Origin of the sequence: Isoptericola cucumis, from assembly GCF_014635665.1 — a bacterium.
Lineage (GTDB): Bacteria > Actinomycetota > Actinomycetes > Actinomycetales > Cellulomonadaceae > Isoptericola > Isoptericola cucumis.
Map to the genome: position 1 here is coordinate 55983 of NZ_BMDG01000002.1, position 110875 is coordinate 166857.

Consider the following 110875-nt stretch of genomic DNA (forward strand, 5'->3'; position numbering starts at 1 on the left):
AAGGAAGCGCTCGAGGCGTTCACGGCCGCGAGCGACCACGACGACGTGCGCGCCGACCTCGCGCGCCGCGCCGCGCAGTAGCCGGGACGCGGCAGGGAAGGAGGGGCATGACCCACGACGACGCACCGGTGCTGACGGTCTCGCAGGCCGCCCAGCTCGCGGGCATGCACCCTCAGACCCTGCGCCAGTACGACCGGCTCGGGCTGGTCACGCCCCGGCGGACCGTCGGGCGCGGGCGTCGGTACTCGCGGCGCGACGTCGCCCGGCTGCTCGAGGTGCAGCGGCTCGCCCAGGGCGAGGGCATCAACCTCGCCGGCATCAAGCGGATCCTCGACCTCGAGCAGCACGTCACGACGCTGGAGCACCGGCTCGCGGAGCTCATTGCCGTCCTCACCGAGCGTGAGCAGGCGGACGAGCGCGTCTTCGCCGCCGCCACCACGGGTGACGTGGTGGCCGTCCCGCGCGGGCGCCGGGTGCGCCGCACGGAGGTGCTGGTCGACGTCGAGAGGCAGCACTCCAGCGGCGCGCTCGTGCTGTGGCGCCCGTCGCCCCGCCGCGACTGACGTATTTCCGCAACGTCATTCTTCCCGATATCGCGCACTATTCGGTAAGGCTTGCCTGAGCGAATTCGATGTCGATCTCGGTGCGCATTCCCTAGGCATGTCGCGGTGCGAGGAATACTCTCGAGAAGGAGCGCCGACGGGGGCGCCCGACGAGGGGAGAGCGCGATGAGCACCCTGATGGAGATGCCCGAGGTCGCCGAGTGCTCGGTCGACGGCTGCGGCTACAACCACGACCACGGCTGCCACGCCGGCGCCGTCACGATCGCGGGGCACACGGGCGACGCGGCGTGCGCCACGTTCATCCCGCTCAGCGCCAAGGGCGGCCTGGAGAAGGTCGTCGCGCACGTCGGCGCCTGCCAGCGCGGCGAGTGCGTCCACAACGAGCACCTCGAGTGCGCGGCCGCCGCCATCCGCGTCGGGCCCGGCCCCGACGACGCGGGCCACGCCGACTGCCTCACCTTCGCCCCTCGCTGAGCCTCGCCCGCGCTGAGCCTCCGCAGATCCGCAGGGCTCGACCGCCGGACGTCAGCGTGCGAGGTTGCGCAGCAGCTCCGCCGCCGCCGCATGGGTGGCGGGCAGGCGCTCGACCCACACCCGGGTCGGGCGCCGCAGCGTGTCCCCGAGCCCGAGCACCTCGGCGTTGCGCTCCACGACCCGCCGCGTGGCGAGCGCGACGTCCGCCGTCGTCTCCCGGCGCTCGCTCAGCACGGCGAAGACGCCGTCCGACAGCGCCGCCATCGGGTGCCCCTCGCCGAACACGTGCTCCAGCGCCTGCCCGACCGCGGCGGAACGCCCCGCCCGCTGCCAGGGGTCGAGGCCGTCGACCGCGACGTCGACCACCAGGAGGCAGTGCGTGCCGGCCACGTCGTCCTGCCGCGTCAGGGCCGTGCCGTAGGTCTCGCGCAGCCGCTCGGTCAGGTACTCGCCCGTCGGCAGCCCCGTGCCCGGGTCACGGACCCCGGCGAGCACCATCGTGCGCTCCCGCCCGTGCACCCAGCCGACGGCTCCGGCGCGCAGCGCCTTGAGGTCGGACTCGAGCCCCGCCACCCGGAAGGCGCAGGCGAGGTCGTCGAGCGTCTCCTCGAGGCCGATGCCCGCCGAGCCGCGGGCCATGCCGAGGCGGCCCGCCGCCGCCGTGGGGGAGCGTTCGTCCTCGATGGCCTCGGCCAGGGCGTCGATCGCCGGGTGGTACCAGTCGCCCGGCCGCAGCCATACCTCGGCCAGGCTGGTGGCGCGCCACCGGGCACGGACGTTGGTCGCGTGCTCCGACGCGTGGTCGCTCGGCGTCGGGCTCATACCGGTGAGAGCCTCATGGGGGCCCATCATGACGCAGAACCCGCAGCATTTCTCGGGTGAGATCTGAGGATCGTCCGATTGGCGGCGGGATCCTAGGGGATTCCCGCAGGAATTCACCCCCACGACACCCCGGTGTGCCAGTACAGTATCGACGTCTGCGCGTCTCGCCACGCCGCAGGTGGTGAAGGCAGGAGTGGTGGACGTGACGGACGTCTATGCACGACCGGGGGACTCGGCCCGCAGCGACGCGGAGCTGATCCTCGAGGTGCGAGGTGGCGACCTCGACGCCTACGGCGCGCTGTTCGAGCGCCACGCCGCTGCCGCGCGCTCCGTCGCCCGCCAGTACGCCCGCTCGGCCGCCGACGCCGACGACCTCGTGTCCGAGGCCTTCCACCGCGTGCTCGACGTCCTGCAGCACGGCGGCGGGCCCGACGCGACCTTCCGCGCCTACCTGCTCACCGTGGTCCGCCGCCTCGCTGCCGACCTCGCGAAGGGCCTGCAGCGCACCCGCCCCACCGACGACGAGCACACGCTGGACTCGGGCCTCGACTCCGTGGCCTCCACCGAGCTGCCCGCCCTGGCGAGCTTCGAGCGGTCGGTGGTGCGCCAGGCGTACGAGGCGCTGCCCGAGCGCTGGCAGGCCGTGCTCTGGTATACGGAGGTCGAGGGCCGCGCGCCGGCGGAGGTCGCGCCGATCCTCGGTCTCACGCCGAACGGCGTCTCCGCGCTGGCCTACCGCGCCCGCGAGGGCCTGCGGGTCGGCTACCTGCAGGAGCACCTGACCTCCGCCCCGTCCGAGGGCTGCCGCGCCGTGAACCCGATGCTCGGCAGCTACGTGCGGGGCGGCCTCGCGCGGCGCGAGGTCGCGAAGGTCGACGCGCACGTCGCCGACTGCCCGGAGTGCCGCGCCCTCGTGCTGGAGCTGTCGGACGTCGCCCACGGCATGCGCGCCGTGGTGGCGCCGCTGATCGTGGGCATGGCCGGGATGGCCGTCGTCGGTGCCCTGCCGATCGGTGGCGCCCTGGTCGGCGGGCTGACATGGGCGGGCGTGACGGCCGTGGGGACCGGGGCCGCGGGCGCGGGCGTCGTCGCCGGGACGAGCGGGAGCGTCGCGGGAGCCGGGGTCGGCGCCGGTACGGCCGGGGCCGTCAGCACCGGCGTCGTGACCGGCGGGTTCGCCGGGACCAGCACCCTCGGCACCGGCGTGATCGGCGCCGGCGGCACGGGCGTCGCCGCCACGGGCGGCGCGGCCGCCGGTGGGACCGCCGCTGCGTCGGGTGCCGGCGTGGCGGCCGCCGCCGGCGCCACCGTGGCCTCCGCGGGATCGGCCGCCGCCGGGACGGCGGGTGCGGCCGTCGCGGTGACCACCGGTGCGGCCGCCATGGGCGGGGCGACCGTGGCCGCGACGGCGGGCGCCATCGCCGTCGCGACGGTCGGCGTCGTCACCGTCCTCACCGCGATGAACCCGCCCGAGAGCACGCCGACGGCCTCCGAGCCGACGGTCGTGTCCGTGCCGGGCGCGCCGTGGCAGGTGCCGTGGGAGGACGCCGACGGCGACCCACGCCCCGCCGACGAGCCCGCGGACGACGACCCGGCCGTCCTGCCGACGTCGCCCGCGAACCTGGGTGGCGGCACGCTGTTCGCCGCGCTCGCCGACCCGGCCGTGCTCGACGTCTCCGCGGCGTCGACGGACGCCCTCCAGCCGCGCACCACGCAGCCGGTGGCGTTCACCGTGACCAACACCGGCGGCTCGGACGCCGACGGTGCCTACATCGAGGTGGCGCTGCCCGAGGGCCTGGACCTGGTGCGCCCGCCGTCCCCGGCCGGTGCCGCGGCGCCCACGGAACCGCTCGGCGCCGGTGACCTCGCCTGCACGCCCACCGACGACACCCAGCGCGTCGTCCGGTGCGAGCTCGGCTCGGTGCCGCCGGGCGAGTCGCGTACCCGGACGGTGCCCGTGCTGGCCCGCTCGGGCGGGAGCTACGCCGTCGCCGCCCACGTCTGGGCCGACGACCTCGCCCGGCAGTCCGTCGCACTGCCGCCCACGACCGTCCTCCCCTACGGCGCCGAGCTCACCGCGCAGGCCGGCCAGGTCCTCAGCGTGGCCAACCCCGGCGAGGCCTGGGTGCCGGTCACCGTCCAGAACACCGGCGACCTGCCCGCGGGCCCCGGCTGGTCCGCCCTCGTGACCGTCCCGGCGGGCCTGCACCCGGTCGGTGCCGACGGCGAGCTGGGCTGCTCGCCCGCACAGGACGGTGCCTGGTCGTGCGCGCCCGGCGCCGGTGCCGCGCCCCTCGGGGCGGGCGAGGCCCGGACCGCGCGGATCCAGGTCGTGGCGGACGGCGCGTCGCCCGCCGGCGCCGCGGACGTCGCCGTGCAGCCGGCCCTGCCGGGCTCGACCCATGTGGTCGCCGGCAGCGCCCGGCTCGACGTCGCCGAACCCTGGGCGGGCGCCACGACCGGCGGGCAGGGCGTCCAGGCCTGGTGCGTCGCCCGCGGCGGCGTCGCCGAGGCGCGGTCCGTCGTCGGCGCCACGTACGTCAACCGGACGGCGCAGACGGTCAGACTCCGTCTCGATGCCGCCGGCGACAGCCGGGCCGCCGACCAGGTGCTGGCCCCCGGCGCGTCGGCGACGGTCCGCGTGCCCGACGGGATGCGCGTCCCGGCCGGGACGGCGACCTGGACCCTGAGCACGACCGTCGCCGGCCAGGAGTACCGCACCACCGTGCACGCCGGTTCGCACGGCCGGGCCGAGTGCTACGACCCGCGCTGGGACGTCACCGCCAGGGCCGAGACGGTCAACGAGGGCGGCACGCTCGCGGTCCGCACGACGGTCACCAACGACACCGCCGAGCCGATGCAGGTGGGCGCCGCCGTCGCCGGCCGGTCGGCCGACGCGGTCCGCCTGGGGGCCGGCGAGACCACGACCCTCACCGTCCCGACCGGCGCCCGCACGCTCGACCCCGGCCAGGTGGAGCTGCGGCTCTACCGCTGGGTCGCCGACGCGGACGGCGACGCCCCCGAGCACGGCGTCGTGCCGACGAACGCACCGAAGGCGTCCTACGCCGGCGCCACCCTCGCACCCGCCACGGCGGGCGCCGCGACGCTCGCCGGGTCGTGCACCCCCGCGGACGGCTCGTCCTGGCACACCGTGTCCGTGCCGGTGGACAACACCGCCTCGACGCTGCCGGTCCGGTTCGCGACGGCGGTGCGGGGCTCCGAGTCCGCCGTCCGGGTGGACGGCGGGCGGACGGGCGTCCTCGAGCTGTCGGTCCCGTGGGGCACCCGGTCGCTGACCGTCTCCGCCGACGGCCGTGAGCTCGGCTCCGTCGACGTCCCCGCGTTCGCCGGCTGCGTCACCCCGTCCTGGCCGGCCGGGTCGGTCGACGTGGACGTGGCCACCCGGTGCGTGGACGACCGCGCCCAGGTGGTCGTGACGCTGCGCAACCGCGGCACGACGGACTACCGGGCGAACCTGGCCCGCGACGGCGCCGGGTCCGCCGCCCTCCCGGCGGGCGGCGAGGCGGTGCTCCACCAGCAGGTCGGCGGGCTCGAGGCCCCGGCGGGCAGCGTGACCCTGCAGTTCGGCCGGGAGTTCGAGGGGCAGCGGCACGTGGCCGAGCGGGAGCTCGCACACGCCGCCGTGTCGTGCAGGGTCGTGGCCCCGCAGGCCCGGCTCGACCTCGGTGACGTCCAGGTCTCCGAGCGCTGGTGGCGGACGACGTCCACCCGGTCGGCGGCCGTCGTCCTCGACAACAGCGGCTCGAGCGTCCCCGTGGAGTTCACGGTGTCGGGCACCGGCGGCGACCGGACGACGACCGTGGACGCGCGCTCGACCCAGCGCCTCGACGTCGGCACCGTCGTCGGCCGCCGGGGCGCGTCGTACGACGTGAGCGCGGGCGGGTGGTCCACGACCCTGGCGGTGGAGCCGTTCACGGGCGCCGCCGCCGGCTGGTGCGCCCCGCGCGCCCGCTGGGGGCAGGACTACGCCGTCGGCGACGTCGCGTCACGCCGCGGCACGAACTACCGGTACGTCGGCTGGGAGCCGCGGGGCGAGGCCGCGCAGGGCGACGCGCCCGGCCGCTCGGGGCAGGGCAAGGGGCATGGCAAGGGTCAGGGCAAGGGGCAGGGCGACGCCAACGGGCACGACGGTGCGCGGGGGCAGGCCCGCGGGCACGACGGCCGCGGGCCGTGGGTCGCCCTCGGGCGCTGCGAGTACCGCTGACCGCGGCGGGCGCCGCCGACGGCGGGACCGGTCAGACGACGCCGTACAGGCGGTCGCCCGCGTCGCCCAGGCCGGGGACGATGTACTTGTTCTCGTCGAGCCGCTCGTCGACGGCGGCCACCACCAGCTGGACGTCGACGCGGTCGCCGAGCGCCTCCTGCACGACCTCGAGCCCCTCGGGGGCGGCCAGCAGGCACACCGCGGTGACGTCGCGGGCCCCGCGCTCGAGCACGTAGTCGATCGCCGCGACGAGCGTGGCGCCGGTGGCGAGCATCGGGTCGAGGAGGAAGACCTGGCGGTCGGACAGGTCGTCCGGCAGCCGGTTCGCGTACGTGATCGCCTCGTACGTCGTCTCGTCGCGCTGCAGGCCGAGGAAGCCGACCTCCGCCGTCGGCAGCAGCCGTGTCATGCCCTCGAGCATGCCGAGGCCGGCGCGCAGGATCGGGATGACGATGGGGCTCGGGTCGGAGAGGTTCACGCCCGTGGTCGTCGTGACCGGGGTGCGGATCTCCTTGGGCACGGTGCGCACGTGCCGCGTCGCCTCGTAGGCCAGGAGGGTGACGAGCTCGTCGACCAGCTGACGGAACGTCGCCGACGGGGTGGACTCGTCACGCAGGACGGTGAGCTTGTGGGCCACCAGGGGGTGGTCGGCGACGTGCAGGTGCATGCCCCCACGCTACCGGGAGTTGTCAGAGTCAGGACCGTCTATACGCTGTCGTGAGTCTGACAAGTCGGGAGGGGACGTGGGCGACGACGGCGGCCGTACGGCGGCGCAGGGCCTCGCCCTGCCGTGGGCCGACGGCGCGTTCCCGCCGGCGACGGTGAGCGGGCGGCGCGCGGCGTGGGAGGCGCTCATGGGCCTGGCCCTGCACGAGGCGTCGCACGCCCTGGCCAGCGACGACGTCCCCGTGGGGGCGCTGGTCGTCGACGCCGACGGGCGGCTCGTGGGACTGGGCCGCAACCGGCGGGAGGAGACGGGCGACCCGACGGCGCACGCCGAGGTGCTGGCGCTGCGGCAGGCGGCGGCGACGCGCGGCGAGTGGCGGCTGACCGGCTGCACCCTGGTCGTCACGCTCGAGCCGTGCGTGATGTGCGCCGGCGCGCTGCTCTCCGCGCGGGTGCGTCGCCTCGTCCTCGGCGCCTGGGACCCCAAGGCGGGCGCGACCGGGTCGGTCTGGGACCTCGTGCGCGACCAGCGGGCGAACCACGCCGTCGAGGTGGTCGGCGGGGTGCGCGAGGACGAGTGCGGCGCGATCCTGCGAGACTTCTTCGACACGCGGCGCTGAGCACCGGCCGCCGCCGGTCGCGACCTCGCTCCCGACCGCTCTCGACGACGAGTCCGCACGACGACGGAGGTCTGCCCCGCATGGACGACACGGCACGCACGGCTCCGACCGCCCCACCGGCCACCGGGCAGGGCCGGGCGCCGACGCTCGACGACTACGCCCGCCACAGCGCCTACTCCGACCCGGGCGGCCACGCGGCGCTGCTCGCCGCCGTCGACCCTGTCCCGGCCGCCATCGGTACGGCGGCGTGCACCGCCGTCGTGCACTACCGGGCGGGCCGACCGGTCCTCACCGACGAGCAGGGCGCCGACATCGACCGGCGCTGGCTCGCGTCGGTGCTCGACGCCGCGACCGACCGCTGCCCCGGCCCGCTCGACGCGGCCCGCGACCAGGCGCAGCAGGTGGCGGGCTGCTGCCGTGACCACACGCTGCTGTCGGTGGGCGTGCTGCGCGAGCACGGGATCCCGGCGCGCTCGCGGATCGGGTTCGCGGGCTACTTCGAACCGCCGTTCTTCCACGACCACGTGGTGGTGGAGCACTGGCAGGCCGCCGACCCCGCCGACCCCGCAAGCCCCGACCCGGACACCGGTGCCGCCGGGGGCCGGTGGGTGCGCTGGGACCCGGAGCTCACCGCCGACGGCCGGTGGGACTTCGACGTGCACGACATGCCGACCGGGCCGGCGTCGCCGTTCCCGACGGCGGCCGAGGTGTGGCGGGCGATCCGCGCGGGCGAGGTGGACCCGGCGTCGTACGGCGTCGACCCCGGGTTGCCGCACCTGGGCGGCAAGGACTTCGTGCGGGGGTACGTGCTGCTCGAGCTCGCGCACCGGATGCGCGACGAGGTGCTGCTGTGGGACGTCTGGGGTGCGGCGCCCGACCTCCCCGGGATCGCCGGGCTGATGGGCCAGTCGCCGCCCGGGACGGTGCCGCTCGTGCGTCTCGAGCCCGAGACCTGGGACGCGCTGACCGACGCCCTCGCCACGCTGCTGGTGGCGGCCGACGCCGGGGACGCCGCCGCCGAGGAGGCGCTCGCGGCCCGGTACACGGCCGGGCTGGGCCCGCGCGGGCGCGTCGTCACGGCCTCGCCGTCCGGGCGGCTCGGGATCACGGACCTGGCGGCCCGCACGACGCGGTGGCGGGGCACGGGCGCGACCGACTGATCGGGACCGTCAGCTCGCCGGGTTCGGGCGCGACGGGTCCCGGGCGGCCCGCACCGAGGCGACGTCGTCGACCACCACCACGATGTGACGCACGCTCGTGATGAGCGACCCGTAGACGGGCCACCGGTCGCCGGGCAGCTGGTCACGGTTCTCCCAGGTGCGCTCGGCCAGCCGGTCGAGCCGTTCCAGGACGGGTGCGACCTCCGCGTCGGGGTCCGCGACCAGCCGTCCGGTCTCGCGCACCGTCGCGGACCACTCCTCGCGGAACCGGTCGTCCCACGTGCCGTCGGAGGTCGACTCGCGCAGCGTGCGTGCCAGATGCCGCAGGTGGGAGACGCCCTCGGCTACACGGCCCAGGATCTCGTCGTACCCGGCCTCGCGCCCCGGCTCCAGGTGCTGGTCGCGCCAGGCCCGAGGGCGCCGGGACGACCGTGCGGCCCGTCTCGGGTTCATCCGGGCGCTCTCCTGGGCGAACCGCACGGACTGCCATGCGGAGTCGAGCTCGTGGTCGATCGCGACGGTCTCGGCGACCCAGGCGTCGGCGCGGTCGGTGTCCCAGCCGCTCGCCAGCTCGTCGCCGATCGCGGCGAGCATCCCGCCCATGCGGCGGTTGATGCTGTCCACGTACCGTGCCGCCTGCCGGTCCCGCAGCGGGGGCAGGACCAGCAGGTTCGCCACGACGCCGATCGCCACGCCCAGCCCGACCTCCACGAGACGGTCGACCAGCAGCGGAGCCTGCGACCCGAACCCGCTGCCCAGGATGAAGACGGCCGTCGTGGCGACGGCGACGCCCTCGTCCCGCATCCATGCCAGGCGTGACACGACGAGTCCGACGAGGACGGCGAGGGCGAACGTCCACAGGCTGACGCCGAGGTACGTGCCCACCAGGAAGGACAGGGCGACACCGACGCCGGTCGCCACCGTGGTCTGCACGCCGCGGGCCAGCGACCGGTAGACGGTGGCGTGCACGGTCAGCAGCGCCGTCCACGGCGCGAGGAACGGCAGCTGTGAGTCCAGGACGGTCACCGACAGCCACCACGCGGCAGTCGTGGCGCCGACGCACTTGAGGATCTGGATGCCGTCGGTCAGGACCTCGGGCGAGACGTGCGCCGCGGCACGGCCTCTCATCGGTCTGCCGCCCCGGTCGCAGGCCGCGGACTCGTCGCTCGTCCGGGTGTGTGACGCATGAGGTCACGGTAAGGGCAGCGCCGCGTGGCTACCGGGTGGCTACCGGGTGGCCACGGGTGGGCTACAGCGGCGCGACGCGGACGCCGAACACCTCCCGCAGCGCGCGGCGGGCGGCGTGCCAGCCGCCCATGCCGTGCACGCCGGGCCCGGGCGGCGTCGACGCCGAGCACAGGTAGACGCCGCCCGCGCCCACGCGGTACGGGTCCGCCCGCAGGGTGGGGCGTGCGACCAGCTGCCACATCGTCGCCGCGCCGGCGGCGATGTCCCCGCCGACGTAGTTCGCGTTGTGCTGCTCCATGGCGTCGCCCGGCACGCAGCGCGAGGCGACGACGACGTCGCGGAACCCCGGCGCGTACCGCTCGATCTGGGCCGTCACGGTCTCGGTGACGTCGAGGTCGGAGCCCGCGGGCACGTGGGTGTACGTCCACAGGGGGCGCCGCTCGCCCCGCGGCGTGGCCGCCCGCCGGGTGTCGTCCACGACGGTCGGGTCGCTGACCAGGCACACCGGCCGCTCGGCGTGCCGCCCGGAGCCGACCGCCGCCTCCGCCGCCGCCATCTGCTCGCGGGTGCCGCCGACGTGGACGGTGCCCGCCCGGCCGACCAGCGGCTCCGCCCACGGCACCGGCCCGGACAGCACGTAGTCGACCTTCGCGGCGGCGTCGCCGTGGCGGAACCGGGACAGCGCGCCCCGCAGCCCGGGGGCCACGGCGTCCCCGAGCACCGCCAGCAGCGTGCGCGGGGTCGTGTCGAACAGGACGGCGCGCGCGGCCGGGAGGTCGGCGCGCGTCCGGACGGGGTGCCGCGTCACGACCGTGCCGCCGTGGGCCTCCAGGTCGGCCCGCAGCGCCGCGACGATCGCGCCGGACCCGCCGCGCGGGACCGGCCACCCGCCGTCGAACGGGTGGTGCGCGGCGGGGGAGGCGTGCGCGAGCGCGCCCAGCAGCAGCGAGGTCCCGGCACCGGCCAGCGAGGGCAGGGTCGTGATCGTGTGTGCCGCGACGCCCGTCAGCAGCGCGGGGGCGGCGTCGCCGACGAACCGGGCGCCCCAGGCGCGCGTGCCCTGCTCGAGCAGGCCGAGCCCGAACCGCAGCGCGGCGGTCGTGCCGCGGACCGGCCGCCGCCCGTCGAGCACGCCGGGCGGCACCGAACGGCGGTCGCTCAGGCCCACGGCGACCACGGCCTCCCACTCCTGGGCGAGCGGCCCGAGCAGCGTCCGCCACGCCGTCGCGTCGGGCCCCAGGCCGTCGGCCGTGCGGTCGAGGTCGCGCCACGCGACGGCCGCGCGGCCGCCGGGCAGCGGCTGCGCGTACGACACGTCGGGGGTGCGCAGCTCGACGCCGTGCGCGGGCAGGTCGAACGCGCGGAAGAACGGCGACGCCCACGCCATCGGGTGCACCGCGGAGCACACGTCGTGCACGACGCCGGCGGGCAGGCCCGCGAGCAGGTCGCCGTCGTCGCCCGGGGCGAGGGTGCGGCAGCCGCCGCCCACCGTGGCCTCGGCCTCGAGGACCGTCACCGACAGACCCGCCCGCGCGAGCGTGACGGCGGCCGCGAGCCCGTTGGGCCCGGATCCCACGACGACGGCGTCCAGCACGCTGTGCTCCCCTCGGTCCCTGCTCTCCCTGCGATTCAACCATCGCACCGGACGCCCGACGGAGTGGGGTGATCCCTACCCTGACCTCGTGGGCAGCCGGCCTGCCGTGCCGGGGCACCGCGTCCTAGGGTCGTGGTCGTGACCAGAACCGCAACCGCCTCGGGCGCCGTGCCGGGCGCCGTACCGAGCGCCGGGCCGAGCATCGAGGCCCGCACCGCCCCCGCGCTGCTCGTGCCGGGCGCGTTCCGCCGTGCGCCCGTCTCGGCGCCGACCTTCCGGGCGCTCGCCCAGCTCGCCGTCGGCAGCTGGTGGTTGCTCCTCGCCGGGACCGCCCTGTGGGTGTCGGTCCTGGTGTCCGTGCTGCTGGTGCCCGTCCTCGGGATCGGGATCCCCGTGCTGGCGTTCTGGCTGGTCGTGGCCCGGTGGTTCGCGTCGGCGGAGCGCGGCCGGATCGCCGTGCAGACCGACGTCGTCGTCCCGGCCCCGGCGCCGCCCGCCGCGGGCCCGGGCTCGTGGCGCCGCCCGTGGCCCGCGCTGGTCGCGCCCCTGCGCGACTCGCGGGCCTGGTCGGCCGTCGGCTACGCCTTCCTCGGCCCTCTCCTCGCGACGTTCGGGCTGCTGCTGGCGGCGACCCTCGCCGCCGGCGCGGTCGCCGTCGTCGTCCTCGCGGCGACGGGAGAGGCCGGGCAGCGGCTGGCCGTCGACGTGCCGTGGCCCCTGGCCCTGGTCGCCGCGCTCGTGCTCGCCGTCGTGCTGCTCTGGACGGCGGCCGTCCTCGCGCAGTACGCCTCCCTGCTCACGATCCGGCTGGCGGCCGCGCTGCTCGGGCCGTCGGCGTCCGAGGCCGCCCAGGCCCGCGCCGTCGCGGCCGAGGAGGAGGCGCGCACCGCCGAGCAGGCGGCGCACGCGGCGCGGGAGCGCGCCGTCGTCCTCACCGAGACCCGCTCGCAGGCGGTCGCGGCCGCCGACGCCGAGCGCCGCCGCATCGAGCGCGACCTGCACGACGGCGCCCAGCAGCGCCTCGTCGCGCTGGGGGTCGAGCTCGGCGTCGCACGGCGCGGCGCCGACCGCGACCCGGCCGTCGCCACCGCCGCGCTGGAGCACGCGCACGGCGAGGTCAAGGAGACGCTGGCCGAGCTGCGGGACCTGGTGCGCGGCATCCACCCCGCCGTGCTGTCCGACCGCGGGCTCGACGCCGCGCTCTCGGCGCTCGCCGCCCGCAGCCCCGTCCCGGTGCGGGTCGAGGCGGAGGACCTCACGGCCGCCGACCCCGCCGCCCAGGCCGCCGCCTACTTCGTCGTCGCCGAGGCCCTGACCAACGTGGCCAAGCACGCGGAGGCGACGTCGGTCGACGTGCGCGCGCAGGTCGTGGGCAGCACGCCCGACGGCGACGGCGACGCCGACGCCCCCGCCCGCCTGCGCGTCGTCGTCGAGGACGACGGCCGCGGCGGCGCCGAGCCGGCGCCCGGCAGCGGCCTCGCCGGCCTGCGCGGCCGGGTCGCCGCGCTCGACGGCGTCTTCGAGCTCACCAGCCCGCCCGGCGCGGGCACCCGACTCACCGTGGAGGTGCCGTGCGCATCGTGATCGCGGAGGACTCCGTCCTCCTCCTGGACGGACTCGTGCGGCTGCTGACGGCGGAGGGCCACGCGGTGACGGGGTACCGCACCGCCGACGAGCTGGTCGCGGCGCTGTCGCGGCCGGGCGTCACGATGCCCGACCTGCTCGTCACCGACGTCCGCATGCCGCCGTCGCACACCGACGAGGGCCTGCGCGCGGCGCTGCACCTGCGCAGCCTGCACCCCGAGCTGCCGGTCCTCGTGCTCTCCCAGTACGTGGAGCAGCGGTACGCGTCCGAGCTGCTCGCGCGCGGCGCCCGCGGCCTCGGGTACGTGCTCAAGGACCGGATCGCCGACGTCGACACGTTCCTCGACGCCGTCGACCGCGTGGCGCGGGGCGAGACCGTCATCGACTCCGAGGTGGTCACGCAGGTCATCGCCCGCAGCCGCCGCACCGACCTCGACGACCTGACCCGGCGCGAGCGCGAGGTGCTCGCGCTCATGGCCGAGGGGCGCTCGAACACCGCGATCGCGGACCGCCTCGTCGTGGGGATGGCCGCCGTCGAGAAGCACGTCACGAACATCCTCACCAAGCTCGGGCTGCCGCCCGACGCCGACGCCAACCGCCGTGTGCTCGCGGTGCTGCGCTGGCTCGACGAGAACGGAGCACGACCATGACCACCACCCAGCCCACCTTCCAGCCGGCGAGCCCGGCGCCCGCCCCGCGGCGCAGCGCGACCGGCCGGGTGCTGCTCGTGCTCGGTGTCGTGCTCGGGATCGCGACGGTCCTGTGGGTCGCGCTGTTCCTCGTCGACCTCGCGCTGTCGCGCGCGACGACGACGCACGAGTCGTACGCGGCCGCCGGGACGGTGGAGCTGGTCGCCGACGACGACGTGACCGTGCAGGTCGCCGAGGGCGGGGTCGAGGTCGACCGGATCGCGCACAGCGGCCTGACCGGCCCGACGTACCGCGCGGACGAGTCCGCCGACCGGCTCGTCGTGACCCACGAGTGCACCTCCTGGCTGTGGTTCGCCTCCCGCTGCGGCGGCGAGCTCGACGTGACGGTGCCGGCCGACACCGAGCTGGTGGTCCGCTCGTCCAACGGCGACGTGCTGGCCAGCGGCGTCGCGGGGGACGTCGAGCTGGAGTCGTCCAACGGCGACGTCGAGGCCGCCTCGCTCGGCGGCCGGCTGGACGTGTACAGCAGCAACGGGGACGTCGTCGTGCGCGAGGCCGCCGGTGACGTCGACGCGCGCTCGTCCAACGGGGACGTCGAGGTGTCCGACGTGGGCGGGACGCTCGACGCCGAGACGAGCAACGGGCGCGTCGACGTCGACGGGGTGACCGGTGCGGCGGTGGCGGTCTCCAGCAGCGGCGACGTCGTCGTCGAGGGCGTCGGGGGCGACGTGCGCGCCGAGTCGAGCAACGGCGAGGTCACCGTGACCGGCGACGGGGAGCCGGTGAACCTCGTGATGGACACGTCGAACGGGAGCCAGACCGTCGAGGGACCCACCGACCCGGCCTCGAGCCGGACCGTCGAGATCCGGTCGTCGAACGGCGACGTCTCCTACCTGGTGCCGTGACGGCCGCGGCCCGGGCGACGACCGCCCGGGCCGCGGCGCTCAGCGCCCGATCGTGATGGCGCGGCCGACGTCGGGGCCGGGCGCGGTGCGCACGGCCTCGACCCGCGCGGCGACGTCCGGCGGGAACGGCGCCGCGCGCCCGCCCGCCACGTGCAGCCCCAGCACCTCCTCGGTCGCCCGCAGGCGACCGCCCGACCACAGCTCGTGCCACAGGTGCAGCAGCTTGCCGGTGGCGCCGACGACGCTCGAGCGGACCTCCAGCTCGGCGCCCGCGGACACCTCGTCGAGGTACCGCACGTGCGCCTCGACCGTGTACAGCGAGGCGTCGTGGGCCTCCCGGTACTCCGGGCCGAGCCCGACGTGGTCCATCACCGCGTCCGTCGCGTGCCCGAGCACGAGCACGTAGTAGGCCTCGCTGAGGTGGCCGTTGTAGTCGATCCACTCGTCGCGGACCGGCTCGCGCCAGGGCGGCAGCACGCCGCTCACGCGCGCCCCGTGGCGCGCAGCAGGGCGACGACCTGGCGGTCGCGCTCGGCGACGAGGTCGTCGACGGTGCGGCCGTCCGCCTCGTCCTCGCAGCCGTGCACGACGGCGTCCCGCAGCCCGGGGGTGAGCTCGGGTGCGTCGAGCCGCGTCCACGGCGAGAGCAGCGACGGGCCGAAGTGGTCGAGCATGTGCGCCATGCCGCCCTGGCCGCCGGCCAGGTGGAACGTGAGCATGGGGCCCTGGAACGGCCACCGCAGGCCCGGCCCGTCGGTGATGGACCGGTCGATCTGCTCCACGGTCGCCTCGCCGGCGTCGACCATGTGCAGCGCCTCGCGCCACAGGGCCTCCTGCAGGCGGTTGGCGATGAAGCCCGGGACCTCGCGGTCCATGGTGATGACCGACTTCCCGGCGGCGCGCAGGAAGTCCGAGGCCCAGGTCACGGCGTCGTCGTCGGTCCGCTCGCCGCCCACGACCTCGACCAGCGGGACGAGGTACGGCGGGTTGAACGGGTGCCCGACGACGGTGCGGCCGGGGACGGCGCAGTCGGTCTGCATGTCGGTCATCGGGTAGCCCGACGTGGAGGAGGAGATCACCACGTGGTCGGCGGTGGCGGCGTCGATGTCGGCGAGCAGCCTCCGCTTGAGCTCGAGGTCCTCCGGCGCGCTCTCCTGCACGAAGTCGGTGCCCTCGACGGCCTCGGCCAGCGTGGCGCAGACGGTGAGGTTCGCCCGGTCGGCGCCGTCCGCGAGGCCGAGCTCGGTGAGCGCGGGCCAGGCCGCGTCCACCAGGTGGCGCAGCCGGGTCCCGAAGTCGGGGGCGGGGTCCCAGGCGCGCACCCGGTACCCGCGGGCGAGGAAGTAGGCCGCCCAGCCGCCGCCGATGACGCCGGCGCCGACGCAGGTGACCGTGCGGACCTCGTCCGGGGCGGTGCGGACGGGTGCGGTGCGGGCGGTCATCGGGCGCCCTCCAGCTGCAGGATCTCGCGGGCGTCGTTCGCGGTGGCCACCTGCGCGCCCATCGACTCGATGATGGTCCGGGCCCGGGTGACGAGCTGCGCGTTGGTGGCCTTGACGCCCTTGCTCAGGTACAGGTTGTCCTCGAGGCCGACGCGCACGTGGCCGCCCAGCAGCACCGACTGCGCCACCCATGGCAGCTGCATGCGGCCGAGCGCGAACGACGACCACACCGCGCCGTCGGGGAGCTGGTCGACCAGCGTCGCCAGCAGCCGCGGGTCGGCGGGCATGCCGTAGGGGACGTCCATGCACAGCTGGAACATCGTGGGGGAGTCGATCAGGCCCTCCGCGACGAGCTTCTTGGCGAAGACGAGCTGGCCGGTGTCGAAGATCTCCATCTCGACGCGGGTGCCGAGCTCCTGGATGCGGCGGGCGCCGTCGCGCAGGATGTCCGGGGTGCTGACGTAGACCAGGCTGCCCTCGCCGAAGTTGAGGCTGCCGCAGTCCAGGGTGCAGATGTCCGGCTTCACGGTGCCGACGTGCTTGAGCCGCTCCACGCCGTTCACCAGGTCCGTCTCCGGCAGGATGGTGGTCGGCTCCTTCGGGTCGAGGTAGAGGTCCCCGCCCATGCCGGCCGTGGTGTTGACGACCACGTCGACGTCGCTGGCGCGGATCAGCTCGACCGCCTCGCGGTACAGCTCCGTCTCGCGCGACGGCGCCCCGGTCTGCGGGTCGCGCACGTGGACGTGCACGATGGCGGCGCCCGCGCGGGCGGCGTCGATGCCCGCCTGGGCGATCTGCTCCGGGGTGACGGGCACGTGCTCCGAGCGGCCGACGGTGTCGCCGGCGCCGGTGAGCGCGCAGGTGATGATGACGTTGCGGTTCATGGTGTCCTCTCGGGGGTCTTCGAGGTCGGTCGAGCGGTCGGGCGGGCCGTCGGTCGAGGGCGCGGGTCAGGCGCGGGTGCGTGCCACCGCGTCGGCGATCGCCTGCAGGCCCAGGTAGCTGAGGTCGCGGTAGTGGCGGTCCTCCCACGCGTCGGCGTACGGCCACAGGGAGGTCTTGACCACGACGACGCCACGGTCGCGGTCGACGAGGGTGAACTGGCCGTGGCTGCCGTCGGCGACGAGCACCCGGCCCTCGCGGTCCAGCGGCCACCAGTGCCAGGAGTACCCGGCGTGGGTGGTGTAGGCGCTGGGCAGCCGGCCGGGGGCGAGGAACGGGTACGGCGGGACGCCGTCGCCGGCGACCCACCCGGCCGACAGCAGCCGGTCCCCGTCCGGGGTGCCGCCCACCCGGCCGTCCAGCGCGAGCAGGCCCACCCGGGCCCAGTCGCGCGCGGTGGCGGCGACGCCGCCACCGGCCATCGCGACGCCGTCGCCGTCCACGCCCACGACGGCCTCGTCGGCGCAGCCGAGGTCGGCCCAGAGCCGGCCCACGGCGTCGGCGAACGGCACGCCGGTGGCCCGCTCGCGCACCCAGTCGAGCACCTGGGAGTCGGCCGTGCAGTACTCCCACTGGGTGCCCGGCCGGTGCTTCGAGCGCGTCTGCGCGAGCTGCGATCGCGTGCTGCCGCCGGTGCGGAACGCGCCCACCAGCCGGGCGGCGGGGCCGGCGGGGTCGCGGTGGTCCTCGGTCCAGTCGAGCCCGGTCGTCATGGTGATGACGTCGGTGACGGTGCAGGCGTCGTAGCCGGAGCCGGCCAGCTCGGGCACGTGGTCGGTGACGCGGTCGGCCAGGGTCAGGTCGCCCTCGGTGACGGCGCGCCCGACCAGCGTCGCGAGCAGGGACTTCGTCATCGAGGCACCGAGGAACTTCGTCCGCGGGCCGAGCCCGTCGGCGTACCACTCGTGCACGACCTCGCCGCGGTCCAGCACGAGCAGGCTGGTGGCGTAGGTCTCCGCCCGCCAGCGGTCGAGGTCGGCGAGGTGCCCGGCGCCGGCGACCTCGACGTCCAGGTCCCGGGGCGCCTCGGGGAGGCGCGTGGGCCGGGGCGCGGCGACGCGCACGTGCGGCAGGGCCGGGGAGCCGCCGGCGGGCAGGTGCGGGTCGACGAACCGCAGCGCCGCGACGGACCGCTCGGCGGGCGGCGCGGCCTCGGGGCTCTGCGGGCTCTCGGGGGTGACGGTGCTCTCGGTGCTCACGGCGTCCTCTCAGTCGATGCGCGGGGTGTGGGCCAGCAGCGTCCGCGTGTACTCCTGCTGCGGATGCTCCATCACCTCCACGACCGGCCCCGACTCCACGAGCCGGCCGGCCGAGAGGATGTCGACCCGGGTGGCGATGGACCGCACGAGCGCCAGGTTGTGCGTCACGAAGAGCATCGCGATGCCCCGCTGGGTGCGCAGGTGATCCAGCAGCTCGACGATCGAGCCCTGCACGGACACGTCGAGCGCCGAGGTGATCTCGTCGCAGACGAGGACGTCGGGCTGGGCGGCCAGCGCCCGGGCGATCGCGACGCGCTGCCGCTCGCCGCCGGAGAGCCGGTCGGTGCGCAGGTCGAGCACGGCGGGGCCGAGCGCGACCGCGTCGAGCAGGTCGACCACCCGGTCGGTGGCCTGGCTGCCGCGGGCGAGGCCGAAGAGCTCCATCGGTCGGCGCACCAGCTGGCCCACCGTCTGGCGGGGGTTCAGCGACAGGTACGGGTTCTGGAAGATGTACTGGATGCGGCGGCGGTCGTCGCCGGTGCGGCGCCGGCTGGAGCGCGCCAGCTCGTGGTCCTCGAACCGGATCCGCCCTGTCCACTGCCGGTGCAGGCCGCCGACGGCGCGCGAGATGGTGGTCTTGCCGCTGCCGGACTCGCCGACGAGCGCCACGCACTCGCCCCGGGCGAGGTCGAACGAGACGTCGTGCACCACCTGGGTGCGGCCGTAGGAGACGTTCAGCCCCTCGACCGCGAGGACGACGTCGCGCTCCACCGACGGCGGGGCGTCGGGCACGCGGCCGAGGTCGATGTCCCACGGCCCGAGCTCGTCGGTGCGCAGGCACCGGGCCCAGTGGTCGGTGTCGAGCTCGACGGGCACCGGCTCCGTGGTGGCGCAGGCGTCGGTGGCGAAGACGCACCGGTCGTGGAACCGGCAGCCCGACGGCCGGTTGCCCGGCTGCGGGGTCCGGCCGGGGATGCCGGCGAGCGCGCGGGCCTGGCTGACGTGCGGGATCGCGTCCAGCAGCGCGCGCGTGTACGGGTGGGTCGGGGCGGAGAAGACCTGCTCGCGGCGGCCCAGCTCGACGATCCGCCCGGCGTACACGACGGCCACCCGGTCGGCGACCGTGCCGATGACGGCGAGGTCGTGCGTGACGTACAGGGCGGCGACACCGTGCGCCTCGCAGAGCCGGTCCATGGTCTCGAGCACGAGGGTCTGCGTGGTGACGTCGAGGCCGGTGGTCGGCTCGTCCAGCACGAGCACCTTCGGGCGGGGCAGGAACGCCATCGCCAGGGCCACGCGCTGCACCTGCCCGCCGGAGAGCTGGTGCGGGTAGCGGTCGAGGAACGCGTCGTCGTCGGGCAGCCCCACCTCGGCCAGCCCGGCCCGCGCCCGCTCGAGGCGCCCGGCGGGCGTGTCGATGCCGCGCAGCTCGAGGAGCTCGACGATCTGCCGCCCGATGCGGATGCTCGGGTTGAGCGCGGACGCCGGGTCCTGCGGCATGTACGCGACGTGCTCGCCGCGCAGCAGCCGGACGTCGTCGTCGGACAGGCCGAGCACCTCGTGGCCGTCGACGACGACCTCGCCGGCGTCGATCACGGCGCCGGCGCGGGCGTGCCCGAGCAGGGCGGTGCCGATCGTCGTCTTGCCGGAGCCGGACTCGCCGACCAGGCCGACGACCTCGCCGGGGCGCAGGGTGAGGTCGATCCCGTCGACGACGTCCACGTCGCCGGCGGCGAGCGCGACCCGCAGGCCGCGCACGGTGCAGACGGCGTCCGGCGCCTCGGTGGTCGCGGCGGCACGCGCGGTGGTGGCGGTCATCGGTCGCCTCCCTTCGAGGTGAGCTGGGCGATGCCGTCGGCGGCGAGGTTCGTGCCGACCGCGAAGATGCCGATCATGAGCACCGGCGCCAGCACGCCCCAGGGCTGGACCAGCAGCGCCAGCCGGTTCTCGTTGATCATCTGGCCCCAGTCGGCCGCGCCCGGGTCGGTGGAGAAGCCGAGGAACGCGATGCCGGCGACCATGCCGATGGAGTACGTGAGCCGCAGCCCGGCCTCGGCCAGGAGCGGTCCGCTCATGTTGGGCAGGACCTCGCGGACCACGATCCGCAGGCGGGACTCGCCGAGCGCCTCGGCGGAGGTCACGAAGTCGCGCCGGGTGAGGCCGAGGGCCACGCCGCGCGAGACCCGGGCGACGCGGGGCGCGTGCGAGATCCCGACGAGGACGACGATCAGCCACATGGTGGGCTCGGCCACGGTGGACAGCACCAGCAGGGTGAGCAGGATCTGCGGGAACGCGAGGACGGCGTCGTTGAGGCGCATGACGACCTCGTCGAACCAGCCGCCCACGTACGCGGCCAGGATGCCGACCAGCACGCCGAGCACCAGGCCCACGACGGTGGACAGGAGGGCGACGACGAGGACGGACAGGCCGCCGTGGAGCACCCGCGAGAGCACGTCCTGCCCCAGGTAGTCGGTGCCCAGCACGCCGGCGGTGCTGTACGGGTCGCCGGTGATCTCGTGCTCGCCGTGCGGCGCGAGCCACGGTCCGACCACGGCGACGAGCACGACGAACGCGGTGATGGCGAGGCCGACGACCAGGCGCGGCTGCCACGACCGGCGGCGGGACGCCGTGGAGGAGCCACCGGCGGGGGCGCCGTCGGCGGCGGGGGCGAGGGCGGTGCGGGCGGTCCCCGACGTGGCGGGGGCGGTGGCACGGGCAGTCATGAGCTGATCGCCGTCCTCTCTCGGGGCGTGCACAGGATGGACAGCACGTCGGCGACGAGGTTCACCACGACGTACACGGCGGCGACGATCATCGCGAGCGTCTGGACCATGGGGATGTCGCTGTTGCGGACGCTGTCGACGAGGCTCGCGCCGATCCCCGGGTACGAGAAGAGGTACTCGACGAGCACGATGCCGCTGGCCAGCCAGGCGAGCTGGAGGCCGATCACCTGGATGGCGGGCACGACGGCGTTGCGCAGCGCGTGCCGGCGCAGGACCACGCGCTCGGGCACGCCCTTGAGCCGCGCGAGCTCGACGTAGTCGCTGTCGAGGACGTCGAGCAGCGTCGAGCGCATGATGCGGATGACGTACGGGGCGACGACCAGCACCAGGGTCACGACGGGCAGGATCATCGACGCGGGCTGGGTCCACGGGCCCTCGCCCCCGGCGCTGATCGTGACGGCCGGGAGGGCGTGGAAGACCACGGTGGAGAAGAGCGCCACGAGCACGATGCCGACGACGAACTCCGGCAGGCCGGCGAGCGTCAGCACGACGAGCTGGATGCCGTGGTCGAGCCGGCGCCCGCGGTGCCGCGCGCTGAGGAGCGCGACGGCGAACGAGACCGGGATGATGACGACGGCGGCGATCAGCACCAGGACGCCGCTGTTGACGACGCGGTCGCCGATGAGCTCGCCCACGGGGAGCCCGTTCGCGACGGACGTGCCGAGGTCGCCGCGCAGCAGGCCGCCGAACCAGTGCCAGTATCGGTCCCACAGCGACTCGTCGAGGTGCAGCTGCTGGCGGATCTGCTCCGCGCGCCCGAGGTTGGTGGCGGCCTCCTTGCCGAGGATCGCCTTGACCGGGTCGCCCAGGGCGGCCGTGGCCAGGAAGACCAGCACGGACACGAGCCACAGGGTGAGCGCGGCGAGCCCCACCCGCCGGGCGGCCCAGAGGGTCCACGCGGTCGCGGGCGAGCGGCGGGCGCTGCTGGACCCGGAGGTCGTGGTGGCCGGCGGCCCGGCGGGCGGCCCTGCCGCGGGGGCGGGGTCGTGCGTGCGGACGGTGGTCATGTCAGGCCCCCTCGACGAACGACACGCGGTGGAACTTGTAGCCCCCGCTGGGCAGGTACCGGTCGGGCTCGAAGCCCTGGACGAGGTTCGAGTACCCGTCCACCTGCTTCTTGAAGCCCCAGACGATGAGGCCGCCGCGCTCGTGCTCGATCTCCTGGCAGCGGTGCAGGAGCTCGCCGCGCCGGGTCTCGTCGACCGTCCGCGTCGCCTGCGCGAACAGCTCCTGGAACTCGGCGTCGTCGAAGTGGGTCTCGTTGTACGGCGAGCTCGGCAGCGCGCACGACGCGACCTGCGGCACGTAGTTGCGGGTCACCCAGAAGTCCTGGGCGAAGGGCCACTGGAGGTACTGCTCGCCGTAGAAGGTGTTGGGGTCCGCCTTGTTCAGGCGCACGTCGATGCCGGCCTTGCGCGCCTGGTCGACGAAGAGGTTCGCGGCCTCCACGCCGCCGGCGCCGACGGCGCTGGAGGTGACGAGCTCGACCTGGAGGTCCTCGTGCCCGGCCTGCTTGAGCAGCGAGCGGACCTTGTCGAGGTCCTGCTCGCGCTGCGGCAGGTCGTCGGCGTAGGCAGGGTCGAAGGGGGCGTACAGGTCGTTGCCGACGAACCCGTACCCGCCCAGCGCCTGGTCGATCATCTGCTGGCGGTCCACGACGAGGCGCATGGCCTCGCGCACCCGGACGTCGGAGAAGGGCTCGGTGTCGACGCGCATGGTGAAGGGCATCCAGGCGCCGGTGTCGGAGACGAGGGCGGACGAGCCCTGTTCGGCGACGGCGCCCGTGAGGTAGGAGGGCAGGTTGTCGATGCTCTGCACCTGCCCGGCCAGGAGGGCGTTGACCTTGGCGGCGTCGTCGGCGAAGTCGTAGATGACGAGCTCGTCGACCCAGGCCGCCTCGCCCCAGTAGTCGTCGTGCCGGCGGAAGCGGCTGAGCTGGCCGGGGGTGAAGGTGTCCGCCCGGAAGGCGCCGGTGCCGACCGGGTTCGCGGGGTCGAAGTCGGTGGGGACGATCCCGGCCGTGTACTCCGCGATCAGCTGGTCGAACACGGAGTAGGGCTGCTTGAGCGCGAACCGCACGGTGTGCTTGTCGAGCGCGCGGGAGTTCTTGATGTCCAGGACCTCGGTCAGGGGTCCGGCGGCGCCCGTCTCGGGGTCGGTGATGCGGGACATGGTAAAGAGCACGTCCTCGGCGGTCATCGTCTTGCCGTGGTGGAAGGCGACGTCGCGGCGCAGCTCGACGGTCCAGGAGGTGGCGTCGCGGTTCGGCGTCACCGCCGTCGCGAGCGCGGGGGCGAGCTGGTAGGCGGAGTCCCAGAACAGCAGCGGCTCGTACAGGTTGTTGACCCGCGCGATGTCGGGGTTGGTGACCGGGAAGTGCGGGTCGAGGGAGTCCTTGAGGCCGCCGCCGGTGGCGCCGTGGCTGAGGGTGCCGCCGCGCCGTCGTGGCGCTGCCGGATCGGGTGGCGGGGGGACGGTGCCGCACCCCGCGAGGGCGGTCGTGCCGACCGCTCCGGCCGCTGCGATCGCCGCCAGTCGGAGCACGTCCCGCCGCGAGATCCCGCGGCCACCTGGACCGAGTCCGTTGTAGATTGTTCTCTCCTTGTTCGCATGACGAGCACCCTGTTGAACGATGCGAACATAGGGGCCGAGGTAGGTGACGTCAAACCGGCCTGGCAAGCCGGGCAAGGGATCGCAAAGGACGGAGTCGGAGATGGACGACGGGGTTCCCGAGGAGGTCGAGGTCGACGCCGGGCGGCGCAGCGGCCGGGTGCAGTCGGTCGACCGGGCCGTCGCCCTGCTGCGCGCCGTCGCCCGGTCGAGCAGCCCCGGGGACGCCACCGTGGCCGCGCTCGCCGTCCGGTGCGGGCTCAACCGCGCCACCGCGTGGCGGATCCTCACGACCCTCGAGGCCGAGAGCATGGTGGCGTGCGACCGCCGCACCGGCCAGTGGCAGATCGGCGTCGGCCTGGTCGAGCTCGCCGGGACGACCGGGGTCGACAGCCTGGTCCGCTCCGCCCAGCCGGTGCTGGAGCGCGTCAGCCTGCAGACGGGCGAGACCGCCGCGCTCGCCGTCTTCCGGGGTGACCGGCTGACCTACGTCGACGAGGTGGCGCCGACGTCCGTCGTGGCCGCGTCGTGGAAGGGCCGCACCGTGCCGGTGCACGCGACGTCGACCGGCAAGGTGCTGCTCGCGTTCCTGCCCGTGGAGTCGGCCCGCCGCCTGCTCGGGGCGCGGCTCAAGCGCTACACCGCCACCACCGTCACCGACCGGCACGCGCTGGACGCCGAGCTCGACGAGACCCGGCGCCGCGGCTACGGCGTCTGCCGGGGCGAGTACGAGCCGTCCGCGTACGGGGTGTCGGCGCCGGTGCTCGACTCGCACGGCCACCCGCTCGCCGTGGTGAGCGTCTGGGGGCCGGGCAGCCGGCTCACGGAGGAACGGTTCGAGGCGCTGGGCGAGGTCGTGCGCGACGCGGCCGACACCATCGCGCGGCCGAGCCCGCGGCGCTGAGCGGGCTGGCCCGCGGCCTCACGGGCTGGCCCGCGGCCTCAGAGGCGGTCGGCGAGGGCGACGAGCGTCTCGGTGACGCCGTCGTCGACCTTGAGGGTCGCGAGCGGGTCGCCGCGCGTCTCGCCCCGGTTGACGACGACGACCGGCTTGCCCGCCTTGGCCGCGTGCCGCACGAACCGCAGGCCGCTCATCACCGTCAGCGACGTGCCCGCGACCAGCAGCGCGTCGGCGTCGTCCACCAGCGCGTACGCGCGCTCGACCCGCTCGCGGGGCACGTTCTCGCCGAAGTAGACGATCTCCGGCTTGAGCACCCCGCCGCAGAACTCGCACGCCGCGGGCACGAAGTGGCTCGTCTGCTCGATGACGGCGTCCGCGTCCGGCGCGGTCTCGATGTCCGCCACCGTGGCGCCGTCCGCCAGCACCGACTCGATGAAGCCCGGGTTGAGCGCGTCGAGCCGGTCCGCCAGGTGCGCCCGGCTGATCACCCGCGAGCACTGCAGGCAGATCACCCGGTCGTAGCGGCCGTGCAGGTCGATGACGTGCCGCGACCCCGCGTCCTCGTGCAGCAGGTCGACGTTCTGGGTGATGACGCCGCGCACGACCCCGCGGTCCTCCAGCGCCGCCAGCGCGCGGTGCCCGGCGTTCGGCTCCGTGCGGCGCACCACCTGCCAGCCCACGTGGTTGCGGGCCCAGTAGTGCCGGCGGAACGCCTCGTCGGCGACGAACTGCTGGTACGTCATCGGCGCGCGCTTCGGGGAGTCCGGGCTGCGGTAGTCCGGGATGCCCGAGTCGGTCGACACGCCCGCGCCGGTCAGCGCCGTCATCGTGCGGCCGGCGAGCACGCGCACGGCGTCGTCGACGGTGCCGTGGTGCACCACCGCGTCCGGCGGCAGCTCCCACCGCCGGTCCTGGTACGTCGGGGCGAGCGGCCGGGGCACGGGTTGCACGCCTTCGAGCCTACGTCGCGTCCCTCGACGGGGCGGCCTCGCGTCAGCGCACCCGGTCGAGCTGCAGGTGGTCGAGGTTCCAGTTCTGGAACGCGTCGTCGGGCAGGCTCACGCGCACGGTGTGCCGGCCCTGCGTGAGGTGCTGCACGACGCCGCTGGCCTGCACCTCCTGCTTGTCGTGGCTCGTGGTGCTGAGCACGTCGACGCGCTCGCTCTCCGGGCCGCCGTCGAACGACACGGTGTAGACGCCGGCGGGTGTGTACGGGGAGGAGACCCGCGCGGACAGCTCGTAGCGTCCCGTGCGGGGGACGTCGACCTCGTACGTCAGCCACTCGCCGCCGCGCAGCCACGAGACGCGCACGTTGCCGTCGGCGTCGGAGATGTCGACGTCCTCGCCCGGCCGCATGTCGAGGTTGCCGCGGTTGCCGGCGTCGACGTCGTGGTAGGCGACGCCGGCGCCGCCGGGCGCGAAGTCCTCCGCCTGCACGCGCACGCTGCCGCGCGGGACCGCGTCGCCCTCGCCGGTGCGGAGCCAGCGCTCGATGGCCTCCACGTCGTCGGTCTGGACCATCGACGCGCGGAAGGTCGTGACGAGGCGCTCCCAGCCGCGGCTCGGGTCGACCAGCGACGCCTCGTCGGTCAGGTGGTCGGCGAGGCCGTCCCACATGGAGTTGGCCCACACCCGCGCCTCGCCGGCCATGCGCTCGAGGAACGGCGCCCGCGCGACCGCGTCCTGCTCGGTGCCGAACACGACCTCGTAGCCCACGGGCTGGTCGTCGCCGAACTCGTCGAACGAGGCGAGGTTGTCGTCGCTGATCATGTGCAGGTAGAGCGCGTCCGGGTGCGACTCGCGGAAGGCCTGCACCTCGTCGACCGGCGCGTCGGACTTGAACAGGCCGTTGCGCACCGTGCCCGTGTCGACCAGGACGTCCCAGATCTCCTCGCGCGCCGGCCAGCCCTTGTCGAGGTTGACGAGCCCGCGGTCGGCGACGAGCTCCATCGCCTCCGCCAGGGTCGGGACGCGCTCGTCGGTGAGGGCGGTCTGCGCGCCACCGAGGTGCTCCTTGAGCCGCAGCTCCTTGATCTCGGCCAGCGTGAAGGACGACACCTCGCCGGTGCCGTCCGTCGTGCGGTCCACCGTCGTGTCGTGCATGAGGACGGGGACGCCGTCCGCGGTCAGGCGCACGTCGAGCTCGACGATCTCCGCACCGTCGTCGAACGCGGCCTCGATGGCGGGCAGCGAGTTCTCGGGCGCCACGCGCCACTGGCCGCGGTGCGCGGCCGTGAGGATCTTCGCGTTCTTGCCGTGGTCCAGCAGGTCGCGGTACGCGCGCTCGGCGTCCGTGCGCCCGCCCTGGCCGTTGCCGCCGAACGCGAGGGTGGATGGTGCCTTGTCGGTGGTTGGGGCGGCCTCGGCGCCGCCGGTCGAGGTCGCGGCCGTCGTGCCGCCGACCGCCGCCGCTGCGGTGAGCGTGACGGCGAGAGCGGACGTGACCGTGCGGCGGAGTCGTGTGGAAGCCATGCCTCGGACGCTAGAGGCCGCAGGATGATCGGCAACCGCACCCGCGCGACCAGCAGGTGAAGACTGGCCGAACAGGTCGGACGCCGCTCGTCCGCCGGCCGGGACCGGCGGCGCGTCGGCACGTCAGGCCACGATTTCGGGTCTGCCGCTCCATTGGGTATCCTCGGACGGCCGGTTCTTCCGGCGGAGGTAGCGTGTCCGAGCGGCCTAAGGAGCACGCCTCGAAAGCGTGTGTGGGTGAAAGTCCACCGTGGGTTCAAATCCCACCGCTACCGCCAGGTCGACAGACCAGCACGAAGGCCCCGCACCAGCAGGTGCGGGGCCTTCGTCGTCGCGGCAGGCGCCCTGAGCAGTCGGGTCCAGGTGACTCCACCGCCTGCGCGGCTCACACGGCGCGGACGGCCCGCCGATAGATCTCCGGCAGTGCGATGGCGTCGAGCTCGTCGAGCGGCGTCCACCGGAGCGCCTGGTGCTCCTCCGAGACCGTGACGGCGAGGTCACCGTCAGACGCGCACTCGTAGGCCACGATCAGCACCGTCCGGCCGGGCACGACCTCGAACGTGTCGGCGAGGAGCAGCCGCCCGGCGCGGACGTGGAGCGCGGTCTCCTCGGCGAGCTCGCGGACGACGGTCTCGCGCGGACGCTCGCCGTCCTCCAGCTGACCGCCGGGGAGCTCCCACTCACCGCGGTCGTTGAGGCACAGCAGGACGGCGCCTCGCACGATCAGCACGCCTTTGACCGACACGACCCATCGCATACCGTCACCGTAGGCGCGGCCATCGGGGCGCGGACACAGAAAGCAGGAGACGGCGACACATGAGCTCGCGACACGTGACGGGCCCCCACGACGACCAGGGCCCGGGCCTGCTGCAGGGAGCGGCCGTGGTCGGCGTCGCGCTCATCCAGGCTGGACTCGTCGGGCTGGTCGTCAGCACGTGGTGGCGGCACGCCGGCAACATCATCCAGGCTCCCGAGATCGGCTCGGCGCTGTGGCACGTCCTCACCGCGGTGCTGTTCGTCTGGGTGCTCGTCGCCGAGATCCGCGGCCTGGTGCGGGGGAGGAAGACGCCGCTGCTGGTGGTCTCCCTGGCGACCGGCGCGATGGTCGTCGTCGTCCTGCTCGAAGCCCTCGGGCCCCGTTAGCGTCCGTCAGCCGACGACGTCGATCCGGGCGAACGGGTTCTTCGCGCACCCGATGCTCGGGTCGATGTCACAGACGGTCTTGGCGCCCTCGAGGCGCAGGGATATCTCCGCCTTGTCCACAGGGAAGTCGTCGGGGACTCGGAAGGTCCCCTCGGCGTCGCCGTCGCTGCTCGGGTCCAGGACGCCGAGATCCGCCGAGAGATATCCCTCGTCGGGATCGTCGGCGGGCGTCTCCGATCGGATCCGGACCTGGTAGCGAGCCTGGGCGGGCAAACGCGTCTCGCAGTCGACGCCGTCGTGGTTGCCCACGGTCTCGACGTGCACCTCGCCGCCGGGCGAGACGCGTTGCGGCGTCACGACCGGGTCTTTGGGCGTGCAGTACGCCGTCGGCGCGACGGCGTCGACCAGGGCGCAGGCCGAGGTCGCCAGCAGTGCGAGTGCCACGGAGGCCCCGACCGTCCAGCGAGCCGTGCGGCGCCCGGGCGGGCCAGGAGACGTCTGCGTCGGCACGGGACCAACCTAGCCAGCCCGCGCGCACACCACGACAGGACCGCGACGGTCACCGATCGAGGTCGTAGACCACGTGCACGGCGTCCGATGACGGCGTGACGCTCCGCTGGACCAGCGCATGCCGTCGTGCGCCGGTGAACAGCGGGGTGCCGGACGCGAGGACGACCGGGGAGATGTGCAGCCGCAGCTCGTCCAGCAGCCCGGCGTCCAGTGCGGACCCGACGGTGGCGCCGCCGCCCATGAGGACGACGTCCCGGTCGGCGCCGGCGCTCTGGGCGGCGGCACGGGCCGCGGTCGTCGCCTGGGCCACGGCGTCGCGCAGGCCCGTGGTGACGAACGTCCAGAACGGCAGCCGGGTGGTGGTGGGCGGGTCGCTCGTGACGACGAAGAACGCCGGCGTGGCCGCCTCGCTCCCGCCGTAGCCGAGCTCGTCGGTCCAGCCGTGCGGGCCGTCGACGATGTCGAACAGCCCCCGGCCGAGGACGACCGCGCCGGTGGCGGCGGTCGCCGAGCGCAGCAGCGCCCGGTCGACGGGGTCGTCGCTGAACACCCACGTGTGCAGCGCCTCCCCGCCGTCGCCCAGGCCGTTGTCGAGGCCCGGGTCGGGCCCGGTGACGAACCCGTCCAAGGAGATCGAGATCTCGCCCACGGTTCTGGTCATGCGGGATAGACGGCCGTGACGGCGACGAATCATCGCGGTCTCTGCGCGCCAGCGCGCCGGGACGCGGTCTCCGCTCAGGTCTCGGCGAGCAGGCGGGCGATGCGCGCGTGCGTCATGAAGCTCTGGTTCATCCGCGAGTACGCGTGGAAGTTCAGGATCACGTGGGCCCGCTGGCGCGGGTAGAAGAACATGTGCGTGGCGAAGTGCCCCAGACCTCCGACGGGCTCGGGGAGCCCGCGCAGGAACGGCGGGGTGAACTCGCCGAACCGCACGGTCACCATGCCCGCGCCGTAGTGGATGCCGCGGCGCCGACGGTGCCGGGGCGTCGTCATCCACGCCAGCGTCTCGGGGGAGACGAGCCGCCCGTCGTGCAGCGCGCGTTGGAAGCTCACCAGGTCCGCGGGCGGCGCGACGATGCCGCCGCCGGCCCAGTCGAGGCTGATGCTGAGCGCGCGGCTGAGCTCGTGCCTGCCGAGCCAGAACGGCGCGACGTCGAGGCCGGCGAGGTCGGCGGGGGTGCGGGCGTCGCTGTACGGGGTGGAGCTGCGCCCCATCCCGGCCGGCTCGAAGACCCGCTCGCGCAGCTGGGCGTTGAACGTCTCTCCGGTGGCCTCCTCGACGATGCGGCCCATCAGCACGAACACGGTGTCGCTGTAGCGGAACGTCTCGCCCGGGCGCCCGACGGGCGGCAGGTGGTGCGTCTCCGCGAGCAGGGCGGCGGGCGACCAGTAGCGGTCGGGCAGGGCTGCGACGGACCGGGTGGAGACGGCCGTCCGCGTGCCCCGGGGAGGTTCGAAGAAGTCGGGCAGGCCGCTGGTGTGCGTGAGCAGGTGCTCGACGGTGACGTCCGCGGCGACGTCGACACCGGGCGCGGCGGGCAGACCGTCGAGGTCGGACGCCGGCAGCAGCTTGCCCACCGGGCTATCGAAGCCGAGGCGGCCCTGCTCGACCAGCTGCGCCACCACCGTCGCCGTCATCACCTTGCCGACGCTGGCCGTGTGGAACGGCTGCGAGCCGCCGGTCTCGAGCTCCAGCCCGGGCGCGACGACGAGCACCTGGGGCGGTGGCATCACCGAGCGCCGGCGTCCCTTGCGCTCCAGCGACGCCCGCAGCCGGTCGACCTCGTCCTGCCGTGCCATGACGTCTCCCTCGTCGGCGCGATAACTCTCATAGACATGTCTACTAGATAGGTCTCTGAGGGTCAACGGTCTAGGGTCGCCCCATGGCGCACGTGATCCTCGGTCTGCTCCTGCTCCGGCCGCAGAGCCTCTACGACCTCGTGAAGAGCTTTGAGGCCGGCGTCTCGCTCTTCTACAGCGCCAGCTCCGGCAGCATCCGCCGCGCGCTGGAGTCGCTGCTGACCCGCGGCCTCATCGAGGTGGCCGAGGTCGCCCCGGACGCGCGCGGCCGCAAGACGTACCGGGTGACCGACGCGGGCGCTGCCGAGTTCCGGGCCTGGATGACCGGCCCGATGACGGGGCCCGACGCCGAGGCGGCCGCCCTGCCCCGGCTCTTCTTCCTCGGCCTGCTGGAGCCCGACGAGCGCGGCGACGTCCTGTCGCGCATCACGGCGCGGGTCGAGAAGGACCTCGCGCGGCTCGAGGCCGTGCGCGAGCAGCTCGACGGCCAGGAGATCCCCGAGGAGTTCGGCGACATCTACCCGTTCCAGCGCGCGACGCTGGACTACGGGCTCGCCTCCGCCCGCTTCGCGCGCGAGTGGTTCCAGCGGTTCGCGGCGGACCACCCGGGGCGAGCCGCGGGCTGACGAACGGTCGCGCACCGGGGCGCTCGGCGCTAAAGTCGTCCCGCCGGTCGAGCCAAGGCTGGTCCGCTTTCAGCCGTGTCGGAGGCGACCGTGCTCGCAGATACCACCGCGACCCAGGAGCCCTCGGGGTTCCGGTCTCCCCACCTGGTCGGCCGATTCCGCGTCGAGCCGTCGACCGGCCGTTGGGCCTGGTCGGACGAGATCTACCACCTGCACGGGTTCGAACCGCACGAGGTCGTGCCCACCACGGACCTCGTGCTCGCGCACACCCACCCGGACGACCGCGAGGGGTTCCGGGACCTGCTCGGCTCGGCGAGCCGCAGCGGCGCCGCCTTCTCGAGCGTGCACCGGGTCGTGACCGCCAAGCGCCGTGAGCTCACGGTCACCGTCGTCGGGTGCGCGCGCCCTGCGGCCGCCGCGGCGCGGTCCACGGAGATGACGGGCTACTTCGTCGACCTCACCACCGCGGTCGCCGAGCGCGCACGGGAGCGCGCCATGGCGGACATCCGCGCCGCCGCGGCGAGCCGAGGGGCGATCGAGCAGGCCAAGGGCGTGATCGCCGTCCTGTTCGACGTCGAGGCGGACCATGCGTTCGAGATGATGCGCAAGGCGTCGAACGACCACAACGTGCCGGTACGGGAGCTGGCGCAGCAGGTGGTCGACGTCGTGCACCGTCGGGAGATCGACCGCCGGGCCGCCATCGACCTGCTGCTCGGCGTCGGGCGCCCCTCCGGGCGCTAGGAGTCCTCGGTCCGGGTCTCCAGCGCGTCGGCGTCGTCGGTGAACGTCAGGCGTCGTGACACCACCGCGTCGGCGACGTCCTGCAGGGTCACGCCCTCGGAGAAGGCGTGCGCCCGCAGCACGACGAGCGCGTCGGGCGGCGGGATGCGCAGGAGCGCGGCGACCATGCCCATCGCCTGCTGGACGCGGGCACGCGACGCGCCCCCGAGCTGGTCGGCGTCCGCGAGCACGGCCGTGCCCACCGCGTCCGCGAGGAACTGCGCGTCCTCCAGGCCTCGGGCGAGGTGCTCGGCGGTCACGTACAGCCCCAGCACGCCGACGGCCTGACCCGCGACGCGCACGGGCACGGCATACCACCAGGCGGGCCCGCCCACGGTGCCGGCCAGGTGGGAGAACACGGGGAACTCGTCGTCGGCGACCGGGGCGTCGCGCAGCGGGGCGACGACGATCCGGTCGTCCAGGAGCGCCTGCCTCCCGGGTCCTTCGCCGAGCACCTCCTGGAGGCTCTCGATCTCGGCGACCGTCCGGTCGGAGGTCGTGACGGTCAGTTGCTCGCCCGGCCCGGCCGAGAGCGTCAGCGTGCCGCCCTGCGCGCCGAGGACCGTCACGCACGCCCGGCACATGCGTGCCGCCACCGACAGGTCGGCGTCGACGGTCGACAGCGTCCGCGCGAACAGGCCCAGCAGCTCGGAGGTGTTCACAGCTCGCTCCGTCCTGTCGCTGTCCGTCAATGTTCCCACCGATCGCCGGCCCACGCGTCGTCGCGAGGAGCGGCCTGACGCGTCAGCGGTCGGTGCCGCCGACCGCGTCCCCTTCACCGCCGATGACGAGCGACCGCAGGATGCTCTCCGCGACCGCCCGCTCGGCGAGGCCCCGCTGCCCGGCCGCCGACCGCAGCAGGCGCCGCGCCTCCTCCTCGGTGCAGTCGTCGGAGACCATGATCACGCCCACCGCCTGCTCGACCGCCGCCTCGTCCGACATCGTGCGGTAGAAGCCGGCGACGGCGTCGCCCAGGTCCGCGAACTGCAGCTGCAGGCGCACCGCGTCGGCCGCGAGCCGGGCCGAGGCGGACGCGGCGTCGGCGAGCCCGGCGGGCCACTCGCCGTCGTCGACCGAGTACACGTTGATGGCGACCCGGACGCCGGGCCCGACCGCGGCCGGCACCGCCAGCGCCTTGGCGAAGCCCTCGCGCGCGGCCGCGGTGGACCACGCCTCCCACGCGGGCGGCGCCGTCGGGACCGACGTCGAGAGGACGACGTCGTCGCGCATCGCGTCGATGCACGGCCCCGTGTCCGCCCTGGCCTCGGCCTGGTCGCACCGTCCCGCCCCGGGTGTGCTGCTCCCTGCGCGGAGCGAGACCCCGTGCTCGCGGAGGGTGATGCTCGCCTCGACGCGGTGGCCGAGGACGAGCGCCGCGCGCTGCGCGTACTCCTCGAGGTATCGCAAGAGGGCCATGGGAGGCACCGTACGCCCGGGGGCGGCAGCCGCCATCTCGTCGTCGCGGGCGGGCGTCGCTCCGGTCACGACGTGACGCCCTCACGGCGTGCCGCACGGTGGCGGCCGAGCTCGGCCAGGCGCCAGACGGCGCCGGCGAGCAGCACCACGAGCCCGGCGTTGCGCAGGGCCTCGACGACGACCATCCACGCCTCGCCGTCCAGGAACGGCCCGTACGCGACGGGGTACACCAGATAGGTCGCGAACGCGACGGCCAGCACGCCCACGGCGGGCGGCGCCCAGATCCGCCTCGTGCCGGGAGCGGAGAGCGCGAGCGCCGCGGCGAGCGGCGGGCCGACCCAGGCGACGAACTGCGGCGACCCGACCTTGTTGAACACGATGAGCGCCAGCAGGAGCGCGGCCGCGCCGAGGAGCAGCACCTCGCCGCCGTGGCCGGGGCGTCGTCGTGCCGCCCACCACACGAGGGCCGCGAGGGCCAGGGTCGCCAGGGGCAGCACCCAGTCGAGCACCCCGGCCAGCCGTTGCGCGGCGGCCCCCGGCACCTCGTAGGTGAAGATCTCCTCGTTGTACTCGAAGCGCACGCCCGGGTCCCACAGCCGCGCGACGCTGAACCACGTGGCCGCGACCGACTCGGCCTGCAGCGTGCGGGCGTCCTGCTGGCCGAACACGCTGAGCGCGCGCGTGCCTGCGCCGCCCGCCACGGCCAGCCCGACGACGACCACGCTGACCGCCGCGCCGGGCACGACGACGTGCCGCCACAGGTCGGCGCCCCGCCGCCGGGTGGCGGCGAGCGCGACGACCACCGCGCCGGGCGCGATCTTGATCCAGGCGCCGGCGGTCGCGACGGCCGCCGCCAGGGCCGGTCGTCGTCCCGCGAGCACGAGCGCGACCAGGATCAGCGGCGCGATGACGCCGTCGAGCCGGCCGAGGAAGATCGGGCCGAGGGCCAGGAGGAACGCCAGCCACCACCACGCGCCCAGCACCCCGCGGGGCGTGGCGCGCACCAGCACGACGACCGCGACGGCGTCGAGCAGCACGACCATCGCCGTCCACGCGATCTCGTAGCCGAGCAGGCCGGAGGTGAACAGCGCCGGGAGCGTGACGGGCACGAGCGCGCCCGCCGGGTAGACCCAGTCGAAGTCCAGCACCGGCCACTCGCCGGTGGCGAGGCCCGTGCGCGCCCACCACTCGTACAGCGTGACGTCGCCGTAGATCGTGTTCGCCCAGCCGATCGCGTCGCTCACCAGCCAGGCGTGCACCACGACGAACCCGAGCGCGAGCAGCCAGCGCGACCGGAGGACGGCGGGGCCGCTCCGGCGTCGGCGTGCGGGAGCGGGCGCGGCTGAGGGCACGCCGCCATCGTGTCAGACCGCCGCCGCGCGCCGGGGCGAGCGCGGCGCCCGCGGACGGAGATGCGAGATACGGGCGTCACCGTCTAGGGTTTCGGATACCCGAAACCTCCCGTGGTGATGGCGCCACGGCCGACCCGCAGGAGCATGCATGCCCCGACCCGGTCCCGTCCCGGCGACCTCCGTGTCCGGCCCGCCCCCGGGGGGGCCGCCGCGAGGCGGTGGAGAGCGCGGCCGCGGCCACGGGGTGCGCACCGCGCGGTTGGTGACCCTCCTCGGCCCGGCGTTCGTCGCCGCGATCGCGTACGTGGACCCGGGCAACGTCGCCGCGAACCTCACGGCCGGCGCCCGGTTCGGCTACCTCCTGGTGTGGGTGCTCGTCGCGGCGAACGCGATGGCGGTGCTCGTGCAGTACCTGTCGGCGAAGCTCGGCGTCGTCACGGGCCGGTCGCTGCCCGAGGTGCTCGCCGACCGGATGTCGCGGCGCGGGCGCGTCGCCTACTGGGTGCAGGCGGAGGTCGTGGCGATGGCGACCGACCTCGCCGAGGTGATCGGCGGTGCCATCGCGCTGCACCTGCTGTTCGGGGTGCCCCTGGTGCTGGGTGGCGTCATCACGGGGGTCGTCTCGATGCTCGTGCTGACCGTGCAGCAGCGGCGCGGCCAGCGCGTCTTCGAGTCGGTCGTGACGTCGATGCTCGTCGTGCTCACGATCGGGTTCTGCGCCGGCCTGTTCTTCGCGCCGCCGGACCCGGGGGCGGTGCTGCAGGGCCTGGTGCCGCGGCTCGACGGGCCGGAGTCCGTGCTCCTGGCGGCGTCGATGCTGGGTGCCACCGTCATGCCGCACGCGATCTACCTGCACTCCTCGCTCGCGCGCGACCGGGTGCGGCACGACGCGCGGGTCCGGGAGGCCCGCCGGCTCGCCCGCGGGGACGTCGCGGCCGCCGGCGAGCCGCAGGTCACCACCATCCGTCGCCTGCTCACGGCCACGCGGTGGGACGTCGTGGCGGCGCTCGTCGTCGCGGGCGGGGTCAACATCGCGATGCTGCTGCTCGCGGCCGCGAACCTGCCCGGCCGCACGGGCACGGACTCGATCGAGGGCGCGCACGCCGCGATCGCCGAGTCGCTCGGGCCCGTGGTCGCGGTGCTCTTCGGGGTCGGGCTGCTGGCCTCCGGGCTCGCGTCGACGTCGGTCGGCGCGTACGCCGGGGCCGAGATCATGGCGGGGCTGCTGCGCGTGCGCGTCTCGCTGCTGACCCGGCGCCTGGTCACCCTCGTCCCCGCGATCGTCCTGCTCGCCACGGGGATCTCGCCGACCTGGATGCTCGTCATCAGCCAGGTGGTGCTGAGCTTCGGCATCCCGTTCGCGATGATCCCCCTGGTCCGCGTCACCCGGGACGCCCGGCTGCTCGGGGAGCACCGCAACGCGCTGGGCACGCAGGTGGCCGCGTGGGTCGTGGCGGGCGTGATCGTCGCGCTCAACGTCGCGCTGCTCTGGCTGACGTTCACCGCCTGAGCGCGAGGTGCTTCACCGCCGGCCCGCGACGGCGGCCTCCAGGCGGTCGACGAACGTGGCCTGGGCGCGGACGACGGCGCGGCGTGCGTCGTCGGGCGTGAACCAGGCGACGCGGTCGATCTCGGGGATCTCGAGACGCCGTCCCGAGCGTGGTGGCCACTCGATCTCGACGGTGTTGCTCCGGGCCTGGTCGAGGTCCGGGCCCGGGGGCGGCCACTCGCGCGCCCAGGCGAGGACGCGCTTGCCGGACCGCTGGCGCACCTCTCCGAGGTCGACGTCGGGGGTCGACGCCGGCGGTAGCGGCAGGCCGAGCTCCTCGGCGGCCTCGCGCAGCGCCGCGGCGTGGGGCTCCTCGTCCGGGTCGAGCTCGCCCTTGAGGACCGACCATGCCCCCTCGTCCTTGCGTGCCCAGAACGGGCCGCCCATGTGCCCGAGCAGGACCTCGATCTCGCTCCCCGGCGCCGTCCGGTAGAGCAGCAGCCCCGCGCTCGTCGTCGCCATCGCCCCAGTCTCACGCGCACCGCCGCGTGCCGCCCCGTGAGGGCGGCGTCGGACGGGCCGACAGAGTGAGACGGAGTATCGCTTGACTTGAGACGCGGTCGCGGTCCACGATGGAGGGAGACCGGCGTCGTCATTCCACCAGCCTTGTGGCGGCGCCGGTCGTTCTCCTTCTCCACCGGGCCCGCTCGGACCCCCGCGCAGAGAGGTCGTCGATGACCCGCAACGCCCCCGTCATGCCCGGCGTGACCGCCCCCGACTACGACGTCTCGCAGCCGCTCGACCTCGACTACGTCGGCGCGTTCGCCGACATCGGCACCGAGGCCCGTGCGCACCAGCTCGCCGTGCGCGAGTTCGTCCAGGACGAGGTCCTGCCCGTCATCGACGGCTACTGGGAGCGCGCCGAGGTGCCGTTCGACCTCGTCAAGAAGCTCGCCGAGCGCGACTTCCTGCGCGACGGCGTCGACGTGCCCGGCCGCCCGCGCGTGAGCTTCATGGCCGAGGGCCTGGCCAGCATGGAGATGTCGCGCGGCGACGGCTCGGTCGCGACGATCTGCGGTGTCCAGGGCGGGCTCGCGCTGCGCTCCATCGTCATGCACGGCTCGCCCGAGCAGGTCGAGAAGTACGCCGAGCCCATGGCCCGCGGGGAGATCCTCGGCGCGTTCGCGCTCACCGAGCCCACCCACGGCTCGGACTCCGTCTCGCTCGAGACGACCGCCCGCAAGGAGACCCGCGACGGCGTCGAGGGCTACGCCATCAGCGGCGAGAAGAAGTGGATCGGCTTCGGCTCCTGCGGCGACATCACCGTCGTCTGGGCCCGCCTGGTCGGCGACGACGGCGACAACCAGGTGCACGGCTTCATCGTGCCGCAGGACGCGCCGGGCTACACCGCCACGACCATCGAGGGCAAGGTGTCGCTGCGTGCCATCTGGCAGGCGCACATCCTGTTCGACGACGTCTTCGTCCCGGCCGACGCGGCGCTGCCGAAGGCGACGTCCTTCAAGGCGACGGCCGCCGTGCTGTTCGCGACCCGACTCGCCGTCGCCTGGTCGGCGGTCGGGCACGCGATCGCCTGCTACGAGGCGGCGGCCGCGTACTCGACGCAGCGCATCCAGTTCGGCCGGCCGCTGGCGAAGAATCAGATGGTCCAGGAGCGGCTCACCCGCATGCTGTCGCTGGTCACCCAGATGCAGCTGCTGGTCGCGCAGATCACGCGCCTGGCCGACGCCGGCACGCTCACGGGCGAGCAGGCGTCGCTGGCGAAGTACACGACCACGCGGCAGGCCCGTGAGGTCGCGTCGATCGCCCGCGACATGCTCGGCGGCAACGGCATCCTGCTCGGCAACCGCGTGGCGCGGCACTTCGCGGACCTCGAGGCGCTGCACACCTACGAGGGCACCGAGTCCATGCAGGCGCTCATCGTGGGCCGCGACATCACCGGCGTCTCCGCGTTCGCCTGAGACGCAGCGCAGGGTGGGGGCCGAGGGACGAGGCACGCGCCCGGAGCGGAGTCGTGGGTGAACGCGGCAGAGAGTGCAGTGTTCGCCTGAGGCCCGTCGCCGCCCTGATGGGGAAGGATGGGCGGCATGTCGCGACACCAGCGTCTCAATGACATCCTCGGGCTCGTCGCCGAGCGGGGGCGGCTCGGCGTCGAGGAGGCCGCGGAGTGCCTCGGCGTCTCGGTGGCCACGGTGCGCCGGGACTTCGACCACCTCGCGCAGCAGCAGCTGCTCACCCGCACCCACGGTGGAGTGGTGTCGGGGGCGGCGTCGCTCGACCTGCCGCTGAGCTACAAGATCGCGCGGAACGCCGACGCCAAGCGCCGGATCGCGGCGGCGGCCGCCGCGATGGTGCCGATCGGCAGCACCGTCGCGCTGAACGGCGGGACGACCACCCACGAGGTCGCGCGCGCGATCGCCAGCCGGCCGGACCTCGCGTCGGGCGACGGCGGCCCGAGCGTCACGGTCGTCACCAACGCGCTGAACATCGCCACCGAGCTCGCGGTGCGCCCCCAGGTGAAGATCCTCGTCGTGGGGGGCGTCGCGCGGCCGCAGTCGTACGAGCTGATCGGCCCGCTCACGGCGCCCGCCCTGGAGCAGGTGTGGGTGGACATCGCGTTCCTCGGCGTGGACGCCGTGGACCCGCGGCGCGGGGCGATGGCGCACCACGAGGGCGAGGCCGCCGTGAACCGGGAGCTCGCGAGCCGGGCGGAGCGGGTCGTGGTCGTGGCCGACGCGTCGAAGCTGGGGGCCGCGGCGTTCGCGCTCATCTGCGACTCGGCGCAGCTCGACGTGCTGCTCACCGACACGGACCCCGGCCCCGACGTGCGCGCGGCGTTCCGCGAGCACGGGGTGGAGGTCGTCGTCGCCGGCACGGCCGCGCCCTGACGGGTCAGGTCGTGAGGGACGCCCTCGCCGCCGCCTCGGCCTGCTCACGCCGGTGGATGCGCCACCAGACGAAGAAGCCGACCAGCGTGAAGGCGCCGTAGAACACGTACATCGACGCGGTGGCCCAGTAGCCGGCGGAGAGCAGGAGCGGCACGCCGACGACGTCGACGGCGACCCACACCAGCCAGAACTCGACCCAGCCCTTGGCCATGCCGTAGGTGGCGATCAGGGAGCCCATGAAGATCCACGCGTCGGCCCACACGGGCTCGTAGGAGCCGAGGGCCCGGAAGAGGGGCGTCAGCAGCAGGGTGCCGCCCACCAGCGCGACGACGATCCCGACGCGCTGCGGGCCCGACGCCCAGCGCGGGTGCACGGCGGCGCCGCCCTCCGCGGGGATCTTGCCGTCGGCGCGGACCTCGAGGTCGGCGCGCTGCGTCCGGCGCCACTGCACCCAGCCGTAGATGCTCACGGCGAGGAACATCACCTGCCGCCCGGCCTGGCCGAGCATGTCGGCGCGGCTGGTGTCCCCGAACCACGACCCCATGAACACGGTGAAGAGCACCAGGTTGCCGACGATGCCCACCGGCCAGGCCCACACCTTGCGGCTCATGCCGCCCAGCGCGGACGCCAGGCCGAACAGGTTGCCGATGATCTCGCGCCAGAGCAGCTGCTGGTCGCCGATGGTCAGCGTGGCGTCGAACAGGGCGCGGATGGCGTCCATCGGATCCTCTCCCGGTCAGCCGTGCGGGCGCCGGGGGGACGGACGGCGGCCGCCGGCCCTCGGGGGCGCGACGACACGACGACCGGGCGGCGCCCACCCGTCACCGGGCGTGCGCCGCACGTGCTGCCTCCCATCCGGACTTTCACCGTCGGCCCTGGATTTCCACCAGGTCAACCGTGCCCTCCGCGAATAGCGGGGTCACGGGTCGCGGGCTGTCACCGCCGGTTCGGAATTGCACCGACCCCGGAGCACGTACGTGCGTGTCTCACCGCCGGAGGTTCCCGGCGGCGTCCTGCACAACGCAGGATGCCACAGGTGCATTCCCGCGACGTGCGGTCGCCTCAGGCGAGGGCGTCGCGGACGGCCCGCGCGACCGCGTCGGGCCCGGCGCCGGGCTCGAGCACCGTCACGATGACGCGGCGCCCGTCCGAGCCCGACGTGCGGGTCCGGACGGCCGGGGCCTCGTCGGCGGGTGCGTCGGCCGCTCCGCGCGCGGGCTCGGCGGGCTCGACGGCCGGGGCGGTGTCCGGGGCGTCGTCGTCCGACCGGGGGAGCGGGTGGACCGCCGCCCGGCGCAGGTCGAGGAACGCCTCCTCGAGCTCGGGCCGCAGGTCGAGGTGGGGGTTGCGCAGCCACCGGCGCAGGATCGCGTTGTGGACCGCGACGACGGACGCGGCGAACGCGATCGACATCGTCGTCATGGAGCGGTCCGGGGGCAGCGTGTCGCGCAGGTAGGCGGTGAAGGCGCGCTCGTAACGGTGCGTCGTGACGAGCTCGCGGTCGCGCAGCGCCGGCACCTGCTGCAGCAGCGTGTGCCGGGCGATCGACGTCTCCCGCTGGCCCACGTGGTGGTCGAAGACGAGCCGCGCCGCCCGGCACACCTCGAGGTACGGGTCGGTCGCGGGGTCCCAGGCGCGCTCGGGCGCGCGGCCGTTCTCCTCGCTGGCCCGGGCCTCGGGCCGGGTGGCGGCGAGCATGACGACCACCTCCTCCAGCAGGAGCTCGTGGTCGGCGAAGATCACGTCCTCCTTGGAGCGGAAGCGGCGGAAGAACGTGGCACGACTGACCTGCGCGGCGTCGGCGATCTCCTCGACGGTGGTCTGCTCGTATCCCTGGCGCGAGAACAGGTCGATGGCTGCGTCGACGGCCTGGGCGTGGGTGTGCGTCCGGACGGCGGTCATGGGCAGGAGGCTACTCCGCACCGCGGCCGTTCCCCGTACCCGTCCGGTGGCGGTCGGTGTCGCGGTCAGGTCGTCAGCCGGTAGAACCGGAAGAACGAGAAGTCGTCGATCGGCAGCACCTCGACCCCGGAGTAGCCCGCCTCGCGGGCGTACCGGCGCAGCGTCGCGGGGCGCAGCACGGTGCCCGTGCCGACCGACGGGGTGCTCGACAGCCCGTCCGGCAGGCAGACGAACAGGCTGTACCCGTACATGAGGCGGTCGACGTCGTCGGCGGGCGCCCGCAGCTCGTCGGCCACGGCCTCGTCCATCACGACGACGACGCCGTCGGGCCGCACCGCGCGCCGCACGGCGTCGAGCACGGGCACGGGCTGGGGCATGTCGTGGACGCACTCGAACGCGAAGGCGGCGTCGAACGGGGCCGCGTCGCCGGGCCCCTCGCCGAGGCCGGCCGCCAGCGCCGCGGCGTCGGCCAGGTGGAACGTCACCCGGTCGGCGAGCCCTGCACGCGCGGCCGCCTCGCGGGCGGCCGCGACGGACGGCGCGTCGACGTCGACGCCGTGCAGCCGCGCCGCCGGGTAGGCGCGCGCCAGCGCGAGCGTCGACCACCCGAAGCCGCAGCCGACGTCGACGACCCGGGCGCCGGGCCGGGCCAGCACGTCGTGCACGGCCGGCACCCCGGCGAGCGCCGGGGCGAGGCGCAGGTCGAACCACGGCCGGTTGGCGCCGGCCTGGGCCTGGCGGGCGTCGTCGCCGAGCTGCTCCCACGACACCCCGCCGCCGGCGCGGTACGCCGCGAGCAGGTGGGGCAGCTGGGGGCCGATCGCCGCGAGGAACCGTGCGAGCGGGGCCGTGTACGCGAGGGACGAGGCGTCGGTGAGGACCTCGGCCTGCGCCGGCGGGAGCGCGTACGCGCGGGCGCGGCCGGCCGCCGGCGGGTCGTCCGGCGGTCCCAGCACGGCGCCGTCGTCGGCGACGACGAGGATCCCGGACGCGGCCTGCTGCTCGAGCCACTCGCGGGCGTACCGCTCGACGGTGCCCGTCGTCGCGGCGAGCGCGCCGGACGTGAGCGGGCCGGAGTCGACGAGCGCCCGGTACCACCCGAGCCGGTCCCCGAGGTGCACCGCGAGCAGGTCGATCGCGCCGAGGGTGGCGGCCAGGAGCCGCTCCGCGAACTCGTCCACGCTCGGTGACGGTGACGGTGACGGTGGCGGGACGGAGGTGTCGGCGGGGGCGTCGTCGGTGGTGGCCATGGGTGCCTCCGCGCGCGTGCCCGCGCCGGCCGCGGACAGGCCGGGCGTCGCGGGCGGCGGCGCCCCTCTCGACGCTAGACCCCGGGACGACGGCGGTCGACGCCCGGGGCGGGTGACTTCGGTGGCGACGCCCGTCAGCGATCGGAGGGACGGCCCCGGCGCTGCTCGTCGAAGCCCGCGTCGGGACGCCGCGCACGCTGCAGGAACCGGATCTCGCGCACGGCGATCCCGGCGGCGAGGGCGAACGGGATCCACGCCCACACCCGGCCGCGCAGCACGAGCACGAGCATGAGGACGGCGACGACGACGGCCCCGACGACCGTCGCGACGCTCGACCACTGCACCTTGCGCACGGGGCGACCCTACCGAGGTCCGCCGTGCAGGGCGGGCACCGGACCGGGGCGGGCCGACGACGCACGGCGTCCCGACGGCGTGGGTAGGGTGGCGAGCGTGACCTCCGTGACCACGACGCCCTCGCCCGAGACCATCTCCGACGGCGGCACGGTGCCCGTCGTCGACGTCTTCGTCGACCCGTTGTGTCCGTTCGCGTGGATCACGTCGCGGTGGGCGCTCGAGGTGGCCGCCCAGCGCGAGCTGCGGCTCACGTTCCGGCTGATGAGCCTCTACCTCCTCAACGAGGGGCGTGACCTGCCGGCCGACTACCGCGCCAAGATCGACGGCTCCCGCGGCATCGGCCGCGTCGCGGCCGCCGTCCAGGCCGACCACGGCCCCGACGCCTTCTCGGCCTTCTACACCGCCGTCGGCACGCGCATCCACCCGCAGGGCCGCACCGACCTCGACGCCGTCGCGGCCGAGGGCCTCGCCGAGGCGCACCTGCCCGCGAGCCTCGCCGACGCCGCCACGAGCGACGCCTACGACGACGCGCTGGCCGCGTCCCACCGGGCCGGCATGGCCCCGGTGGGGGAGGACGTCGGCACGCCCACGCTCCACGTCGACGGCGTGGCCTTCTTCGGCCCCGTCCTCACGCGCGTCCCGCGCGGCGAGGACGCGCTGCGGGTGTTCGACGGCGCCCGGGCGCTGGCGTCGTTCCCGGAGTTCTTCGAGCTGAAGCGCTCCCGCACGAGCGACCCGACCTTCTCCTGACTCCCGTTCACTCCCCGTTCCGACCCGCGCGGGCCGCCGGCCGCGGCAGGCCCGCCCCACCACCGAGAGACGGACTGACATGACCCTCGACCTTCGTGTCTTCACCGAGCCCCAGCAGGGCGCCACCTACGACGACCAGCTCGCCGTCGCCCAGGCGACCGAGAAGCTCGGCTTCAGCGCGTTCTTCCGTTCCGACCACTACCTGGCGATGGGCGGCGACGGCCTGCCCGGCCCCACCGACTCGTGGACCACCCTCGCGGGCCTGGCGCGCGACACCTCCACGGTGCGGCTCGGCACGCTCGTGTCGTCGGCGACGTTCCGGCACCCCGGGGTGCTGGCCGTCCAGGTCGCGCAGGTGGACCAGATGTCGGGCGGGCGGGTCGAGCTCGGCCTCGGCGCAGGCTGGTTCGCGCGCGAGCACGAGGCGTACGGCATCCCGTTCCCCGACAAGCGGTTCGGCCTCCTCACCGAGCAGCTCGAGATCCTCACGGGGATGTGGGCGACGCCGGCCGGCGAGACGTTCTCCCACCACGGCACGCACTACACGCTCACCGACTCCCCGGCGCTGCCGAAGCCGGCCCAGGAGAAGCTTCCCGTGATCGTCGGCGGCGGTGGCCCGACCCGCACCCCGGCGCTCGCGGCGCGGTTCGCCGACGAGTACAACCAGGGGTTCCCGGAGCTCGACTCCGTCGCGCCGCGCATCGGCGTCATCAACGACGCGCTGGCCGCGGCCGGCCGCACGCCCGAGTCGCTCGTGCAGTCCGTGGCGCTCGTGCTCGCCGTCGGCAAGGACGAGGCCGAGTTCACGCGCCGCGCCGCCGCGATCGGGCGCGAGCCCGCCGAGCTGCGCGAGCACGGCGTCGCCGGCACGGTGTCCGAGGCCGTGGACCTGCTGGGGTCGCTGCGCGACCAGGGCGTCCAGCGGGTCTACCTGCAGACGCTGGACCTGCAGGACCTCGACCACCTGGACCTGGTGGCGCGCGAGGTCGCGACGCAGCTCTGAGCGTGCGCCCGGCCGTCGGGCCGGGCTCACGGGTGTGGGTACTCTGTGCGGCGGCAATCTTCACCGGACGTTCACGGGCGAGCGGCTGGGTGAGCACGGCGGCCCGCACCGGGCCCGACGGACGGAGCACCTATGAGCCTCGGCTGGACCCTGCACGGCGACGGCAAGCACGTCGGACCCGGTGACGTCGTCGCCCCCGAGGAACGGATGAGCTGGCCGCGCACGATCGGCATCGGCATGCAGCACGTGGTGGCGATGTTCGGCTCCACGTTCATCGTGCCGCTCATCACGGGGTTCTCGCCCGCGACCACGCTGTTCTTCTCGGCGATCGGCACGGCGCTGTTCCTGCTGGTCACGCGCAACCGGCTGCCCAGCTACCTGGGCTCCAGCTTCGCCTTCATCGCGCCGATCGGGGCCGCGACGGTGTCGCACGGGCAGTCGGTGGCCGTGGGCGGCATCCTCGTCACGGGCCTCGTGCTCGCCGCGATCGGCACGGTGGTGCACTTCGCCGGCGCGCGCTGGATCGACGTCGTCATGCCGCCGATCGTCACCGGCACGATCGTCGCCCTCATCGGCCTCAACCTGGCGCCGGCGGCGTGGGACAACTTCAAGCTGGCTCCGGTCACGGCGGTGATCACCCTGGCGGCGATCATCCTCGTGACGGTGCTGTTCAAGGGGATCCTGGGGCGTCTGTCGATCCTCGTCGGCGTGGCGATCGGGTACGTCGCCGCGCTGCTCCAGGGCGAGGTCGACTTCACTGACGTCGAGCGGGCGGACTGGTTCGGCTTCCCGCACTTCGTCACGCCGTCGTTCGACCCGGCGGTGCTGGGGCTGTTCGTCCCCGTGGTGCTGGTGCTGGTCGCGGAGAACGTGGGCCACGTGAAGTCCGTGGCGGCGATGACGGGCAAGAACCTCGACCACCTCACGGGCCGCGCGCTGTTCAGCGACGGCATCGCGACCACGCTCGCGGGCGTGGGCGGCGGCTCCGGCACCACCACGTACGCGGAGAACATCGGCGTCATGGCCGCCACGCGCGTGTACTCGACGGCGGCGTACTGGGTGGCCGCGGCGACGGCGCTGCTGCTGTCGATGTCGCCCAAGTTCGGCGCGCTGATCGCCACGATCCCCGCGGGCGTGCTGGGCGGGGCGACGACGATGCTCTACGGGATGATCGGCATCCTCGGCGCCCGCATCTGGGTGCAGAACCGGGTGGACTTCGGCGACCCGGTGAACCTGACGACGGCGGCCGTGCCGCTCATCATCGGCATCGCGAACTTCACCTGGGTGGTGGGGGACCTGACCTTCGAGGGAATCGCGCTCGGCACGGCCTCTGCCCTGGTGATCTACCACGGGATGCGGGCGGTGGCCCGGTGGCGCGGCACGGTCGCCGAGCCGGCGTCGCCGGCGTCGGCCCCGGCCGGCAGCGAGACGGACGGCACCCGGCGGTGACCCGGCGGCCGGGCCCGACGTCGTCGGACGGTCGGGCCCGTGCCGTCAGGCGGCGGTCTTGACGGCCTGCGCCGGCTTCTCCGCCGGGATCGGGGTGATCTCGTCGGCGGCGAGGCAGCCCTGCACGTCCTGCATGGGGGTGTCGGCGGTGAGCAGCACCTGCTCCTCGTCGAGCGGCGGGCTGTACCGGTTGCCGACCAGCAGGTCGACCGACGCGCCCTTGCGGTCGTCGAGGACGAGCCGCACGTCCGGGATCTGCGCCGCGACGGTGTAGGCGCGGGTGATGCCCTTGGTGCCGAACCGCAGCTCGGACTCCTCGACCTGGCTGTTCATGTTGCCGGTGGAGGTGACGTTGAAGCCCCGCTCCTCGAGGACCTCGGCGTTCGCGTTCGCGACGCCGCCCGTCTCGGAGGCGTTGAACACGCGCACCTTGATCTTCTCGTAGGCCACGGGCAGGGCGCCGTCGGGCTGGCCCTCCACGGGCGGGAGGCAGGGCTCCGGCTGCGGCACGGCGGCGACCGGCGTGTAGACAGGCCTGGAGAACGGGGTGCTGATCGCGCCGGAGTACGCGGCGAGCGCGCCGAGCGCCGCCATCAGCAGGAACGCGATGAGGAGCCCGAAGACGACAGCCTGACGCTCGTGCTCGCGCCGGCGGCGCGCCACGCGCACAGGGTCCTGGGCTGGTGATGTCACGCGAAGAAACTACCTGAGTTCGGCCGTTCGGGACGGGTCAACGGACTGTGAGGACGCGCGCATGCAGCACCGGGCGCTGTTGCAGGGCGGCGCGCACGGCGCGGTGCAGGCCGTCCTCGAGGTAGAGGACGCCCTCGTACTCGACGACGTGGGCGAAGAGGTCGCCGAAGAAGGTGCTGTCCTGGGCGAGCAGATGGTCGAGGTCGAGCGTCCGCTTGGTCGTGACCAGTTCGTCGAGCCGCACCTGCCGCGGGGGCACGTCGACCCAGTCCTTGGCACTCACGTGCCCGTGGTCGGGGTACGGACGGCCGTCCCCCACGGCCTTGAAGATCATGGCTGACATCGTAGGGGGCTTGCCCGGGGCTCCCGGCGGCTCGCTGCGCGACACGGACACGATTCGGACACAACTCCGGACCGTGCCGGGCGTCCCGGAGCCGTCCTGGGCCCGTCGAGGTGACCGGTTGACGCCGCGTCCCGGGGACGGGCAGGCTGATTCCTGCACGGCCGTGGGAGCGCTTCCACACCGGTGGGTCGGCAGGAGGCGCGCCGCGGCACCGGATCGGCATCGGGTCAAAGGAGATCTCCATGTCCGTCGTCACCCGTCCCACGTCCCGGCGAGCCGCGCGCGGCGCCGGCGCCCGTCGGCGCCTGGCCGCGGTCGCGGCTCTCGCCGGCCTCGGCCTCCTCGGCGCGTCGTCGGCCGCCGCGTCGCCGCCCCCGCCACCGGACCCCGCGCTGTGGGTCAACCCGGACAGCACGACGCTCGAGCACGTCGCCGAGCTCGGCCTGACCGGCGACGCGCGGGACGACGCGCTCGCCCTCGCGGGCGTCCCGTCCGCCTCGTGGTTCACCGGCGGCACCCCGCGCGAGGTGAAGCAGCAGGTCAAGGAGGTCGCCGTCGGCGCCCATGCAGCCGGCGAGGTGCCCCTGCTCGTCGCCTACAACCTGCCGTTCCGCGACTGCGCGCAGTACTCGGCCGGCGGGGCGACGTCGCTCGAGGAGTACACGGCGTGGATCGACGGCTTCGCGAAGGGCATCGGCAACAAGCAGGCGATCGTGGTCCTCGAGCCCGACGGGCTGGGGATCATCCCCTGGTACACGACGTTCGAGGGCACGCAGGAGTGGTGCCAGCCCGCCGAGGCGGACCCGGAGACGGCGGCCGCGGAGCGGTTCGCCATGCTGAACCACGCCGTCGACACCCTCGGCGCGCTGCCGGGCACGAAGGTCTACCTCGACGGCACGAACACCAAGTGGCTCAACGTGGGCGACAACACCGACCGCCTGGTGAAGGCCGGAGTCGAGCGGGCCGACGGCTTCTTCCTCAACGCCTCGAACTACCAGTACACCGAGAACTCCGTGGCGTACGGGCGATGGATCTCGTCGTGCCTCGCGCTCGTCACGCAGGCCGGCGGGGCGCTCGGCGACTGCGGGAACCAGTACTGGAACGGCGGCCCCGCGAACGGCTGGGAGGGCGTGGAGATGTCGCACTACGGGCGATGGACCTCGGGCGACCCGGACCCGGCGCTGGACACGGCCGGCGTGGACTCGCGCTATGCCGAGCAGCTCGGCGGCGTCGAGCCCACGACGGGCTTCGTCGTCGACACCTCGCGCAACGGGCAGGGGCCGTGGGACCCGGCGACGTCGGAGAACACCTATGCCGACGCCGAGGACTGGTGCAACCCGCCCGGGCGCGGGCTGGGCGTGCGCCCCACGCTCGACACCGGCGAGCCGCTGGTCGACGCCTACCTGTGGATCAAGGTGCCGGGGGAGTCCGACGGCCAGTGCTTCCGTGGCACGGGAGGCCCGCTCGACCCCGAGCGCGGCATGGTCGACCCGCCTGCCGGGCAGTGGTTCGTCGAGCAGGCCGACGAGCTGGTCGACCTGGCGGCCCCGCCCCTGGGGTAGCAGGCGGCCGACGGGTGGTCAGCCCGCCGGCTTGCGGAGCTCGACCAGGTGGCGGGCCGAGTGCGCGACGAACGGGCCGTCCGTCTCGAGGCGCTCGTGCAGGGTGCGCAGCTCGTCGCGGTACGCGTCGGAGGTGAAGCCCGGCACCATCCACACGACCTTGCGGAGGAACCACACCACCGCGCCGACGTCGTGGAACTCGATGCGCAGGCGCTCCGCGCGCAGGTCCACCAGCTCCAGCCCGGCCGCCCGCGCGGCCGCGACCTCGTCCTCGGGCTCGCGGCCGCGCCGGACCTCCTCGGGCTGCGGGCCGAGGAAGTGCTCGACCAGCTCGAAGACGCTCGCCGGCCCGACGTGCTGGGCCAGGTACGTACCGCCCGGGCGCAGCACGCGGGCGATCTCGGACCACGCCGGCACCACGGGGTGCCGGCTGGTGACGAGGTCGAACGCCGCGTCCCCGAACGGGAGCGGCGTCGCGGCCGAGTCGTCGTGCGCCACGACGGCGACTCCCCGTGGGTGCAGGAGGGCCGTGGCGGCGGCGACGTTCGGCGGCCAGCCCTCGGTCGCGACGGCCAGGCGGGGGAGCGAAGGTGCGGCGGCGAGCACCTCGCCGCCACCGGTCTGCAGGTCGAGCGCGGCGTCCACGGTGCCGAGCCGCTCGTGCAGCAGGCGGGAGTAGCCCCAGCTCGGGCGCTCCTCGGTGGCGCGCCCCTCCAGCCACGAGAAGTCCCAGCCCTCCATGGGGGCGGCGTCGGCCTCAGCGACGAGGTCCTCGAACGATCGATCCATGCCTGTCATCGTGCCCGTGCGCCCGCGGGCGTCGCACGAGCATTTCGGTCGGGCCGACGCCCGACCGGGCGCGTGCGGCAGCGGGAACGACGACGGGGCCCGCACCGTGTCGGTGCGGGCCCCGTCTGTGGCGGAGGATGGGGGATTCGAACCCCCGAGGGCGTGAACCCAACACGCTTTCCAAGCGTGCGCCATAGGCCGCTAGGCGAATCCTCCTGGAGCGCGGCCCGCATCCTGCGCAGGCAGCCCCAGAAGAATAGCCGACACCCCTGCCGGGCTCCGAATCGGCGCGGCGTGACGGTCGTCTCGGCCGGCTGCCGCCCTCGGTCAGGGGGCCGGTTTCGGGTCCGGGCAGGGTCTCGGTTAGGCTGGGTGCAGACCCCTCGTGCGGCATCATCTCGCCGAACTCCCCCAGGGCCGGAAGGCAGCAAGGGTAGGTGAGCTCTGGTGGGTGTGCGAGGGGTCCTTACTGTCTCAGGACGGGCCTCGAGCTGTCTCCGGACGGGCCCCGAGCCGGCCCCGAAGCGCCGCCGCTGCTGTGGGCCAGGTCACCGAATCCACGATGTGGATGCCGAAGCGATCGCATCGTGGGATTTCCGGGTCGCCGGCTTGGTGGGTGCGCCGGTCGGATGGTCACCTTGAGCCATGCCCCGCATCGCCACCGCAGCCCCGACGACCGCGCGCCCCTGTTCGCGCGGCGTCATGCGCTGCCGTGCGGCCGCTGCGGGGCGAATGTGCGAGGGACGCTGACCCCGAGCGTCTGACGGCGCGCCCCTCGGCGCCGCCGTCCTCCGAAGCCCGGTACGACCGGGCTTCCGCAATACCTGCGCCCGCCCTGCGCTGATGGCCCGGGCCGCCGCCCCTCATGCTCACGACGACGCCTCCACCGGTGTCGCCTGCCCCGGAAGGACACCCATGTCCCGCAGCACCTCCCGCCCCACCGCCCGCCGCACCGTGCGCACCGTCGGCGCGCTCGCCGCCGTCGCGCTCACCGCCGCCGCCTGCGCGCCGGGCAGCAGCGACGCGGCCGACGGCGCCGCCACCGGCTCCGCCGAGGACCCGGTCAAGATCGGCGTCGTCTCCTCCGGCGAGGACTACTGGGAGACCTTCACCCAGGCCGCCGCCGACGAGGGGATCACGGTCGAGATCGTGAACTTCTCCGACTACCAGCTGCCCAACCAGGGCCTCACGGACGGGGACCTGGACCTCAACCAGTTCCAGCACCTGCAGTTCCTCGCCGGGTACAACGTCAACTCGGGCGCGGACCTCACGCCGATCGGCGCGACCGCCGTCTACCCGCTGGCGCTGTACTCCGCGACGCACGAGTCCGTCGAGGACATCCCCGACGGCGGCGAGGTCGCCATCCCCAACGACGACACCAACCAGGCGCGCGCGCTGCTCGTGCTGCAGGAGGCCGGGCTGATCACGCTCGAGGGCGGCGGCACCGCGTTCTCCACGCCGGCCGACGTCGTCGCGGAGAAGTCCAAGGTCACCGTCACCCCCGTGGACGCCGCGCAGACCGCGCTCGCGCTGCAGGACGTGGACGCCTCGATCATCAACAACGACTTCGTCGGCGACGCCGGGCTCACCTCCGACGACGCGATCTTCTCCGACGACCCGGACTCCGCCGCCGCCGAGCCCTACATCAACGTGTGGGTGTCGCGGGCGGAGGACAAGGATGACGAGACGCTCAACAAGCTGATCGACATCTTCCACACCCCGGAGATCGAGAAGGGCGTGCTCGAGGCCTCCGGGGACACGGGCGTCATCAAGGACAACGACGCCGCCGACCTGCAGCGCATCCTCGACGGCATCGAGGGCGACCTCGCCGGAACCGAGGCGCAGGGCTGATGCCCACGGCCACGGGCGAGACGATCATCAGCTTTCGGGAGGCCGCCAAGGTCTTCGACGGTCGCAAGGGTGCCGAGGTGCGCGCCGTCGACGGCGTCACCCTCGACGTCCGCGCCGGAGAGATCTTCGGCGTCATCGGGTACTCCGGCGCGGGCAAGTCCACGCTGGTGCGGCTGGTGAACGCCCTGGAGCGGACGACGAGCGGTGCCGTGGTCGTCGACGGCACCGACCTCACCGGGCTGTCCGAGGCCCGGCTGCGGCCCGTCCGCGCCGGCATCGGGATGATCTTCCAGCAGTTCAACCTGCTGAGCTCGCGGACCGTGGCCGGCAACGTCGCGTACCCGCTCGAGGTCGCCGGCTGGTCCGCCGCCCGGCGCCGTGAGCGGGTGCGCGAGCTCCTCGACTTCGTCGGCATCGCCGACAAGGCGGACGTCTACCCGGCGAAGCTGTCCGGCGGCCAGAAGCAGCGCGTCGGCATCGCCCGGGCGCTCGCGACCAACCCGAAGATCCTGCTCGCGGACGAGGCCACCTCGGCGCTCGACCCCGAGACCACGCACGACGTGCTCGCCCTGCTGCAGCGCGTCAACCGCGAGCTGGGCATCACCGTCGTCGTCATCACGCACGAGATGGACGTCGTGCGCTCCATCTGCCACCGCGTCGCCGTCATGGAGCACGGCAAGGTCGTGGAGCTGGGCGACGCCTACCAGGTGTTCAGCGCCCCCACGCAGGAGGTCACGCGGCGGTTCGTCTCGACCGCGCTCAAGGACCGCCCGTCGGTCGCCGTGATCGAGCGCCTGCGCACGCGGCACGCCGGTCGCATCGTCACCGTCGGCGTCGACGACGTGACCGGCTCGTCGGCGCACGTCACGCACGTGCTCCGCGAGCACGGCGTGGACGGCACCATCGTCTACGGCGGCATCACCGAGGTCGCCGAGCGGCCGTACGGGTCGCTCACCGTCGAGCTCGTCGGGCCCGACGACGCGGTGCGCGCCGCCCTCGCCGGGCTGCGCTCCGTCACCGACGTCGTCGACCACGGCACCGCCCGCGACCCCCTGGGTGCGCCGGACGAAGGGAACGACCGATGACCGCCGACCAGCTCCTGCCGCTGCTGTGGCAGGCGTTCCTCGAGACGGCCTGGATGGTGATGGTGGCGCTCGCCGTGGGCGGGGTCTGCGGCCTCGCGATCGGCATGGGGCTGTACCTGACGCGGCCGGGCAACCTGCTCGCCAACCGGCCCGTGTTCGCGGTGCTGAACCTGGCCGTGAACATCGTGCGGCCCATCCCGTTCATCATCTTCCTCGTCGCGCTCGGGCCGGTGACCCGCGCCGTCGTGGGCAAGACGATCGGCATCGAGGCGTTCGCGTTCGCGATGTGCGTGATGTCGTCGTTCGTGTTCGCGCGGCTGGTGGAGCAGAACCTCGTGTCGATCGACCCGGGCGTCGTCGAGGCGGCGCGCGCGATGGGCGCGTCGCCGCTGCGGATCGTGCGCACCGTGCTCATCCCCGAGGCGCTGTCGCCGCTGATCCTCGGGACCACGTTCCTGTTCGTGGGCGTGCTCGACATGTCCGCCATCGGCGGGTATCTCGGCGCCGGCGGCCTGGGCGACTTCGCCATCCAGTACGGCTACCGGCAGTTCGACTGGGGTGTCACCGCGGTCGTCGTGGCGATCATCATCGTCATCGTGCAGCTCGTGCAGTGGCTGGGGAACACGCTCGCGAGGCGTGCGTTGCGGCGCTGAGGCCCGGCGACCTCGTGCCGGGCCCGGGCACGCCGCCACGGCCGACCCCGGACCCGAAGCCGCTGCCGTCCCTGGGCGCGGACGCGGAGGCCGCGGTGCTCGGCGTGCTCGACCGCATCCAGCTCGAGCCGGGCGAGCTCGGCTGCGGCCCGAACCTCTACGTCGTCGGGTCAGACGTCGGTGAGCCGCCGCCACTGCGCGACGACGAGCGCCGCCCCGGCAGGCGCGACGGCCGCCGTCAGCGCGAGGGCGCCCCCGCCGACGCCGGCCGCGGCGGCGGGGCCGCCCGTCCCGGTCCACAGCGACGGCACCGCGTAGGGGAACCAGGAGCCGCCGCCGACGAGCACGACCAGCTGCGTGAGCGCCACCACGCCGATCAGCGCGCCGACGGTGGCGAGCGGGCTGCGGGTCGCCGTCGCGACGGCCGCGAACGGCACCGCGAGGCCCGCGGCCAGCACCCCCGCGCCCAGGGCGCGCCCGGCCGCGGCCCACGCCGTCGAGCCGAACGACCCGGACGCCGCGGCGGTGACCGCCGCCGACAGCGCCACGGTCAGGCCGATCGCGACCAGCACGCACGCTGCCGTCCAGGCGAGCACCACCAGACCCCGCGCGAGCGCGACCGTGCCGCGGGGCGTCGCGAGGCCGAAGTACGCGCCCGCCCGCCCGTCGGCGAGGGGCTGCCCGAACACCGCCGCGGCGGCGAACCCGCCCGCCATCAGCGCCGCGACGGCGAGGACCTGGCCGGCGACGCCGAGGTGCGTCGTCGCGGGGTCACCCGTCGCGTACGCCGCGAGCTTCGGCGCCCCCGCGCCGTCGACGGCGCCCGAGCGGGCGAGCGCGGTCAGTCCCACCGCGGCGAGCGGGACGAGGAGGACGAGCAGCGGGGTGGCCACCCGCTGGACGGTGGACCGTCGCCAGGCGAGCACCTCGACGCGCAGCGCCGTACCGAGGGCGGTCATCGCACCGAGGGCGGTCATGCGGCTCTCCGGCCGCGCGGTGCCCGGCCGCCCGCGCCGGCGGGAGCGTCGGGGCCGGAGCCCGGGGTGTCGGCGGCGAGGACCATGGCGAAGAAGCGGCGCTCGATGTCGGCGCCCCGCGGGTCCAGCTCGCCGACGACGCGGCCGGCGTGCACGACGGCGACGCGGTCCGCCACCCGCGCCACCTCGTCCAGGTGGTGGCTCGAGACCAGCACCGCGGCCCCCGCGCGGGCGCGCTCGCGCACCAGCTCGCGGACCAGGACCACGCCGCGCGGGTCCAGCGCCGACGTGGGCTCGTCCAGCACGAGGGCCGCCGGGTCGTGCACCGTCGCGCAGGCGACACCGAGCCGTTGCGCGTTGCCGGCCGACAGGTCGCGGGCCCGGGCGCCCGCCCAGGCCGCGAGGTCGAGCCGGCCGACGGCGGCGGCGCCCGCGGCCGTGACCTGTGCGCGCGGCACCCCGTTCAGGAGCGCGGCCGCGCGCAGGTTCTCCGCGACGGTCAGGGCCGGGTCGACCAGCGGCGCGCCCACGACGTTCCCGACGCGGCGGGCGGTCGCGACGTCGAGCCGGGCCGGGTCGCGCTGCAGCACGCGCGCCGTGCCCGACGCCGGGCGCAGGCGTCCGGTGAGCACGCGCAGCGCGGTGGTCTTGCCGGCGCCGTTGAGCCCGATCATCGCCACGACCTCGCCGGGGTCGACCTTCAGGGAGAGGCCGTCGAGGGCCGGCCGGGTGCCGAACGAGCGGCGGACGGCGTCGAGGAGGAGGGCCGGGGTCGTCACGACGCCTGCCCCAGCAGGTCGAGGGCGCGGGTGACGACGGCACCGAGCGACTCGCCGTCGTCAGGCGGTTCCAGCAGGGCGGCCGTGCAGGCGCCGAGACAGGCGGCGGCGGCGACCCGGGCGTCGAGGCGGGCGACGCCGTCGTGGACGAGGCGGCCGACGATCGCGTCCTCCGTCGCGGCGGTGGCGGCGACGACGGCGGCCCGCAGCGCGGGGTTCGCGGCGACCAGGGCGACGCGCCGGCGGGCGGTGGCGTCCTCGTCGGGGTCGATCTCGCCGAGCGCCGCGCGCATGCCGAGCCGCACGCGCTCGAACGGCGGGAGGACGGCCGGCTGTGCGGCGACGACGTCGGCGATGAGCGGGTCGTAGGGATCGGTGACGAGGACGGCGTCCTTGGTGGGGAAGTGGCGGAAGAACGTCATCGGGGTCACGCCGGCGGCGTCCGCGACCTGAGCGACCGTCGTCGGCTCGTAGCCCTGCCGCTCGAAGAGGTCGAGCGCGGCGTCGAGGATGCGGGCCCGGGTGCGCCGGGCGCGCGGGCTGCTCAGGTGGACCATCCCTGAATGTTACTCGCTAACATTCAGCCGGGACCAGTCACGGGGCCGGAGCGCGGGTCACGTCGTCGCGCGAGCGGTCGCTGCCAGGGCGAGGCTCCCGGTGCCGCCCAGGATCGCCACCTGCGCGATCGTCGTCATCCACACGATCGTGAACGGGATGACGGTCACGTTCTTGATCGCGAGCTCCCAGGCGACGAACGTCGTGTGCGCGTCGGGGGGAAGGGCGCCCGCGACGGCGGCGGGGATCACCTTCGCCACCACGGTCAGCGCGACGAGCAGCACGGCGCTCGCGAGGAGCATCCCGGTGTGCGCGTCGACGAAGCGGGAGAACCGGGGCCCCACCTGCGACCAGCCCGCGTCGGAACCGCGGAACAGTGCCCGCACGACCCAGAGCACGAACAGCATGCGGACGGCCGTCGTGAAGACCTCGCCCGCGACGCCTCCGGCCCAGGCGAACCGTTCCCCGCCGCCGACGGCGAGGAAGCGTTGTGCCGACGCGAGGATCCCGAACCCTGCGACGACGGGGTAGTGCCGGACGGTGAACGACAGGGCCTGGCCGAAGGTCGTCCAGGCCTCGGCGAACGCGACGTTCATGGTCGCCTCCCTATGCTTCGGTTGAGTGAACAGTTTAGCATACTGAACTATAGACCGTGATGGAGGATATGACCATGACGACGGACGGGGCATCGGTGGGAACGAGCGGGCACGACGACCCGGCGGCGCGGATGGGGACCGAGCTCAGCGACGCGGTCGTGCTGTTCCACGACGCGCTCGGGTCGCTCATGGGGCTGTCCGCGCCCGACCACAAGGCGCTCGGGATCCTGCGGCGCGAGGGCCCGATGTCCGCGTCCGCGCTCGCGCGCCGCACCGGGCTCACGGCGGGGGCGGTCACGGGGCTCGTCGACCGGCTGGAGCGCGGTGGTCACGCCCGGCGCGAGCGCGACCCGGACGACCGGCGCCGCCTGGTCATCGCGGCCGGCGGGCCCGTGTCGCCCGGGCTTGCGGCGGCGTTCGCGGGGCTGGGGAAGGGCATGGCCGAGGTGACGGCGCAGTTCACGCCTGCCGAGCTCGCGGTCGTCGCCCGCTGGGTCGAGCTCACGACGGCCACGCTGCGCGAGCAGGTGGACGAGATCGCCCGCCTGCGGGCCTCGGAGGCGGCCGGGAGCCCGTCCCCGGACGGCTCGTCCACCGGGTGAGGACGGCGCTCGTCGCTGTCGGCGGAGGCGTCTAGGGTTGGCGGGTGACCACCGCTCTGTACCGCCGCTACCGGCCCGAGACGTTCGCCGAGGTGATCGGCCAGGAGCACGTCACCGCACCGCTCATGCAGGCGCTGCGCAGCGGGCGCGTCAACCACGCCTACCTGTTCTCCGGGCCGCGCGGCTGCGGCAAGACGACGTCGGCCCGCATCCTCGCGCGCACGCTGAACTGCGCGCGCAACACGCCGGAGAAGCCGCTGGACACGCCGTGCGGGGAGTGCCCGTCGTGCGTCGAGCTGGCCCGCGGCGGCCCCGGCTCGCTCGACGTCGTCGAGATCGACGCGGCCAGCCACAACGGCGTCGACGACGCGCGCGACCTGCGCGAGCGCGCCACGTTCGCCCCCGCCCGCGACCGGTACAAGATCTTCATCCTCGACGAGGCGCACATGGTGACGCCGCAGGGCTTCAACGCCCTGCTCAAGATCGTCGAGGAGCCCCCGCCGCACATCAAGTTCGTGTTCGCGACGACGGAGCCGGACAAGGTCATCGGCACCATCCGCTCGCGCACCCACCACTACCCGTTCCGGCTGGTCCCGCCGGACGTGCTCGGGCCGTACCTCGAGCAGCTCTGCGCGGCCGAGGGCGTCGAGCTCGGCGGCGGCGTGGTGCCGCTCGTCACGCGCGCGGGCGGCGGCTCCGTGCGCGACAGCCTCTCCGTGCTCGACCAGCTCATCGCGGGCGCCACCGGCGGGACCGTCGAGTACGACACCGCCGTCGGGCTGCTCGGCTTCACGCACGCCACCCTGCTCGACGACGTGGTGGACGCGCTGGCCGCGCGCGACGGCGCCTCGATCTTCCGCGTCGTCGACCAGGTGATCGCCACGGGCCACGAGCCGCGGCGCTTCGTGGAGGACGTCCTCGAACGGCTGCGCGACCTCATCGTCATCGCCGTCTCGGGCGACGCCGCCGAGGCCGTGCTGCGCGGCCTGCCCGCCGACCAGCTCGAACGGATGCGCACCCAGGCCGGCCGGCTCGGCGTGGCGGAGCTGTCCCGGGCCGCCGACCTCGTCAACGCCGCCCTCACCGAGATGACCGGCGCCACGTCGCCGCGCCTCCACCTGGAGCTGCTGTGCGCCCGGCTGCTGCTGCCCGGTGCCGACGACGGCGCCCAGGGCCTGGCCGCACGGATCGACCGGCTCGAGCGCGGCCGGATCGCGGCCGGCGGCACGTCCGTGCCGTCCGGTCCGCACGCGGACGGCGACGCCTCCGCGACGTCCGCCCCGCCGGCGTCCGCGGGCGGGGGCGGAGGGCTGAGCGGCGCCGCCGCCGCCCGCGCCGCCCTGCAGGCGAGCCGGCGTCCGGTCGCGGAGCCCGAGCCCGAGTCCGAGCCTGTCGCGCAGCCGGAGCCGGTCGCGGAACCGGAGCGCGCCGCCGAGGCCGAGCCGGTCGCGGAGCCCGAGCCGGTTGCGGAGCCCGAGCCCGCCGCCGAGCCCGAGCCGGTTGCGGAGCCCGACTCCGAGCCGCACGCGGAGCCGGAGCCCGACTCCGAGCCGCACGCGGAGCCGGAGCCCGACTCCGAGCCGCACGCGGAGCCCGAGCCCACGACGGTCGAGCCTGTCGAGGTCCCTTCGTCCGTCGAGCCCGAGCCGATGGTGGCCGAGCCCGGTGAGACCACTCCGTCCACCGATCCGGGGCCCGATCCCGCGCCGTCCGCTCCCGCGAGCGCCGTCACCACCGAGGTGGTCCGGCGGCGCTGGCGCGAGGTCCTGGGCGCCATCCAGAGCCCGCAGGCCGCGGCGTTCCTCGGGGAGAACGCCCAGGTGCTGACCCTCGAGGGCGACCTGCTGCGCCTCGGGTTCGCGCCGTCCGTCGTCGGGCTCGCGCGCCGCGGACGGCCGGAGACCATCTCGGACGCCGTCTACCAGGCGCTCGGCGTGGCGGTGCAGGTCGAGATCGTCGAGAACGAGGCCGGCGGGCGTCCTCGGGAGGCCGGCGGCTCCTCGGTCCAGTCCGATCCGGGCGGTGACGCTGCCGAGGAGCCCGACGACCCGGAGTGGCCCGACGTCCCCCCGCTCGGCGAGGGGAGCTCCGGCGGTGGGGGCGGCGATATCGCCGGCGGAGGCCCGGGGACCGGCACCCGGCCCTCCGGCGGCACCGGCCCCGTCGCGACGGTCTCCGCCGCGGCGGTTCCGGCTCCCGGCCCGCGGGCGACCGCGCACGCCGGCGGCGGCGTCGCGGTGGCGGAGCGGCCCGCGCGCAGCGCCGCCGACGACGCGGACGCGGCCTGGCTCGCCGGCACGCCCGCGGCGGAGCCCGCGTCGTGGGCACGGGAGCCGGCTCCCGACGACCCGGGGCCCGCCGACCAGGTCGAGGCCCGGCCGGAGGAGGAATCGCCGCCCCCGCCGTGGGACGAGGGGCCGGCACCGGCCTCGCGCCCCCAGCCCGCGGCGCCTCCGGCGCCCGCGACGGCGCCGGGCGGGCCGCAGGTCCGGGAGACTCCCCGGCAGGCGGCCGAGCGCCGCGTGCGCGAGGCGCAGCAGACGCCGGGCCCGGCGCGGCCGGGGGCCGGGTCGGCGATGGACGACGAGCCGTCCGCCGACGACCCGGACATCACGTCGGTCGGCCTGCACGGCGTCCCCCTCGTGGTCCAGGTGCTCGACGGCAAGATCATCGACGAGGTCACGGAGCAGCCCTGACATGACGACCCCCACCACGACGCTGCACATCGTCGCAGCGGTGATCGTGCGCGCCGACGGCCGTGCGCTGCTCGTGCGCAAGCACGGGACGACCTCGTTCATGCAGGTGGGCGGCAAGATCGAGCCGGGCGAGGACCCGGCCGCGGCGCTCGTGCGCGAGTGCGCGGAGGAGATCGGGCTCGTCGTCGACCCGGCGCAGGCACGCCCGCTCACCCGGCGCAGCGCCGTCGCCGCGAACGAGCCCGACCACGTCGTCGACGCCCACGTCTTCGAGGTCGACCTGCCCGACGGCTTCGACCTCCAGGTGCAGGCCGAGCTGGCCGAGCACGTGTGGGTGGACCCGGCGGCCCCGGTCGCGCCGCACCCGATCGCCCCGCTGTCCGTCGACCTCCTCGCCGAGGTCGCGCGGTCCGCGCCGAGCTAGCACCGACCTCTCGAGGGCCGGGACTACCCCGGCAGGGACGGGCGGAGGTCGTCGAGCCAGTCGCGGAAGTTGGCGACGCTGTCGGGCATGAACGGCAGCTCGGCCAGCATCTCGAGCAGCCGGCCGGGCGTCACCCAGGCACCCCAGGCGACCTCCTCCGCCTGCCAGACGATCGGCCCGTCGGTGGTGCACTCGTAGCGGAACTCGCGCATGCGGGTGCGCTCGTCCGCGTAGTCCGCCCAGCCGAGCGGCGTCAGCACGACCCCGGTCACGCCGAGCTCCTCGGCCAGCTCGCGACGCGCGGAGTCCAGCGGGTCCTCCCCGGCGCGCAGCACGCCGCCCGCGCAGAAGTCGTACCGCCCCGGGTAGAGGTCCTTGGTGTCGGTGCGGCGGTGCACGTAGACGTCGCCCACGCCGTTGCGCACGACGACGGCCGTGGCCGCGTGCCGCAGGTTCTCCGCCCGCATCCGGGCGCGGGTGGCGGTGCCGCACGGGCGGCCGGCCTCGTCGTAGAGCGCCACGACCTCGGCCGCGGGGGAAGGGTCCATGCGTGCATCCTGCCGCAGGGCCGGCTCTCAGCCGCGGGTCAGGGCCTCCGTGAGCACCCGGCCCTGGGCGCCGGCCGGCGCGTCGACGCCCAGCAGCGCGGCGATCGTCGGGGCCAGGTCCACGTGCCGGGGGTCGCGGGGCTCGCGGTGCGGCAGCACCCCGGCGCCGGCGAGCACCAGCGGCACCTCGAGGTCGGTCGTCGCGCCGTGGCGCCCGGCGGGGGCGGCGGGCGCGGGGCCGAACGACCAGCCCGGTTCCGGCTCCACGACGAGGTCCCCGTGCCGCGGGCTCATCCGCATCCGGCGCTGGTCGTCCTCGTCGTACACGGCGCGCACCTGCGGCAGCGCCTCGAGCGCACGACGGATCCGGCCCTCGGCGGCCGGGTCGTGGGCGGCGTCGCCCAGCAGGGTGAGGTCGGCGACGCCCCCGACGACGACCGCCACGTCGGTGCCGGGCGAGGGCGACCTCCCGGAGGTCAGCGCCTCGGCCCGGTAGCCGGCGTCGGCGATCGCGGCCAGGCCCTCGGCGGCGAAGCCCTTGTCGAAGGTCGTCATGCCGTGGTCGCCGGTGACGACGAAGGTCGTGCGGCCGTAGATGCCCGCGTCCTTGGTGGCCTGCACGAGCCGGCCGAGCTGGGCGTCGAGCTCGGTGAGCGCCGCCGGGATCCCCGGGTGCCGGTCGCCGCCCGCGTGGCCGAGCGCGTCGAGCGTGTCGCAGTAGACCGCCGTCAGCTCCGGCAGGCCGTTCGCCCGCACCTCCTGGCCGCCGGAGCTCACGGGCTCGCCGGCCAGCACGGCCACGGCGTCGTCCACCCGGCGGGAGCAGTCGCCGCCGGGCTGCGTGTACAGGCCGTCCGGGTCGCCGTAGGCCACGCCGTGGTCCTGCAGGATGAACCACTGCGACGAGAACACGGTGCCGCCGTCGTCCCGGACCGCCTCGGCGATCGTCGGGACGGCGAGCTCGCGCTGCTGCCCGCGGGCCGTGCCGGAGACGGGGTCGAACCAGTACGCGGAGTTGAGGTGCCGCTCCGGCCACGCGCCGGTCGCGACGGACGACCACGACGGGTTCGTGATCGACGTCATGACGCCCGTCGACGTCGTGAGCGAGCCGCGCCGCAGCAGCCGCTCCAGGTGCGGCATCGGCGCCCGGCCGACGTACTCGGCGTCGAACCCGTCCAGCGCGAGCAGCACCACGTGGTCGGCGGGCGCTCGGCCCCCTCCGGGACGGTCGGCGCTCGGGTCGCCGGCGGGGGCGGCCGCGGCGGGCATCCCGACGGCGAGGGCGGACAGGGCGGCGACAGCGGCGGACAGGGGCCGGGCCCAGCGTCGGGTCATGACGTCGAAACTAGGGCCCGGGCGCCCGGAGGGCAGCCGCTGGACCGAGAGTTCCCCGACTCGTCATCCTCCGGTCACCGGCGCCCGGGGCGCATGACAGATGTCACGGCGCACCGGTGCGCGGCTCCCACGGACCGGTGAGGGGCGGCACTACCCGCGGTGGCGCGGCGTCGCCAGGGTGGTGGCATGACATCGGAACCGATCATCCACGTCCGCGGGGCGCGCCGCCGGTACGGCTCGTTCGAGGCGGTCCGTGGCGTGGACCTCGACGTCCGGCGCGGTGAGCTGGTCGCGCTGCTCGGCACCAACGGCGCCGGCAAGACGTCGTTCGTCGAGCTCGTCGAGGGGCTGGCGCCCGCCGCCGGCGGCACGGTGCGCGTGCTGGGTCACGACCCGTACCGCGAGCGCGCCGCGATCGTCGGGTCGCTCGGCATCATGCTGCAGAGCGCGGGGTTCTCCGGCGACCTCACCGTGGCCGAGACGGCCCGCACGTGGGCGGGCACGCTCACGAGGCCGCGGCCCGTGCGCGAGGTGCTGGCCGCCGTCGGCATGGGCCACCGGGCCGACGTGCGGGTGGCGAGCCTGTCCGGGGGCGAGAAGCGGCGCCTGGACCTGGCGCTCGCGACGATGGGGGACCCGGAGGTGCTGTTCCTCGACGAGCCCACGACGGGCCTCGACCCGGAGAGCCGCCGGGCCACCTGGCGGCTGGTGCAGGGCATGCTCGCCGCGGGCACCACCGTGCTGCTCACCACGCACTACCTGGAGGAGGCGGAGCAGCTGGCCGACCGGATCGCGATCCTGCAGTCCGGGCGCGTGGTGCGCTCGGGGACGGTGGCGGACATCGTCGCCGCCGAGCCCGCGCGGGTGGAGTGCGTGGTGCGCAACCGGGAGGGCCGCGTGGTCGTGCCCTCGGCCGCGGACCTGCCGGCGCTCGCCGGCGTCGTCGGCGCCCCCGACGTCGACCGCACCGGCCGGCTGCACCTGCGGACCACGAGCCTCCAGGACGACCTGTTCACCCTGCTGCAGTGGGCGGACGCCCGACGGCTGCGCCTCGACGACCTGGACGCCCGGTCGGCGTCGCTCGAGCAGGCGTTCCTCGCCATGGACGACACCGGCACCCACGACACCGGCACCCACGACACCGACGACACGGAGGTGGCGGCATGACCACCACGACCACGGCCACGACCCGGCGCCGCACCGGCCCGGCGGCGCCGCCGACCGTCAGCCCGCGCCGCGTCTGGGCGCTCGCCCGCGCGGAGCTGCTGCTGCTCGTGCGCAACCGCACCGCGCTGTTCAACGCGCTCGCCCTGCCGCCCCTGAGCGTGGCGCTGTTCGCCGCTGTCGGCGGGATCGGCGACGGCATGCCGGAGGCCATGGGTGCGATGCTGCTGAACCTCCTGGTGTTCATGGCGCTCGCGTTCGTCGTGTACTACAACCTCACCGTCGCGTACGTGGCGCGGCGCGAGGAGCTGGTGCTCAAGCGCTACCTGGTCGGCGAGTGCTCGCGGGCGGAGATCCTCGCGGGGGCCGCCGTCCCCGCGTTCGCCGTCGCGCTGGCGCAGACGGTGCTGGGCGTCGTGGCGGTGTCGGTGTTCCTCGAGCCGCCGGCGTTCGTGAACCCGCTGCTCATGGTGGTGGCCGTGGTGGGTGGCGCGGTGATGCTGACGACCCTCGCCGCCGCGACGTCGGGCCTGTCGCGGACGGTCGAGTCGGCGCAGCTCACCACCCTCCCGCTGCTGATCGTGGCGATCCCGTTCGCCGGGCTGTTCGGCGTGCCGGTCGCGTCGAGCGGGGTGCTGGACACCGTCGGCACGTTCACGCCCCTGCGCCCGATCACCGACCTCATGCTGCTCGGCGCGGCCGGCATCGACGGCGACGGCACGGTGCTGACGTTCGCGGAGACGTTCGCCGCGGCGCGGCTCCCGTGGGCGGTCCTGGTCGCCTGGACGGTCCTGGCCGCGCTCGCCGCGCGCCGGTGGATGCGCTGGGAGCCGCGCAGGTGACGACGCCGGCGACCGCGCCGGAGGGCCGGTCGTGGCAGGCTGACCCCGTGACGACGAGCCGGCCCGCCGCGACCCTCGCCGGCGGAGCGCGTGGGGTCGAGGTGTACACCCGCGTCAGCCTGTACCTGTTCGTGCTGCTCGAGCCCTTCCTCTACCTGTCCGTGGTGGCCGCCCTGTCGACCGCGGACGCGGTGCCGTCCGTGCCGCAGGCGCTGGTGCTCGTCGCCCTGGTGGCCGTGCACACCGGATCGTGCCTCGTCACCGTCCACCGGGGTTTCGACGGGCCGCTGCTGCGGGGCCGCCGGCCCGGGGGCGTCGTCGTCGCGCTGGTCGCGTCGACGGTCGCGCTGGTCGTGGCGGCGCTCGTCCTCCTGCCGGGGTACGAGGGCGGCGGCCTGCGCGAGGACCCGCGGTCGGCGCTGGTCGCCGTGTGCGGGGCCGCGACGGTCGGCGCGCTGGCTGTCGCGGTCCCGCTCGGGCGGCTCGCGCTGGTCGGGCTCGTCGTGCCGCTCGTCGTCGGCGCCGGGCGGCTCGTCTCCGGCGAACCCGTGGCGGTGGTCCCCCTCGCGCTGGCGACCTACGTCTTCGTCATGTTCTGGGCCGGGACGCTGCGCATGTCCATGTGGATCGTCGAGGTGGTGCGCGCGCTCGACGACGCACGCGAGGTCGCCGCCCGCCTCGCCGTCGCGGAGGAGCGGCTGCGCATCTCCCGCGACATGCACGACGTCGTGGGGAGGGCGCTGTCGGCGGTCGCGGTGAAGGCGGAGCTCGCCGCCGCCCTGGCCCGGCGGGGCGACCCGCGCGGCGCGGACCAGATGGACGACGTGCGCACGCTCGCCCAGGACTCCCTGCGGGAGGTGCGCGGCGTCGTCGCCGGGTATCGCGCGGCCGACCTGGTGACCGAGCTCGACGGCGCCCGGTCGGTGCTGCACGCGGCGGGGACGGCCGTGCGCGTCGTGGGCGACGTGCCCGACCTCGCGGCCCGGCAGGTCGAGGCGCTCGCCTGGGTCGTGCGCGAGGCCGTGACCAACATCGTGCGGCACTCGGCGGCGACCGAGTGCCGGATCGACCTGGAGCCGGGGGAGCGGGAGATGGTGCTGCGGGTGAGCAACGACGGCGCACGGACCGGCGTGGACGGCGTCGCGGGCCTGGGCGGGGGGTCGGGGCTGGCGGGGCTCCGGGAGCGGCTGGCCGCCGTCGGCGGGACGCTCGAAATCGCGGCCGACGGCGACCGGTTCGTCGTCACGGCGCGGGTGCCGGCACCGGCGGGGGTGGCCGCATGATCCGGGTCGTGCTCGCGGACGACGAGACCCTGATCCGCGACGCCGTCGCCCAGCTCCTCGGCCTCGAGGACGACCTGGAGGTGGTGGCCGTGGCCGGCGACGGCCCGGCCGCGATCGCCGCGATCCGTGAGCACCGCCCGGACGTCGCCGTCCTGGACCTGCAGATGCCCGGCGCGGACGGCATCGAGGTCGCGGAGACGGTCCGCCGCACGCAGCCGGGGTGCCAGGTGGTCGTCGTCACCAGCCACGGCCGGCCCGGCTACCTCAAGAAGGCGCTCGCGGCGGGGGTGCGGGGCTTCCTGCCGAAGACGGTGCCGGCGACGGTGCTGGCGGGGGCGGTGCGGCAGGTGGCCGGCGGCGGGCGTTACCTCGACCCGGAGCTCGCGGCCGACGCCATCTCGGCCGGAGACTCGCCGCTGACCCCGCGCGAGGCGGACGTGCTGGAGCTCGCGGCCGAGGGGGCGCCGGTCGAGGAGATCGCCCGTCGCGCGTCGCTCGCCGCGGGGACGGTGCGCAACTACCTCTCGTCCGCGGTCGCGAAGCTCGGCGTCAGCAACCGGCACGAGGCCGTGCGCCTGGCGCGCTCCCAGGGCTGGATCTGAGCGCTCGGGCGGTCCCGGTGGTCGGTGGCGCACCGTAGGCTGGTCGATTGTGTACGAGGGCGCAGTCCAGGACCTGATCGACGAGCTCGGCCGCCTTCCCGGCGTCGGGCCCAAGAGCGCGCAGCGGATCGCGTTCCACCTGCTGGCGACGGACGCCGCCGACGTGCGGCGGCTCGTCGACGCGCTCACGGAGGTCAAGGCGCGCGTGCAGTTCTGCGAGACGTGCGGCAACGTCGCCGAGTCCAACACGTGCCGCATCTGCGCCGACCCGCGCCGCAACGCCGAGGTGATCTGCGTCGTCGAGGAGCCCAAGGACGTCGTCGCGATCGAGCGCACCCGCGAGTTCCGCGGCAAGTACCACGTGCTCGGCGGCGCCATCAACCCGATCGACAACGTCGGCCCGGACGACCTGCGCATCAGCCAGCTCATGTCCCGCCTCGCCGACGGCACGGTCACCGAGGTCATCCTCGCCACCGACCCGAACGTCGAGGGCGAGGCCACGGCCACCTACCTGTCGCGCCTCATCGGGCCGATGGGGGTCACCGTCTCCCGCCTCGCGTCGGGGTTGCCCGTCGGGGGAGACTTGGAGTACGCGGACGAGGTCACCCTCGGCCGGGCGTTCGAGGGTCGGCGGGTCGTCGGCAGCTGACACGGCTGCCGGGCCGCGCGACAGACGGCGCCGCCTGTCACGGCGCAGGAAGGGGCAGATCGTGGGGGAGATCGAGGCGGGCTCGGAGTACCGCGACGTCGCCGAGCAGATGTCGGCGCAGGCCAGGACGTTCCTGTCGACGACGACGACGGTCGCCTCGGGCTCTGCGCCCGGCGCCGAGCTGTCGCTGCTCATCCTCGCCACCTCCGACCTGCTCGCCGCCGGCGCGCGCCTGGCCGCCATCGTCGACGTCGTGCCCGTCGAGCGGTTCGAGCCCGACGCCGGCCCCGAGACCGACGTCGACCCGCTGCGCGACGCGCTCGCGAAGATGTTCGACGGCTTCGACGACTACGTCGAGGTGTCCGACCCCGCGCTGAGCACCGACGTCGCCCCGGCCACCCTCTCCGGCGACCTGGCCTGCATCGCCGAGGAGCTCGCCAAGGGGCTGCAGCACTACGACGACGGCCACGAGCTCGAGGGGCTGTGGTGGTGGCAGTTCAGCTACCTGTCGTCGTGGGGCGAGCGGGCGGCGTCCGCGCTGCGCGTGCTGCAGGGGGTGCTGGCGCACCTGCGGCTCGACGTCGCCGACGACGTCGCCGCCGAGGCGGAGTACGACGCGCTCCACTCCTGACGGGAGCCCTGACCGGGTCCTCCCACCGGGCGGCGTGCGAAGATCTCCCGCGTGCCCGACCTCGACGTCCTCACCATCGTCCTGCTGGTCCTGGCCGGGCTGACCGCCGGCTGGGTCGACGCGGTCGTCGGCGGCGGCGGGCTCATCCAGCTCCCCGCGCTGCTGCTGGTGCCGGGCATCTCGCCCGTGCAGGCGCTGGCGACCAACAAGCTCGCCTCGATCATGGGCACGTCGACCAGCGCGATCACCTACTACCGCCGGGTGGGTCCCGACCTCACGACCGCGGGCCCGATGGCGCTCGCGGCGCTGACGGGCGCCTTCGGGGGCGCGGCGCTGGCGGCGCAGCTGCCCGCCGAGCTGTTCACGCCGATCATCCTCGTCGTGCTGATCGCGGTGGCCACGTACACGGTGCTGAAGCCGAGGCTCGGGGCGCAGACCGACCTGCGCTGGGAGGGCAACCGGCACCGGTGGACGGCGGCCGGCATCGGCCTGGTGATCGGCGCCTACGACGGGCTGCTCGGCCCCGGTACGGGCACCTTCCTGGTGATCGCGCTGGTGAGCGTGCTGGGGTACGCGTTCCTGCCGGCGTCGGCGCTCGCGAAGATCGTCAACTTCGCGACCAACCTCGGCGCGCTGCTGTTCTTCGTGCCGCACGGCGCCGTCATCTGGGGGCTGGGCCTGGCGATGGGGGCGGCGAACCTCGTGGGCGCGTACGTCGGGGCGCGGATGGCCGTGGCGAAGGGCAGCGGCTTCGTGCGCGTCATCTTCGTCGTCGTGGTGGGTGCGCTGATCGTCAAGCTCGGGTACGACGTCGTGCGCGACTGGACGGCCTGAGCCCCGGCGGCCGTCAGCGGGCCAGCAGGTCGCGCAGCGCGGCCAGCACCTCGTCGGGCGCGCTCTCCGCCATGAAGTGCCCGGCCGTGGTGGTGCGGTGGTCCAGGTCGGGTGCCCAGGCACCCCAGAGGCCGGCGGCGTCGTAGCCGAGCGCGGCACCCCAGTCCTGCTGCACGACGGTCACCGGCATGGCCAGCCGCCGCCCGGCGTCACGGTCGGCGCGGTCGTGCTCGACGTCGACGCCCGCCGACGCGCGGTAGTCGGCGACGATCGATCCCACCGCCTCCCGCGACCGCCGCAGGTACTCGGCGCGCACGTCCGCGTCGAACGGTGCGGGCGTGCCGGGCGGCGTCCAGGCGTCGAGGAAGTGGCCGAAGAACGTGTCGGCGGCCCCGGTGATCATGGCCTCCGGAAGTCCGGCGGGCTGGGCCATGAGGTACAGGTGGAAGGCGACGGCCGCGTCGGCGCCGTGCAGCACGTCCCACATGTCGAGGGTGGGCAGGACGTCGAGCACCGCGAGGTGCGTCACGACCTCCGGGTGGTCGAGACCCGCGCGGACGGCGACGAGCGCGCCACGGTCGTGACCGGCCAGGGCGAACCGGTCGACGCCGAGCGCTGCCGCGATCCGCACGACGTCGCGGGCCATGGTGCGCTTGGAGTAGGTGTCGGGGGAGGACCCGGCGGGCTTGTCGCTCGCGCCGTAGCCGCGCAGGTCGGGCACGACGACCGTGTGGTCGGCGGCGAGGGCGGGGGCGACGTGCCGCCAGCACAGGTGGGTCTGCGGGAAGCCGTGCAGCAGCACGACCGCTCGGCCGGAGCGGCCGGAGCCGCCGACGGCCGCGTGCAGCGCGACGTCGTCGTCCACGGTGACGCGCACGTCGTGGAAGCCGGGGATGTTGGTGGGGGAGGTCATGGTTCTCCTCGTGGTGGTCGGTCGTGGAGGTGTGCCCAGCCTCGGCGCCACCGATGAGCGCTGGATGAGCAGGAGGACCGACGGATGGTGACGATCGGCGTCCTGGGGCCGATGACGGCCTGGGGCGACGACGGCGCGGACCTCGCGCTGCGCGGGCCGCGGCACCGTGAGCTGCTCGGCCGGCTGGCCGCCGCCCGCGGCCGTGCGGTGAGCGTCGTCGCGCTGGTCGACGACCTCTGGGACGACCCGCCCCCGGGCGCCGTCGCCGCCGTGCGCACGTTCGTCGCCGCGCTGCGCCGAGCGCTGGAACCGGACCGGGCGCCGCGTGCGCCGGCACGCCTGCTCGTGACGCAGGGGCCCGGCTACGCCCTGCGGCTCCCGGCCGGCGCCGTGGACGCGGACCGCGCCGCGCACCTGGTCGGCGAGGCGGCGCACCTGCCGGCCGCCGCCGCCCTCGGTCGGCTGGACGCCGCGCTCGGGCTGTGGCGGGGCGAGGCGTACGCGGGGGTGGACGCGCCGTGGGCGCACGCCGAGCGGGCACGCCTCGACGAGCTGCGGCTCGGCGCCGTCGAGCAGCGTGCAGACGCCCTCCTGGCGCTGGACCGTACCCGGGACGCGGTCGCCGACCTGGAGCAGCACGTCGTGACGCAGCCGTGGCGGGAGGAGGGCTGGCGCCTGCTCGCCCTGGCCCTGCACCAGGCGGGCCGGCAGGCCGACGCGCGTACCGTGCTCCGGCGCGCGCGTCGGACGCTCGCCGAGGAGCTCGGCCTCGACCCCGGGCCACGGCTGGCGCAGGCCGAGGCGCGGGTCCTGCGCGGCGAGGAGGCGGGCGGGCCGGACCTCTGGGCGCGGGCGGCGGACACGTTCGCCCGCACCACGACCGGCGGCGCGTCCCGGCTCGAGCAGTCGGCGACCCTCCTGGGCGCGGCCGCGGTGGCGGGTGGGCTCGCCGAGTCGCGTGCCCAGCGGCTCGCGGTGCTGCGGGCCGCGGAACGCCGGGGGGAGCCGGCCCGCACGGCCCGGGTGCTCGACGCGGTGCACGTCCCGAGCGTGTGGCCGGTGCCGGACGACGCGGCGGAGGCGGCGGCCGTGGCCGCCGTCGCCCGGCGCACGCTGCGCGCCCTCGGCCCCGGCGCCCGGGACCGGGTCCGTTCGAGGCTGCTCGCCACGCTCGCCACGGAGCTGCGGGGGTCACGGGGGAGCCTCGGCCCGGAGGCGGCCGCGGAGGCCGAGGCGCTGGCCCGGCGCACCGGCGACGCGGCGACGCTCGCCCGCGCCCTGGGCGCGCGGGCGCTCCACAGGGGCGACCGGGCCGGGCGCGCCGCCGAGCGCGACACGATCGGCGCCGAGCTCGTCGACGTCGCCGCCTCGGCCGGGCTCGCGACGGACGAGATCCTCGGTCACCTGGTGCGGGTGCAGGCGCGCACGGCGCTCGGCGACCTGGCCGGCGCAGCGGGCCACGCCGCCGCGGCGGGCCGGCTCGCGTCCGACCACGACCGGCCGCTCGTCGAGGTGCTCACGTCGTGGTGGACCGTCGTGCGCGCCGCGGCCGAGGGGGCGCCGACCGCCGAGGTCGAGGACGCGGTGCGGGCGGCGGCCGCCGGGCTCGCCGGCACCGGGATGACCGGCGTGCGGGACGGGCTGGAGACGATCGCGCTGCTGAGCCTGCGGGTCGGGCGGGGCGCCGCCGGCGCCGGTGCCGGGCTCGCCGCCGGCGCCGCTGGGCCGTACGCCGCCTGGGTCGCCCCGTGGACCCTGCTCGCGGCCGGACGACCCGACGAGGCGCGCCGCGCCCTCGCCCGGGTCGGCGACCCGCCGCCGGGGCTGCTCGTCGAGGCGCTGTGGGTGCTCGCCGGCAGGGCGGCCGTCGCGCTCGGCGACCGCCGGGTCGCGACGCGGGCGCGGGACGCGCTGGCGCCCGCGGCGGGTGAGCTGGCCGCGGGCAGCGGGCTGCTCACCGCGGGCCCGGTCGACGACCATCTCGCGGCGCTGGACCGGTTCCTCGCGGGGCCGCCCGGCGCCACGACCTGAGACGCCCTTCGTCCGAGGCGCGGGCACGGTCTACCATCGTCGGGCCAACATCCATCCCGGCGGGCCGTTGAGACAGACGGAGGCCGCGAGAAGAAGGTTGTGAAAACCGCATGGCCCTAGTCGTGCAGAAATACGGTGGGTCGTCCGTTGCGGACGCCCAGTCCATCAAGCGCATCGCCAAGCGCATCGCGGAGGCGAGGCGAGCGGGGGACGACGTCGTCGTGGTGGTGAGCGCCATGGGCGACACCACGGACGAGCTCCTCGACCTCGCCGGGGAGATCACCCCGCTGCCGCCCAAGCGCGAGCTCGACATCCTCCTCACCGCCGGCGAGCGCATCTCGATGTCGCTGCTCGCGATGGCGATCACCAAGCTCGGCGTGAAGGCGAAGTCCTTCACCGGCCAGCAGGCCGGCCTCCTCACGGACGCCGTCCACGGCCGCGCGCAGATCGTCGACGTCGTGCCCCACCGCGTCCACGAGACGCTGAGCAAGGGGCAGGTGGCGATCGTCGCGGGGTTCCAGGGCGTCAGCCGCAGCAACGACGTCACGACCCTCGGTCGTGGCGGCTCGGACACGACGGCCGTCGCGCTCGCGGCGGGCCTCGGCGCCGACGTCTGCGAGATCTACACCGACGTGGACGGCATCTTCACCGCCGACCCGCGGGTCGCCTCGAGCGCCCGCAAGATCGACCGCATCACCTACGAGGAGATGCTCGAGCTCGCCGCCGGCGGGGCCAAGGTCCTCGCCCTGCGCGCGGTCGAGTACGCGCGCCGCTACGAGGTGCCCGTGCACGTGCGCAGCTCGTTCACCACCAAGACCGGCACCCTCGTCTCGGGCACGTACGGCGACCTGATCGACCCGAACGCCCCCGCGGGCAGCTCCGCGGGCCAGGAGGAAGCGAAGATGGAAGACCCGATCATCTCCGGCGTCGCGCACGACGACAGCGAGGCCAAGATCACCGTCGTCGGCGTGCCGGACAAGCCCGGCATGGCCGCCCGCCTGTTCGAGGTCGTGGCCGGCGCCGGCGCGAACATCGACATGATCGTGCAGAACGTCTCCGCCGCGTCGACCGGCCGCACGGACATCTCGTTCACGCTGCCGCACGCGAGCACGTCGACCACGATGGCGGCCCTGAACGCGGCCCGCGGCGAGATCGGCTACGACTCGCTGGAGTCCGACGACCAGATCGGCAAGCTGTCCCTCGTCGGGGCGGGCATGAAGTCGAACCCCGGCGTCTCGGCGCGCCTCTTCGGCGCGCTGCGCGACGCGGGCATCAACATCGAGATGATCTCCACCTCGGAGATCCGCATCTCGGTCGTCACCCGGGCCGACTCGCTCCACGACGCCGTGCGCGCCGTGCACCACGCGTTCGACCTCGACTCCACCGACGGCGAGGCCGTCGTCTACGCCGGAACCGGGCGGTGAGCTGACATGGCCGTGATCAACGAGACCGGTGTGAACCTCGCCGTCGTCGGCGCGACCGGGCAGGTGGGGGGCGTGCTGCGCCGCCTGCTGGCCGAGCGCGACTTCCCCGTGCGCGAGCTGCGCCTCTTCGCGTCCGCCCGCTCGGCCGGGTCGGTGCTGCCGTTCGCCGGCGTCGACGTGGTCGTGGAGGACGTCGCGGCGACGCCGACCGACGCGCTCGCCGACGTCGACGTCGCGATCTTCTCCGCCGGCGGCGGCACGTCGCGCGAGCACGCGCCGCGGTTCGCCGACGCGGGGGCGGTCGTCATCGACAACTCGTCCGCGTGGCGCCTCGACCCCGAGGTGCCGCTGGTCGTCTCGGAGGTCAACCCGGAGGCGATCGGCGACGCGGGCAAGGGCATCATCGCCAACCCGAACTGCACCACGATGGCCGCGATGCCGGTGCTCAAGCCGCTGGCCGACGAGGCCGGGCTGGAGCGCCTGCGCGTCGCGACCTACCAGGCGGTGTCGGGGTCCGGGCTGTCGGGCGTGCGCGAGCTCGCCGACCAGGCGCGGGCCGCCGTCGCCGGCGACCTGGAGGGCCTGGCGCACTCGGGCGCAGCCGTGACGTTCCCGGAGCCGGAGACGTACGTGGCGCCGATCGCGTTCGACGTCCTGCCGCTCGCGGGGAACCTCGTGGACGACGGGTCCGGCGAGACCGACGAGGAGCAGAAGCTCCGCAACGAGTCGCGCAAGATCCTCGGGCTGCCCGACCTGGCCGTGGCCGGCACGTGCGTGCGGGTGCCGGTGTTCACCGGCCACTCGCTGTCGATCCACGCCGAGTTCGGGTCCGCGATCACGCCGGAGCGGGCGCGCGAGCTGCTCGCGGCGGCGCCCGGCGTGCAGCTGGCCGACGTCCCGACGCCGCTCGCGGCGGCCGGGGCCGACCCGTCGTTCGTCGGTCGCGTCCGCACCGACCAGTCCGTGCCCGGCGGCCGGGGGCTGGTGCTGTTCGTGTCGAACGACAACCTGCGCAAGGGCGCGGCGCTCAACACCGTGCAGATCGCGGAGATCGTCGCCGCCGACCTCGCGGAGCTGGCGACGCTCGACGAGGTCGACGCCGCGGAGGTCGCCGGCGCCTGACCGCGAGGTCGTTCATCGGTCGGCCGAGACCGCGACGAGGCCCGACGGCGAGTGGATCGCCGTCGGGCCTCGCGCGGTGGTGCCAGTGCCGTCAGGCCGTCGTGCGGGTCAGGACCCGAAGCACCCTGGGGGCAAAGAACCTGCGCTTGTATGCGGCGGCATCGACGACGTCGAGAATCCCGAGCTCGACGAGCTGACCGACGAGCTTGTTGGCCCGCCCGTAGGACACGCCGAGGTCGGCCTCGACCTTGCGCACCGTGAAGGTCGGGTTGGCGACGGCGAGATCGACGAGCGCATGGGCTGAATCGGCCCGGAGGTGGGAGGCACGGACGACTTCCCTCAACTCCGCCTGGACCGCGACGAGCGCGACCATCTCGCGGCGGGTGTTGTCCGCCGCTTGCTGCAGTCCCTGGGCGAAGAACCTGACGTACGCGTCCCAGTCGTTGCCGGTGCTGACGCCGAGCAGCCGGTCATAGTACTCGCGCCGGCGGGCTTCGAACCATGGCGAGACCGTGAGGGTGGGTTCGGTGAGCACGCCCGTGCTCTGCAGGTGGAGCACGATCAGGAACCGACCGACGCGGCCGTTGCCGTCGCGGAACGGGTGCAACGTCTCGAACTGGTAGTGGGACATGGCCGCCGCCACGACGGGATCGATCGTCCTGCGGTGGTCGGCGCGCATCCAGTCGACGAGGTCGCGAACTCCGCCCTCGAGCAGAAGTCCGCCGGGTGGGGGGACGAAGCGTGCAGCCTCCACCGGAAACCTGATCGATGCCACGTCGTCGCGGCGGCCGATGACCACTTGACCGTCGCGAAGACGCCCGGACTGAGCCTCCAGCGGGGTGCTCGTCATGAGAATGCCCTGGAGCTCGCTGAGCATCGTCAGCGAGATGGGCCAGCCGTCGGCGACGCGGGCGAAACCTGCGTTCGCCATCCGCACGTAGTTCAGGATCTCGACGAGCTCAGCGGTCGCGCCGGGTCGCTCCCACGGATCGTGACGAGTTCTCCGGGAGCGTCGTTCAGGAACATTTCGAGGTCCACCATGTCACTCTAGAACTGTTTGAGTGACATGGTGTCGAGCGGGATATCACTTGTGGACAACTAGCGACGTCTGCCCTGGCGCTCGACGTGCAGCTCGAGCCCGTCGAGGAAGCACGACAGGCCCAGCTCGAAGGTCCCCTCCCAGGTGCCCTGGAAGGCGTCCGTGTCCAGGGCGGCCATCGTGGGGTAGTCGCCCGACCGCATCGCCGGCTCCATGAACGGCAGCTGCGCCCCCCAGAACTCCTCGTCGTCGAGCCCGGACTCGGCCGACACCCGCTCGTAGAAGATCTGCTGGCGCACCGCCCCGACCACGAAGCCGTCCAGGGCGGTGACGAGGTCAAGCTTGTCGCGGCTGCTCAGCGGCAGGTCGGCGAGCCCGGTCATCGTGCGCTCGAGCCCGGCGACGTTGCCCGGGCCCAGCACCGGGCGCGCCATGTTCACCTCGAGGAGCCACGGGTGACGCAGGTAGAGCGCGCGCCCTTCCCGGGCGTCCGAGGAGAGCGTCTCCCGCCACGAGTCCGGGGGTGCGCCCGCGCCCGGCGCCGGCGCCAGCACGCGGTCGAGGACGAGGGCGAGCAGCACCTGCTTGTCGGGGACGTAGCGGTAGAGAGTCATCGTGCCGACGCCGAGCTCGCGCGCGATGCGGCGCATCGACAGCGCGGCCGTGCCGTCGCCGTCGGCGATCTCGATCGCCACCTCGACGATGCGGTCGAGCGTGAGCCCGGGCCGGGGGCCGCGGCCCGCCGGGGCCCGCCCGTGCCAGAGCAGCTCGAGCGCCCGCGTCACGTGGGCGCGGGCGTCGGCGGGTGCGCGGTCGGCGGATCGGTCGCTCATGGCACGAGCATGCTAGGCGCGAACAGGGTACACCGCACGCATTGACGACGGCCGCTGAGCGTCGTTAGATTGCGTACACCGTACCCAGCAGGAGGAGCCATGCCACCGTCCGCACTCGCGATCCGCGCCGTCGGCCTGACCAAGCGCTACGGCGACGCCGTCGCCCTCGACGGCGTCGACCTCTCGGTCGAGAGCGGCACCGTCCACGGCCTGCTCGGCCCGAACGGCGCCGGCAAGACGACCGCCGTCCGCATCCTGACCACGCTGACCCGGTTCGACGCGGGAAGTGCCGAGGTCTCCGGGCACGACGTGCGGACCGCGCCCCGCATGGTCCGCCGTGCCATCGGGCTGACCGGTCAGCAGACCGCCGTCGACGACCTGCTCACCGCCCGGCAGAACCTCGTGATGTTCGGGCGGCTCTTCCGTCTCGACAAGGGCAGCTCCCGCCGCCGCGCGGACGAGCTGCTCGACCAGTTCAGCCTGTCCGGCGACGCCGACCGCACCCCCAAGAAGTTCTCCGGCGGGATGCGCCGCCGCCTCGACCTGGCCGCCTCGATGATCCTGGCGCCCCGGGTGCTCTTCCTCGACGAGCCCACCACGGGCCTGGACCCCGCCGGACGACGCGAGGTCTGGCAGGCGGTGCGCGAGCTCGCAGCCGGCGGCACCACGGTGCTGCTCACCACGCACTACCTCGACGAGGCCGACCAGCTGTGCGACCGGATCAGCGTCGTCGACCACGGGCGCAACCTCGTGGAGGACACCCCGTCCGGCCTCAAGCGCCGCATCGGCGACGAGCGGCTCGAGCTCACCGTCGCCGACCCGGCGGACCTCGACGAGGCGGCCCGCCTCGTCGAGAAGGTCACCGACGCCACCCCCGACCGTGCCGACGACGGCACCACCCTGAGCGTCCCCGTGCCCGACGGGGTGGGGGCGCTCACGGAGGTCGCCGCCGAGGTGCGCGCCGCCGGCCTGACGGTCGCCGACATCGGCCTCCGCCGGCCCACCCTCGACGAGGCGTTCCTGCAGCTCACCGACCAGCAGCCCGACGCGACGAAGGAGCAGGTCCGATGACCGCCGTCCCCCAGGCGAACGCCGCCGGCGACGCCCCCGCCACCGAGACGCTCGTGGACCGCGCCCGCTGGGCGGTCAAGGACTCCTGGACCATCGTCGTGCAGGAGTTCCTGCACCTGGTCCACCAGCCCTCGACCTTCGCCTGGCAGCTCGGCATGCCGGTCGTCATGGTGCTGATGTTCGTCTACGTCTTCGGCAGCGCCATGGACGTCACCGGGATGGGCGCGGGGGTCGGCTACGTCGACTACGCGATGCCGGGCATGTTCGCGATGACCATCGCCTTCGGCTTCATGAACACCGCGTTCCCCGTGGCCTTCAACAAGGAGAAGGGCTTCGTCGACAGGTTCCGCTCGATGCCGATGTCCTCGTCGGCGGTGGTGACCGGCCGCGGGGTCGCGGACATCATCCAGGCCGCGATCGACCTCGCCGTCATCGTCGGCATCGCGCTGCTCATCGGGTGGCGGCCCGGCGGCACGCCGGGCGAGACTCTCGCGGCCTTCGGGCTGCTGCTGTGGCTGCGCCTCGCGCTGATCTTCGTCGGCGTGTGGATCGGTCTGAGGGTGAAGAACACCGAGGCGGCCGGCAGCCTGTTCGCGATCGCGTTCCCGCTGGGGTTCATCTCCTCCGTCTTCGCGCCGCCGGACATGATGCCTGGCTGGCTCGGCGCGGTGGCCGCGTGGAACCCGGTGTCGTCCACCGCCTCCGCGATCCGCGAGCTGTTCCACACGCCGGGCGTCGAGCTCGCCACGAGCGGCTACTGGATCGAGGGGCACGCCGTCGCCGGCGCGGTCGTGTGGCCGGCCCTGATCACGCTGGCCTTCCTCCCGCTGGCGGTGCGTCAGTTCCAGCGTCTTGGCCGCTGAGCCGGCGGTCGTCGCGCCGGCCGGGCCGCCGGCCGACGGTCGGCGCGACGACGACGATCGCGGCGGCGGCGAGCACGTGCCACGCCGCGTGCCCGAGGGGCGGGCTGCCGAGCACCGCCTCGTCGAGCCGGGCGCCGGGCCCTGTGCCGGACCACGGCCGGTCGGGGCGGGACAGCTCGGCGACGACGCTGCCGACCCCGAGGACGGCGAGCGCGCCGAGCAGGCGAGGGCGCAGGGCCGGCCGCGCCCGCGCGCGCAGCAGGACCGCCACCACCGCGACGGCCGCCGTCGTGCCCTGCGCGACGACGGACGCCACGGGCCAGACGGCGGCGAGGACGACGTCGGCCGCCGTCGGGGCGAGCCACCACCAGGCCCGCATCCGCCGGCTGGTGAGGTCGGCGACGGCGTCCGCGGCGATCAGCGCGTAGGTGCCCAGCAGGGGCGGGTCGTGGACGACGGGGTTCCACGACGGTGCCGGGCCGTGCTGCACCACCGACCCGACGCCGACCAGGACCGCGAGCACGCCGAGGCACGCGCGCGCCCGGACCGTGCCGGGCTCGGTGTCGGGCGCGGCGCCGCCCGCGCGCGCGGTCGCGACGATCCACGCGCCCGCGACGACGAACGCGAGGCTCGACCAGACGTCCGGCGACCCCGCCATGCCTCCAGTGTCGTGGGCGGTGTCACGTGCTCTCTCGGCGAGAGGGGTTGCGCCGACCCGAGGTCCTATGGTTCATTAGTCGAGTAATGAACCAACCGACCAACGAACCGACGTGAGGAGGCCCGCGTGTTCGACGGACCGGAGCCGATCTACGTCCAGATCGCACAGATGATCCGGGCGCAGGTGCTCGCCGGCGATCTCGCGGAGGAGGAGCAGGTCATGTCGACGACCCAGTTCGCCACGACGTTCCGCATCAACCCGGCCACCGCCGCCAAGGCCTTCACCGGCCTGGTCGAGGAGGGCGTGCTCTACAAGCGGCGCGGCCTCGGCATGTTCGTGGCACCCGGCGCACGCGAGCGCCTGATGGAGACGCACCGCACGGCCTACTTCGACGACGTGCTGGCCCCCGCCCTCGCCCAGGCCGACGTCCTCGGCATCTCGACCGACGAGCTCGTGGCCTACGTGCTCGGGACGGACGGCCATCGACCCCCCACCACCACGGAGGAATCATGACCCCCGCACCCTTCGGCGCGCGTCTGGACGACGTCGTCGTCCGGTTCGGCGCGCAGCGCCGCATGACCGCTGCCGGGACCACCGTCAAGGACGACGCCACCACCGCCCTGGACGGCGTGCACCTGACGGTCCGCCCCGGCGTGATCACCGGGGTCCTCGGCCGCAACGGCGCCGGCAAGTCGACCCTGCTGTCCCTGCTGGCCGCGTTCGCCCGCCCTACGAGCGGGTCCCTGCGCGTCGGCCCCGACGGGGCGCTCGAGGAGCCGTGGGAGAACGCGTGGGTCACGGCGAACGTCCAGCTCGTGCGCGAGAGCGGCGACCTGCAGGACGAGGAGAAGGTCTCCGAGTCGCTCAAGTACTACGCGGACCTGCGTCCGTACTGGGACGCCGACCTCGCCGGCCGGCTCCTCGACCTGTTCGAGGTCGACGTGCGCAAGAAGCCCGAGGCGCTGTCGCGCGGCAAGAGGTCCGCGGTGGGTGCCACCATCGGGCTGGCCGCGCGTGCCCCGCTGACGATCTTCGACGAGGTCTACCTCGGCATGGACGCCCCGACGCGATACGCGTTCTACGACGAGATCCTCGCCGACTACGCCGAGCACCCGCGCACCATCCTGCTGTCCAGCCACCTGGTCGAGGAGGTCGAGCGGCTGTTCGAGGACGTCGTCGTGCTGCACCGGGGCAAGGTCCTGCTCGCGGAGACCGTCGAGGAGATGCAGGGCCGCGGCTTCAGCCTCACGGGCCCGGTGGCCGCGGTCGAGGAGATCGCGGCCGGCCGGCGCGAGCTGCACCGCCAGCGCCTCGGCTCGACCGTGCAGGTCACGCTCGAGGGCGCGCCGGACGGCACCGCCGCAGCGGCGGCCCGGGCGGCCGGGGTCGAAATCGGGAGCCTCCCCCTGCAGGACCTGTTCGTCCGGCTCACCCAGTCGCCGCGCGACGGCGCCCGAGCGTCGGCCGACGCGGCCGGCGTCCGTGGCGGGGAGGCGGGACGATGAGCGCCGAGACCATGACCGTCGCCCGCGCCGAGCGCGACGCGTTCGTCGCCCAGGCGCACGGCCGCGCCGTGCGTCGGGTCCTGCGGACGCTCGCCGTCGGCCACCTCTTCATGGGGGCGATCTACTGGGGCATCTTCCTCGTGATCACGATCGCGCTGCCCCTGGTCGTCCGCGCGGCGGGCGGCGAGATCAGCGGAGGAGCGATGACGGGCGCCGAGTTCTCGGCGCGCTGGTTCGCGTTCTCGCTGGGCGTCGTGCTGCTCACGATGCTCCTCGTGGCGCACCTCGCCGCCGGCGGGACCCGGCGGACCCTCTGGGTCGGGTCGGTCGGTGCCGCGCTCGTGGCGGGTGTCGCCTACGGCGTCCTGAACGCGGTCGGGCTGCTCGTGGAGCGTGGCATCTTCCGCTCCCTCGGCTGGGAGTGGGACCGGCTCGGCAGCGCGCTCGTCCCGCAGGACGACTGGTTCGTCGTGAGCGCCGCGGCGGAGGCGCTGGCCGTCGCCGTGTACGTGCTCGTCGGGGCGGCGATCGCCGCCGGCTACTACAGCCGGGGCATCCTGCGGGGCACCCTGCTGATCGTCCCGGGAGTCGTGATCCTCGCCCTCGTGGACACGGTCACGCGCACGGGTGCGCTCGACGAGGCCGCCACCGCGCTGTTCAGCGACGCCGTGCCGTCGTCCGCCGCCGTCGGGCTCCCGGCCGGGCTGCTCGTGGTGGCGGGCTCGGCGGCCTGGCTCTGGTCGCACCTGCGCGCCGTCACGCTGCGGCCGGCGAGGTGACCGCCATGACCACGACACACGCGACCGGCGTCCCGACCTCCTCGTCCGCCCGGGCGCACCACCACCGGGTCGCGACCGCGGCCGCCCGCCGCCGAGTCATGCGGGTCCTGCTCGTCGCGGGCGTCTGGTTCTGGGGGTTCTGGGCCCTGCTGGTCGTCGGCGCGCCACTGGCCGTCGACCGGTGGGGTGGGGAGCTCGAGGGTCTCACCTACGACGCCGCGGGCGGGCCGGCCCGCTGGGTCGGCTTCGCCGTCGGCCTCATCACGACGGCGGTGCTGCTGACCGCGCACGTCGCGGCGGGCGGGACCCGCCGGTCGTACCGCGACGGGGTGCTGCAGGCCGCGGCCGTCGTCGGCGTGGTCTTCGGGGTGCTCTTCGTCCTGCTCTCCGTCGCCGAGGAGCGGCTGTACTCCGCGATCGACCGGACGTGGCAGGGGAGCGCGGGGCCGCTCGACCTGGACACCCCCGTCGGGCTGGCCGTCACCGCGGTGGGCGAAGGACTCGTCGTCGTCACCTACGTGGTGGTCGGGGTCGCGATCCAGGCGGGATACCGCACCTTTGGCGCCTGGCGCGGGACGCTCCTGATCGTCCCGCTCCTCGTACCGTGCGCCATCGCGGACGTCGCCACCCGGACCGGCCTGGCCGGCCTGCCCCTGCGGGGCGGTTACGACGACGTCGCCCTCGGGGTCCTCGGCACCGTCGTCGGCGGGGCCGCCGCCGCGGTGCTGGCCGCCGTCGTCGCCGGGCGGCTGCTCCGCACCGTCCCGCTGCGGCCATGACCCGCCGCGAGGTCGTCACGTCCCCGGACGGCCGACGACCGCTCCCTACCGACCAGCAGCACGCACCGTCCACCAGGACTGACCGAGAGAGAAGGAGGCCCGAGATGGCCGACCCCATCGTGGAGGTGTCCCACCTCCGCAAGACGTACGGCGAGAAGGTCGCCGTGGACGACGTGTCGTTCGCCGTCCAGCCCGGCGAGATCTTCGGGATCCTCGGCCCCAACGGCGCCGGGAAGACCACGACCGTCGAGACGCTCGCCGGGCTGCGCACCGCCGACCGCGGCACCGTCCGCGTGCGCGGCATCGACACGCAGCGCGACCCCGCCGCCGTCCGGGACATCCTGGGCGTGCAGCTCCAGGAGGCCGCGCTGCACGACAAGATCACCGTGCGGGAGGCGCTGACCCTGTTCGCCGGGTTCTACGCCAACCCCGCAGACCCGGACGACCTCCTCGCGATGCTCGACCTCACGCCGCACGCCGACCGCCGGTTCGCCAAGCTGTCCGGCGGGCAGAAGCAGCGCCTGTCCATCGCGCTCGCGCTGATCGGCAACCCCGAGATCGCGATCCTCGACGAGCTCACCACCGGCCTCGACCCGCAGGCCCGGCGCAACACGTGGGAGCTCGTGGAGCGGGTGCGGGACTCGGGCGTCACCATCCTCCTGGTCACGCACTTCATGGAGGAGGCCGAGCGACTCTGCGACAGGCTCGTCATCATCGACGCCGGGAACGTCGTCGCCGAGGGCACGCCGCGTGAGCTGATCGACGGGCTCGAGGGCGGGCACACCGTCGTCGTGCGGTTCGCCCCCGAGGACGTCGAGCGAGGGCGCCGCGAGCTCGGCGTCCTGGTCGACCGGGACCCCGAGGTCGAGGGCGCGCAGCAGGTCGGGGGCTCGCCCAGCGAGCTCGCGGTCACGGGCACCCGTCGCGTCCTGTTCTCGCTGGTCCCCGCTCTCGCCGCGGCCGACCTCGTGCCCGAGGACGTCCGCACGGTCGCCCGGTCGCTCGAGGACGTGTTCCTCGCCCACACCGGGCGGGCCTACACCACGGAGTCCGGCGACGCCGGCGCACCCACCGACACCGCTCTCGTCACCGAAGGAGGCCGGTCATGACCGCCACCGCCACCGCCACCCCCACCCGGGTGCGCCCGTCCGGCACCGGATGGCGCGGGTTCGGGCGACTGCTGCGCACCGAGACCGCCGTCTGGCTGCGCGACTCGGCGTCCGTGTTCTTCGGGGTGCTCTTCCCGACCGTGCTCCTCGTCGGCGTCGGGTTCGGCATCCCGGGGATGCGGGAGCCGATGACCGACGACGTCCCGCCGGACTCGATCTGGTACGGCGTGACGCCGATCGCGACGTACCTGCCCACCGTGCTCGCCATGGCGATCGGCACGCTCGCGATCCTGTCCCTGCCGGTCACGTTCGCGACGTTCCGCGACAAGGGCGTGCTGCGCCGCCTGTCCACGACGCCGATGCGGCCGCAGGCGATCATCGTGGCGCACCTGGTCATCAACGTCGCCACGACGTTCGTCGGGGTGGCGCTGGCCCTCGTCGTGGCGCAGGCGGCGTTCGGCATCGTCCGGCCGGAACAGCTGGGCGTCGTCCTCGGCGCGTTCGTGCTCGGGATGCTCTCGTTGTTCTCGCTGGGCATGCTCCTGTCCGCCCTGGTGAACAAGCCCTCCACGGCGAACGCCGTGGCCTCCCTCGTCTACTTCCCGCTGCTGTTCCTCGCGGGGCTGTGGACGCCGGGGCCGATCATGCCGGACGTCGTGCGCCAGATCGGGCAGTTCACCCCGATGGGCGCGGCCGCGCAGGCGATGGACACCGGCTGGTTCGGTGAGGGGTTCCCGCTGTCGCAGTACGTCGTGATGGTGGTGTGGACGGCGGTCCTGCTGCCGCTCGCGATCAAGCTGTTCCGCTGGACCTGACGCCACGATGCACGCCGGCCGTGCCTGAGCAGGGCGACGAACGCCCTGCTCAGGCACGACCGATGGGCGGTAAGGTGCGGCGTCATGCGCAAGGTTGCGGAGCTCGCAGGCCGATGGTTCGCCGTGCTGGTGCTGCTGGGCGGCATCGCCGGCCTGGCCGCGCCGACGGCGCTCGAGCCGATCGCGGGGCACATCCCGCTGCTCCTCGGGATCATCATGTTCGGCATGGGGCTCACGCTCCGCGGCGCCGACTTCGTGCTGGTGCTGCGCCGCCCCTGGGCGGTGCTGCTCGGCGTCGTGTGCCAGTTCACGATCATGCCGCTGCTGGCCTGGGGGATCGGGCACCTGTTCGGCCTGGACGGCACCGCGATGATCGGCATGATCCTCGTGGGGGCGGCCCCGGGCGGGACGGCGTCGAACGTCATCGTGTACCTCGCGAAGGGGGACACCGCGCTGTCGGTCACGCTGACGTCCGTCTCCACCCTGCTCGCCCCGCTGCTCACCCCGGCGCTCGTGCTGTGGCTCGCGGGCACCGACCTCGACGTCACGTACGGGTCGCTCGTGGGCTCGATCGTGCAGGTCGTGCTGATCCCCGTGCTCGCGGGCCTGCTGGTGCGCGCGTTCGCCGGCGGCCTCGTGGAGCAGTACATGCTGCCGTACCTGCCGCTGGTCTCCGTGGCGGGGATCGTCGTCGTGGTGGCCGGCATCGTGGCCGCGAACGCCGACGCCGTGCTCAGCACCGGGCTGCTGGTGGCGCTCGCGGTGATCCTGCACAACAGCCTGGGCCTGCTCCTCGGCTACGGCGTGGCCCGGGCGGCCGGCCTGGAGGAGACCGCACGACGGGCGGTCAGTGTCGAGGTCGGCATGCAGAACTCCGGCCTCGCCGCGAGCCTCGCCACCACCCACTTCACCCCGGCGGCGGCGCTGCCGGCCGCGCTGTTCTCGGTGTGGCACAACATCTCCGGGTCGCTCCTCGCCTCGTACTGGGCCCGGCGTCCGGTGCGCGAGCCAGCCCGGGCGGAGCGCGTCACGGGCGCCTAGCGTTCGAGCCGTGAGGCCGTTCCTCTTCCTCGGCACGCGGGCCGAGGACGTCGCCGCCGACGGCGAGCACGAGGCCGTGCTCCGGTACTCCGGGCTGCCGCCGCAGGCCCTGCACCGCGTCCGTCTGGAGCGCGAGCCGATGCCGCCGGTCGCCCTCGAGGAGTACTCCGGCGTGATCGTCGGCGGCGGGCCGTTCAACTCGTCGGACCCGCCGGCGGACAAGTCGGCCGTGCAGCGGCGCGTGGAGCGGGAGATGGCGGCGCTGCTCGACGACGTCGTCGACCGCGACTTCCCGTTCCTCGGCGCGTGCTACGGCGTCGGGACGCTCGGGACGCACCTGGGCGCCGTCGTCGACCGGGCGTACGCCGAGCCCGTCGGGCCGGCGGAGATCGAGCTCACCGCGGCCGGGACCCGCGACCCGTTGCTGGCGGGGCTGCCCCGCCGCTTCACCACATACCTGGGCCACAAGGAGGCGGTGCGCGAGCTGCCACGGTCCGCGACCGTGCTGGCGAGGTCGGCCGGGGCGCCCGTGCAGATGTTCCGCACGGGCCGGAACGTCTACGCCACCCAGTTCCACCCCGAGCTGGACCTGGCCGGGATCGAGCAGCGGGTCGAGGTCTACCGGTCCTACGGGTACTTCCCTCCCGAGGAAGGGGAGCGGATCGTCGCGCTGGCGCGCCAGCACCGGGTCACCGAGCCGATGCGCATCCTGCGGAACTTCGTGACTCGGTTCGCCCGCTGATCGTTCCCGCGGGACGTCGCACACGTGTCAGGCCGAGCGCGGGGCTCACCCCGCGCTCGGCCTGACAACTCGGAGGGCGGGTCAGCCCTGGCGCTTCGGAGTCTTGACGTCCAGGGTCATGACGCCGTTCTTCCCGTTCACCTTCTTGACCTTGATGGTCGTGCCCGAGCCGGCGACGATCACAGACCCCTGGGGGTTGGTCTCGTCGTAGTAGGCGTGCGGGTCGGAGTCGTCGAAAACTCGCTCCGCCTTGTTCGCCCACGTGCGCAGCGTCGTCATGCCGGCCTCGGTCTCCAGGTGGAGGTCGAACGCGTCGGACTTGCCGACGCCGAACGTCGCGTCGAACGCCTGGATACGGTTGCGGGCGAGCGCGCCGTCGGACCAGCGCAGCGCCTGCGCGTTCGCGTCCACCGGCAGGGCCTGCCCGCCGCCCGGGTGCTGCGACGTGTTGTTGTCGCCGTAGAAGCTGTTCGCGTACCAGACCAGCAACCCGTCCTGGTAGGGGTAGTGCTCCACCGTGTTCGGCCTGGTCGTCGTCCAGCCGAAGTTGTACGGCCCGGTCTTCAGGGTCGCGTCGTAGCCCGCGTACTGGCGGTTCTCGGCGACGTAGTAGTGCGTGAAGTCCACGTCGTACGTGCCCTCGGGCCCGACGACCGTGAACCCGTCGTTGGTCCAGCCCTCGGCGCCGTCCGAGAAGTCCTCGGAGAGGGCGTCGCCGACGGCGACGTCGTCCACGACGAGACCCTTCTCGTTGAGACCGCCGTCGCTGGCGTACCGGAAGCGGACCGACGCCGTCTGGCCGGCGTACTCGGACAGGTCGGCCGTCAGGTCGACCCAGCCGTCCGACGTGCCCGAGATGCCGCCGTTCGCGCCCTCGTCGGAGACGTTGGTCGTGAGCGTCGTCCACTCCTCGCCGCCGTCGGTCGAGATCTCGGCGTACGCGTGGTCGTAGTCCTGCTCGATGTCGTACCAGGCCTTCGCCGTGAGCGAGGCGCCGTCGGGCACCGTGAGATCCGGCGAGGCGAGCGTGTAGTCGGCGTTGCTGCCCGTACCGGAGTACGCCATCTCGCCGTCCCAGGGCTCGACGCCGAGGTCGACCTCCCGCGTGCCGTCCGGCAGGTTCACGACCACCGCCTGTGGTTTCGTCGTGGCGTGGTACGACGGGCCGAGCTTGACCGCGGCCCGCTCGCCCTGGTCGACCGTCGTGTAGTCCAGCCATCCCAGGAACATCTTCTCGGTGGCGCCCATGTGGTTCGGCGTCGTGCCGATGCTGTCCTCGCCGTGGCCCAGCCACGAGCCCGAGCTCATGAGGTTCCAGAAGCCCGTGCCGTTCTCGCCGCCGTTCGTGTCGTAGTAGTCCGGCAGGCCGAGGTCGTGCCCGAACTCGTGGGCGAAGACACCGAGGCCGCCGTTCTCCGGCTCGGTCGTGTAGTCGCGGATCCAGAGGTCGGAGTCGCCGATCTTGATGCCGCCGGCGGGCTCGTACCCCTCGGGGCCCTCGCCGGCCTGCTCGCCCTGGGGGTTCACCGCCCAGCGGTGCGACCAGATCGCCGACTCGGGGGCGCCGGCCTCCTCGCCCTCGCCGGCGTGGATCGCCTGGAAGTGGTCGATGTAGCCGTCGGCCTCGTCGAAGACCCCGTCGCCGTCCAGGTCGTAGCGGTCCCAGACGTCGAACGACTTCAGGTACTCCGTGATCTCCTCGGCCGTCTTGCCCTGCTCGAGCTGCTGGTCGTACCAGGCGTCGGCCGAGTCCTGGACGAAGCGTGTCATGTCGGCGTTCGATTCGGTCTGCCCGTACGACGCCGCATTGTGCGGCACGGTGACCCAGTCGGACACGTCGCCCTGCAGGTCGAAGCGGCCCGACGACATCTCGTCGTACACGCCCGCGAACGACTCTCCGCCCTGGTCCTCCAGGCCCGTGAAGAACATCTGCTTGAAGTGGTCCGAGGAGAAGTCGGGCTCCCAGTAGGTGGAGTTGTCGCTACGGGTGGGCTCCGGGATCTCGTTGTGGAGCGGGCCCGCCGCGGGAGCGTCGGGGAACCGCTCGTCGGGCTGGTCGCCGAACTCGACGAGGAAGCTCAGCAGCTGTGCCGTCTGCTCCGTCTCGTACTCGACCCACTGGTTCTTGCCGACCTTCACGGACTTCGAGGTGTTGTTCCCCGTGCCGCGGGTGGTGACCTTCGCATCGCCCGTCACGACACGGTCGACCGCCTCCTGCTTGAGCGCCTGCCGCTTGTCGGCGAGCACGTCGGGGCGGTCGTCCTGCTTGACGTGCGCGGGAGTGTCGTGGGTGGGTGGGGCGTCGGAGGGTGGTGACGCCGCGGCGACGCCAGGGGCGACGACGGCCGCGGACAGCATGACGGCCGCGACGCCGAACGCGGTGGTGGTGCGTACTCTCACGATTTCCTCCAGGGATGTCGGAGCGCGCGGTCACCATCGACCGCGCGGGCCTGGCGCGCCTGCGGTTCGTCCGGGCACGCGTGGCCGAGGACACACAACCAGAGAAACGGGATCCACGCGAGAGATCGGCGTCAGCCCGCGGCGTCGTAGGCCTCGCGGACCCAGCCGGCGAGCTCGTCGTCCAGCTCGGCCGGGTCGTGCACCTCCACGTGGTGCACCCACACGCGCGACGACGGGTGCGCGACCTGCCTCACGCGCGGGGAGGCGAGCTCCCGGCCCAGGCTGAACGACACTACCGCGGGGGCGTCGACGTGGTCGCGCACGCCCACCCACGGCGGCCAGACGAAGGCGAAGCCCCGACGACGGCGGAACGCGACCTGTGTCTTCGTGGTGCGCACCTGCACGTCGTCGCCCGTGACGTCGGCCACCAGGCGGGCGAACGCGTCGTGGATCGCCAGCCCGTCGGGGGAGTGCGCGAACAGCTCCTCGGGCGTCGACGGCGTGGCGGGGGTCGGCATCCTGACCTCGGCAGACGGGCGGCGAGCGGGTGGTCGTGACCCGGCCGACGGTACGCGCCCGGCGGCCGCCCGCCACCCGGCCCGAGGGGGCGGACCCGGCCGTCCACGTCGCCCGGATGGTGGACGCCGGTGGACGGCCGCCGGGACGGCGCGTACCGTCCTTCCCGTGGACACCCGTTGGTATTGGCGCTTTACGCCGGCTCCGGTAGGAGCTCGGCGGGCTGACGCCTGACCGACACCCACTCCGGAGCCAGCACAGGGCCTGGGACGCTGCACGCGTCCGGGGCCCTTCGTCGTCAGACGAGCCGCTCCGGTCGGGCATGGGCCACGGTTCTCGGGCGACGACGCGCTTCCCCGCCCCGATCGCCCCGTCACGACCAGGAGCCCCACGATGACCACGTCTTCCGCCGCCACCGCCCGCACCGCGCCGTCCGAACCCGTCCGGCCCGATACTGAGCTGATGGCCGAGACCTCCGACCTGCGCGTCCGCGCGCTCGACCCGCTGCCCGCCCCGGGCGAGATGCGGGCCGCGCTGCCGCTGGGGACCACCCGCAGCGACCTCGTCACGACGTCGCGCCGCGAGGTGCGCGACGTGCTGCGCGGCGAGGACGACCGCCTGCTCGTCATCGTCGGCCCGTGCTCGGTGCACGACCCGGCCGCCGCCCTCGACTACGCGCGCCGGCTGGCGCCGGTGGCCCGCGAGCTGTCCGACGACCTGGTCGTCGTGATGCGGGTGTACTTCGAGAAGCCGCGCACGACCGTCGGCTGGAAGGGCCTCATCAACGACCCGCACCTGGACGGCTCGCACGACGTGCACCACGGGCTGCGCCTGGCGCGCGAGGTGCTGCTCGGCGTGCTCGACGCCGGCGTGCCCGCCGCGTGCGAGTTCCTCGAGCCGACCAGCCCGCAGTACATCGCCGACGCCGTGACCTGGGGCGCGATCGGCGCGCGCAACGCGGAGTCGCAGGTGCACCGCCAGCTCGCGTCGGGCCTGTCCATGCCGGTGGGCTTCAAGAACGCGACCGACGGGGACGTGCGGATCGCCGTCGACGGCTGCATCACCGCGGACAGCGAGCACACGTTCTTCGGCGCGGACGCGCAGGGGCGCGCGGCCGCCGTCGAGACCACGGGCAACCCGGACTGCCACGTCATCCTGCGCGGCGGGCGCGGGGGACCGAACTACTCCGAGGGCGACGTCGCGGACGCGCTGGCGGTCGCGCGCACGTCGGGGCTCGGCGGGGCCGTGGAGGCCGGGGTGGTCGTCGACGCGTCGCACGGCAACTCGGGCAAGGACCACGTGCGCCAGGGCGAGGTCGTGCGTGAGATCGCCGCACGCCTCGCCGACGGCGAGCAAGGCATCACGGGCCTGATGATGGAGAGCTTCCTGGTGGCGGGCGCGCAGCAGCCGGGCCCGCTCGACGGGCTGGTCTACGGGCAGTCCGTCACCGACAAGTGCCTCGACTGGGACAGCACCGCCGACCTGCTCGGCACGCTGGCCGCCGCCGTCCGCGAGCGTCGCGAGGCCTGACGGCGCCGAACCGCGGCGAGCGTCTCGGTGTGACGCGGGGCACGACCGGCTGACCCATCCGGGAGCGTCCCGGCACCGAACCCCTTGCGTGTTGCGGCAGACTGTCCTCGTGCCGCCTCCCACGACCACGCCGGTCGACGCCGCGCTCGTCGCGTGCGCGGACGGCGACCCGACCACGTTCGGGCCCGTCTACGACGCGCTCGCGCCCGTGGCGTACGGCACGTCGCTGGGGGTGCTGCGCGACCCCGACCATGCCGCCGAGGTGACCCAGGAGGTGATGGTGGAGGTGTGGCAGACAGCGGCGCGGTTCGACCCGGCCCGCGCCTCCGCGCGCACCTGGGTCGTGACGCTCGCACGCCGCCGGGCGGTGGACCGGGTCCGCGCCGAGCAGTCCCGGCGGCACCGGGACCAGCGCGACCTCGACACGACCGTCGCCGGCGCGCCCCGCGACGTCGTCGCCGACGACGTGGAGCGCCGGCTCGAGGGTGCGGCGGTGCGCCGCTGCCTCGAGTCGCTGACGCCGACGCAGCGCGAGGCCGTGGTCGAGGCGTACTACGGCGGGCGCACGTACCGGGAGGTCGCCGAGCGGCTCGGCGCCGGGCTGCCCACGATCAAGAGCCGGATCCGCGACGGCCTCGGCCGCCTGCGCGACTGCCTGGGGGTGGCCCGTGGCTGACGACGACACGGCCCGCGTGGCCTGGGACCTGCTGCCGGCGTACGCGCTGGACGCGGTCGACGACCTGGAGCGCCGGGCCGTCGAGCGCCTGCTCGGGTCCGACCCGCAGGCTCGACGTGCCCTCGACGAGTACCGCGACGTGGTCGCGGCCTTCACCGTCGACGAGGCCCCGCCCGCTCACCTGCGCGGCGAGGTCCTGGCCCGCGTCGCCCGCACGTCGCAGACGGCGCCGCGTGGCCCGGTGACCGCGCCGGCGCGACCGCCCCGGCGGCGTCGTGCGCTGGTGGCGGCGCTCGCGGCCGCGGCGGCCGTCGCGGTCGCCGTCCCGACGACGATCGCCGTGCGGGAGCACGGGGAGACGGTCCGCCTGGAGGCGCAGGCCGACCGGGTCGCGCAGATGCTCGCCGACCCGGACGCCCGCCTCGTGACGGGACCGATCGCCGGGGGTGGCGAGGCGACGGCGCTGGTCTCGGGTGACGACGTGCTCGTCAGCGCCGCCGGGATGCCCGACCCGGGCGAGGGGCACGACTGGCAGCTGTGGGTCGTGGCCGGCGGCTCGCCCGAGTCGGCCGGCCTGATGCCCGCCGCCACGGGCGGCGTCTCGCGGGCGCTGGTCGAGGGCGGGGCGGGCGAGGTCGTGGCCGTGACGCTGGAGCCTGAGGGAGGGTCCGAGCAGCCGACGACGGACCCCGTCGTCGCGCTCGAGACCTGATCCCGCCGGCGCCGCGACACCGCGTGCGCGAGCGGCTGCGCCGTGAGCCGTCGGAGCGCACGACGAGGGCCGCCGCACCCCCTGCGTGCGGCGGCCCTGCGAGCCTCGTGGTACGGGTGCACCGACCTCCCGTCGGTGCACCCGGGTCCGGTCACATCGGCGGCATGAGCACCGAGTCGACGAGGTAGACGGTCGCGTTCTGCGTCATGACGCCACCGCAGACGATGTTCGCGTCGTTGACCTTCATCTCGTCGCCGGAGCCGGTGACCTCGACGGTGTCGCCCTGCACGGTCTCGTGCTCGCCGGCGATGTCCTCGGGCAGGATCTGGCCGGGCACCACGTGGTAGGTGAGCACCGTGGTCAGCAGGTCCGCGTCGGTCGACAGCGTGTCGAGCGTCTTCTCGTCCACCGCGGCGAACGCGTCGTCGACCGGGGCGAAGACGGTGAACTCGTCGCCGTTGAGCGTGTCGACGAGGTCGACGTCCGGGTTGAGCTCGCCGCTCACCGCGGAGGTCAGCGTGGTGAGCATCGGGTTGTTGGACGCCGCCACGGCGACGGGGTCGGTCGACATGCCGGTGATCGAGCCGGCGCCCTCCGGCACCTCCTCGGCGTAGGCGTCACAGCCCGCGCCGACCAGGTTGGCGGCGGGGTCCATCTCCATGTTCTCGTCCATGTCCTCGGAGCCTTCCTCGGCCCCCTCGGACTCGGCGGGCGACTCCTGCGTCGTCGACTGCTCGGAGGCCGGGTCCTCCGTGCCCGAGTCGGAGGAGCACGCGGCGAGCCCCAGCAGGGCCAGGGTGGCGAAGCCGGCGGCGGCGGTGCGGGTACGAGTGCGAACGTTCATCGGTCTCTCCTTGCGTCGTCGCCCCACGTCTCCGGGGCGCTTCACCGGAGGTTCGGAGCCGGATCCTGGCCGGATGGGTCCCGACCGGGATCCATCCGGACGGGGCGCCGCTCCGAACGACGGGCATGGAGACCTTGGTCCTGATCGGTCTGCTCGGTGGCCTCATCACCGGCATCTCGCCGTGCATCCTGCCGATGCTGCCGGTGATCTTCTTCGCCGGCGGCGTCCAGGGCGCACGTCCCGCGACGTCGCTGCGTTTCGACGTGCCGACGGCCGTGCGCACCGGTGCGGGCGGCAGCGCCGTCTCCGTCCTCGATCCCCCTGCGCCGTCGGGAGCCGGGCCTGCCGCCCGGCCGCGGGCGCGAGCGCGGTCGTGGCGCCCCTACCTCGTCATCGCGGGCCTGGTGCTGAGCTTCAGCGTGATGACGCTGCTGGGCTCGCTGATCCTCGGCGCGCTGGGTCTTCCGCAGGACCTGCTGCGGTGGGTCGGCATCGCGCTGCTGGCGGCGCTCGGGATCGGGATGGTCGTGCCCCGGTTCGAGGAGGTGCTGGAGCGACCGTTCATGCGTCTCGCGTCGCTCGGCTCTCGCCGCGGCCGGAGCGGGTCCCCGAGCCAGGACCGGGGCGCGTTCCTGCTCGGGCTGGGCCTCGGCGTGCTGTACGTCCCGTGCGCGGGCCCGGTGCTGGCGGCGATCACGGTCGCCGGCGCCACGGGCGAGATCGGTCCGGGGACGGTCGCCCTCACGGTGTCGTTCGCCGTCGGGGCGGCGATCCCGCTGCTCGTCTTCGCGCTCGCCGGGCGCAGGGTCGCAGAGCGGGTGGCCTCGTTCCGCCGGCACCAGCGGGGGATCCGGGTCACGGGCGGCGTCGTCGTGCTCCTGCTCGCGGGGGCCCTCGCGCTGAACCTGCCGGCGCAGCTGCAGCGAGCGCTGCCCGACTACACCGGCGCGCTCCAGCAGCAGGTGGACGAGAACGCCTCCGTACAGGAGGCGCTGGACCTCGGCGGCATCGTCACCGACGCGAACCGCGAGCTGTCGAACTGCTCCAACGGGTCGACCGAGCTCGCGGACTGCGGGACGGCGCCGCCGCTGACGGGGATCACGCAGTGGCTGAACACGCCGGGCAACCAGGCCCTGGACCTGGCGGACCTGCGGGGCAAGGTCGTGCTGATCGACTTCTGGACCTACTCGTGCATCAACTGCCAGCGCGCGATCCCGCACGTCAACGCCTGGTACGAGGCCTATCGGGACGCCGGCCTCGAGGTGATCGGCGTGCACACGCCGGAGTTCGCCTTCGAGCGCGAGACCCGCAACGTCGTCGCGGGCGCGCGCGACCTCGGCGTCGAGTACCCGATCGCCCAGGACAACTCCTACTCCACGTGGACCGGCTACCGGAACCGGTACTGGCCGGCCGAGTACCTGATCGACGCCGAGGGCACCGTCCGCTACATCAAGCACGGCGAGGGCGACTACGCCGTGACCGAGCAGCACGTCCGCGACCTGCTGCGGGCGGCCGACCCGGGCGTCGAGCTCCCCGCGCCGACCGACGTCGATGACGCCACCCCGGGCGACGAGACGACCCCGGAGACCTACCTCGCGCTGAACAAGGTCTTCAACTACTCCGGCGGCCCGAAGTACGGCTCCGGGGAGCAGGCCTACGAGCACCCGGACGAGCAGCCGACGGACACGTTCTCCCTCGGCGGCACCTGGGAGGCGGACTTCCAGGGCGCGACCGCGGCCTCGGACGACGCGACCCTCCGGCTGGCATACCGGGCGACGGACGTCTTCGCCGTCCTCGGTGGCGAGGGCACCGTGACGGCGCGGGTGCTCGACGAGGACGGCTCCGTGCGGGAGGAGCGCGAGATCGACGTCACCGGGAACCCGACCCTCTACGACGTGCTGCGCGGGGACGGGCAGACCGAGGGCACCGTCGAGCTCGACGTGCCCGAGGGCGTGTCGGTGTACACGTTCACCTTCGGCTGACGGGCGCCCGGTCGTCTCTGTCGGTCAGGATTCACCCGTGGAGTCCTGACCGGCAGAGACGTCTGCGGCGTTCCGGGGCCTATGCTCGCCGCGTGCGCAACGACGGGCGTCCTGGGGTGTGGCGGGTGCGGCGCTCGACCTTGCTGATCGTCGGGGTCCTGGTTCTCCTGGCCGCCGCCCTTGCCGGGTGGTGGGGGTTGTCGGCGAGCGCCGGGGTGCGGTCGGGCTCGTTCCAGACGGGGAGCACGGGCCACCCGGACGAGTGCGCGTTCCCCGACGACGACTTCTGGGCCCTCTTCGCCCGGGACGAGGAGGTCGTCGCCATGCTGACGGTGCGTGGCGACCCCCGATGGTCGGTCGAGGTGACGAGCCTGCGTCCGGAGGCGTTCCGGTTCGACCGCCGCGTCGTCGGGCCCGACGACGGCTTCACGTTCCACGACCCGTCGGACGGGCCGCCGCCCGAGGTGGAGACCACGGACCGGGTCGTCATCCCGCCCGGCAGCGAGGCCGCGCTGTGGATCGTCTCCCCGCTCGACGACGACGCCACCGGAGGGGCGGACGCCCGCGTCGGGGTGGATCAGGCGCCCATGCGGGTCCGGTCGCTCGGGATCGCGCGGGACTCGACGATCGACTTCGACCGGACCCTCTGGGTCAGCGGGCTGGACAGCGACTCCGCCGAGTTCCGGAGCCAGCTCGAGGGACTCTGCGCGCGCTGACGGTTCCGGTCGCGCTCACGACCAGCCCTCCGCCGCCTGCACCCACGGGCCGACGCGCACCTCGGCGCCGTCGAGCACGTCCAGCCCGCCGGCGTCCCCGCCGTCCGGGGACGTCGGTGTCAGGGGTACAGGGTCCGCGCCGGGGACGGGGACGACGTCCACGACGGTCGTGACGTCCGGGTCGTTCGTCGTTGACGTCGCACGCCACTGCACGGTGGCCATCGCCCGCTCGCCGGGGGGCACGACGACGCGGCCGGGCACGACGCCGGGCGCCGACGGCTCGACGGTCACGTCGCGCTGCGGCGCGCCGCCCGAGCTCCGGAACACCAGGCCGGGCACGCCGTCGAGGGCGCACGGCCGGTCGGCGACGTTGCGGGCGAGGACCGCGAGGTAGCGGCTCCCGGCGGCGGCGTCCGGCGTGCTCAGGGACAGCTCGAGGTCCTCGGCCGCGCAGGCGGCCGGTCCGTCGCGGCCCTCGTCGGGCCAGGGCTCGACTCCCGCCGGCAGGGGCACGGTGTGCTCCTCGGGCTCGGGCGGTGCGGACCGGGCGACCCAGCCCTCGACGCTCGTCTCGTAGCCGGGCTCCCACAGCGTGTACGCGAGGGGCGCGCCGCCGACGGTGCGCCGCGGGTCGTCCAGCCAGCGGGTGAGGGCGTCCGTCTCGGGCGACGTCGCCGGCCCGGCCAGGTCGACCTGGAGGCCCAGGACCACGCCGTCGGCCACGACCGTGCCCTGGGGAGCCTGCGCGCCCACGGAGACGGACGCGACGCCCGGCAGTGCGGCCGCCTCGACCGCGAGCCGCGCCACCGCCGCGTCGGGCACCCGGCCGGACGTGTCGTACCGCAGGGTGCCGTCGGCGGTGCGCAGGGAGGCGGCGATCTCCCGCTCGGCGGCGGTCTGGGCGAGCCGGACGAGCGCGTCGCCGTCGGGCGTGTCGGCGCTGGCACCGCTGACGCGCGTCGCGCCCGCCTGCCACAGCACGTAGGCGTCCTCGACGGCGGACGCGTCGCCGTCCTCGGCCACCGACGCCGTCAGCGGGTACACCTCGACACCGTGGACGGTTCGCGGGCTCCCGGCGTGCACCGTCGTGGCGTGGGACAGCTCGCGCACCCCGGTGACCTTGGCCGCGGCGAGCTGAGCGTCCGCCAGCGCGGCGGCCTCCCGGGCTGCCTCGGGCGTGAGCCCTTCGGCGAGCATGACCTCCGCGACGGCGCGGCCGACGTCGCCGTCCTTCGCGTCGTCCAGCGTCACCTCGTAGCCGGTCACGCCCACGGACACGACACCGGGGACGTCGGCGGCCCGCCGCGCGGCGTCCCGCAGCTCGTCCGGGACCGGGTCCCAGGGGCGCCATACGACGATCGTCGCTGCCATCAGGACCAGGGCCGCCACCAGCACGAACGTCCGTCGACGGGTCACGACGGAAGCCTGCCAGACCCGCGGGTGCGGACCACGCGGGGAACGGAGCGGGACGGGGCGCGGACTGTGGAGATCCTGCGTGCCGGACGGATGAGAGCTCCCTCATGGTCGGCTCATCCTTGACTCAGGCAACGCCTTCAGGGTTCCAGGATGCGACAGATCACAGCCGTCGACGACGCCGGGGAGCGCCCCGCCCGGCGCCGGGTGGCGTTCTACTCCCACGACACGCAGGGGCTCGGCCACGTGCGCCGTACGTCGCTGCTCGCCCGTGCGGTCGTGGAGGCGGACCCGGACACCGACGTCCTGCTCCTGACCGGCGCGGCGGAGGCGACGGGCCTCCCGCTGCCCGAGCGGACGGAGGTCGTGACGCTCCCGCGCATCGGCAAGGACCCCGAGCGCGGCTACGGCCCGCGTGCGTGGGGCGGCTCGCTCGACGACGTCGTCCGGGTGCGGGCCGGGGTGCTCGACGGCGCGCTCGCGGCGTTCCGGCCCGACGTGCTCGTCGTGGACAAGGTGCCGCTCGGCGTCGGCGGCGAGCTGCTGCCGGCGCTGCGCCGCCTGCGCCGGCAGGGCGGCACCGCCTGCGTGCTCGGCCTGCGCGACGTGCTCGACACCCCGGACGTCGCCGTCCGCGAGTGGCGCGAGCAGCGCAGCACCTCGGTGATCGAGCAGCTCTTCGACGAGGTGTGGATATACGGCGACGCGCGCGTCTACGACCCCCTCACCGAGTACGCGCTGCCGCCCCAGGTCGCCCGGCGCACGGTGTTCACCGGGTACCTCGGTCGCGGTCGCGCGTCCACCACCCCCACGGGACACCTCGGTCGCGGTCGCGCGTCCACCACGCCCGTCACGCCCGACGACCCGTACGTGCTGTGCCTGGTCGGCGGCGGGCAGGACGGTGCCGAGCTCGCCGAGTCGTTCGCGGCGGCGCCGCTGCCGGCCGGAACGCGCGGCGTCCTCGTCACGGGCCCGTACCTGCCGGCCGACGTCCGCACCCGGCTGCACGACGCCGCACGGGCCCGGGACGACCTCGACGTGCACGCGTTCGTGCGCGACGTCGTCCCGCTCGTCGAGGGGGCGTCGGCGGTCGTGACGATGGGCGGCTACAACTCCGTGTGCGAGGTGCTCGCCTCCGGCCGGCCGGCGCTCGTCGTGCCGCGCACCCGACCGCGCGCGGAGCAGCTCGTGCGGGCCCGGCGCCTCGCGGACCTCGGGCTCCTGGACGTGCTCACCGGCGCGACCACCCCCGAGCGGCTCGGCTCCTGGGTCGCCCGCGCCACGGGCCCCGCCCGGGCGACCGCGCTGCGGCGCCCCGTCGTCGACGTCGACCTCGACGGGCTCTCCCGCGTCCCGGCGCTCGTCGCGCGGCTGGCGTCGGTCGCGCGACGCACGCCCGGCGCCGTCCGCCCCGCCGCGAACCCCGCCGCGACCGCCGCGGCTCCCGACATGCCCACGTCCCTCGCCCGCGACCCCCAGGAGGCGCACCGTGCCACGGCCTGACACCACCCCGACCCCGAGCCCCTTCGACGTCGGCCCCGGCGCCGGCCTGCGGGTCGGCTACGTGACCAAGATGTACCCGCGCTTCTCCGAGACGTTCATCGTCAACGAGATCCGCGGCCTCGAGCGGCGCGGTGCGCGGATCGAGATCTTCTCGCTGCGCGCCCCCGTCGACACCCGGTTCCACGCCGCCCTCGCGCAGGTCGCCGCACCCGTGCGCTACGTGCCGCGGGCGCCCCGGGCGTCCGACGCCTGGGCCGCCCTGGCCGCCCTGCACGACCGGCTCGACCTGCGGGAGCTGCCCGCGGGCGTGCTCGCCGACCTGCTCGCCGCCGACCCGGAGGACGCCGTGCAGGCGCTCGAGGTCGCGACCGTCGCGCACGACACCGGCCTCACGCACCTGCACGCCCACTTCGGGTCGGTCGCGACGACGGTGGCGCGCCTCGCCGCCGGCGTCCTGGGGATCGGCTACACGTTCACGGCCCACGCGAAGGACATCTTCCACGAGTCGGTCGACCCCGAGGACCTGCGGGTCAAGCTCGCGGGCGCGCGCGCCGTCGTCACGGTGAGCGACCACAACGTCGCCCACCTGCGCGAGACGTTCGGCCCCGCCGCGGCGGGCGTGCGGCGCGTGTACAACGGCCTCGACCTGGACGAGTACGCCCGCGCGACGGCGCCCCGGCTGCCCGGCCGTGTGTGCGCCGTCGGCCGGCTCGTGGAGAAGAAGGGCTTCACCGACCTGGTCGACGCCGTCGCGCTCCTGGCCGCGGACGGCAGCGACCTGCACCTCGACCTCGTCGGCACGGGCCCGCAGGAGGCCGAGCTGCGCGAGCGTGTGGCGGCCGCCGGGGTCGCCGGTCGGGTCACGTTCCACGGCCCGCTGCCGCAGGACCGGGTGCGCGACGTCGTCGCTCGCGCCGCCGTCCTCGCGGCCCCGTGCGTGCTCGGTACCGACGGGAACCGCGACGGCCTGCCCACCGTGCTCCTGGAGGCGATGGCCCTCGGCACGCCCGTGGTGTCCACGCCGGTCACCGGCATCCCCGAGGCCGTGCACGACGGCGAGACGGGCCTGCTGGTGCCGCCCGGCGACGCCGCCGCGCTCGCGGCCGCGCTGGGCCGGGTGCTCGACGACGACGGCCTCGGCGTGCGCCTCGCGGACGGCGCCCGGTCGCTGGTCGAGGCGGAGTTCGACGTGGCCCGCACGTCGCGCCGGCTGATGGAGGTGCTGCGGGCGGCGTCGTCGTCGCCCGCCGAGGCCCGGAGCGCGGCATGACCGCCCCCACCACCGACCCCGTGACCGCCACGGGCGACCCCCGGGCGACCGTGCGGCGGGCGGCGTACGTGAGCGTCGACCCCGGCGTCCCGGTGTTCGGGCGCAAGGGCTCGTCCGTGCACGTCCAGGCGGTGCTGCGCGAGCTGGTGCGCGCGGGCGTCGAGGTGCACGTCGTCACGACGCGCCGCGGCGGCGACGTCCCGGCCGACCTCGCCGGGATCGCCGTGCACGAGGTCCCGGTCGCCCGCAGCGCGACCACCGCCGAGCGCGAGAAGGCCCTGCAGGTCGCCGACGGCCGGGTGGGTGCGCTGCTCGACACGCTGCGCGCCGCCGGGCCGCTGGACCTGGTGTACGAGCGGTACTCGCTGTGGGGCAGGGCGGCGACCGGGTGGGCGCGCGACGCCGGCGTCCCCAGCGTGCTGGAGGTCAACGCGCCGCTGGTCGCCGAGCAGCGCACCCACCGGGAGCTGGTCGACGAGGCGGGCGCCGAGCGGTGCGCCCGTGCGGCGATCGGCGCCGCGACCGCCGTCGTCGCGGTGAGCCGGCCCGTCGCGACCTGGGCCGCCGAGCGTGCCGGGTCGCGCTCCGGCCACGTGCACGTGCTGTCCAACGGCGTCGACACGGCGCGGATCACCCCCGCCCCCGCGGGCAGGGCCCCCGCGAGCGGCGCGGCCCGCGACGCGTTCACCGTGCTCTTCGTCGGCACCCTCAAGCCGTGGCACGGCCTGGACGTGCTGGTCGACGCCTTCGCCGACGTGCGGCGGCGCGTGCCCCGCGCGCGCCTCCTGCTGGTCGGCGACGGGCCCGAGCGCGAGGCCGTGCTGGACAGGGCGCGCGCGCTCGGCGCCGGCGACGCCGTCACCTCGACGGGCGCCGTCGCGCCGGCCGAGATCCCGCCGCTGCTGCACCGTGCCGACGTCGCCGTCGCGCCGTACCCCGCGCTCGACGACTTCTACTTCTCGCCGCTGAAGGTCTACGAGTACCTCGCGGCCGGGCTGCCCGTCGTGGCCAGCGCCGTGGGCGAGCTGCCCGGCGCGCTCGGGCACGGCAGCACCGGGCGCCTGGTCCCGCCCGGCGACCCGACGGCGCTCGCCGACGCGCTCGTGGACCTCGCCCGCGAGCCGCGGGCCCGCACGGTCCTCGGCGCCCGGGCGCGGGAGGCGGCCGTGGAGCGGCACGACTGGTCCGTCGTCGTGGACCGCGCGCTCGCGCACGCCGGCGTGACGACGCACACGGCCGTCGGGGCGGCCGTCGGGGCGGCCCGGCCGGGGGAGGCGCACCGTGGCTGAGCCCCGCGCCTCCCGGACGTCGGTGCGCGCCGCGGGCCGCGCCTTCTCCCGGTTCTGGCCGCACCTGCGCCACCACGTGCGCCCCGAGCGCCGGCTGCTGGTCCTGGGCAGCCTCGCGATGCTGGCCGAGGTCGCCATGCGCCTGCTGGAGCCGTGGCCGCTGAAGTACGTCGTCGACGGCATCGTGGCCTCCACCGGGTCGTCGGTGGCGGGCCCGGCGCCGGCCAACCTGCCCGTCGTGCTCCTGCTCGCCGCGGGCTCGCTGCTGGTGATCGTGCTGCTGCGCGCCGGCGCCGCCTACGCGATGACGGTGTGCTTCGCCCTCGCGGGCAACCGCGTCCTCACCGGGGTGCGCGCCGACCTGTACGACCACCTGCAGCGCCTCAGCCTCCGGTTCCACGACGGCTCCACCACGGGGGACCTCGTCACGCGCCTCACCGGCGACGTCGGGCGCCTCAAGGAGGTGTCGGTGACCGCGATGCTGCCGATGCTCGGCAACGTCGTGACCCTCGCCGGCATGATCGTGGTCGTCGCGATCCTCGACCCGGTGCTCGCCCTCGTGATGCTCGTCGTCCTGCCCGTGTTCCTGCTCACGAGCACGCGCCTGTCGCGGCGCATCCGCCACGTCTCGCGCGACCAGCGCAAGGCCGACGGCCAGCTGGCGTCCCTCGCGACCGAGACCCTGAGCGCCGTCAAGGTCGTCCAGGCCTACTCGCTCGAGGACCGCATGCGCGCCGGGTTCGCCCGCTCCAACACGTCGTCGCTGCGCGAGGGTGTGCGCGCCAAGCGCCTCGCGGCCGGGCTCGAGCGCTCCACCGACGTGCTCGTCGGCGCCGCCACCGCCGTCGTGCTGTACGTCGGCGCGCAGCGCGTGCTCGACGGCGCCCTCACGCCCGGCGAGCTCACCGTCTTCCTCACCTACCTCAAGGCCGCGTTCAAGCCCATGCGCGACCTGGCGAAGTACACCGGCCGGATCGCCCAGGCGGGGGCGTCGGCCGAGCGCGTCGTCGAGGTGCTGGACCAGCGGCCCGAGGTCGTCGACGCGAGCTGGGCACGGCCGCTGCACCGCGTGCGCGGCGACGTGCGCTTCGAGGACGTCTGGTTCTCCTACGTCCCGGGCCTCCCCGTGCTGCGCGGCCTCGACCTGGCGGTGCGCCCCGGCGAACGGGTCGCGATCGTCGGCGCGTCCGGGGCCGGCAAGTCCAGCCTCGCCGCGCTGCTGTCCCGCCTGCGCGACCCCGAGTCGGGCGCGGTGCGCTTCGACGGCCACAACCTGCGCGACCTCACGCTCGACAGCGTGCGCCGGTCGGTCGCCGTCGTGCTGCAGGAGAGCGTCCTGTTCCGCGGCACCGTGCGCGAGAACATCGCCGCCGCGGTGCCGGACGCGACCGACGAGCAGGTCGAGCGCGCGGCCCGGGTCGCCGGGGCGCACGCCTTCGTCACCGCCCTCCCCGACGGGTACGACACCGTCGTGGGGGAGCGCGGCGGCACCCTCTCCGGCGGGCAGCGCCAGCGCCTCGCCATCGCGCGGGCCGCGATGCTCGACGCCCCCGTCGTCGTCCTCGACGAGGCCATGACGGGCCTGGACGAGCAGACCGAGCACGAGGTCGTCGACGCCCTCGGACGCCTCACCCGCGGCCGCACGACCTTCGTCATCACGCACGACCTCGACGCGGCCCGCGACTGCGACCGCGTCGTGCGGCTGGAGGACGGCCGCGTCGCCGCGTCCGGGCCGCCGCACGTCGTCCTCGGCCCCGCGGGGCAGAAGGAGGTGGGCAGCCGTGGCTGACCGCACGCTCGACCGCCCGCCCTTCGATCTCGCCGGCGCGCCTCGTCCCGCCGGCGGGACGAGCCCCGCGGACGGCGCCGTCGCCGCGCGCGACGGCGCGATCCCCGCGCTCGGCGAGGTCCTCGACGTCGCGGCGCTCGCCGACCGCCTGACGACGGCGACCGGTGTGCGGGGCGCGCTGGGGAGCCCGTACCTGCGGTACAAGCGGGGCACGAGCTGCCTGCTCGCGGCCCGCTGGACGCCCGGCGACCGGCACGGCGGCGTGCAGCACCTGCTGGTGCGGGCGTTCGCCGGGCACGCGCTGCCCAAGCTCGGCAAGGCGGTGCGGCACGCGCTGCCGCACGAGCTCGTGCACGTCGACCGCGACGCGGGGGTCGTCGTGACGACCTGGACCGCGGACCGTGACCTGCCCGGCACCCGGGCCGTCCCGCGGCAGGGCGACGACGACCCCGCCCCCGGCGCGCCGGTCCCCGGGGCGCGGCTGCTGCGGCACAACCCGGAACGCCGCGCCGTGCTGCGCCTGGACGGTGACGCTGCGCTGGAGGTCCTCGCGGGTCTCGGCGCGGACGGGAGTGGAGCCGACGTCGACGGCACGCGCGAGACCCCGGTGCCCGCCGACGCCGGCCGCGCGCCGTCGGTGCTCGTGCGGCTCTCGCGGCCCGCGGACGTCGGGCGGACGCTCGCCGGGTACCGCCTGCTCGGCGCGAGCGGGGTGCGTGCGCCGCGCGTCCTCGCGCACGACGCCGAGCGGGGGGTCGTCGTCACGCAGTGGGTCGCGGGCGAGCCGCTCGACGGGCTCGACCTGGCCGGCGTCCTCGACGAGCGCGCCCTGCGGGCCGTGGGCGCCGCCGCGGCGACGCTGCACACGTCGGTCCTGTCGGTCCCGGGGACGGGGCCGGACGGCGGGCACGTCACGCCCCCGCGCGCCGCCGCGGCCGCGGCCGCGGTCACCGGGCTGCTGCCGTGGTTGGCGGGGACTGTCGGCCCGCTGGCGGACGCCCTCGACCGGACCCGCCCGGCGACCGGCGCCGGCGTGCCGGTGCACGGCGACCTCTCCCTCGACCAGCTGGTGCGGGCCCCGTCGGGCGAGCTGTGGCTCGTCGACGGCGACGCCGCCCGCCTGGGCACGCCCGAGGACGACCTCGGGTCGCTGGCGGCCGCCCTCGTCCGCGCGCACGACGACGTCGCAGCCGCGGCCGACCGGCTCGCGGTCGTCCTCGACGGGTACGGCGCCGCGGGGGCGCCCGGCCTCGACGCGACCGCCCTGCGTCGTGCCACCGCCGAGCACCTGCTGCGGCGCGCGCCCGAGCCGTTCCGACGGCGCGAGGCGGGATGGGCCGCGACCACCGAGCGGCTCGTGGCGCTCGCCGACGAGGTCGCCCGGGGCCGTGGCCGCGAGCTGGGCATCGTCCTCGACCGCCGTGCGACCCGCCCAGCCGGGTCCGCGCCGGCCGGGGCGCCGCCGGCGTCCCCGGCCACGCCGGGACGGGCGCAGCCGGACCTCTCGACCGGCCAGGTCCCTGCGTCGCCGCGGGTGTCCGGTCCGGTCCGGCCCGCGGAGGGGATCCGGTTCGCGCCGGTCGCCCTGGCCCTGGCGGACCGGCTCGCCGAGGACGGCGGGCGGCTGCGCGCGGCGGTGCCGCGCCCGGGCGGGCCGCTGCTCGTCGTCGGGGCCGACCGGGACGGCGCGCTGGTCGCCGGCCGGTGGGACGAGGACCGCGCGGCGGCACGCTACGCCCACCGGGTCGGGGCGGAGCCGGCGCGGGTCGCCGCCGGCGGCCTCGTCCTGCTCCCCGGCGGGCACGACCCGGACCTCCCGGGCCTGGGCGAGCGCCTGCGCCCCGGGGCCGTGCTCGTCGCGCACCGCGCCGGGCGCCGCGCCGTCGTCCGCGATCCCGCCGGCACGTACACCAAGGTGACGCGCCCGGGCCGCGAACCCGCCGACGTCGCGGTCCCGGCCGGTGCCTTCGCCACGCCGGTCGTCGTCGACCACGGCCCCGGCCGCGTCACGACCGCGCCGCTGCCGGGCCGCACGCTGCACGACCTGCTGGGCGACCCGACCGTCTCGCAGCCGGCGCTCGACGCCGTGGGCCACGCCGTCGGCCGCGGACTGCGGCGGCTGCAGGAGACCGCCGGGCCCACGGGCCAGGTGCCGGGCGACGTCGACGGCCCGTTCGGGGGTAGCGACGTCGACGGACGGGCGGCGGGACACGGCGTCGACGCCGAGGTGGCCGTCGTCCGGCGCTGGTGGCAGCTCGCCGCGGCGCACGGCGCGACGGACGACGCGACCGCGGCCGCCATCGTCGACCACGTGGCCCGCGCGCTGGCCGTCGTCGCACCGCGGCCCGCGGTCCCCGCCCACCGCGACCTGCACGACAAGCAGCTGCTCGCCGACCCCGGCGCGCCGGACCGGGTCGGTCTGCTCGACCTCGACCTCGCGACGACCGCCCACCCCGGCCTGGACCTGGCCAACCTGCTGGTCCACCTCGAGCTGCGCGCCCTCCAGGGCCTGTGCGGGCGGCGCCGGGCCGCGTCGGTCGCACGAGCCGTCGTCGCCGGCTACGCCACCGTCGACGCGGGGGCGGCGTCGTGGCTTCCCGACGCCGGGGACGTCACCTCGTGGGCCACGGCCGCGCGGGCCCGGCTGGCGGCCGTGTACGCGTTCCGGCCCGCGCCCGGCGACGTGCCCGGGCTGCTGTCGGCCGGGCTGGCCCGGCCGCTCACCCTGCCGGACGTCGCGCCCGGCGGGCCGCTCCGCCCCGACCGCACCGACCGCACCGACCGCACCGACCGCACCGACCGCACCGCCGACCGACCCGACCAGGAGGACCGATGACCACGCACCAGGACACCACGCCCACGGTGACGAGCCCTGTCACGAGCCCTGTCACCAGTCCCGTGACGCCCGCGACGACGCCGAGCCCCGGCCGCGTGACCGTGATCGGCACCGGATACCTCGGCGCGACGCACGCCGCGTGCCTGGCGGAGCTCGGGTACGAGGTGCTGGGCCTCGACACCGACCCGGCCAAGGTCGCGGACCTGGCCGCCGGCCGGCTGCCGTTCTACGAGCCCGGCCTCGCGGAGCTGGTGGAGAAGCACACCGCCGCCGGCCGGCTCGCGTTCACGACCGACCCGCGGGCGGCGGCGGAGTTCGCCGACCTGCACTTCGTGTGCGTCGGCACGCCGCAGCGCCGCGACTCCATGGCCGCCGACACGAGCCACGTCACGGCGGCCGTCTCCGCGCTCGTGCCCCACCTGCGTCGCGACGCCCTGCTGGTCGGCAAGTCCACGGTCCCCGTGGGCACGGCCGCGGCGCTGCAGGCGCTCGCCGACGACGCCGCGCCCGACGGGGTCGAGGTGGCCGTGGCCTGGAACCCCGAGTTCCTGCGCGAGGGGCGCGCCGTCGAGGACACGCTGCGCCCCGACCGCATCGTCGTCGGCGTCACCGACCCGCTGCACGAGAAGGTGCTGCGCGAGTTGTACGCGCCAGTCGTCGACGCCGGCGTGCCGTTCGTCGTGACCGACCTCGCCACCTCCGAGCTGGTCAAGGTGGCCGCGAACGCGTTCCTCGCCACGAAGATCTCGTTCGCCAACGCGATCGCCGAGCTGTGCGACGCGGCGGGCGCCGACGTCGTGGCGCTCACGGACGCCATCGGCCGCGACGCGCGCATCGGTCACCAGTTCCTCAGCGCCGGCCTCGGGTTCGGCGGCGGCTGCCTGCCCAAGGACATCCGCGCGCTCATGGCCCGCGCGGGGGAGCTGGGCGTCGACGAGGCGCTGACGTTCCTGCGCGAGGTCGACGCGATCAACATGCGGCGCCGTTCGCGCACCGTCGCGCTGGCGGTCGAGGAGTGCGGCGGCAGCGTGCTGGGTCGTCGGATCGCCGTGCTGGGCGCCGCGTTCAAGCCCGGCACCGACGACGTGCGGGACTCGCCCGCGCTCAACGTCGCCGCGCAGCTGCAGCTCCAGGGCGCGCACGTGCGGGTGCACGACCCGCGCGCCAACGCGACGGCGGCGCGCACCTTCCCGACCCTCGGCTACGCCGACACGGTCGAGGAGGCCGTCACCGGCGCCGACCTGGTGCTGCACCTCACCGAGTGGGAGGAGTTCCGGGCGCTGGACCCCGCCGCGCTCGAGCCCGCGCGTCGCGTCGTCGTCGACGGGCGCAACGCGCTCGACGCCGACCGCTGGTCGGCCGCCGGCTGGCGTGTGCGCGGGCTGGGCCGCCCCGCCGTCCCCGCTCGCGCGGCGACGGCCCCCGTCAGCGGGTGAACGCCTCCAGCTCGGCGCGGGGGACGTCCCGGCGCGACCGGATCAGCTCCTCGACGTCGTCCATCCGCTCCCAGACGTTCACCGCCATGGCGGCGTGCACCGCGCCGTCGCGCAGCCAGAACGCCACGAGCTCGACGTCGTCGACGGAGCCGCTGAGGACGAGTTCGTACCCGCCCCTGCGCAGGTCGACGAACCCCTTGTACTCCATGCCGACGTCGTACTGGTCGCTGAAGAAGTAGGGCAGGACGTCGTACGGGGTGTCGTCGCCGAGCAGCGCGCGGCCGGCGTGCGTGCCGGACTCGAGGGCTGTCGCCCAGTGCTCCACGCGCAGCGGGCGGCCGTAGTGCGGCGACGGGATGGAGGCGATGTCCCCGGCGGCGAGCACGTCGGGGTGCGAGGTGCGCAGGGCGGGGCCGACGACGACGCCGCCGCCCTGGTCCCGGGAGCGCAGGCTGAGCCCGGCCGCCTCGGCGAGGCCCACGTTGGGCGTCGCGCCGACGCCCACCACGACGATGTCGGCGGGCAGGGACGTGCCGTCGTGCAGCTCGACGCCGGTGACCCGGCCTTCCGCTCCGACGATCGCGATGGCCTCGCCGCGACGCAGGTCGACACCGTGGTCGGTGTGGACGCGCCCGTAGAGCGCGCCCATCTCGGGCCCGAGCACGGGTTCCAGCGGGTGTTCGTCGAGACCCGCCACGGTCACGTCGAGCCCGAACGACCGGGCCGACGCCGCGACCTCCATCCCGATCCACCCGCTGCCGATCACGACCAGCCGCCCCCCGTTCTCCAGGGAGGCGGGCAGCAGCGTGGCCGCGATCAGGTCGGCGTCCTCGACGGTGCGCAGGTAGTGCACGCCCGCGAGGTCGCGGCCGGGGATGTCGAGCATGCGCGGCGACGACCCGGTGGCGAGCAGGAGTCGGGAGAACGGCAGCACCGCCCCGTCGGCGAGCGTCGCGCGGTGCGCACCGAGGTCGAGCCCGACGACCGTCGCCGACGTCCGCAGGTCGACGTCGTGGTCGGCGTACCAGTCCTCGTCGAGCGGGAACAGCGCGTCGCGCTCGGCCTGTCCGCGCAGGTATTCCTTGGACAGCGGCGGCCGCTCGTAGGGGGCGCACGGCTCGCTGGTGACGACGAGGAGGCCGACGTCCGCGTCCCGCTCGCGCACCGCCTCGGCGGCCTTGGCCGCGGCGAGCCCGCCGCCGACGACGAGGATGGGTTCTGGGGACGACGGCATGGCTGCTCCTGACGACGTGCGAATGCAGGTCCGACCCAGTGTGGCCGCCCCACCAGCGTCCCGCACAGGTGCCGTCTCCACAGCCCGAGCCCTAGGGTGGTCGGCCATGACGGCAGAACGGCCTGGGGAACCCGTGCGGCACGAGCCGAGCCCGCAGGAGCTGACCGACTTCGACGCCGTTCCGGAGGGTGACCAGCAAGGTGCTGAGCGCGCCGTCCTTGTCGCTGGTGCCGTCGGGGTCGGGGTCGGGGTCGGGGTGGTGGCGCCGCAGGTCTGGGCGGACTACCCGTGGATGGCGTGGTGGGACTCGTCGATCTGGCTGGGGATGATCTTTGTCGTCCCGCCGGTGGCGGCCATCGTCGGCGCGATGCGCGCGCACTGGCTGCTCCCCGGTTCGGTGCTGTGGCCGGCCACCGTGCTCGTCATCGTCATCGCCTTCTGCACCCCGGTGGCGGCCATGTGGGGCGGAGGCCCCGGGGCATCGGCCGGGGCGTTCCTGATGATCGTCGGCCTGGTCCTGTGGGACGACCGCCCTCGACGCTGGCAGCTGGTCGGGTGGGGGTTCCTCGTGTCGTGCCTGTCGCTCGTGGGGACCACGGGCCTCATCGCCCACGTGGTGCCCGACGGCTGGTGGTCACCTGCCGCGAGCGGACTCAACCTCATCGCACTGGCGTTCCTGGTCCACCGGGCCGTTCGGACGCGAGGCGTTCGGTGGCGTTGCCCGGCGCGTTGGGCGGCTTCACGGTGAACCAGGACTCGGCCGTCGGCCCAGAGGATGGCTGTCCCGGGACCGTCTCTGCCCACGTCTCCCACAACCGAAGGGGCATCCCTCCACGCCCGAGAACACGTACATGTTCGCTGACGGGCGTCGCCGCGCCCGCCGTTGCCTGCCCGACCGGGCTACGGCAACACAGGCCTGCTGATCTAGTCCTGGTCGTCGGCGGACTCCGCCTGGACCTTGGCGACGGCGTCGCGCGCGGCCGCGTACTGCCGCTCGATGTACGCCTCGAGGTTCGACCGCTCGGAGCGAGTCCGACATCGCGCAGATGTGTCGATCCTCTCGACTGCCGCTAGTCTCCGGTGTCGTTCCGCGCTCACTGTCGCGTCGCCGAATCACAGACATCCGTGTTCCGGGTCCCACGCCGAGCGCGCCGCCGGACGAAGGAGACGCGAACATGGCACGGCACGCACGGCACGCACGGCTGACTACCCCGCCAACGCGTTCGGTGGTCGGCAAGGCGATCACTCTGGGCATCGTCCCCGCACTCGCTCTGAGCGCTCTCGGCCCCACAGCGACGGCACTGACCACGGACCAGACGCCCGAGCGCGCCACCGGCGCCACCGACTCCGCCCTCGCGGACGCGGCGACGACCGACGCATCGATCGAGACGCTCGCGGTCACCGAGGCGCCGGCCGTCGAGACCGAGCGCGTGGCAGACGTCACCGAGGCCGCCCCGGAACCCGCAGCCGAGGCGGCGACCGTCGAGGAGGGGGTCGTCGTGCTCGACACGACCGACACAGCCGGCCGGGCGGCAGGGACCGTCGAGGCGCCCGACGGCTTCCAGACCGTCGGCGCGGCCTGGCCGCGGGAACTGGGCACTACGGTTCCCGAGCTTCAGGTGCGGACCCGCTCCAGCGACGGGACCTGGACCGGGTGGACCCACCTCGAGATGCAGTCCGATGGCGCCGACGAGGAGTCCGCCATCGCCTCATCCGCCCCGTTGTACGTGGGCGAGTCCGACGCGGTGCAGATCGCCACGGTCGACCCTCGCCGGAGCGTGCCCGTGGGCGTCGAGCTGACTCTCGTGTCCTCGGATCAGGTGACCACGGAGGCCGCGACGACCTCGGGCGCCGTGGCCGCAGCTGCGGAGACGGTCGGCCCCACGATCATCACGCGCGACGAGTGGGGTGCGAACCCGCAGTGCGATCTCGGCGAGGACTACACGGGTGCGACGTGGCGGCCAGCCCCGGGTGGCCTCAAGGCGGCGTCCGTGCACCACACCGTGAATCCCAACGACTACGACACGGTGGCCGAGGCGATGCAGGCCATCAAGAACGACCAGGTGTACCACCAGCAGACGAACGGCTGGTGCGACATCGGCTACAACTTCCTGGTCGACAAGTGGGGCAACGTCTACGAGGGCGCTGCGGGCAGCATCGACGAGGCGATCATCGGCGCGCACACGGGCGGTTTCAACACCGGCACGGTCGGCGTCGCGATGCTCGGCACCTTCACCGCCGAGGCCGGCATGACGCCGACCGGGGCGCAGCAGGCGGCGGTCGCCGACATCGCGGCGTACCGGCTGGCGGAGTACGACGTCGCACCGACCGGGAGCGTCACTCTGACGTCCGCGGGCAAGACCGCCGGCGGCCGCTTCGAAGCGGGCACCCAGGTGCCGCTCGACAGGATCTTCAGCCACCGCGACACCCACTTCACGGAGTGCCCCGGCGAGATGGGCTATGAGGTGCTGCCCGCGATCCGGGCGCAGGCCGCGGAGCGCGCCGTCGTCCATCTGTCGGCGGAGGCGGTCGCCAACCTGGTGCAGTCGATCTACAAGGACGCCCTCGGTCGCGAGGCGACGGTTGGCGAAGTCGCGTTCTGGCAGGCGGACGTGGCCGCGGACGGTCCGACGCGTCTCATCGCCGCGATGGAGGCCTCCACGAAGTACCGCAAGGCACGCATCGTGAACGCGTACAAGCGCCTGCTCGGATTTACCCCGACGGCCGCGCGGATCGACGCGGAGCTCCGGCTGATCGTCAGCGGGCAGACGGTGGACGAGGTCGACATGCGGCTCATGAGCTCGAGCACGTACTACCGGGCCGAGGGCGGGACGGACGCCGCATACGTCCGCGCACTGTACGCCGAGATGCTCGGCCGCGTGCCGACGAAGTCGCAGACCACCCTGTGGACCGGCCGCCTGGCCACCCAGGGCCGGGCCGCCGTCGTGCGGTCGATCTGGAACAACCCTCAGGCGACCAGCAGGCGGGTCGTCGCGGCCTATCAGCACTACCTGGGGGTGAACCCGACGTCAGGCCAGTCCTCGTACTGGGTCGAGCGTCTCTCGGCGAACGACCGCAGCGACGCGGCGATGCGGGCCGCAATCACCGCCACGGACAAGTACGCCGCCCGCGCGGACGCGCGGTACTGAGAACGACGGTCCACACCGGCGGGGCGCACCGTGCCCGCGTCGCCCCGCCGTGCCGCACCCGCTTCGGCCTGACCTAGATCGCGGGCACCGTGTCACTGATGTCGCCAGGGCGGCGCGGCCGTCGAGTAGATCTCCGACGTCGGGCACTCGGACACCTCGACCACGGAATGGATCTGTCGGCACGAGCTGCGGCCCGTGATCCAGGACGGCGCGACCTTCCTGAACACGTTCGCCACCATCGACGTCGTCGCCCCGGACTGGCATATGGAGCCGCTGTTCATGATGGCGGGTAGCAACCGTGCCGCCGGCGCGTAAGCCCCCAGTCGCGCCTCAACGGCCATCTCAGGGCCTCCGGGCAAGGCGAAAGGCCCCCTGGTCTCAGCGTTTCCGCTGGCCAGAGGGCCTTTCTGGTGGTCGGGGTGACAGGATTTGAACCTGCGACCTCTTCGTCCCGAACGAAGCGCGCTACCAAGCTGCGCCACACCCCGAAGGACTTGCTCCATGCACGCGGACTCTCGTCCTCCTGCGGAAGCCTGCCCAGAATAGCCGACGATCCGGCCAGGACGAAAACGAGATCCGGCTACCGGGCGGTGAACGTGAGCAACGTCGCCTCCGGGCGGCACGCGAACCGCACGGGCGCGTACGGGGAGGTGCCCGCCCCGGCCGAGACGTGCAGCCACGACGAGCCCGCGCCGCCGGCCTCGTCGGGTCGCGGGCCGGGCCAGCCGTGCAGCCCCTTGGCGCGCCTGCGGTCGATGTCGCAGTTGGTCACGAGCGCCCCGACGCCGGGCAGGCAGAGCTGGCCGCCGTGCGTGTGCCCGGCGAGGATCACGTCCGCGCCGTCGTCGTGCATCTGGTCCAGCACCCGCGTGTACGGGGCGTGCGAGACGCCGAGGTGCAGCACCCCGTCGTCGTCGGCGCCGGTGTCCGGCCGTTCCGCACGGGCGGGGAACTCGTCACGGTCGAGGTGCGGGTCGTCCACCCCCACCAGCGACAGGCGTCGCCCGTCCGCCACGACCACGTCGCGGCGGTTGGTGAGGTCCTTCCATCCCGCGTCGCGCATCGCGGCACCGAGTTCGTCGCCGGGCAGGTCGGGCTCGCGGCGGATGATGACGCGGGCGTCGGGCAGCAGGTAGCGCGCGGGGTTCTTCGGGCGCGGCTCGTAGTAGTCGTTCGACCCCATGACGAACGCCCCCGGCAGGGCGAGCAGCGGCTCGAGCGCGTGCAGCACCGGCCCGAGGGAGTCGCGGTGCGCCAGGTTGTCGCCGGTGTCGACGACGAGGTGCGGTTCCAGCGCGGCGAGCGACCGCACCCAGTCGATCTTGCGTTGCTGCGACGGCGTCAGGTGCAGGTCCGAGACGTGCAGCACCCGCAGGTCGGGCTCACCCGGCGGCAGCACCGGGAGGCTGACCCGGCGCAGCGTGTAGAGCTTCGTCTCCAGGTGCGCGTACGCGAGGCCCGCCGCCCCGGCCGCGACCAGACCACCCAGCACCTGGCCGGTGCGTGCGGGGGTCAGCGGTCGTCCCCGGAACCGCCCAGGGCGCCCCAGTCGCCGGAGGTGATGGCGTCCCAGGCGGCGCTGGCGTCGCTGCGGCCGTTGCCCTTGCCCTTGTCGCCGCCGTTGCCGCCGCCCTCGTTGCCGCCGCCTTCGTTGCCGCCGCCTTCGTTGCCGCCGCCCTCGTCGCCGTCGTCACCACCGTCGTCACCACCGGTGGACGGGGGCGGGGGAGGCGGCGGGGCCGCGCCGACGAGCGCCGGGTCGGGGGCGCCGAAGCTCTCCATCGGCATGCCCGCGCTGGCGGCGTTCATGTAGTTGTTCCACGCGGGTGCCGC

The 110875-nt window shown here is 74.7% G+C and carries 105 protein-coding genes, 3 tRNA genes, 1 other RNA gene and 1 riboswitch (2 of these 110 only partly in view); of the genes, 61 read left to right on the forward strand and 48 right to left on the reverse strand.

Annotated features, from left to right (window positions below; genetic code table 11):
• The 3 genes from IEW03_RS02400 to IEW03_RS02410 all read left to right on the forward strand — a co-directional run.
• Positions 1-81 carry the final stretch of a DnaJ C-terminal domain-containing protein gene (locus tag IEW03_RS02400; protein ID WP_188522069.1) on the forward strand. The gene continues 924 nt to the left of window position 1, outside the view, so the window shows 81 of its 1005 coding nt (coding positions 925-1005); its start codon lies beyond the left edge, outside the window; its stop codon occupies positions 79-81.
• Between the two features lie 26 nt (positions 82-107).
• The gene (locus IEW03_RS02405) at positions 108-563 is read left to right on the forward strand and encodes a heat shock protein transcriptional repressor HspR (RefSeq protein ID WP_188522070.1); all 456 of its coding nucleotides are present in this window, start codon (positions 108-110) and stop codon (positions 561-563) included.
• 165 nt (positions 564-728) lie between these two features.
• The gene (locus tag IEW03_RS02410; protein ID WP_188522071.1) at positions 729-1037 is read left to right on the forward strand and encodes a DUF1540 domain-containing protein; all 309 of its coding nucleotides are present in this window, start codon (positions 729-731) and stop codon (positions 1035-1037) included.
• Positions 1038-1088: 51 nt separating this feature from the next.
• On the opposite strand, the gene IEW03_RS02415 is transcribed toward IEW03_RS02410, so the two are convergent.
• The gene (locus IEW03_RS02415; protein WP_188522072.1) at positions 1089-1859 is read right to left on the reverse strand and encodes a hypothetical protein; all 771 of its coding nucleotides are present in this window, start codon (positions 1857-1859) and stop codon (positions 1089-1091) included.
• 202 nt (positions 1860-2061) lie between these two features.
• Here IEW03_RS02415 and IEW03_RS02420 point away from each other — a divergent pair, with 202 nt between their 5' ends.
• Positions 2062-6084, forward strand: coding sequence for a sigma-70 family RNA polymerase sigma factor (locus IEW03_RS02420; RefSeq protein WP_188522073.1), 4023 nt, complete (start codon positions 2062-2064; stop codon positions 6082-6084).
• A gap of 31 nt (positions 6085-6115) precedes the next feature.
• Here IEW03_RS02420 and upp read toward each other — a convergent pair whose 3' ends face one another.
• Complete coding sequence (gene upp, locus IEW03_RS02425; RefSeq protein ID WP_188522074.1) at positions 6116-6751, reverse strand: uracil phosphoribosyltransferase; 636 nt, start codon at positions 6749-6751, stop codon at positions 6116-6118.
• Between the two features lie 187 nt (positions 6752-6938).
• Here upp and IEW03_RS02430 point away from each other — a divergent pair, with 187 nt between their 5' ends.
• Both IEW03_RS02430 and IEW03_RS02435 read left to right on the forward strand, forming a co-directional pair.
• Positions 6939-7370: a nucleoside deaminase gene (locus IEW03_RS02430; protein ID WP_188522394.1), complete on the forward strand. Its 432-nt coding sequence runs from the start codon at positions 6939-6941 to the stop codon at positions 7368-7370.
• 80 nt (positions 7371-7450) lie between these two features.
• Positions 7451-8530, forward strand: a complete 1080-nt coding sequence (locus IEW03_RS02435; RefSeq protein WP_188522075.1) for a transglutaminase domain-containing protein — start codon at positions 7451-7453, stop codon at positions 8528-8530.
• A gap of 9 nt (positions 8531-8539) precedes the next feature.
• On the opposite strand, the gene IEW03_RS02440 is transcribed toward IEW03_RS02435, so the two are convergent.
• Together IEW03_RS02440 and IEW03_RS02445 are read right to left on the reverse strand one after the other, a co-directional pair.
• Positions 8540-9658: an FUSC family protein gene (locus IEW03_RS02440; protein WP_188522076.1), complete on the reverse strand. Its 1119-nt coding sequence runs from the start codon at positions 9656-9658 to the stop codon at positions 8540-8542.
• 121 nt (positions 9659-9779) lie between these two features.
• Complete coding sequence (locus tag IEW03_RS02445; RefSeq protein ID WP_268236073.1) at positions 9780-11360, reverse strand: phytoene desaturase family protein; 1581 nt, start codon at positions 11358-11360, stop codon at positions 9780-9782.
• 90 nt (positions 11361-11450) lie between these two features.
• On the opposite strand from IEW03_RS02445, the gene IEW03_RS02450 reads away from it, so the two are divergent.
• Genes IEW03_RS02450 through IEW03_RS02460 form a run of 3 tightly spaced genes read left to right on the forward strand, consistent with a single transcriptional unit; the run spans position 11451 to position 14451 of the window.
• Positions 11451-12896 carry a sensor histidine kinase gene (locus IEW03_RS02450; protein ID WP_229737336.1) on the forward strand — a complete coding sequence of 482 codons (1446 nt, stop codon included), beginning with the start codon at positions 11451-11453 and terminating at the stop codon, positions 12894-12896.
• On the forward strand, positions 12884-13546 hold the full coding sequence (locus IEW03_RS02455) for a response regulator transcription factor (RefSeq protein ID WP_188522078.1): 663 nt from the start codon (positions 12884-12886) through the stop codon (positions 13544-13546). The genes IEW03_RS02450 and IEW03_RS02455 overlap by 13 nt, the downstream gene beginning before the upstream one ends.
• Positions 13543-14451, forward strand: a complete 909-nt coding sequence (locus tag IEW03_RS02460) for a DUF4097 family beta strand repeat-containing protein (RefSeq protein WP_188522079.1) — start codon at positions 13543-13545, stop codon at positions 14449-14451. The genes IEW03_RS02455 and IEW03_RS02460 overlap by 4 nt, the downstream gene beginning before the upstream one ends.
• A gap of 39 nt (positions 14452-14490) precedes the next feature.
• On the opposite strand, the gene IEW03_RS02465 is transcribed toward IEW03_RS02460, so the two are convergent.
• The 8 genes from IEW03_RS02465 to IEW03_RS02500 form a co-directional block, all read right to left on the reverse strand.
• On the reverse strand, positions 14491-14937 hold the full coding sequence (locus IEW03_RS02465) for a thioesterase family protein (RefSeq protein WP_229737337.1): 447 nt from the start codon (positions 14935-14937) through the stop codon (positions 14491-14493).
• On the reverse strand, positions 14934-15893 hold the full coding sequence (locus tag IEW03_RS02470) for a 3-hydroxyacyl-CoA dehydrogenase NAD-binding domain-containing protein (RefSeq protein WP_188522080.1): 960 nt from the start codon (positions 15891-15893) through the stop codon (positions 14934-14936). Before IEW03_RS02470 ends, IEW03_RS02465 begins: the two co-directional genes overlap by 4 nt.
• A complete protein-coding gene (locus IEW03_RS02475) occupies positions 15890-16777 on the reverse strand; it encodes a beta-keto acid cleavage family enzyme (protein WP_188522081.1) in 888 nt (295 codons plus the stop codon). The genes IEW03_RS02470 and IEW03_RS02475 overlap by 4 nt, the downstream gene beginning before the upstream one ends.
• Positions 16778-16843: 66 nt before the next feature.
• Positions 16844-18034 (reverse strand): serine hydrolase domain-containing protein, encoded by a 1191-nt coding sequence (locus IEW03_RS02480; RefSeq protein WP_188522082.1) that lies wholly within the window; start codon positions 18032-18034, stop codon positions 16844-16846.
• 9 nt (positions 18035-18043) lie between these two features.
• Complete coding sequence (locus IEW03_RS02485) at positions 18044-19852, reverse strand: ABC transporter ATP-binding protein (protein WP_188522083.1); 1809 nt, start codon at positions 19850-19852, stop codon at positions 18044-18046.
• Positions 19849-20757, reverse strand: a complete 909-nt coding sequence (locus tag IEW03_RS02490) for an ABC transporter permease (RefSeq protein WP_188522084.1) — start codon at positions 20755-20757, stop codon at positions 19849-19851. Before IEW03_RS02490 ends, IEW03_RS02485 begins: the two co-directional genes overlap by 4 nt.
• Complete coding sequence (locus IEW03_RS02495) at positions 20754-21824, reverse strand: ABC transporter permease (protein WP_188522085.1); 1071 nt, start codon at positions 21822-21824, stop codon at positions 20754-20756. Before IEW03_RS02495 ends, IEW03_RS02490 begins: the two co-directional genes overlap by 4 nt.
• A 1-nt stretch (position 21825) precedes the next feature.
• Positions 21826-23361 carry an ABC transporter substrate-binding protein gene (locus IEW03_RS02500; protein WP_229737338.1) on the reverse strand — a complete coding sequence of 512 codons (1536 nt, stop codon included), beginning with the start codon at positions 23359-23361 and terminating at the stop codon, positions 21826-21828.
• Between the two features lie 169 nt (positions 23362-23530).
• Between IEW03_RS02500 and IEW03_RS02505 the strand changes: the two genes are divergently transcribed.
• The gene (locus IEW03_RS02505) at positions 23531-24331 is read left to right on the forward strand and encodes an IclR family transcriptional regulator (protein ID WP_188522086.1); all 801 of its coding nucleotides are present in this window, start codon (positions 23531-23533) and stop codon (positions 24329-24331) included.
• 38 nt (positions 24332-24369) lie between these two features.
• Here the strand turns inward: IEW03_RS02505 and IEW03_RS02510 are convergent, their stop codons facing one another.
• Together IEW03_RS02510 and IEW03_RS02515 are read right to left on the reverse strand one after the other, a co-directional pair.
• Positions 24370-25278, reverse strand: coding sequence for an NAD-dependent protein deacetylase (locus IEW03_RS02510; RefSeq protein WP_229737339.1), 909 nt, complete (start codon positions 25276-25278; stop codon positions 24370-24372).
• Between the two features lie 43 nt (positions 25279-25321).
• The gene (locus IEW03_RS02515; protein WP_188522087.1) at positions 25322-26800 is read right to left on the reverse strand and encodes a glycerophosphodiester phosphodiesterase family protein; all 1479 of its coding nucleotides are present in this window, start codon (positions 26798-26800) and stop codon (positions 25322-25324) included.
• 188 nt (positions 26801-26988) lie between these two features.
• Between IEW03_RS02515 and IEW03_RS02520 the strand changes: the two genes are divergently transcribed.
• A tRNA-Ser gene (locus IEW03_RS02520) sits at positions 26989-27078 on the forward strand.
• 107 nt (positions 27079-27185) lie between these two features.
• On the opposite strand, the gene IEW03_RS02525 is transcribed toward IEW03_RS02520, so the two are convergent.
• Positions 27186-27557, reverse strand: a complete 372-nt coding sequence (locus IEW03_RS02525) for an NUDIX domain-containing protein (RefSeq protein ID WP_188522088.1) — start codon at positions 27555-27557, stop codon at positions 27186-27188.
• 59 nt (positions 27558-27616) lie between these two features.
• On the opposite strand from IEW03_RS02525, the gene IEW03_RS02530 reads away from it, so the two are divergent.
• The gene (locus IEW03_RS02530; RefSeq protein ID WP_188522089.1) at positions 27617-27943 is read left to right on the forward strand and encodes a hypothetical protein; all 327 of its coding nucleotides are present in this window, start codon (positions 27617-27619) and stop codon (positions 27941-27943) included.
• A 6-nt stretch (positions 27944-27949) separates the two neighbouring features.
• Here the strand turns inward: IEW03_RS02530 and IEW03_RS02535 are convergent, their stop codons facing one another.
• The 3 genes from IEW03_RS02535 to IEW03_RS02545 all read right to left on the reverse strand — a co-directional run bounded on the left by IEW03_RS02535 (position 27950) and on the right by IEW03_RS02545 (position 30253).
• Entirely contained in the window at positions 27950-28387 is a 438-nt protein-coding gene (locus IEW03_RS02535) for a hypothetical protein (protein WP_188522090.1), read from the reverse strand.
• A gap of 115 nt (positions 28388-28502) precedes the next feature.
• Complete coding sequence (locus IEW03_RS02540; protein ID WP_188522091.1) at positions 28503-29114, reverse strand: dihydrofolate reductase family protein; 612 nt, start codon at positions 29112-29114, stop codon at positions 28503-28505.
• Between the two features lie 74 nt (positions 29115-29188).
• Positions 29189-30253: a serine hydrolase domain-containing protein gene (locus tag IEW03_RS02545; RefSeq protein ID WP_188522092.1), complete on the reverse strand. Its 1065-nt coding sequence runs from the start codon at positions 30251-30253 to the stop codon at positions 29189-29191.
• An 83-nt stretch (positions 30254-30336) separates the two neighbouring features.
• On the opposite strand from IEW03_RS02545, the gene IEW03_RS02550 reads away from it, so the two are divergent.
• A complete protein-coding gene (locus IEW03_RS02550) occupies positions 30337-30879 on the forward strand; it encodes a PadR family transcriptional regulator (RefSeq protein WP_188522093.1) in 543 nt (180 codons plus the stop codon).
• A 90-nt stretch (positions 30880-30969) separates the two neighbouring features.
• Positions 30970-31620 carry a PAS and ANTAR domain-containing protein gene (locus IEW03_RS02555; protein WP_188522094.1) on the forward strand — a complete coding sequence of 217 codons (651 nt, stop codon included), beginning with the start codon at positions 30970-30972 and terminating at the stop codon, positions 31618-31620.
• Here IEW03_RS02555 and IEW03_RS02560 read toward each other — a convergent pair.
• The 3 genes from IEW03_RS02560 to IEW03_RS02570 form a co-directional block, all read right to left on the reverse strand.
• Complete coding sequence (locus IEW03_RS02560; protein ID WP_188522095.1) at positions 31617-32321, reverse strand: ANTAR domain-containing protein; 705 nt, start codon at positions 32319-32321, stop codon at positions 31617-31619. The two genes, IEW03_RS02555 and IEW03_RS02560, sit on opposite strands and share 4 nt — an antisense overlap.
• Before the next feature lie 82 nt (positions 32322-32403).
• Positions 32404-33075 carry an ANTAR domain-containing protein gene (locus tag IEW03_RS02565; RefSeq protein WP_188522096.1) on the reverse strand — a complete coding sequence of 224 codons (672 nt, stop codon included), beginning with the start codon at positions 33073-33075 and terminating at the stop codon, positions 32404-32406.
• A gap of 65 nt (positions 33076-33140) precedes the next feature.
• Entirely contained in the window at positions 33141-34427 is a 1287-nt protein-coding gene (locus IEW03_RS02570; RefSeq protein ID WP_188522097.1) for a glycosyltransferase 87 family protein, read from the reverse strand.
• A gap of 148 nt (positions 34428-34575) precedes the next feature.
• On the opposite strand from IEW03_RS02570, the gene IEW03_RS02575 reads away from it, so the two are divergent.
• Positions 34576-35937, forward strand: coding sequence for an Nramp family divalent metal transporter (locus IEW03_RS02575; RefSeq protein WP_188522098.1), 1362 nt, complete (start codon positions 34576-34578; stop codon positions 35935-35937).
• Positions 35938-35949: 12 nt separating this feature from the next.
• Here IEW03_RS02575 and IEW03_RS02580 read toward each other — a convergent pair whose 3' ends face one another.
• Complete coding sequence (locus tag IEW03_RS02580) at positions 35950-36438, reverse strand: NUDIX hydrolase (protein ID WP_188522099.1); 489 nt, start codon at positions 36436-36438, stop codon at positions 35950-35952.
• Between the two features lie 212 nt (positions 36439-36650).
• Between IEW03_RS02580 and IEW03_RS02585 the strand changes: the two genes are divergently transcribed.
• Both IEW03_RS02585 and IEW03_RS02590 read left to right on the forward strand, forming a co-directional pair.
• Entirely contained in the window at positions 36651-37895 is a 1245-nt protein-coding gene (locus IEW03_RS02585; protein ID WP_188522100.1) for an acyl-CoA dehydrogenase family protein, read from the forward strand.
• A 126-nt stretch (positions 37896-38021) separates the two neighbouring features.
• On the forward strand, positions 38022-38822 hold the full coding sequence (locus tag IEW03_RS02590; RefSeq protein WP_188522101.1) for a DeoR/GlpR family DNA-binding transcription regulator: 801 nt from the start codon (positions 38022-38024) through the stop codon (positions 38820-38822).
• A 4-nt stretch (positions 38823-38826) separates the two neighbouring features.
• Here IEW03_RS02590 and IEW03_RS02595 read toward each other — a convergent pair whose 3' ends face one another.
• From IEW03_RS02595 to IEW03_RS02610, 4 genes are all read right to left on the reverse strand, one after another.
• Positions 38827-39543, reverse strand: a complete 717-nt coding sequence (locus IEW03_RS02595) for a nicotinamide mononucleotide transporter family protein (protein WP_188522102.1) — start codon at positions 39541-39543, stop codon at positions 38827-38829.
• Positions 39544-39659: 116 nt separating this feature from the next.
• A riboswitch (FMN riboswitch) is annotated at positions 39660-39799 on the reverse strand.
• 85 nt (positions 39800-39884) lie between these two features.
• A complete protein-coding gene (locus IEW03_RS02600; protein WP_188522103.1) occupies positions 39885-40724 on the reverse strand; it encodes a TetR/AcrR family transcriptional regulator in 840 nt (279 codons plus the stop codon).
• Positions 40725-40789: 65 nt separating this feature from the next.
• Positions 40790-41974, reverse strand: coding sequence for a class I SAM-dependent methyltransferase (locus tag IEW03_RS02605; protein ID WP_188522104.1), 1185 nt, complete (start codon positions 41972-41974; stop codon positions 40790-40792).
• A 134-nt stretch (positions 41975-42108) separates the two neighbouring features.
• Positions 42109-42327, reverse strand: coding sequence for a hypothetical protein (locus IEW03_RS02610; RefSeq protein WP_188522105.1), 219 nt, complete (start codon positions 42325-42327; stop codon positions 42109-42111).
• Between the two features lie 106 nt (positions 42328-42433).
• Between IEW03_RS02610 and IEW03_RS02615 the strand changes: the two genes are divergently transcribed.
• From IEW03_RS02615 to IEW03_RS02625, 3 genes are all read left to right on the forward strand, one after another.
• A complete protein-coding gene (locus IEW03_RS02615) occupies positions 42434-43078 on the forward strand; it encodes a mycothiol-dependent nitroreductase Rv2466c family protein (protein ID WP_308808197.1) in 645 nt (214 codons plus the stop codon).
• A gap of 79 nt (positions 43079-43157) precedes the next feature.
• Positions 43158-44081 (forward strand): LLM class F420-dependent oxidoreductase, encoded by a 924-nt coding sequence (locus IEW03_RS02620; RefSeq protein ID WP_188522106.1) that lies wholly within the window; start codon positions 43158-43160, stop codon positions 44079-44081.
• 132 nt (positions 44082-44213) lie between these two features.
• Positions 44214-45530 (forward strand): uracil-xanthine permease family protein, encoded by a 1317-nt coding sequence (locus IEW03_RS02625; protein WP_188522107.1) that lies wholly within the window; start codon positions 44214-44216, stop codon positions 45528-45530.
• Positions 45531-45575: 45 nt separating this feature from the next.
• Here IEW03_RS02625 and IEW03_RS02630 read toward each other — a convergent pair whose 3' ends face one another.
• Together IEW03_RS02630 and IEW03_RS02635 are read right to left on the reverse strand one after the other, a co-directional pair.
• Positions 45576-46223, reverse strand: coding sequence for a LytR C-terminal domain-containing protein (locus IEW03_RS02630; RefSeq protein WP_188522108.1), 648 nt, complete (start codon positions 46221-46223; stop codon positions 45576-45578).
• Between the two features lie 37 nt (positions 46224-46260).
• Entirely contained in the window at positions 46261-46557 is a 297-nt protein-coding gene (locus IEW03_RS02635; protein WP_188522109.1) for a type II toxin-antitoxin system VapB family antitoxin, read from the reverse strand.
• A 251-nt stretch (positions 46558-46808) separates the two neighbouring features.
• On the opposite strand from IEW03_RS02635, the gene IEW03_RS02640 reads away from it, so the two are divergent.
• Positions 46809-48128 carry a glycoside hydrolase family 6 protein gene (locus IEW03_RS02640; RefSeq protein WP_188522110.1) on the forward strand — a complete coding sequence of 440 codons (1320 nt, stop codon included), beginning with the start codon at positions 46809-46811 and terminating at the stop codon, positions 48126-48128.
• A gap of 18 nt (positions 48129-48146) precedes the next feature.
• On the opposite strand, the gene IEW03_RS02645 is transcribed toward IEW03_RS02640, so the two are convergent.
• Both IEW03_RS02645 and IEW03_RS02650 read right to left on the reverse strand, forming a co-directional pair.
• Complete coding sequence (locus tag IEW03_RS02645) at positions 48147-48917, reverse strand: class I SAM-dependent methyltransferase (RefSeq protein ID WP_188522111.1); 771 nt, start codon at positions 48915-48917, stop codon at positions 48147-48149.
• A 128-nt stretch (positions 48918-49045) separates the two neighbouring features.
• Positions 49046-49133, reverse strand: a tRNA-Ser gene (locus IEW03_RS02650).
• A gap of 158 nt (positions 49134-49291) precedes the next feature.
• On the opposite strand from IEW03_RS02650, the gene ffs reads away from it, so the two are divergent.
• From ffs to IEW03_RS02670, 4 genes are all read left to right on the forward strand, one after another.
• An RNA gene (ffs, locus tag IEW03_RS02655) (signal recognition particle sRNA small type) lies at positions 49292-49388 on the forward strand.
• Between the two features lie 444 nt (positions 49389-49832).
• A complete protein-coding gene (locus IEW03_RS02660; RefSeq protein ID WP_188522112.1) occupies positions 49833-50768 on the forward strand; it encodes a MetQ/NlpA family ABC transporter substrate-binding protein in 936 nt (311 codons plus the stop codon).
• The gene (locus IEW03_RS02665; protein WP_188522113.1) at positions 50768-51853 is read left to right on the forward strand and encodes a methionine ABC transporter ATP-binding protein; all 1086 of its coding nucleotides are present in this window, start codon (positions 50768-50770) and stop codon (positions 51851-51853) included. Before IEW03_RS02660 ends, IEW03_RS02665 begins: the two co-directional genes overlap by 1 nt.
• Positions 51850-52506, forward strand: a complete 657-nt coding sequence (locus IEW03_RS02670) for a methionine ABC transporter permease (protein WP_188522114.1) — start codon at positions 51850-51852, stop codon at positions 52504-52506. Before IEW03_RS02665 ends, IEW03_RS02670 begins: the two co-directional genes overlap by 4 nt.
• 170 nt (positions 52507-52676) lie before the next feature.
• On the opposite strand, the gene IEW03_RS02675 is transcribed toward IEW03_RS02670, so the two are convergent.
• Genes IEW03_RS02675 through IEW03_RS02690 form a run of 4 tightly spaced genes read right to left on the reverse strand, consistent with a single transcriptional unit; the run spans position 52677 to position 55413 of the window.
• Entirely contained in the window at positions 52677-53483 is an 807-nt protein-coding gene (locus tag IEW03_RS02675) for a hypothetical protein (protein WP_188522115.1), read from the reverse strand.
• Positions 53480-54262: an ABC transporter ATP-binding protein gene (locus tag IEW03_RS02680; RefSeq protein ID WP_229737340.1), complete on the reverse strand. Its 783-nt coding sequence runs from the start codon at positions 54260-54262 to the stop codon at positions 53480-53482. Before IEW03_RS02680 ends, IEW03_RS02675 begins: the two co-directional genes overlap by 4 nt.
• Positions 54259-54819, reverse strand: coding sequence for a TetR/AcrR family transcriptional regulator (locus IEW03_RS02685; RefSeq protein ID WP_188522116.1), 561 nt, complete (start codon positions 54817-54819; stop codon positions 54259-54261). The genes IEW03_RS02680 and IEW03_RS02685 overlap by 4 nt, the downstream gene beginning before the upstream one ends.
• Before the next feature lie 57 nt (positions 54820-54876).
• A complete protein-coding gene (locus IEW03_RS02690) occupies positions 54877-55413 on the reverse strand; it encodes a hypothetical protein (protein WP_188522117.1) in 537 nt (178 codons plus the stop codon).
• A gap of 74 nt (positions 55414-55487) precedes the next feature.
• Here IEW03_RS02690 and IEW03_RS02695 point away from each other — a divergent pair, with 74 nt between their 5' ends.
• From IEW03_RS02695 to IEW03_RS02705, 3 genes are read left to right on the forward strand one after another with little or no spacing between them, the layout of a single operon-like run.
• The gene (locus IEW03_RS02695; protein WP_188522118.1) at positions 55488-56015 is read left to right on the forward strand and encodes a MarR family winged helix-turn-helix transcriptional regulator; all 528 of its coding nucleotides are present in this window, start codon (positions 55488-55490) and stop codon (positions 56013-56015) included.
• A gap of 44 nt (positions 56016-56059) precedes the next feature.
• The gene (locus IEW03_RS02700) at positions 56060-58711 is read left to right on the forward strand and encodes a DNA polymerase III subunit gamma and tau (RefSeq protein WP_188522119.1); all 2652 of its coding nucleotides are present in this window, start codon (positions 56060-56062) and stop codon (positions 58709-58711) included.
• 1 nt (position 58712) lies between these two features.
• Positions 58713-59135, forward strand: a complete 423-nt coding sequence (locus IEW03_RS02705; protein WP_188522120.1) for an NUDIX hydrolase — start codon at positions 58713-58715, stop codon at positions 59133-59135.
• A gap of 23 nt (positions 59136-59158) precedes the next feature.
• On the opposite strand, the gene IEW03_RS02710 is transcribed toward IEW03_RS02705, so the two are convergent.
• A complete protein-coding gene (locus IEW03_RS02710) occupies positions 59159-59683 on the reverse strand; it encodes an NUDIX hydrolase (RefSeq protein WP_188522121.1) in 525 nt (174 codons plus the stop codon).
• Between the two features lie 27 nt (positions 59684-59710).
• Positions 59711-61018, reverse strand: coding sequence for an alkaline phosphatase family protein (locus IEW03_RS02715; RefSeq protein ID WP_188522122.1), 1308 nt, complete (start codon positions 61016-61018; stop codon positions 59711-59713).
• A gap of 186 nt (positions 61019-61204) precedes the next feature.
• On the opposite strand from IEW03_RS02715, the gene IEW03_RS02720 reads away from it, so the two are divergent.
• The 7 genes from IEW03_RS02720 (at position 61205) to IEW03_RS02750 (ending at position 67023) form a co-directional block, all read left to right on the forward strand.
• Positions 61205-62185: an ABC transporter ATP-binding protein gene (locus tag IEW03_RS02720; RefSeq protein ID WP_188522123.1), complete on the forward strand. Its 981-nt coding sequence runs from the start codon at positions 61205-61207 to the stop codon at positions 62183-62185.
• Complete coding sequence (locus IEW03_RS02725) at positions 62182-63024, forward strand: ABC transporter permease (RefSeq protein ID WP_188522124.1); 843 nt, start codon at positions 62182-62184, stop codon at positions 63022-63024. The genes IEW03_RS02720 and IEW03_RS02725 overlap by 4 nt, the downstream gene beginning before the upstream one ends.
• A 47-nt stretch (positions 63025-63071) precedes the next feature.
• Positions 63072-64307 (forward strand): sensor histidine kinase, encoded by a 1236-nt coding sequence (locus IEW03_RS02730; protein ID WP_188522125.1) that lies wholly within the window; start codon positions 63072-63074, stop codon positions 64305-64307.
• Positions 64304-64909: a response regulator transcription factor gene (locus IEW03_RS02735; RefSeq protein WP_188522126.1), complete on the forward strand. Its 606-nt coding sequence runs from the start codon at positions 64304-64306 to the stop codon at positions 64907-64909. The genes IEW03_RS02730 and IEW03_RS02735 overlap by 4 nt, the downstream gene beginning before the upstream one ends.
• Positions 64910-64958: 49 nt before the next feature.
• Positions 64959-65558 (forward strand): recombination mediator RecR, encoded by a 600-nt coding sequence (gene recR / locus IEW03_RS02740; protein ID WP_188522127.1) that lies wholly within the window; start codon positions 64959-64961, stop codon positions 65556-65558.
• 61 nt (positions 65559-65619) lie between these two features.
• Entirely contained in the window at positions 65620-66189 is a 570-nt protein-coding gene (locus tag IEW03_RS02745) for a DUF5063 domain-containing protein (protein ID WP_188522128.1), read from the forward strand.
• A 51-nt stretch (positions 66190-66240) separates the two neighbouring features.
• Positions 66241-67023, forward strand: coding sequence for a TSUP family transporter (locus tag IEW03_RS02750; RefSeq protein WP_188522129.1), 783 nt, complete (start codon positions 66241-66243; stop codon positions 67021-67023).
• 13 nt (positions 67024-67036) lie between these two features.
• Here the strand turns inward: IEW03_RS02750 and IEW03_RS02755 are convergent, their stop codons facing one another.
• The gene (locus IEW03_RS02755) at positions 67037-67936 is read right to left on the reverse strand and encodes an alpha/beta fold hydrolase (protein WP_188522130.1); all 900 of its coding nucleotides are present in this window, start codon (positions 67934-67936) and stop codon (positions 67037-67039) included.
• An 84-nt stretch (positions 67937-68020) separates the two neighbouring features.
• On the opposite strand from IEW03_RS02755, the gene IEW03_RS02760 reads away from it, so the two are divergent.
• From IEW03_RS02760 to IEW03_RS02770, 3 genes are all read left to right on the forward strand, one after another.
• Positions 68021-69967 carry an AfsR/SARP family transcriptional regulator gene (locus tag IEW03_RS02760; protein ID WP_188522131.1) on the forward strand — a complete coding sequence of 649 codons (1947 nt, stop codon included), beginning with the start codon at positions 68021-68023 and terminating at the stop codon, positions 69965-69967.
• 110 nt (positions 69968-70077) lie between these two features.
• A complete protein-coding gene (locus IEW03_RS02765) occupies positions 70078-71391 on the forward strand; it encodes an aspartate kinase (RefSeq protein WP_188522132.1) in 1314 nt (437 codons plus the stop codon).
• A gap of 6 nt (positions 71392-71397) precedes the next feature.
• The gene (locus tag IEW03_RS02770) at positions 71398-72513 is read left to right on the forward strand and encodes an aspartate-semialdehyde dehydrogenase (RefSeq protein ID WP_188522133.1); all 1116 of its coding nucleotides are present in this window, start codon (positions 71398-71400) and stop codon (positions 72511-72513) included.
• Positions 72514-72604: 91 nt separating this feature from the next.
• Here IEW03_RS02770 and IEW03_RS02775 read toward each other — a convergent pair whose 3' ends face one another.
• Positions 72605-73444, reverse strand: a complete 840-nt coding sequence (locus IEW03_RS02775) for a Fic family protein (protein WP_188522401.1) — start codon at positions 73442-73444, stop codon at positions 72605-72607.
• Between the two features lie 167 nt (positions 73445-73611).
• The gene (locus tag IEW03_RS02780; protein ID WP_188522134.1) at positions 73612-74385 is read right to left on the reverse strand and encodes a TetR/AcrR family transcriptional regulator; all 774 of its coding nucleotides are present in this window, start codon (positions 74383-74385) and stop codon (positions 73612-73614) included.
• Positions 74386-74484: 99 nt separating this feature from the next.
• Here IEW03_RS02780 and IEW03_RS02785 point away from each other — a divergent pair, with 99 nt between their 5' ends.
• Together IEW03_RS02785 and IEW03_RS02790 are read left to right on the forward strand one after the other, a co-directional pair.
• Entirely contained in the window at positions 74485-75456 is a 972-nt protein-coding gene (locus tag IEW03_RS02785; protein WP_188522135.1) for an ATP-binding cassette domain-containing protein, read from the forward strand.
• Positions 75453-76319, forward strand: a complete 867-nt coding sequence (locus IEW03_RS02790) for an ABC transporter permease (RefSeq protein WP_188522136.1) — start codon at positions 75453-75455, stop codon at positions 76317-76319. Before IEW03_RS02785 ends, IEW03_RS02790 begins: the two co-directional genes overlap by 4 nt.
• Here IEW03_RS02790 and IEW03_RS02795 read toward each other — a convergent pair.
• Positions 76264-76977: a hypothetical protein gene (locus IEW03_RS02795; RefSeq protein WP_188522137.1), complete on the reverse strand. Its 714-nt coding sequence runs from the start codon at positions 76975-76977 to the stop codon at positions 76264-76266. The two genes, IEW03_RS02790 and IEW03_RS02795, sit on opposite strands and share 56 nt — an antisense overlap.
• Before the next feature lie 126 nt (positions 76978-77103).
• On the opposite strand from IEW03_RS02795, the gene IEW03_RS02800 reads away from it, so the two are divergent.
• The 8 genes from IEW03_RS02800 (at position 77104) to IEW03_RS02835 (ending at position 83747) form a co-directional block, all read left to right on the forward strand.
• Complete coding sequence (locus tag IEW03_RS02800; RefSeq protein ID WP_188522138.1) at positions 77104-77490, forward strand: GntR family transcriptional regulator; 387 nt, start codon at positions 77104-77106, stop codon at positions 77488-77490.
• Positions 77487-78482, forward strand: a complete 996-nt coding sequence (locus IEW03_RS02805; protein ID WP_188522139.1) for an ATP-binding cassette domain-containing protein — start codon at positions 77487-77489, stop codon at positions 78480-78482. The genes IEW03_RS02800 and IEW03_RS02805 overlap by 4 nt, the downstream gene beginning before the upstream one ends.
• A complete protein-coding gene (locus tag IEW03_RS02810; RefSeq protein ID WP_188522140.1) occupies positions 78479-79261 on the forward strand; it encodes a hypothetical protein in 783 nt (260 codons plus the stop codon). The genes IEW03_RS02805 and IEW03_RS02810 overlap by 4 nt, the downstream gene beginning before the upstream one ends.
• Before the next feature lie 5 nt (positions 79262-79266).
• On the forward strand, positions 79267-80040 hold the full coding sequence (locus tag IEW03_RS02815) for a hypothetical protein (protein ID WP_188522141.1): 774 nt from the start codon (positions 79267-79269) through the stop codon (positions 80038-80040).
• Between the two features lie 104 nt (positions 80041-80144).
• Complete coding sequence (locus IEW03_RS02820; RefSeq protein WP_188522142.1) at positions 80145-81149, forward strand: ABC transporter ATP-binding protein; 1005 nt, start codon at positions 80145-80147, stop codon at positions 81147-81149.
• Positions 81146-81964, forward strand: coding sequence for an ABC transporter permease (locus IEW03_RS02825; RefSeq protein WP_188522143.1), 819 nt, complete (start codon positions 81146-81148; stop codon positions 81962-81964). The genes IEW03_RS02820 and IEW03_RS02825 overlap by 4 nt, the downstream gene beginning before the upstream one ends.
• Positions 81965-82048: 84 nt before the next feature.
• Positions 82049-83005, forward strand: a complete 957-nt coding sequence (locus IEW03_RS02830) for a bile acid:sodium symporter family protein (RefSeq protein WP_188522144.1) — start codon at positions 82049-82051, stop codon at positions 83003-83005.
• Between the two features lie 10 nt (positions 83006-83015).
• Positions 83016-83747, forward strand: coding sequence for a glutamine amidotransferase (locus IEW03_RS02835; RefSeq protein ID WP_188522145.1), 732 nt, complete (start codon positions 83016-83018; stop codon positions 83745-83747).
• 81 nt (positions 83748-83828) lie between these two features.
• Here the strand turns inward: IEW03_RS02835 and IEW03_RS02840 are convergent, their stop codons facing one another.
• Together IEW03_RS02840 and IEW03_RS02845 are read right to left on the reverse strand one after the other, a co-directional pair.
• Positions 83829-86147: an immune inhibitor A domain-containing protein gene (locus IEW03_RS02840; RefSeq protein WP_229737341.1), complete on the reverse strand. Its 2319-nt coding sequence runs from the start codon at positions 86145-86147 to the stop codon at positions 83829-83831.
• Positions 86148-86278: 131 nt separating this feature from the next.
• Positions 86279-86665, reverse strand: a complete 387-nt coding sequence (locus IEW03_RS02845) for a DUF5655 domain-containing protein (protein ID WP_188522146.1) — start codon at positions 86663-86665, stop codon at positions 86279-86281.
• Between the two features lie 391 nt (positions 86666-87056).
• On the opposite strand from IEW03_RS02845, the gene IEW03_RS02850 reads away from it, so the two are divergent.
• The 3 genes from IEW03_RS02850 (at position 87057) to IEW03_RS02860 (ending at position 89581) form a co-directional block, all read left to right on the forward strand.
• Positions 87057-88193: a 3-deoxy-7-phosphoheptulonate synthase gene (locus IEW03_RS02850; protein ID WP_371870585.1), complete on the forward strand. Its 1137-nt coding sequence runs from the start codon at positions 87057-87059 to the stop codon at positions 88191-88193.
• A 109-nt stretch (positions 88194-88302) separates the two neighbouring features.
• Positions 88303-88869 (forward strand): ECF RNA polymerase sigma factor SigK, encoded by a 567-nt coding sequence (gene sigK / locus IEW03_RS02855; RefSeq protein ID WP_188522147.1) that lies wholly within the window; start codon positions 88303-88305, stop codon positions 88867-88869.
• The gene (locus tag IEW03_RS02860; protein WP_188522148.1) at positions 88862-89581 is read left to right on the forward strand and encodes an anti-sigma factor; all 720 of its coding nucleotides are present in this window, start codon (positions 88862-88864) and stop codon (positions 89579-89581) included. Before sigK ends, IEW03_RS02860 begins: the two co-directional genes overlap by 8 nt.
• Positions 89582-89732: 151 nt before the next feature.
• Here IEW03_RS02860 and IEW03_RS02865 read toward each other — a convergent pair whose 3' ends face one another.
• The gene (locus IEW03_RS02865; protein WP_188522149.1) at positions 89733-90425 is read right to left on the reverse strand and encodes a fasciclin domain-containing protein; all 693 of its coding nucleotides are present in this window, start codon (positions 90423-90425) and stop codon (positions 89733-89735) included.
• Positions 90426-90550: 125 nt separating this feature from the next.
• Between IEW03_RS02865 and IEW03_RS02870 the strand changes: the two genes are divergently transcribed.
• Together IEW03_RS02870 and IEW03_RS02875 are read left to right on the forward strand one after the other, a co-directional pair.
• On the forward strand, positions 90551-92407 hold the full coding sequence (locus IEW03_RS02870; protein WP_188522150.1) for a cytochrome c biogenesis protein DipZ: 1857 nt from the start codon (positions 90551-90553) through the stop codon (positions 92405-92407).
• 92 nt (positions 92408-92499) lie between these two features.
• On the forward strand, positions 92500-93123 hold the full coding sequence (locus IEW03_RS02875) for a hypothetical protein (RefSeq protein ID WP_188522151.1): 624 nt from the start codon (positions 92500-92502) through the stop codon (positions 93121-93123).
• 15 nt (positions 93124-93138) lie between these two features.
• Here IEW03_RS02875 and IEW03_RS02880 read toward each other — a convergent pair whose 3' ends face one another.
• Positions 93139-94539, reverse strand: a complete 1401-nt coding sequence (locus tag IEW03_RS02880; protein WP_188522152.1) for a DUF4232 domain-containing protein — start codon at positions 94537-94539, stop codon at positions 93139-93141.
• Between the two features lie 150 nt (positions 94540-94689).
• Here IEW03_RS02880 and IEW03_RS02885 point away from each other — a divergent pair, with 150 nt between their 5' ends.
• From IEW03_RS02885 to IEW03_RS02910, 6 genes are read left to right on the forward strand one after another with little or no spacing between them, the layout of a single operon-like run.
• Positions 94690-96039, forward strand: a complete 1350-nt coding sequence (locus tag IEW03_RS02885) for a glycosyltransferase family protein (RefSeq protein WP_188522153.1) — start codon at positions 94690-94692, stop codon at positions 96037-96039.
• Entirely contained in the window at positions 96026-97309 is a 1284-nt protein-coding gene (locus IEW03_RS02890) for a glycosyltransferase family 4 protein (RefSeq protein WP_229737342.1), read from the forward strand. The genes IEW03_RS02885 and IEW03_RS02890 overlap by 14 nt, the downstream gene beginning before the upstream one ends.
• Positions 97306-98598 carry a glycosyltransferase family 4 protein gene (locus tag IEW03_RS02895; protein ID WP_188522154.1) on the forward strand — a complete coding sequence of 431 codons (1293 nt, stop codon included), beginning with the start codon at positions 97306-97308 and terminating at the stop codon, positions 98596-98598. Before IEW03_RS02890 ends, IEW03_RS02895 begins: the two co-directional genes overlap by 4 nt.
• Positions 98591-100387, forward strand: a complete 1797-nt coding sequence (locus tag IEW03_RS02900; protein WP_229737343.1) for an ABC transporter ATP-binding protein — start codon at positions 98591-98593, stop codon at positions 100385-100387. The genes IEW03_RS02895 and IEW03_RS02900 overlap by 8 nt, the downstream gene beginning before the upstream one ends.
• Positions 100380-103223 (forward strand): phosphotransferase, encoded by a 2844-nt coding sequence (locus IEW03_RS02905; RefSeq protein WP_188522155.1) that lies wholly within the window; start codon positions 100380-100382, stop codon positions 103221-103223. The genes IEW03_RS02900 and IEW03_RS02905 overlap by 8 nt, the downstream gene beginning before the upstream one ends.
• Entirely contained in the window at positions 103220-104659 is a 1440-nt protein-coding gene (locus tag IEW03_RS02910) for a UDP-glucose dehydrogenase family protein (protein ID WP_188522156.1), read from the forward strand. The genes IEW03_RS02905 and IEW03_RS02910 overlap by 4 nt, the downstream gene beginning before the upstream one ends.
• Here IEW03_RS02910 and IEW03_RS02915 read toward each other — a convergent pair.
• The gene (locus IEW03_RS02915; protein WP_188522157.1) at positions 104649-105893 is read right to left on the reverse strand and encodes an NAD(P)/FAD-dependent oxidoreductase; all 1245 of its coding nucleotides are present in this window, start codon (positions 105891-105893) and stop codon (positions 104649-104651) included. The two genes, IEW03_RS02910 and IEW03_RS02915, sit on opposite strands and share 11 nt — an antisense overlap.
• A 106-nt stretch (positions 105894-105999) precedes the next feature.
• Here IEW03_RS02915 and IEW03_RS02920 point away from each other — a divergent pair, with 106 nt between their 5' ends.
• Both IEW03_RS02920 and IEW03_RS02925 read left to right on the forward strand, forming a co-directional pair.
• Positions 106000-106641, forward strand: coding sequence for a hypothetical protein (locus IEW03_RS02920; RefSeq protein WP_188522158.1), 642 nt, complete (start codon positions 106000-106002; stop codon positions 106639-106641).
• Positions 106642-107119: 478 nt separating this feature from the next.
• Complete coding sequence (locus tag IEW03_RS02925; RefSeq protein WP_188522159.1) at positions 107120-109042, forward strand: N-acetylmuramoyl-L-alanine amidase; 1923 nt, start codon at positions 107120-107122, stop codon at positions 109040-109042.
• Between the two features lie 411 nt (positions 109043-109453).
• Here the strand turns inward: IEW03_RS02925 and IEW03_RS02930 are convergent.
• From IEW03_RS02930 to IEW03_RS02940, 3 genes are all read right to left on the reverse strand, one after another.
• Positions 109454-109530: transfer RNA gene (locus IEW03_RS02930), tRNA-Pro, on the reverse strand.
• A gap of 92 nt (positions 109531-109622) precedes the next feature.
• Entirely contained in the window at positions 109623-110534 is a 912-nt protein-coding gene (locus IEW03_RS02935) for a metallophosphoesterase (protein ID WP_371870586.1), read from the reverse strand.
• A 20-nt stretch (positions 110535-110554) separates the two neighbouring features.
• Positions 110555-110875: the final stretch of a transglycosylase domain-containing protein gene (locus IEW03_RS02940; RefSeq protein WP_188522160.1), read on the reverse strand. The gene runs 2058 nt beyond the window's last position; 321 of the gene's 2379 nt are visible here — the last part of the coding sequence; the start codon falls outside the window, past its right edge — the gene reads right to left on this strand; its stop codon occupies positions 110555-110557.

What these genes read in the sequence shown, in the direction of transcription:
- upp (WP_188522074.1), bottom strand. Translation starts at nt 6,751, where the DNA reads ATGCACCTGCACGTCGCCGACCACCCCCTGGTGGCCCACAAGCTCACC.
- IEW03_RS02695 (WP_188522118.1), top strand. Translation starts at nt 55,488, where the DNA reads ATGACGACGGACGGGGCATCGGTGGGAACGAGCGGGCACGACGACCCG.
- IEW03_RS02805 (WP_188522139.1), top strand. Translation starts at nt 77,487, where the DNA reads ATGACCCCCGCACCCTTCGGCGCGCGTCTGGACGACGTCGTCGTCCGG.
- IEW03_RS02660 (WP_188522112.1), top strand. Translation starts at nt 49,833, where the DNA reads ATGTCCCGCAGCACCTCCCGCCCCACCGCCCGCCGCACCGTGCGCACC.
- IEW03_RS02575 (WP_188522098.1), top strand. Translation starts at nt 34,576, where the DNA reads ATGCCCCGACCCGGTCCCGTCCCGGCGACCTCCGTGTCCGGCCCGCCC.
- IEW03_RS02810 (WP_188522140.1), top strand. Translation starts at nt 78,479, where the DNA reads ATGAGCGCCGAGACCATGACCGTCGCCCGCGCCGAGCGCGACGCGTTC.
- IEW03_RS02895 (WP_188522154.1), top strand. Translation starts at nt 97,306, where the DNA reads ATGACCGCCCCCACCACCGACCCCGTGACCGCCACGGGCGACCCCCGG.
- IEW03_RS02670 (WP_188522114.1), top strand. Translation starts at nt 51,850, where the DNA reads ATGACCGCCGACCAGCTCCTGCCGCTGCTGTGGCAGGCGTTCCTCGAG.
- IEW03_RS02735 (WP_188522126.1), top strand. Translation starts at nt 64,304, where the DNA reads ATGATCCGGGTCGTGCTCGCGGACGACGAGACCCTGATCCGCGACGCC.
- IEW03_RS02525 (WP_188522088.1), bottom strand. Translation starts at nt 27,557, where the DNA reads ATGCGATGGGTCGTGTCGGTCAAAGGCGTGCTGATCGTGCGAGGCGCC.
- IEW03_RS02475 (WP_188522081.1), bottom strand. Translation starts at nt 16,777, where the DNA reads ATGAACCGCAACGTCATCATCACCTGCGCGCTCACCGGCGCCGGCGAC.
- IEW03_RS02785 (WP_188522135.1), top strand. Translation starts at nt 74,485, where the DNA reads ATGCCACCGTCCGCACTCGCGATCCGCGCCGTCGGCCTGACCAAGCGC.
- IEW03_RS02830 (WP_188522144.1), top strand. Translation starts at nt 82,049, where the DNA reads ATGCGCAAGGTTGCGGAGCTCGCAGGCCGATGGTTCGCCGTGCTGGTG.
- IEW03_RS02470 (WP_188522080.1), bottom strand. Translation starts at nt 15,893, where the DNA reads ATGACCGCCCGCACCGCACCCGTCCGCACCGCCCCGGACGAGGTCCGC.
- IEW03_RS02565 (WP_188522096.1), bottom strand. Translation starts at nt 33,075, where the DNA reads ATGGCCCTCTTGCGATACCTCGAGGAGTACGCGCAGCGCGCGGCGCTC.
- IEW03_RS02665 (WP_188522113.1), top strand. Translation starts at nt 50,768, where the DNA reads ATGCCCACGGCCACGGGCGAGACGATCATCAGCTTTCGGGAGGCCGCC.
- IEW03_RS02635 (WP_188522109.1), bottom strand. Translation starts at nt 46,557, where the DNA reads ATGATCTTCAAGGCCGTGGGGGACGGCCGTCCGTACCCCGACCACGGG.
- IEW03_RS02825 (WP_188522143.1), top strand. Translation starts at nt 81,146, where the DNA reads ATGACCGCCACCGCCACCGCCACCCCCACCCGGGTGCGCCCGTCCGGC.
- IEW03_RS02505 (WP_188522086.1), top strand. Translation starts at nt 23,531, where the DNA reads ATGGACGACGGGGTTCCCGAGGAGGTCGAGGTCGACGCCGGGCGGCGC.
- IEW03_RS02440 (WP_188522076.1), bottom strand. Translation starts at nt 9,658, where the DNA reads ATGAGAGGCCGTGCCGCGGCGCACGTCTCGCCCGAGGTCCTGACCGAC.
- IEW03_RS02595 (WP_188522102.1), bottom strand. Translation starts at nt 39,543, where the DNA reads ATGGACGCCATCCGCGCCCTGTTCGACGCCACGCTGACCATCGGCGAC.
- IEW03_RS02795 (WP_188522137.1), bottom strand. Translation starts at nt 76,977, where the DNA reads ATGGCGGGGTCGCCGGACGTCTGGTCGAGCCTCGCGTTCGTCGTCGCG.
- IEW03_RS02605 (WP_188522104.1), bottom strand. Translation starts at nt 41,974, where the DNA reads ATGGCCACCACCGACGACGCCCCCGCCGACACCTCCGTCCCGCCACCG.
- IEW03_RS02590 (WP_188522101.1), top strand. Translation starts at nt 38,022, where the DNA reads ATGTCGCGACACCAGCGTCTCAATGACATCCTCGGGCTCGTCGCCGAG.
- IEW03_RS02765 (WP_188522132.1), top strand. Translation starts at nt 70,078, where the DNA reads ATGGCCCTAGTCGTGCAGAAATACGGTGGGTCGTCCGTTGCGGACGCC.
- IEW03_RS02885 (WP_188522153.1), top strand. Translation starts at nt 94,690, where the DNA reads ATGCGACAGATCACAGCCGTCGACGACGCCGGGGAGCGCCCCGCCCGG.
- IEW03_RS02495 (WP_188522085.1), bottom strand. Translation starts at nt 21,824, where the DNA reads ATGACCACCGTCCGCACGCACGACCCCGCCCCCGCGGCAGGGCCGCCC.
- IEW03_RS02430 (WP_188522394.1), top strand. Translation starts at nt 6,939, where the DNA reads ATGGGCCTGGCCCTGCACGAGGCGTCGCACGCCCTGGCCAGCGACGAC.
- IEW03_RS02720 (WP_188522123.1), top strand. Translation starts at nt 61,205, where the DNA reads ATGACATCGGAACCGATCATCCACGTCCGCGGGGCGCGCCGCCGGTAC.
- IEW03_RS02820 (WP_188522142.1), top strand. Translation starts at nt 80,145, where the DNA reads ATGGCCGACCCCATCGTGGAGGTGTCCCACCTCCGCAAGACGTACGGC.
- IEW03_RS02675 (WP_188522115.1), bottom strand. Translation starts at nt 53,483, where the DNA reads ATGACCGCCCTCGGTGCGATGACCGCCCTCGGTACGGCGCTGCGCGTC.
- IEW03_RS02870 (WP_188522150.1), top strand. Translation starts at nt 90,551, where the DNA reads ATGGAGACCTTGGTCCTGATCGGTCTGCTCGGTGGCCTCATCACCGGC.
- IEW03_RS02435 (WP_188522075.1), top strand. Translation starts at nt 7,451, where the DNA reads ATGGACGACACGGCACGCACGGCTCCGACCGCCCCACCGGCCACCGGG.
- IEW03_RS02410 (WP_188522071.1), top strand. Translation starts at nt 729, where the DNA reads ATGAGCACCCTGATGGAGATGCCCGAGGTCGCCGAGTGCTCGGTCGAC.
- IEW03_RS02770 (WP_188522133.1), top strand. Translation starts at nt 71,398, where the DNA reads ATGGCCGTGATCAACGAGACCGGTGTGAACCTCGCCGTCGTCGGCGCG.
- IEW03_RS02540 (WP_188522091.1), bottom strand. Translation starts at nt 29,114, where the DNA reads ATGACCAGAACCGTGGGCGAGATCTCGATCTCCTTGGACGGGTTCGTC.
- IEW03_RS02515 (WP_188522087.1), bottom strand. Translation starts at nt 26,800, where the DNA reads ATGGCTTCCACACGACTCCGCCGCACGGTCACGTCCGCTCTCGCCGTC.
- IEW03_RS02405 (WP_188522070.1), top strand. Translation starts at nt 108, where the DNA reads ATGACCCACGACGACGCACCGGTGCTGACGGTCTCGCAGGCCGCCCAG.
- IEW03_RS02850 (WP_371870585.1), top strand. Translation starts at nt 87,057, where the DNA reads ATGACCACGTCTTCCGCCGCCACCGCCCGCACCGCGCCGTCCGAACCC.
- IEW03_RS02690 (WP_188522117.1), bottom strand. Translation starts at nt 55,413, where the DNA reads ATGAACGTCGCGTTCGCCGAGGCCTGGACGACCTTCGGCCAGGCCCTG.
- IEW03_RS02530 (WP_188522089.1), top strand. Translation starts at nt 27,617, where the DNA reads ATGAGCTCGCGACACGTGACGGGCCCCCACGACGACCAGGGCCCGGGC.
- IEW03_RS02490 (WP_188522084.1), bottom strand. Translation starts at nt 20,757, where the DNA reads ATGACTGCCCGTGCCACCGCCCCCGCCACGTCGGGGACCGCCCGCACC.
- IEW03_RS02755 (WP_188522130.1), bottom strand. Translation starts at nt 67,936, where the DNA reads ATGACCTCCCCCACCAACATCCCCGGCTTCCACGACGTGCGCGTCACC.
- IEW03_RS02815 (WP_188522141.1), top strand. Translation starts at nt 79,267, where the DNA reads ATGACCACGACACACGCGACCGGCGTCCCGACCTCCTCGTCCGCCCGG.
- IEW03_RS02775 (WP_188522401.1), bottom strand. Translation starts at nt 73,444, where the DNA reads ATGGCGAACGCAGGTTTCGCCCGCGTCGCCGACGGCTGGCCCATCTCG.
- IEW03_RS02910 (WP_188522156.1), top strand. Translation starts at nt 103,220, where the DNA reads ATGACCACGCACCAGGACACCACGCCCACGGTGACGAGCCCTGTCACG.
- IEW03_RS02790 (WP_188522136.1), top strand. Translation starts at nt 75,453, where the DNA reads ATGACCGCCGTCCCCCAGGCGAACGCCGCCGGCGACGCCCCCGCCACC.
- IEW03_RS02725 (WP_188522124.1), top strand. Translation starts at nt 62,182, where the DNA reads ATGACCACCACGACCACGGCCACGACCCGGCGCCGCACCGGCCCGGCG.
- IEW03_RS02580 (WP_188522099.1), bottom strand. Translation starts at nt 36,438, where the DNA reads ATGGCGACGACGAGCGCGGGGCTGCTGCTCTACCGGACGGCGCCGGGG.
- IEW03_RS02640 (WP_188522110.1), top strand. Translation starts at nt 46,809, where the DNA reads ATGTCCGTCGTCACCCGTCCCACGTCCCGGCGAGCCGCGCGCGGCGCC.
- IEW03_RS02415 (WP_188522072.1), bottom strand. Translation starts at nt 1,859, where the DNA reads ATGAGCCCGACGCCGAGCGACCACGCGTCGGAGCACGCGACCAACGTC.
- IEW03_RS02920 (WP_188522158.1), top strand. Translation starts at nt 106,000, where the DNA reads ATGACGGCAGAACGGCCTGGGGAACCCGTGCGGCACGAGCCGAGCCCG.
- IEW03_RS02585 (WP_188522100.1), top strand. Translation starts at nt 36,651, where the DNA reads ATGACCCGCAACGCCCCCGTCATGCCCGGCGTGACCGCCCCCGACTAC.
- IEW03_RS02545 (WP_188522092.1), bottom strand. Translation starts at nt 30,253, where the DNA reads ATGGCACGGCAGGACGAGGTCGACCGGCTGCGGGCGTCGCTGGAGCGC.
- IEW03_RS02685 (WP_188522116.1), bottom strand. Translation starts at nt 54,819, where the DNA reads ATGGTCCACCTGAGCAGCCCGCGCGCCCGGCGCACCCGGGCCCGCATC.
- IEW03_RS02550 (WP_188522093.1), top strand. Translation starts at nt 30,337, where the DNA reads ATGGCGCACGTGATCCTCGGTCTGCTCCTGCTCCGGCCGCAGAGCCTC.
- IEW03_RS02600 (WP_188522103.1), bottom strand. Translation starts at nt 40,724, where the DNA reads ATGACCGCCGTCCGGACGCACACCCACGCCCAGGCCGTCGACGCAGCC.
- IEW03_RS02485 (WP_188522083.1), bottom strand. Translation starts at nt 19,852, where the DNA reads ATGACCGCCACCACCGCGCGTGCCGCCGCGACCACCGAGGCGCCGGAC.
- IEW03_RS02625 (WP_188522107.1), top strand. Translation starts at nt 44,214, where the DNA reads ATGAGCCTCGGCTGGACCCTGCACGGCGACGGCAAGCACGTCGGACCC.
- IEW03_RS02845 (WP_188522146.1), bottom strand. Translation starts at nt 86,665, where the DNA reads ATGCCGACCCCCGCCACGCCGTCGACGCCCGAGGAGCTGTTCGCGCAC.
- IEW03_RS02645 (WP_188522111.1), bottom strand. Translation starts at nt 48,917, where the DNA reads ATGGATCGATCGTTCGAGGACCTCGTCGCTGAGGCCGACGCCGCCCCC.
- IEW03_RS02760 (WP_188522131.1), top strand. Translation starts at nt 68,021, where the DNA reads ATGGTGACGATCGGCGTCCTGGGGCCGATGACGGCCTGGGGCGACGAC.
- IEW03_RS02780 (WP_188522134.1), bottom strand. Translation starts at nt 74,385, where the DNA reads ATGAGCGACCGATCCGCCGACCGCGCACCCGCCGACGCCCGCGCCCAC.
- IEW03_RS02620 (WP_188522106.1), top strand. Translation starts at nt 43,158, where the DNA reads ATGACCCTCGACCTTCGTGTCTTCACCGAGCCCCAGCAGGGCGCCACC.
- IEW03_RS02865 (WP_188522149.1), bottom strand. Translation starts at nt 90,425, where the DNA reads ATGAACGTTCGCACTCGTACCCGCACCGCCGCCGCCGGCTTCGCCACC.
- IEW03_RS02915 (WP_188522157.1), bottom strand. Translation starts at nt 105,893, where the DNA reads ATGCCGTCGTCCCCAGAACCCATCCTCGTCGTCGGCGGCGGGCTCGCC.
- IEW03_RS02705 (WP_188522120.1), top strand. Translation starts at nt 58,713, where the DNA reads ATGACGACCCCCACCACGACGCTGCACATCGTCGCAGCGGTGATCGTG.
- IEW03_RS02710 (WP_188522121.1), bottom strand. Translation starts at nt 59,683, where the DNA reads ATGGACCCTTCCCCCGCGGCCGAGGTCGTGGCGCTCTACGACGAGGCC.
- IEW03_RS02715 (WP_188522122.1), bottom strand. Translation starts at nt 61,018, where the DNA reads ATGACCCGACGCTGGGCCCGGCCCCTGTCCGCCGCTGTCGCCGCCCTG.
- IEW03_RS02460 (WP_188522079.1), top strand. Translation starts at nt 13,543, where the DNA reads ATGACCACCACCCAGCCCACCTTCCAGCCGGCGAGCCCGGCGCCCGCC.